We start from the raw sequence: 114,809 nt of genomic DNA on the forward strand, positions 1-114,809 counted from the left end.
CGGGTCGATCACCCGGTGCCCCGACGCTCCCAGGAGAAGAGGACGGTTCCGGTCCTCTTCTCGGAATACGCTCGGGACGTGCCCACGACGACCGAGCGGCTCCTCCTGCTCCTCTCCCTCCTGCAGACCCGCCGCGACTGGCCGGGCGGAGTGCTCGCCGAGCGTCTGGGGATCGCGCCGCGGACGGTGAGGCGCGACGTCGACCGGCTCCGCACGATGGGCTACCGGATCGACGCGGCGAAGGGCCCCGACGGCGGGTACCGGCTCGAGGCCGGCGCCGAGCTCCCGCCGCTGCTCTTCGACGACGAGCAGGTGCTCGCCCTCACCGCCGCCCTGCGCGCGCCGGTCGCGGGGCTCGAGGAGGCGTCCGCCCGTGCGCTGGCGACGGTGCGGCAGGTCCTGCCCGCCCGGCTCCGGCCCCGAGCGGATGTGCTGCGCTTCACGGTCGCGGCCGCGCCGGCTCCCGCGGTCCCTCCGGAGCGGCTGGTCGCGGTCGCGGCGGCTGTCCGGGCCTGCGAGGTGCTGCGCTTCGAGTACGCGGAGGCGGTGCGCCGCATCGAGCCGCACCACCTGGTCGCGCGCCAGGGCCGCTGGTACCTCATCGGCTTCGACCTCGACCGCGACGACTGGCGGGTGTTCCGGGTGGACCGGCTCGAGCCGCGCTCGCCGCGCGGAGCCCGCTTCCGCCGCCGGGCGCTGCCGGGCGGGAGCCCCGCCGGGTTCCTGGAGGCGCGGTTCCGCGGCGGAGCGCCCGGGGAGGGCTGGCCGTGCCGCGGCTCGGTGGTGCTGGACGCGCCCGCCGCAGAGGTCCTGCCCTACGCCGGCGACGGCGAGGTGGAGGACCTCGGCGATGCGGGCTGCCGACTCGCCCTCGGCGCCTGGTCGTGGGCGGCGCTCGCCGCGTCGTTCGGCCGGTTCGACGCTCCGATGGCCGAGGCCGAGCCGCCCGAGCTGGCCGCCGCGTTCCGCGTGCTGGCGGAGCGGTGCACCGCGGCGGGAGCCTGACCGGAGTGCGCCGGTCGTCCGGCGCCGCTCCTTCACGGCGGCGGGGGCGCCCTGTAGCGGACATGTCCTCTAGAGGGCGAGCCCGGCCCCGCGAGGGCGGAGCCTGGCCCCTCGGGGCGCGTGGCGGAAGGGCTTGCCCGGATCCGTGGCGGGGGATTGGCTGGAGGGCAGGAGAGAGAGGTGTCACCATGACGCAGACCTTCCCCGCCTGGTTGCGGGATCAGCAGAAGAGGGACGACGAGGTCGGCCTGTTCGCGCAGGCCTTCGGCGGTCGCGACGACCTGCCCGAGCACGGCGGCCGCGCGATCTACGACGGCTACTTCGCCAGGGAGCCCGAGTCGGCGCAAGCCGATCTGGACCGCGCCTGGATGGAGTTCGAGGCGCACGTCCAGCCGTCCGCCACGTCCGACGAGCCGGAGGGACTCCGATGAGCGACCAGACCCCGAGCCCCGTCGAGGACCCGGACGACCAGGCCGACAAGCCCTCGCAGGCCGAGGGCGAGGACGAGCGCGACACCCCGCACGAGGTCCTGCCCGCCGAGGGCAGGCCCTCCAAGGCCGAGGGCTGAGCCGACGCACTCACCGGAGGGGCGCATCCTGCAGAGGGTGCGCCCCTCCGTCGCGTCAGCGCCCGGTGACCGCCAGCAGCTCGCGCGCCGCGGCGCTGTCCGGGTAGCGGGAGAGCACGCGCTCGAGATCGCGCCGCGCCGAAGCCGTGCGCCCGTCCGAGAGGAGCGTGCTCGCGCGCTCGAGCAGCGCCTCCGCCCGCAGCTCGACGGGCCGCGCGCTGGTGACGGTCGGGCGCACCACGCGGTCGAACGCCTCGAGGGCGCCCTCGATCAGGCCGAGCTCGCGGAGAGCGACGCCGCGGCGGATGAGCACCGCGGCGGAGGCGGCGTCCACGTTCTCGACGGGCGCCGAGAACTCGGCCACGTCGCTCCAGCGTCGGCGGGCGGAGTAGAGGGAGGCGAGCGTCGACGCCGCGAGGGTCGACGGCTCCAGGGTCTCGACCGCCACGACCGCCGCGGCCGGATCCGTGGGTGCCGCCAGCTCGGCGTAGAGCAGGCGCAGTGCCGGGGCGTCGAGCGGCACCTCCACGTCGAGGCCGCCGCTCAGCGGCAGGCGGACGGTCAGCGCGATCCCGTAGCGGCGGAGGAAGGAGTCGGCCGACGGGTCGTAGCGGATGCGCACCAGCCAGCCGGTGAGCCGCAGAGCACGGTCGTCGTCGGAGGAGTGCAGGGCGTCGCGGACGAGCTCGACGACGGCCGCGAGACGCGAGCCCCCGGGGGAGCCGTTGGTCGCCTCGTGCAGGTCCTCCGCCGGCGCTCCGGTGCGCACGAGCCGGAGCAGGGGCGCCTCCCAGGCCGGAGCGAGGGCGGAGGGCCGCACGAGTCCCGGCCCGCCGGGCATGCTGAGCCAGCCCGACAGCCGGGAGCGGTGGTCCTCCGGGGAGAGCGGGTCGCCGGCGGCCCGGAGCCGGGGTCGCGTGAGGGCGCGGAGCTCACCGCTCCGTCGGAAGCCGACTGCCACGGCCGATCCCCCTCCGCGTGCGACGACGGCTGAGGACCGTCGATCCGCCGAGTCTACGGCGTCGCGCGCCGCGGTCACCCCCGAACGGGGAGCGACGCGCTGGCGGCGATCCCCGCCTCCCGTCGGCGCTCCCCGGCGGCCTCAGGCGCCGATCGAGCCGGCCGTGCGCAGCGGCATCACGTCGGGCTTCTCGGCGGTGCTCTCGATCGTCACGACCGCCTTCTCCTCGTTCGAGCGGAGCACGGCGTCCATGATCTCGAGCACGTGCAGGGCCACGCGTCCGGAGGCGCGGTGCGGGCGGTCCTCCGCGATCGCCTCGGCGAGGTCGGCCAGGCCCACTCCGCGACCGGTGTCGATCACCCCGGCGGAGTCGGGGACGACCCGCCAGTCCTCGTCGCGGACGGCGACCTCGACCGGGTCCGAGAACATGTTCGGGTCCGGGACCGAGATGGTGCCCTCGGTGCCGTAGACCTCGAACTTCGGAGCCCGGCTGCGCCAGACCTCGAAGCTCACGGTGACCGTGGTGGCGACTCCACTGGCGTGCTCGAGCAGCGCGGTGATGTGCGTGTCGATCGTCACCTCGATCGGCGTGCCCGCCTTCGGCCCGGTCTCGATCGTGCGCGGGCGGTCGGAGCGGGTGGCCAGGCCCGTGACGCGGACGACCGGCCCGAAGAAGTGCACGAGCGCCGTCAGGTAGTACGGACCCATGTCCAGCAGCGGGCCGCCGCCGGGCTGGTAGTAGAACTCGGGCGCCGGGTGCCAGCGCTCGTGTCCGGGCGCGGCCCAGTGCACCTGTGCGGCGATCGGCGTGCCGATCGCTCCGGAGTCGAGGGTGCGGCGCGCGGTCTGCACGCCGGTCCCGAGCACCGTGTCCGGGGCGCTCGCGAAGCGCAGGCCCAGCTCGTCCGCGAGGTCGAGCATCGGCGCGGCCTCGGCCGGGTTCAGCCCGAGCGGCTTCTCGGCGAAGACGTGCTTGCCCGCCTTCAGAGCGCGGGTGCCGATCTCGACGTGCGCCGCCGGGATCGTGAGGTTCAGCACCGCGTCGATCTCCGGGTCGTCGATCAGCGCGTCGACGGTGAGGGCGCGGACGCCCTGCTCGTCGGCGACCTGCTGCGCCCGCTCCTGGTTCAGGTCGGCGACCGCGACGAGGCGGAGGCCGGGGAAGGTCGGGAGGTTCGCGAGGTACTGCTCGCTGATCTTCCCGACGCCGATGATGCCGACTCTCAGCGGGACGCCCACAGCATTCCCCTCTCGATGATCGTGCGGACGTTGTCGTCCTGGAGGATCTCGACGCGGTGGCCCGGCGTCGAGACGAAGATGCGGCCCTCGCCCCAGAGGCGGGTCCAGATCGCGGGGGAGGTGATCGGGCGCTTCCACGGGTCCCACGGGCGGACGGCCTGCGTGGTCGTGGCGAGCACGTCGTTGTAGTCGTCGTGCAGCACCCAGTACTGCTCGGTGACCAGCTCGAAGTCCGAGACGCCCTGCGTGATCGGGTGGTCGGCCGCGAGGGCCGTCATCTCGATCGTGTGCGGCATGTAGTTGTCCGACTGCTCGCCGGTGCGCTCGTCCGGGTGCTTGCCGGGGTGCGAGGCGAACTGGCCGCCGATCAGCTGCAGGTAGTCGGAGTTGTCGCGGTAGGAGTCGGCGATCCCGCCGTGCCAGCCGGCGAGGCCCGTGCCGCGCTCGACCGCCGCGCGCAGGCCCAGGAACTCCTCCCACTGGATGGAGGTCATCGTGTTCGACTGCACGATCAGGTCGACCGTCCGCATGTACGCCTCGTCGGCGTACACGGCGGTCGACTCCTCGACGCGCACGTCGTAGCCGTTGTCGCGGAGGAACGGCAGGAACAGCTCGGTCGCCTCGACCGGTTGGTGGCCGTCCCAGCCCCCTCGGACGACGAGGGCCGTCTTGCCGGGAGTGGTCGGGGAGTGGTCGGTCATCGTCGTCCTCACGTGCTGGCGGATCGCTCCGCGGTTCGTCATCGAACAGGACTTGCGCAACTTCTGCGCGGGTGTCCCGGCGTGCGACCATCATGCACCGCGGTTCCCGGCGGGAGCAAGCTGTCCGCGCGCCGGTCTAGTTGCGAAAGTCGGCATCGGCTACGGTGAGCACATGCCCGACCACGACGACGTCTCCGGAGCGACCACCCGCCCGACCATGGCGCTGATCGCCGAGCGCGCCGGGACGAGCGTCCCCACCGTCTCGAAGGTGCTCAACGGCGGCACCGACGTCTCGGAGGCGACCCGCCTGCGCGTGATGGAGGCGGCGCACGCACTCGGCTACCGGCGGCGTCCGCGACTGCGCCCGCCGGTCGAGGACCCGCACTCCGCCCAGATCGTGGACGTCGTCGTCGGCCACATCGGCGGCACCTGGATCGGCCCGGTCCTCGAGGGGATCGAGGCCGAGGCCTCCGCCGCCGGGGTCGACCTGGTGCTCACCCGCGCCCGCGACGACGGCGCCTGGATCAGCCGCCTCCTCCGCCGCCCCTCGCTCGGCGCCATCGTGGTACTGGTCAACGTCTCGGCCGCGCAGCTGCACCTGCTGACCACCGCCGAGCTGCCCGTCGTCGTCGTCGACCCCAGCACACGGCCGCCTGCCGACGTCGCGAGCGTCGGCGCGACCAACTGGGACGGGGGCCGCATGGCCGCCGAGCACCTGCTCGACGTCGGCCACACCCGCTTCGGCGTGCTCGGCGGCACGCGCACCCAGCTCTACAGCAGCGCCCGGATCGACGGCTTCACCACCGCGCTCCGCGCCGCCGGGGCCGAGGAGCCGCGCGTCGCCTACTGCGACTGGGACCGCGAGCTGGCCCGCGAGGCCGCCGGACTGATGCTCGCCGAGCCGGACCCGCCGACCGCCTTCTTCGCCTGCTCCGACGTGATGGCGCTCGGCGTCTACGAGGCCGCCGACGACGCCGGCCTCCGCATCCCCCGCGACCTCAGCGTCATCGGCTTCGACGACGTCGAGGAGTCGGCCTGGGCGACTCCGCCGATGACCACGATCCAGCAGCCCATCGGCGAGATGGGCGCCATCGCCTTCCGGATGCTGCACCAGGCGCACCGGTCGGCGACCCCGCTCGCCTCGGGCGCCTCGGCGACCCGCATGGAGCTCGAGACGCGGCTGATCCGCCGCGCCTCCGTCGCGCCCGTGCGCGTCTAGGGCCGCCCGCGAGCCGCCCGCTCCCCGCCGTCTCCCGATCGATGCGTCACGAACGGTCCTCACCCGGCGCCCGTGACGGCCGTTCGTGACGCATCGTTCCCGGCGGGCGCCGCGGTCCCGCGCTCTGTCCTCAGTGCCCCGCGCCGAGGTTCCCGGCGAGGCGGCCGTGCATCCGCGTGGACGCGTCGTTCATGCCCTCGATCACGGCGCGGGTGCCGTGGCGCTCGTACTTGGTGGTGACGGCGTCCAGCGCGGCGACGGTCGAGGCGTCCCAGATGTGGGATCCGGAGAGGTCGATCACGACGTGCGCAGGGTCCTCCGCGTAGGAGAACTGCGTGGTCAGGTCGTTGCTGGAGGCGAAGAACAGCTCGCCGGTCACCGTGTAGCGGGCCGTCGATCCGTCGGCCGAGAGGGTGCGCTCGACGGTGGCGAAGCGGGCGACCCGGCGGGCGAAGACGACCATCGCGGCGAGGACGCCGACGACGACTCCGATCGCCAGGTTGTGGGTGAGGACGACCACGACGACCGTGGCGATCATCACCACCGTCTCGCCGATGGGCATCCGCTTCAGGGTCGACGGGCGGATGCTGTGCCAGTCGAACGTCGCCACCGAGACCATCACCATCACCGCGACCAGCGCGGCCATCGGGATGATCGCGACGAGGTCGCCGAGCGCGACGACGAGGATCAGGAGGAACACGCCGGCGAGGAAGGTCGAGATGCGGGTGCGGGCGCCGGACGCCTTCACATTGATCATCGTCTGGCCGATCATCGCGCAGCCGCCCATGCCGCCGAACAGGCCGGAGAGCACGTTCGCGGCGCCCTGCCCGAGCGACTCGCGGGTCTTGCGGGAGGGGGTGTCGGTGATGTCGTCGACGAGCTTCGCGGTCATCAGCGACTCGAGGAGCCCGACGAGCGCCATCGCGACCGCGTACGGCGCGATGGTCGTGAAGGTGTCCCAGGTGAGCGGCACGTCCGGGACGAACAGCTCGGGGAGGCTGCGGGGCAGCTCGCCCTGATCGCCCACGGTGGGGACGGCGACGGCCGTGACGACGACCGCCGCGGTGATCAGGACGATGGCGACGAGCGGCGCCGGGACCGCCCTCGTCAGGCGGGGCATCGCGACCATGATCACGATGCCGACGGCGACCAGCGGGTAGACCAGCCAGGGCACGCCGATCAGGTTGGGGATCTGCGCCGAGAAGATCAGGATCGCCAGCGCGTTCACGAAGCCGACCATCACGCTGCGGGGGATGAAGCGCATCAGCTTCGCCACTCCGAGCAGCCCGAGCACGATCTGGAACACGCCCGCGAGGATCACCGTCGCGATGAAGTAGTCCATCCCGTAGTCGCGGGCGACGGGGGCGATCACCAGGGCGACGGCGCCGGTGGCGGCGGTGATCATCGCGGGGCGTCCGCCGAGGAAGGCGATCGACACGGCCATCACGAACGACGAGAAGAGGCCGACCCGCGGATCCACGCCCGCGATGATCGAGAACGAGATGGCCTCGGGGATGAGCGCGAGCGCGACCACGAGGCCGGCGAGGACCTCGCGGGTCAGGATGCGGGGGGTGCGCAGCGCCGTCATCACGGTGGGCTCGGCGTGCGGGCGGGCAGGGGTCTTCGAGGCGAGGGCCATCGCGGCGGCTCCAGGGAGTGGGAGGGGTGCTCGACGAGGAGCGCGGAGGTCTGCGGCGGCGGGTCGGCAGAAGCGGGCGGGGATGCCAAGCTTGCAGAGGCGTGTCAGCAGCACGTGCAACCCTACCCTTACGTAAGGGTAGATCTGAAGGGGTGAGCAGGATCGGCACCATGCACATCGGCGAGCTCGCCGAGCGGACCGGCCTCTCGCTCCGGACCCTGCGGCACTACGACGAGATCGGCCTCGTGAGGGCGTCCGGCCGCACCGAGGGCGGCTTCCGCCTCTACACGTCCACCGACTACGACCGCCTGATCCTCATCCGCCGCATGAAGCCGCTCGGCTTCTCGCTGGAGGAGATGGCCGCGCTGCTCCGCGTGATCGACACGCTCGAGGCCGAGGGCGGCGACGCCTCGCCCGAGGTCCGCGCGCAGCTCGACGGCTTCGTCTCACAGGCCCGCGAGCGCCGCGAGGCGCTGAGCGCCCAGCTCGCGATGGCCGACGAGTTCGTCGAGCTGCTCACCAGCCGCTGAGCCCCGCCGCCGGGCCCCGCCGCCCGCGCGATCGATGCGTCGCGAACGGCTCCGACGCTGCCCCGATGACGACCGTTCGCGACCCGTCGGATCCCCGGAAGGACCCGGACGTCCGCTCAGGTCGCGCTCGCGTCCGGCAGCTGCTCCGGGCAGTCGCCGCCCGGCTCGGTGGCGAGCTCGAAGTGCCAGATCTCGTTCGCGTAGATCTGGCAGAGCCCGTAGTCGGTGCCGTGCTGCGAGAGCCAGCTGTCCGCGTCCGTGTAGCCGATGTCGACAGCTCCGCCGGTGAGGTGGGCGGAGGAGGTGACGGACGCGACACGGCGGCCCGCCTCCTCCGCGCCGTACTCGCGGACGGCGTCGTCGATCAGCGCCTGCTGGTAGCGCTCGCTGCGCCAGCCGCTGGTCACCACGAAGGGCACGTCGTCGGCGGCCGCATCCGTGGCGGCGGCCTGCACGGCGGCGCGCAGGGCGGGGTCGAGGCGCGCGATCGCCGGGAGCTCGTCGGCGAAGGGGGAGACCGACTCGCCCTCCTCGATGTAGCCGTCCTTGTCGCCGAGGGAGCCGGAGAAGAGCTCGGCGGCCGCTGTCGGGCTGCTGCGCCGCTCGCTCAGGAGGGCCCACGACGCCGCTCCGAGGAGGGCGGCGAGCAGGACGACGGCCAGGGAGGCCGCGACCACGGCGGAGCCGACGCGACGCGGACGGTGGGGGGAGACGAAGGTGGATCGCATGCATCGAGCACACCAGGGCGGCAGTGACGGGAGCGTCAGGGCCGAGCAGACGCCGACCATACGCCGGGAGGGGGGAACCGCACCGTCACCGTGAGTCCGCCCTCGTCGCGGGCGTCGAGGCGCAGCTCGCCGTCGTGCACCTGGACGATCCTGGCGGCGAGCGCGAGTCCGAGCCCGGCGCCGCGCGCGCCCGCCCCGCCCGCGGTGCGTCCGGCGCCGCGCACGAAGGGCTCGGTCATCGTGGCGAGCAGCGCGTCGGGGACCACCGGTCCGGTGTTGACGACCGCGACCTCGACCGCTCCGTCGGGAGCGGTCCGCGTCGCGACGACCATCCGTCCGCCCTCCGGCAGGTTGTGGCGGACGCCGTTCAGCACGAGGTTGCCGAGCAGCTGCCGCACCAGCACCGGATGCCCGTCGAACGAGCCCTCGCCCAGCTCGTCGACCACGACGATCCCGGAGGCCTCGGCCAGCGGGCGCAGCTCGTCGACGACGTCGGAGGCGGTCTCGGCGATGTCGACGGGCTCCCGGAGGAGCGGCTCGGACGAGTCCAGGGCCGCCAGGGCGAGCAGTGCCTCCACGATCTCGGTGCCCCGCCGGTTGGTCTCGTCGAGGCGCCGGAGCGTCTCGGCCGGGTCGCCGCTCCCGGGGTCGGCGAGGGCCGCGTCGAGGATGCTGCGCGCGATCGCCTGCGGGGTCCGCAGCTCGTGCGAGGCGTTCGCCGCGAACCTCCGCTGCTCCGCGAAGGAGTGCTCCAGCCGCTCGAGCATCGAGTCGAAGGCGTCGGCGAGCAGGCCGAACTCGTCGGGTCGGCCCCCGAGCCCGACCCGCCGGTCGAGCGAGCCGGCGGCCACCTCCCGGGCGACCGCGCTGATCCTCGCCAGCGGGCGCAGGATCCGCCCGGCGAGGAACCAGCCTCCGATCAGCCCCACCACCGCCAGGGCGAGGAGCACCTGCCACACCCGCGGGAGGAGCGCCTCGATCAGGTCCGTGCGGCTCGGCACGAAGGGTCCGCCCGCGTCGATCTGCTGGTCGGGCACGAAGCGGAGGACGTAGAACAGGAGGGCGATGAGCGCTCCGCCCGCGACGAGGAGGAACCCCGCGTAGCTGAGGGTGAGGCGGAGGCGGACGTTCACGGTGCCGCGGCGCCGGGGTCGACCATCCCGTAGCCGACGCCCGGCTCGGTGCGGACGACCCAGGGGTCGCCGAGCCGCTTGCGCAGCGAGGAGATCGTGATCCGGACGGCGTTGGTGAACGGATCGGCGTTCGCGTCCCAGGCCCGCTCGAGCAGCGTCTCGGCGCTCACGATCCCGCCGCGCGCGGCCATCAGGACCTCCAGCACGGCGAACTCCTTGCGCGTCAGCGCCACGTAGCGGTCGCCGCGGTAGACCTCGCGGCGGAACGGATCGAGCCGGAGCCCGGCGAACTCCAGCACCGGAGGCGCGCCCTCGGCCGGCCGGCGCGCGACGGCCCGCAGGCGCATCACCACCTCGCGGAGGGCGAAGGGCTTGGTGATGTAGTCGTCCGCCCCGAGTTCGAAGCCGCTCACCTTCTCGTCGAGCCGGTCCGCCGCGGTCACCATCAGCACCCGCACCGGCAGCGCGTCCGCGACGATCCGCCGCAGCACCTCGTCGCCCGGGATGCCGGGCAGGTCGCGGTCGAGCAGCACCGCGTCGTAGTCGGTCACCGCCAGCTGCTCGAGGGCCGTCTCGCCGTCGGGGGCGATGTCGGCCGCGATCGCCTCGAGGCGCAGCCCGTCGCGCACCGCCTCGGCGAGGTAGGGCTCGTCCTCGACGATCAGCACGCGCATGCCGTCATGCTACGGACCGCCGCGTATGGCGGGCGTCTGGTCGCCCCGTCTCTGCTGCGCGGTCGTCAGCCGCGCGGCCCGCGGGCCAGCAGGGCGTGCAGGAGGGGAAGCGCCGACGCGATCATCAGCACCGTCCCGAAGCCGCTGTCGTCCGGGCGCACGACGGCGCCCGCGATCAGCAGGCCCGCGAACAGCACGGCCGAGATCACGCGGCGGACGGTGCCCTCGAGCCGGTTCAGCCGACGCTCGATGGTGGGGACGGTGACCGCGAGCTCGCCGTCGTCGAGGGTCGTGAGGAGCTCGTCGAGTCGGCGCGGCAGGCGCCAGATCAGGCCGAGCGTGTCGACGGCCTGCTTGCCGACGTCCTGCACGACGGAGCCGCGCTCCTCGCGGATCAGCTGCTGCGCGTAGGGCTCGACCGAGTCCCACAGGTTGAACGCCGGGTCGAGCGCGCTGCAGACGCCCGAGGTCAGCGACATCGCGCGGATCACGAGCAGGAAGTTCTCGGGAAGCTGGAACGGCAGGGCGCGCACCACGTCGCCGAACTGCACGGCGAAGTCGCGGAACTCGCGCGGATCCACCTCCCGCAACTCGGCGAAGCCCATCCCGCCGAACCGGGCGAAGAGCTGCGTGAGCGCCCGCTCCAGCTCGCGGGAGTCGGCCGAGGGGAGGAGGACGCCGACCGCGCGGGCCGCGTCGACGAGGCCCTTGCCGTCGCGGGAGGCGGCGGCGATCAGCATCCGGCGCAGGCCCGCGCGCGTGCTCGGCGGCACCTCGCCCATCATCCCGAAGTCGATGAAGGTGAGGCGCCAGGGCAGCTCGCCCCCGGGAGTCGGCGTGACGAAGACGTTGCCGGGGTGCGGGTCCGCGTGGAAGTAGCCGAGGGTGAAGAGCTGGTCGAACATCACGGCCGCGAAGACCGGAGCGACCTCCCGCGGATCGATCCCGGCGGCCAGCAGTGCGGCGTGGTCGGTGATCTTGATCGCGGTGACGTCCTCGAGCGTGAGGACCTTGCGGGTCGAGCGCTCCCAGACCACGTCCGGGACGGCCACCCGGGCGTCGCCCGCGAAGTCGGCGGCGAAGCGGACGGAGTTGGCCGCCTCCTGCAGGTAGTCGATCTCCTCGAGGCTGGTGACCGCGAACTCCTCGACGAGCGCCGGGGCGTCGACGCGGTCCGAGACCAGGCGCACGTGACTGAGCCAGCCGCCGACGCGGCGCAGAGCCGCGAGGTCGACCTCGACGATCTGGTCGATCCCCGGCCGCTGCACCTTCATGATGGCGGCGGAGTAGCCGGTGTCCTCGGCGTCGACGGGGGAGAGGCGGGCGCGGTGGGCCTGGCCGAGCGAGGCGGCGGCGACCGGCGACTCGTCGACTCCGGCGTACGCGCGTTCGAGCGGCAGCCCGAGCTCGGACTCGGCCAGCGCCCGGATGCGCGGGAACGGGACGGGCGGGACCTCGTCCTGCAGCCCCTCCAGCTCGCGCGTGATCTCGGGAGGCAGCACGTCCAGGCGCGACGACATGAACTGGCCGACCTTGATCATCAGGCCGCCGAGATCGACCGCAAGAACGTGGAAGCTGCGGGCGAAGCGGCGCATCCGGCCGGGCCGGGTGCGGAGCGCGACGCGCGTGAGCCCCACCCGCGGCAGGAGCAGGTCGAAGAACCAGGTGACCGCGAGATGCCACGCGGCGAAGCGGAGGATCCGGCGGTAGCGCCGCCGGTCCTCCCGCTCTCGGTGGCCCGGGGCGGCAGGACCCGGGCTGACCGAGGCCACCCGGGTCAGTCCTGCGCGAGGATCGCGTACAGGCGGCGGCGCACGTCCTCGAGTTCGGCGACGGCCTTGCGGATCTGCTCGGGGGTGCCCGAGCGTCCGACCTGGGCCGCGGCCTGGGCGAGCTCGAGGCCCGCCTTGGGCAGGGCGCCGAAGTCGACGTGGTCGGAGTCGTTCCACGGCGTCGAGGTGCCGTGCTCGGCGACCGTCGCGCGGCCGGCGTCGGTCAGCGTGTAGGTCTTGCGGCCGTTCTGCTCGTCGGCCGTGATGAGGCCCTCGTCCGCGAGGAGCTGGAGGGTCGGGTAGACCGAGCCGGGGCTCGGCTTCCAGTCGCCTCCGCTGCGCTCCTCGATCTCGCGGATGATCTGGTAGCCGTGCATGGGCTGCTCGGCGAGGAGCGCGAGCACCGCGGTGCGCACGTCTCCGCGGCCGACCCGGGAGCCGACGCGCTTCTCCATGCGGGAGCGGGCCTGCTCCATCGCGCGCCAGATGCTCTCGATGGGCGTGCCGGTGCCGAACGCGCCGGTCGATGACGATCCGTTCATGATGACCTCCTGTTTCTCCGAACGATACTCAGCGATATGGGTGGCGACTGTGAACGACTGCCGCGTCGGCTCAGAGCTTCGCGAGCTTCGCCCGGGCGACGAGGAACAGCCCGTACATCACCAGCCCCGCGCTGACGAGCGTCAGGGCGATCGTGCCGTACGGAGGGACGTCGAGGAAGCGGATCGCCCCGTCGAGGCCGGTCGCCTGGCGGGCGTCGCCGGTCAGCGCCGCGACCACGAAGATCCCGCCGGCCAGGCCGAGCGCGAGCCCCTTCGTGATGTAGCCGGTCGCGCCGAGGATCAGCACGGCGGTCCCCGTCGGGCCGTCGGGGATGCGGACGAGCTTGCGGAAGCCGCGCCGGATCCCGATCGCGACGAAGCCGATCCCGCTGCCCAGCACGATCCCGCCGACGATCACGAGGATCACGACGCCGACCGTGCTCGTCAGCAGCTCGGTGTTGATGCGGCGGATCGTGGCCGAGGAGCTCGTCGAGCCGCCGAGGGCGAAGACGAGCACGGTGCCCGCGAGGGTGAGCGAGGCGAAGCCCTTGCCGGACTCGACGATCCGGCGGCCCAGACGGGCGAGCAGGCCCGGCGCGGAGGAGCGCCCGCCGAGGGAGAGCTGCCAGAGGCCGAGCGCGACCAGCCCGATCAGCGCGGCCCAGACCACCACGAGGCCGACGGGGGAGTCGGCCATGCGCCCGATCGCTCCGGACGCGTCCGCCTCCCGCGAGGTCTCGTCGCTGACCGCGACGCGCAGGGCGAGGCCGCCGATCAGGAGGTGGATCAGTCCATTCACCGCGAAGCCCGTGCGCGCGAGGCGCCGGAAGCGCCGGGTCCGGACTCCGGCGCGCGGCGACGGCACGCTCGCAGTGGACACCGCGCAACCCTCTCATCCCCGGCGGCCCCGGCGCCTCCTGACCCGCCGACGCGGGTGCGCCTCGCTCCGCAGGTCGCGGATTCCATCGGCCCGAGGATCGCGCCGGTGCGGACGCCGACCTTCAGCAGCAGCTGCAGGCGTCGCTGTCCTCGCTCGCGAGCGCGGCGATCGGCGTCGTGCAGGATTCGCCGCGCCAGGCCTCCAGGCCCTCGCGGACGGCGACCGCGGCGATCACGAGGCCGGCGACGGGGTCGGCCCACGTCCATCCGAGCGTGCTGTTCAGCAGCAGGCCGACCAGGACCGCGGCGGAGAGGTACGAGCACAGGAGTGTCTGCTTCGAGTCCGCGACGGCCGAGGCGGAGCCGAGCTCGCGGCCGGTCCGGCGCTCGAGCAGGGAGAAGGCCGGCATCACCAGCAGGCTGACGGCGGCCAGCGCGATGCCGACGGGGGAGTGCTGGGCCTCCGAGAATCCGAGCAGCGCCCGGACCGAGTCGACGGCGACGAACGCGGCCAGGCCGAAGAACGAGAGGGCGATCACCCGCAGGGCCACGCGCTCGCGTGCCTCCGGATCTCGCCCCGAGAACTGCCAGGCGACGGCCGCGGCCGAGAGCACCTCCACCACGGAGTCGAGGCCGAAGGCGACGAGGGCGGTGGACGACGCGACCGTCCCGGCGGCGAGGGCCACGATCGCTTCCACTGCGTTGTAGCCGATGGTCGCGCCGACGATCCAGCGGATGCGCCTCTGCAGCACGCGGCGGCGGGCGGGGAGGAGCGGAGCGCGCAGGGCGGTCATGCGCAGCGGCAGTCGTCGCCGGAGCAGCAGTCCGGGTCGACCACCAGGGCCAGGCGGAGCAGGTGGTCGAGCGCCCCGGCGATCCGGGTCTCGGCCAGCCGGTACCAGGTGTACCGGCCCTCCTTCACGGCCTCCACCAGACCGCAGCCGCGGAGGCACGCGAGCTGGTTCGACATCACCTGCCGCGAGACCCCGAGCGCATCCGCAAGATCGGAGGGGACGGCCGGGGCCTCACGCAGGGCGAGCAGGATCCGCGACCGGGTCTCGTCCGCCAGGGCGGATCCCAGGCGCGCGAGGGCGGCGGAGTGGGTGAGGGTCGCGGTGGCGGGCACGGGCGCGACGATACACGGACGGCTGTATCGAAGGCCAGGGGTGCCCCGGGGACGGTGCTCGGAGGAGCAGTGCCCCCTCCTCGCATCGGCTGCGGTGCCGGTGGTGGTCCCTCAGTCCGTGAGCACGCGCTTCGCGACGGCCATCGCCGCCATGCCCTTGGGCCAGCCGGCGTAGAAGGCGACGTGGGTGATCGTCTCGATCAGCTCCTCCCGGGTGAGCCCGTTCTCGACGCCCCGCCCGAGGTGGAACTCGAGCTGGTCGAGGTCGCCGCCGGCGGCGAGGACGGCGACGGTGACGAGGCTGCGGTCGCGGGGCGGGAGCTCCGGGCGGTTCCAGACGTCCTCGAAGAGGACGTCGTCCGTGAGCGCGGCGAGCTTCGGGGCGAAGTCGCCCAGGCTGCGGCGGCCGCCGCCGATCTGCTTCGAGGGGGAGTGGGTCATCGTCGTCTTCTTCCGATCGGGGGACGGGTCGTGCTCGCGGCGGGGGTCCCGCCGGTCGGTCCCAGTCCACCGCGTCCGGCCCGTGCGAGGGAGGAACCGCTTGTCCACGTACTCGCAGGGCATCTCTGGATCGGGAGGGGCGATCTAGCGTGGACGTCATGGACAACAGCACCGAGGTCCGCGAGTTCCTGACCACCCGGCGGGCACGTCTGCGCCCGGAGGACGTGGGCCTGCGGGACTTCGGTGGTCGCCGGCGCGTCGAGGGACTGCGCCGCGAGGAGGTGGCCCTGCTCGCCGGTGTCTCGACCGAGTACTACGCGCGCCTCGAGCGCGGGCGCATCTCCGGCGTGTCCGAGCAGGTCCTCGACGCTCTCTCGGACGTGCTGAAGCTCGACGACGCGGAACGCGAGTACCTCGGCGATCTGGCCCGCGGAGCCCAGGCCACCTCTCGGACCAGGACGCGGAGACCCTCGTCGCAGGGGGTCCGTCCGGGGATCCTCGCCGCGCTCTCGGCGATCACCGCGGCGCCGGCCTTCGTCCGCAACGGCGCCATGGACATCCTCGCCGCCAACGACCTGGGCCGCGCCTTCTACTCGCCGATCTACAGCAGGAGGCCGGCGAGGCCGAATCTGGCCACGTTCACCGTCTTCGACCCGGCCGCGCAGGCCTTCTACCCCGACTGGATCGCCGCCGTCGATGCGACCGTCGCGGTCCTCCGCCGGGAGGCGGGTCGGGACCCCTTCAACAGGCGCGTCACCGAGGTCGTCGGGGAGCTCTCGACCCGGAGCGAAGTCTTCCGCGACCGCTGGGCGAACGCCGGCGTGCGCCGCCACGACGCCGTCTCGAAGGTCGCGAACCACCCCGTGGTCGGCTCCATCACCCTCGAGCTGGTCGGAACCGAACTGCTCGCCGACCCCGGACTGTCGCTGATGATCTACGCCGCCGCACCCGGCTCTCCCGCGGAGGACCAGCTGCACCTGCTCGGCGCCTGGGCGGCCGCCGACCTGCGGGACGTCGCCGGAGCGACCCGCGACGACGCCTGACCGGGTGTCGCCGACACCGGTCGAACCCCCGTACCGAAGGAGAACCGTGAACATCGAACCCCCCACCCCGACCGTCACGAACCCGCCCGAGCAGTTCGCCGGCGACGTCTGGCTCGATCCGATCGTCGCTCCCCACGACGCGGACCAGCGCACCGTCGTCGGCCGGGTCCGCTTCGCGCCCGGCGCCCGCACCGCCTGGCACTCGCACGCCCGCGGCCAGTACCTCCACGTCACCGCCGGGATCGGACGCTTCGGCACTCGCGACGGGAGCGTCGTCGAGGTGCACGCCGGCCAGACGCTCTACACCCCGCCCGGGGAGGAGCACTGGCACGCCTCCGCGCCCGGGGTGTTCATGGAGCACCTCGCGATCCTCGAGAACGCCGACGACCCCGCCTCCACCACCGCCTGGGCCGAGCACATCACCGACGACGAGTACGAGGGCCGCTGACCGGCGCTCGACCTGCCCGCGGGCACGTCGCATCGTGCCGCCCGCCCACCGGGAACGAACGAAGGAGAACCGACATGCACATCCGCACACTGGGACAGGGACTGGACGTCTCGGCGATCGGCCTGGGCTGCATGGGCATGTCCCAGAGCTACGGCCCGAACCCCGGCACCCGCGACGACATGATCGCCGTGCTGCGCTCGGCCGTCGACCGCGGCGTCACCCTCTTCGACACGGCCGAGGTCTACGGCCCGTACGTCAACGAGGAGCTCGTCGGCGAGGCGCTCCAGCCCGTGCGCGAGGACGTCGTCGTCGCCACCAAGTTCGGCTGGGACATCCGGGACGGGGCGAGCGTGGGGCTCGACAGTCGTCCGGAGCGGATCCGCGCCGTCGCCGAGGAGTCGCTGCGCCGCCTGCGGACCGACGTGATCGACCTGTTCTACCAGCACCGCGTCGATCCGGACGTGCCGATCGAGGACGTCGCCGGGACGGTCGGCGAGCTCGTCGCCGAGGGGAAGGTCCGCCACTTCGGCCTGTCCGAGGCCGCCGCGGGGACGATCCGCCGGGCGCACAGCGTGTTCCCCGTCACCGCCGTCCAGAGCGAGTACTCGCTGTGGACCCGCGATCCGGAGGCGGAGGTCCTGCCCGCCCTCGCGGAGCTCGGGATCGGCTTCGTTCCCTTCAGCCCGCTCGGGAAGGGGTTCCTGACCGGCACGGTCGACACCTCGACGACGTTCGCGGACGGCGACGTCCGCGCAGGCATCCCGCGCTTCACGGAGGACAACCGGACCGCCAACCGGGCCCTCGTCGAGCACGTGAGCGCTCTGGCGGCGCAGAAGAACGCGACCCCGGGTCAGATCGCGCTGGCCTGGCTCCTGGCGCAGCAGCCCTGGATCGTCCCCATCCCGGGGACGCGGCGCACGTCCCGCATCGAGGAGAACGCCGGCGCCACGGCCGTGGCCCTCTCCGCGGACGAGGCCGCCGACCTCACCTCCCTCGCGCAGCGGCTCGGCGTGCACGGCGCCCGCTACAACGACCAGCACCTGGGCTACCTCGACCGGTGACGGGGGCCGGCGTGCCGCCGGTCGACGGGAGAGTGGGCGTCCCGGGCCGGTCGGGACCGTCTCGGCCGTCCCGGGAGGACCCGCTCCGTCGAGGTCGCAGGCGCGCCGTCCCCGGCCGACCTTCGCCGAGCACTGACGCCAGGAGGAAGAGCACTGCGCGGGCCGGCTCGATCGGCGACGCCGCTTCCGCGACGAGGTGCTACGGTGTCACCTGCGGCGTCTGAAGCGCTTCAATCACAGCTCTAGGTTCAAGGAGGAACCCATGCCCAGCACCAGCATGAAGTCCCGACGCACGGTCACTGCACTCAGCGCGGCCGCTGTCACTCTTCTCGCCCTCACCGCCTGCAGTGGCGGAGGCGGTGGCGGCTCCGCCGCGGCCACCGAGTTCACCTTCCTCGCGATCAACGAGAACACGACCATCCCCACGGTCCTCACCTCGCTCAGCGAGAACGAGTGCTCGGCGGAGAACGAGGCACTGCCGCTGAAGATCAACAAGCAGGCGCAGGGCTCGCTCGACCAGCAGCTGCAGCTGCTCGGCGGACAGAACGCTCTGCCGTCCGCCTTCGTGTCGGCCAACTCGCCCGACCTGATGAAGGATCTCTTCGCCGCCGACAAGGTCGCCGACTTCACCGGGTCGGACATCGCGAAGGGCTTCGTGCCGGTCGCGGCGTCGAGCATCGCCTCCATCTACGGAGACACGACCATGGTCCTGCCGACCGAGCTCAACATCGAGGGCATCTGGTACAACAAGCAGATCCTGAAGGACAACGGGATCACGACCCCCGACTCGTGGGACTCCCTGGTCTCGGCCTTCGACACGCTGAAGGCCGCGGGCGTGCAGCCCGTCTCCGCCGCGGGCAAGGGCGGCGACGGATGGGGTGTCACCCGCTGGGTCGGCGCCTACCTCTACCGCGAGCTCGGCCCGGACGCCATGAGCAGGATCGAGAGCGGGGACGCGAAGCTGACCGATCCCGAGTACGTGAAGGCCGCCGAGCAGGTCGCAGCGCTCGGCTCCGCCGGCGACTTCGGTCCGTCGCCCTCGTCCATCGACTACGCCACGGCTCTCAACAGCTTCCTCACCGGCAACGCCGCCTTCATCTACATGGGCTCCTGGGCCGTCTCGAACTTCACCGACGAGACCGCCAACAAGATCGGCGTCGACAACGTCGGCTTCATGCCGTTCCCGACCGTCGACGGCGGAGTGGGCACCACCGATCAGACTCCCGCCAACGTCGGAACGAGCATCGCGTTCTCGAAGACGGCCTACGAGGACGAGAAGGTCCAGAACTGGGCCTCCTGCATCTCCGAGAACTACGCGGCGGCCGCGCTGCGCGAAGCCGGGCAGATCACCGGATTCACGGTGAACGGCGACGTCGAGATCCCCGCCCTCACCCAGCAGGTGCAGGACCAGATCGCCGCGACCGACCAGAGCGTGGCCTGGTTCGAGGCGCTCTTCGGCGCCAATGCCACCACGACGAGCCAGAGCAACGGCGGCCCCCTCGGCGCCGGCCAGCTCTCGGGTCAGGACTTCATGAACACCGTGCAGTCCTCGCTCGGCCAGTAGCAGCCTCTCGACGAGGGCGGGGCTCCGGCCCCGCCCTCGTCCCCCTCCTCTCCTTCCCTCTTCCCCTGAGGACACCATGAACTCTGTGCTCGCGGACAAGCGCGCCATCGCCCTCCTCCTCGGCCCCGCGCTCGTGGTCTACACCGCCGTGATGCTGCTGCCGATGCTCTGGTCGCTCGGATACACCTTCTTCACCGGTGGTGTCCTGGGCGGCTTCAGCTTCGCCGGGCTGAGCAACTTCGAACGGCTCTTCAGCGATCCGTCCGTCGGGCCGGCCGTCCTATTCACCGTCAAGTACGCCCTGCTGGTCACCGTCGGCCAGGTGGTCGCCGGCTACCTGCTCGCGCTGCTCTACCAGTTCTTCCTCAAGCGGGCGTCGAGCCTGATCCGGACCCTGATCTTCTTCCCCGTCGTGCTCCCGACCGTGGCGGTCTCGCTCCTGTTCCAGAAGCTGTTCGAGTTCGCCCCGCAGACGGGCCTCGTGAACTCGGTCCTCAACTCGGTCGGCATCCCCTCCGTCGACTGGCTCGGCAGCGCCGACACCGCCTTCATCGTCATCGCGCTGATGGACATCTGGCGGGCGATGGGCTTCTACGGAGTCCTGCTCTACACCGGCCTCCTCGACATCCCGGACGACGTCATCGAGGCGGCGAGCCTGGACGGCGCCTCGAAGGGGAAGCTGATCCGCCACGTGATCCTCCCGCTGTCGCTGCCGATCGTGGTGTCCTCGGCGATCTTCAGCATCAACGGCACGCTGAAGGTCTTCGACTCGATCTACGCCCTGACCGGTGGCGGACCGGGGACCTCGACCACTCCGCTCACGCTGTACATGTACCGGACCTCCTTCGCAGGTGGGGACTACGGGTACGGCGCGACGATCGCCCTGCTGCTGACCGTGATGTGCCTGCTCGTGACAGCGGTCATCTTCCGCGGCTCGATGACCACCGACAAGGATCGCGCATGACCACCACCGCTGCCGCAGCTGCGGCCACCGCCGTCCGATCGCAGCGACCCGGCAGTCCGCGCCGAGCGGGCCGGGGCGTCGGCACCGCCTTCGTAAAGCGCCTGCCGCTCTACCTCGTCGTCGCCGTGCTCCTCGTGGTGTTCGTCTACCCGCTGGTGTGGCTCCTGCTGGGATCGCTCAAGACGCAGGACGAGTTCCTCAACAACCCGACGTGGGCCCTCCCCGAGAACTGGCTGAACTTCTCGAACTACACCACGGCCTGGGGCTCGGTCGCGGGCTACCTGCTCAACTCGGTGCTCGCCGTCTTCCCCGCGCTGCTGATCACCCTCGTGATCGGCACCGCTGCGGGCTTCGCGCTCGAGATCATGGTGTTCAAGGGCCGGCGCACGATGCTTCTGCTCTTCCTGGTCGGGATCATGATCCCGGGCCAGATGATCCTGCTGCCGCTCTTCTCCGTCTACTTCAACCTCGGTCTGAGCAGATCGCTGTGGCCGCTGATCATCACCTACACGGCCACGGCGCTGCCGCTGACGGTGTTCATGATGGCGACCTACTTCCGAGCGATCCCGCGCGAGATCTTCGAGGCGTCCACTCTCGACGGCGCCAGCATCATCCGCTCGTTCGTCTCCGTGGCGTTCCCGATGATGCGCAACGCCGTCTTCACCATCGCGCTCGTCCAGTTCTTCTTCATGTGGAACGACCTGCTCATCGCCCTGACGTTCACGACGGACGACAGTCTGCGCACGGTCCAGGTCGGCCTGCTGAACTTCACCGGGCAGTTCGGCGTCGTCGACTACGGCCCGACCTTCGCCGCCATCTGCATCAACGTGCTGATCATCCTCGTGCTCTACGTGTTCCTGAACCAGCAGGTCATGCGGGGGCTCGCCGCGGGCGCGGTCAAGGGATGAGCGCCGCCGTCTCCGTGGCCTCCGTCCGATTCGAGCACCACGAGGTCGGCCGCCTGGGCATCGGTGAGAGCAGGCCGCGGCTCTCGTGGCGCTACGACGACGCCCCGCCCGGCTACGTCCAGGCCGGGGTCGACATCGAGGTGTCGATCGAGCGACCGGGGTCCGGTCCGGAGGTGGGCGTCCACCGGCACACGGGGCCTGAGCAGGTGCTCGTCGGGTGGCCGGCGCGTCCGCTCCGCTCGCGGGAGCGCGTCTCCGTCCGCGTCCGCCCTCTTCTCGAAGGAGCGGGCTGGAGCGCTCCGTCGACGGTCGAGGTCGGCCTCCTCGGTCCGGACGAGTGGAAGGCGTCGTTCGTCGGGCCGGACGACGAGGACGCATCGGGTCTCCGGCGTCCGTCACGCGTCCGAGCCGAGTTCGACTCTCCTGCCGACGTGGTCCGGGCACGCCTCTATCTCAGCGCGCACGGCCTCGCCCAGGCCGAGGTCAACGGGCTGCGCGTCGGCGACGAGGAGCTCACGCCGGGCTGGACGACCTACCGCCACCGGCTCCGCTACGCGACGTACGACATCACCTCCCACCTCCGCCCCGGTCCGAACGCGGTCGGGATCTGGCTCGCGGACGGATGGTGGCGCGGCCTCGTCGGGTTCGACGGCGGCCTCACCGACGTCTACGGATCCGATCAGAGCGCGCTGGTGCAGATCGAGCTGACGCGGGCCGACGGCACTCTCGTCACGATCGCCAGCGGCGCGGACTGGACCGTCGGCGCCGGGCCGATCCTCAGCACGGGGCTCTACGAAGGCGAGCACACGGACCTCCGTCTCGACGATCCGGCGTGGTCGACCCCCGGGTGGTCCGGGGAGCAGTCCCCGGCACGCGTGACCCCCGCCGATCCCTCGATCCTGGTCGCTCCGACCGGCTCGCCCGTCCGCTGCACCGGCGAGCTCGCCCCTGTCGCCGTCCACGACCGGGGCGACGGCCGCTGGCTGCTCGACTTCGGTCAGAACCACTCCGGGCGACTCCGCCTCTCCGGTAGCGGCGGAGCGGGGGACACCGTCGTGCTGCGGCACGCCGAGGTCCTCCAGGACGACGAGCTCTACACTCGGACGCTCCGTGGCGCCGACGCGACCGACCGCCTCGTGCTCGCCGGCGGCGACTTCACGTGGGAGCCGAGGTTCACCATCCACGGATACCGCTACGCCGAGATCTCGGGATGGCGCGGTCCCCTCGAAGCGTCCTCCGTGGTGTCGCGGGTGCTGCACTCCGACATGGAGCGGACCGGATGGTTCCGCAGCAGCAACCAGGCCGTGGACCGGCTGCACGAGAACGTCGTCTGGAGCGCGCGGTCCAACTTCGTGGATCTGCCCGTCGACTGCCCTCAGCGCGATGAGCGCCTGGGGTGGACCGGCGACATCCAGGTCTTCGCGCCGACCGCGGCCTTCCTCTTCGACGTCACGGGGATGCTCGCCTCCTGGCTGCAGGACCTCGCGCACGACCAGGACGACCGGGGCACCGTGCCGTTCTACGTCCCCTACCTGCCGCTCGGATCCTGGGCGGACGCGCCGGTCGACCCGGTCGCCGTCTGGGGCGACGCCGCCGTCCTCACGCCGGAGGTCCTCTACGACCGCACCGGCGACGCCGGGCTCCTCCGGCGCCAGTACGCCAGTGCCAGGGCCTGGGTCCTGCAGGTGCAGGAGCGGGCCGGCGACGATCTGATCTGCGAGGGCACGATGCAGCTCGGAGACTGGCTCGACCCGGCCGCGCCACCGGACGACCCGGCACTCGCGACGACCGATCCCGCGCTCGTGGCCACGGCCTACTTCGCGCGGTCGGCGCGGGCCCTGGCCCGCATCGCGGGGATCGTGGGTGAGCGGGAGGACGAGGCCTACTTCGGTGATCTCGGGAAGCGGGTGGTGAGAGCCTTCGCGGCCCGGTACATCGATCCGGACGGGCGGCTCCGCGAGGAGACCCAGACCGCGCTCTCCCTGGTCACGGTCTTCGGGCTGTGGCCGGACGCCGACTCGTCCGCGACCGGCTCCCGGAGGCTGGCGGAGCTCGTCGACGCCGCCGGCGGACGCGTCGCCACCGGCTTCGCCGGGACCCCGGTCGTCTCCGACGCGCTGACGCTCGGCGGGCACCTCGACGAGGCCTACCGGATGCTCCTCACCGAGGAGTGCCCGTCGTGGCTCTACACCGTCGCGATGGGCGGCACGACGACGTGGGAGCGCTGGGACTCCATGCTTCCCGACGGGACCGTCAATCCCGGGGACATGACGTCGTTCAACCACTACGCGCTGGGCGCTGTCGCCGACTGGCTCCACCGGGTCGTCGCGGGCCTGGCTCCCGCCGCGCCCGGCTACCGCCGGATCCGGTTCGAGCCGCGACCCGGAGGGGGGCTGACGTCGGCCGGAGCGACGCACCGCACGCCGTACGGCGACGCGAGCATCGACTGGGAGGTCTCGGACACGGTGCTGTCCGTCTCCGTCGTCGTCCCCATCGGCACGACGGCCGAGGTCGTCCTGCCCGGTCGGAGCGCGGTGGAGGTGGGCCCGGGCGAGCACTCGTTCGCCGAGCCGCTGCCGACGGGCACGAGGACGCTGGCGGAGTCGCGGGTCTGCTGAGCGGATGAGGTGACTGCAGGCGCAGAAGGGGATCGGCCGCGGCCGGTCCCCTTCTGCGAGGCGTGGCCGCCGCGGCTGCGCCGAGGGCGTCAGCGCGGGACGGTGCTGCCGCGGATCACGAGGCGCGGTCGCAGGACTTCGTGGCGGTGCACGTGCTCCGGGTCGGAGATCTCGTCGAGGAGCAGCCTCATCGCGGCCTCGCCCATCGCCTCGCCGGGCTGGGCGAGGGTCGTGATCGGCACGACGCTGTCCCAGGCCGAGCGGTTGTCGTCGTACCCGGTCACCGCGATGTCCTCCGGGACGCGGAGGTCGGAGCGCGCGAGGAGGGACTGGAGGACGCCGAGGGCGAGGAGGTCGGCGGCGGCGACGACGCCGTCGGGCCGGTCGGCGGCCGCCCGGTCGGCGAGGAGATGGCCGAAGCGGCGCCCGTCCTCGACCTGCACCTCGGGCGTGAGGTCCAGTTCCAGGGAGACGGCGCCGTTGCTCTCGGCGACCGCGCGCTCGACTCCGCGGAGCCGATCGCGGACGGGGACCGCGATGGCGGGGTCGCCTGCGAACGCGAGTCGACGACGCCCGAGATCGATCAGGTGCCGGGCCGCGAGGTACCCGCCGTGCTCGTCGTCCGCGCTGACCGTGCAGGCGCCGTCGACCGCCGAGTCGTTGAGGAAGACCAGTCGGCGCCCCGAGGGGAGCCTCCCGATCGCGTCCGCCGCCGTCTCGGGGAGCGGGGCGAGGAGGATGCCGGCGACCTGCTCCTCGACGAAGAGGTCGAGGTAGGTGCGCTGCTTGATGGCCCGCACGTCGGCGTTGCCGAGGACCACCGTCATCCCCGCGGCCTCCGCGGCCTGCTCCGCTCCCCGGGCCATGTCGAGGAAGAACGAATTGCTGAGGTCGATGACGACGAAGCCGATGGTGCTGCTCGTCCCTGCGGCGAGAGCGCGGGCGGCGCGATTGGGCGCGAAGCCGAGCTCGTCGATCACCTGCTGGACCCTCGACCGGGTCGCTGCTGAGACGAGCGAGGGGCGGTTCAGCACGTTCGAGACGGTGCCCAGCGCCACGCCGGCGCGTCTGGCGACGTCCTCCATCCGCGGAGGAGAGACCCGCTCCGGAGTGCCCGGGGCCGATCCGGTCCTCGCCCCATCGGTCGCGCGGACGCCCCGTCGCGCATCGTTCGTCGCCGCCGGAGAGTCCATCGCTCCATCTTCGCGCACCTGAGGAGGCGACGGCGCCGTCCGCGCTCGTCCGGTGGTCCGCTCCGGTGAGCCGGCCGGAGGCGAAGCGATTCGAGACGACCTCTTCGCGAGTCCCCAGCTCCGTCACAGGTCGGCCGGATAGTGAGCGCGTGCCGGAATGCATTGACTTGATGCGCTTCAACTGTCACGTTGAGCGTGCACAACGGCGTCCTCACTCCCCCTGACCGCTGTGCGCTCTCACCGCCTGGAGGTCAGCGATGCCGCTGTCGAAGTCCGATACCTCACGAGGGGATCCCTCGTCCCGACCGTCCCTCCGGCCCTGGCTGCGGGGCCTCGTCTCCGCAGCGCTCGCCGGAGCCCTCATCGCCACCGCCTCGGCCGTGCCCGCCGCGGCGGCGGAGGGGGACCCGTGGATGGACACGACCCTCTCCTCGGACGAGCGCGCCGATCTGCTCGCCGAGGCCATGACCTTCGACCAGAAGCTCACCCTCTTCGCCGGCAGCGGCAGCGGCGCCGTCGCGATCCCCGAGCTGGGCATCCCCGCGCGGCGGGAGATCGACGGCGCGAGCGGTGTGATCGCCGCAGGCACTCCGACGACCGCGTTCCCCGCCGGCCAGGCCATCGCCTCGTCGTGGAACCTCGAGCTCGCCCGCGAGTTCGGGCGCATCGCGGGGGAGGAGGCCCACCTCACGGGCTTCTCCGGCTGGGCCGGTCCCGCCGCCGACCTCCGTCGCACTCCGTTCCACGGCCGCCAGTTCGCGACCTACGGCGAGGACCCCCTGCTCGGAGGCCTGATGCCCGCCGGCGTGATCGAGGGCGTCAACGACACGAACGACACGATGGGCGTCTACTCGCTGCCCAAGCACTTCGTCGCGAACAACCAGGAGACCTCGCGCACCACGATGAACACGGTCGTGGACGAGCGCACCCTCCGCGAGCTCTACGTCCGGCAGTGGGAGCCCATCGTCGAGGCGGACCCCGGCGCCATCATGTGCGCCTACCCCAAGGTCAACGGCAGCAAGGCGTGCGAGAACCCGCCGCTGATGACCGACACGCTGAAGGGCGACCTCGGCTTCCCGGGCTGGATCTCCTCCGACTTCAACGCCTGCGTCACCCTGCGCGCCTACAACTCGGGCACCGACGTGTGCGGGCCGAACTTCCCCGACGCGGCCACCTTCCGTGCCGCGGTCGAGGACGGCACGATCGCCCCCGACCGGTTCGACGACATGGTGCACCGCGTGCTCCGGACCTACTTCGAGCACGGTCTGATCGACAACCCGCCGCCCGGGAGCCTGCAGAACCCGGCGCCCGCCGCGGCACCGCTGCCCGCCTCCGTCGTGCAGGAGGGCCGCGACGCCGCCTACCGCATGGCGGTCGACGGCTCCGTCCTGCTCCGCAACAGCGACGACGCTCTGCCCCTCGACGCCGATGAGCTCGACTCCATCGCCGTCATCGGCGAGGGCGCTGACCGCTACATGACCGGCTTCGGCAGCGACATCGTCGTGAACCCCACCAGCACGTCGACGATCCTCGACGGCATCACCGAGCGCGCAGGCGCCGGGACGACCGTCGAGCACGTCGAGGGCTGGGACCCGGTCCGCCCCGGTGATCTGCTTCCCGGCGCCCAGCCGATCCCCTCGGGCGTGCTCCGCGCCGCGGACGGCACCACGCCCGGCATCACCGGCGAGTGGTTCGGCTCGCCCGACTTCAGCGGACCCGCCGTCACGACCCGTGTCGACGACCAGGTCAACTGGGGTCAGGGCCTCGTCGCTCTCCTCGCCACCTTCGGCTACGACCCGTCGCCGGCGCCGAAGCTCCCTCCCGTGACGACGTTCGCGGGAGCGCCCACCGCCACCCGGTGGACCGGCTCGCTGAACCCGACCGTGTCGGGGACCTACGGTCTCGGCTTCACAGCCCTCGGCTCGGCCACCCTGTACGTCGACGGAGAGCAGGTCCTCGACGTCGACACCGACACGATGGACACCTACTCGGTCGACCGCGTCCTCGAGGCCGGCCGCAGCTACGACATCCGGATCGACTACGTTCCGGACGCGCCCGGTCAGTGCTGCTCGACCAGCGGCAACATCGGGACGGCCATCCGCCTCGACTGGACGCCGCCCACCGCCGCCGCCTCCCCGCAGATCGTCGAGGCCGTCGCGGCCGCCGCGAAGTCCGACGTCGCGGTCGTCGTGGCGAACGACTACATGGGCGAGTCGCTCGACCGCGGAACCCTCGCGCTGTCGCAGAACCAGGACCGTCTGATCTCGGCCGTGGCCGCGGTCAACCCGAACACGGTCGTCGTCCTCGCGACGGGCACCGGGGTCGAGATGCCGTGGGTCGACGACGTCGCCGCGGTCTTCGAGTCCTGGTATCCGGGACAGGAGGCGGGGACCGCGGTCGCCGCTCTGCTGTTCGGAGACGAGAACTTCTCCGGCAAGCTGCCGATCACCTGGCCCAAGTCGACCGAGCAGGTCACGGAGGAACTCGGCATCGAGAACCCCGTCTACGACGTGAACACCGGGAACCTGACGGTGGAGTACACCGAGGGCGTGAACATCGGCTACCGCGGCTTCGACGCGAAGGACATCGACCCGCTGTTCGAGTTCGGCTACGGCCTCTCGTACACGGACTTCGACTACCGCAGCATCGAGGTCCAGGACCCGGTCACCGGCGCGGACGGCACGTCCGAACCCGGTCTCGTCCGCGTGGAGGTCGAGAACACCGGTGACGTCGCCGGCACCGAGACCGTGAACCTCTACCACGGCGTGCTGCCGACCGACGAGGTCGTCACGCCGGAGCGCCAGCTGCTCGGCTGGGGACAGATCACCCTCGAGCCCGGAGCCACCGGGACCGTCGAGATCCCCGTCCCGCTGTACGACTCGACGAACCGCCTCGCCTACTGGGACGCCGAGTCCGACGCCTGGGTCACGCCCGAGGGTGAGACGGCACTCTACGCCGGCGCCTCCTCGCGCGACATCCGCCTGACCGACTCGATCACCGTCGGAGCCTCCGTCGTCGACGAGACCGCTCCGGTCGTGACCCTGGGCATCGACCCGGCCGAGCCGACCGGCGAGGCCGGCTGGTACCGCACCCCGGTGACCGTCACCGCCACGGCGACGGACGACGTCGACGCGGCACCGGCCGTCGAGGCGAGCATCGACGGAGGCGACTTCGCCCCCGTCACGGGACCCGTCGTCTTCGACACGGACGGCGAGCACTCGCTCGTCGCACGAGCGACCGACGCCTCGGGCAACGTCTCCGAGACGGTGCAGTGGTCGGGCAGGATCGACCGGACCGCTCCGGCCGTCGCGGCGGCGCAGAAGTCGCGCTACCGCGTGGCCCTCACCGCGACCGACGAGACGTCGGGCGTGCAGAAGGTCGAGTACCGGTACCAGATCTCCGTCAAGGGGATCACGCGCATGACCCCATGGCTGACCTACCGCAGCCCGGTCCTGTTCGGACTGCCGAGCTACATCAAGGTGGAGTACCGCGCGACCGACGTCGCCGGCAACACGGGCCCGGTCCGCTCGTACCGCTAGGCGCCCGCCGGACGCACTGAACGGCCGTCGGCCCTCCTCGGAGGCCGGCGGCCGTTCGCTGTGCGCGGCGCCGGGTGGGAGCGCGCCGGGTGGGAGCGCGCCGGGTGGGAGCGCGCCCGGTGAGGGGAGCAGTGGAGCGCGGCTGGCGGCACGACGAAGGGCGCCGCCCCTCCGACAGGAGGAGCGACGCCCTTCGTGCGCGGGGCCGCTCAGGCGGCCGGCACCAGCCGGAACTGCTGCTCGGCCGTGTTCCACGAGGCGGGCGAGCCGGCGAGCTCGCGGGCGGCGCTCGAGCCGCTGTAGACGTCGCCCGTCACCTGGAGTGCGGTGCCCCGGGCCTTGTTGATCAGGCGGTAGTACCCGTCGCCCGTCGGCTCGATCCGCCAGAGCTGCTCGTCCCAGTTCAGAGCACCCGACACGCTCGCGATGCTCCAGACGGAGCTGGAGCCCCGGTAGCGCTCGCCGGTGGTGTGCAGGACCGTCGACGGTGCACTGCGACTCGTCACGCGGTAGTAGCCGCCGCCGGCCGAGGTGATCGTCCAGCGCTGCTCGAGCAGGTTCCACGCGATCGGAGTCGCGACGGCGCGGGTCGCATCCGGATTCCCGAGGTAGGTCTCCTTCGTGGTGTGCACGGCCAGGTCGGGGTGGGCTCGGTTGACCAGCTCGAACGAGCCCAGCCGGGCGTCGGACTGCGCAGTCGTCCCCGCCCAGCGGTAGGTGGCCACGGCGGCGGCGGGGAGAGTGTCGGTCACCACGCCGTCCGGGGACGAGATCGTCACGGAGCGGGCGCTCGCGGCGCTGTTCGCCACCACGACGACGATCGTCCCGGTCGGCGTCCGGAATGCGACGTTCGTCACGTCGCGCGACGTCTGGTCCGACCCGATCCTGACCGAGCCCGGCACGACGTAGCGCGAGAACTGCCCGTAGAGGTAGTAGTCGCGGTTGAGCGTGTAGGCGTCGAGAGCCCCCGGAGCAGCGGTGACGGGGAGGGAGCAGCACTCGGCGCGGAGCGGGCCGGTGTTGGGCTCTCCGTTCGTGTCGAAGAAGCTGAGCCAGTACGTCCAGCTCGTCAGGCCGTTGCGGAAGAAGTCCATGACCCGGGTCACTCCGGCCTGCCGGCTGCCGTCGACCGTGTTCCGCTCGCCGGTGACGCCGTAGTAGGTCCGCTCGGTCAGATGGAGCGGGACGCCGGGGTACTTCACCTGGAACTCGGAGAGCACCGTCGGGTCGTCACCGCTGTAGTCGTGGATCGCGACACCGTCGACGTACCGGGCTGCGTTCGGGTCGTCGAGGATCGCCGGGACGAAGTCCTTCAGCCGGGGCGGGTTGTCGTCGCCGACCCAGATCTCGGTCGACAGGCCGGACCGCTCCAGCTCGGGACCGAGGTGGTCGCGGACGTAGTCCCGCATCTGCTCGCCCGTCCACTCGCCAGTGGGATAGTTCGTGACGACCCTCGGCTCGTTCTGCGGCGTCAGTGCGGTGATCGGGATCCCCTGCGCCTGATAGGCCTGGATCGCCAGGCGCTGGTAGCGGGCGAGCTCGTCGTAGTACTCGGGCTTGACCGAGCCGCCGTTGCTCAGGCTCTGGTTGGTCTTCATCCAGGCGGGCGCCGACCACATCGACAGGTAGAAGGTCATGGCGGGATTGATCTGCTTCGCCCGCTGAGCGAGGGCGATGATGCCCGCGTCGATGTCCTTCTGGATGGAGAAGCCGGAGAGGCTCTCATCGGTCTGACCGGCGGGGACGTCGTCGTACGTGTAGAACTCCTGCGAGCAGAAGTCGGGGCATCCCATCGCGAGGCGGATGATGCTGTACCCGTTGCCGGTGGAAGGGTTGAAGAGCTGGTTCATCAGCTGCTCGCGCTTGTCCGGCGACAGTGCGGCGATGTTCGCCACGCTGCTGCTCTCGAGCGACTGGCCCTGCCCCAGGATGCGCTGGTACGCGGCTCCCGGGTCGACGGTGATCCTCGCGTCCGTCGTGGTGGTCCCGCTCGTCGTCAGCGTCCGGGCAGGACGGTCCGTGAGGCGGTAGGCGCCGTCGTCCGAGCTCCAGGTGACGGAGACGCTGCCCCCGACCGCGACCGCGGGGGCGGCCGACCCTGCCGCCGTCAGGCCGAATGCCGCGATCCCGAGAGCGGCGATCCCGGCGAGGGCTGCTCGTCTGCGGCGCCGATGGCCCGGCGCCGCGCCGTCCGCTGATCCGTGGCGTTCTGTCATCGAATGCATGTCCTGCTCCTCGTCATTGAGTCCTCGGAAGAATGAAGCGCTTCAAGACTAGCGACAGGAGCAAGGGGCGGGAGAAGCGCGGACGTCTTCGGAGGAAGGACGCAGGCGTCCGCGCTGCTCGTCTCAGCTCCGGGGCCGCGGCTGCAGGCGCTCGAGCTGCGTGACGTGCTGGGGGGTGAGCTCCTCGAGGGAGTGCGCGCCGAGGAGCTTCATGGTGCGGACGATCTGGTCGGAGAGGATCGCGATGGTGCGGTCGACTCCCTGGCGCCCGCCGGCCATGAGTCCGTAGAGGTAGGCGCGGCCGATGAGGGTGAACCTCGCGCCCAGGGCGATCGAGGAGACGATGTCGGCGCCGTTCATGATGCCGGTGTCGACCATCACCTCGGTGTCGTCTCCGACCTCGCGGACGACCTCGGGCAGCAGGTGGAAGGGGATCGGGGCGCGGTCGAGCTGGCGGCCGCCGTGGTTGGAGAGGACGATGCCGTCGACGCCGAAGTCGGCGAACTTGTGGGCGTCCTCGACGCTCTGCACGCCCTTGATGACGAGCTTCCCGGGCCACATCTCGCGGATGACCTTGAGGTCCTCGAAGCTGATCGTGGGGTCCATGGCGAGGTCGAGCAGGTCGCCGACGGTGCCGCCGGTGGCGCTCAGGGAGGCGAACTCGAGCTTCTGCGTGGTGAGGAAGTCGTACCACCACCACGGGCGCGGGAGTGCGTCGAGCACGGTGCCGAGGGTGAGCTGCGGCGGGATGGAGAAGCCGTTGCGCTTGTCGCGGAGGCGGGCACCGGCGACGGGGGTGTCGACGGTGAAGAAGAGGGTCTCGTAGCCCGCGGCGGCGGCGCGCTCGACGAGGCCGTAGGAGATCTCGCGGTCGCGCATCACGTACAGCTGGAACCAGTTGCGGCCGTTCGGGTTGGCCTTCTTCACGTTCTCGATCGAGGTGGTGCCGAGGGTGGAGAGCGTGAACGGGATGCCCGCGGCGGCCGCGGCGCCGGCGCCCGCGGTCTCGCCCTCGGTCTGCATCAGACGGGTGAACCCGGTCGGCGCGATCCCGAAGGGCAGGGCGGAGGGCGCGCCGAGGACGGTGGCGGTGGTGTCGACGGAGGCGACGTCGCGCAGCACCTGGGGGTGGAACTCGACGTCCTCGAACGCCTGGCGAGCGCGGGCGATGGAGATCTCGCCCTCCGCGGAGCCGTCGGTGTAGTCGAACGCGGCCTTGGGGGTGCGGCGCTTCGCGATGGTGCGGAGGTCCTCGACGGTGAGGGCGGCGTCGAGGCGGCGCTTGCGGCCGTCGAGCTCGGGCTTCTTGAAGCTGAGGTACTCGAGCAGCTCGACGGGCTTGGGGAACTGGCGCTGGACCATGCGGTCAGCCTTTCTCGGAGGAGGAGGGGCGGGGGTCGTAGCGGACCGGCGGGAAGGCCCGGAGCACGAGGGATCGGAGCGATTCGAGTGATCCGCTGGCGAGGCCCTGAGCGCGGGCCTGGACGAGGATGTTGCCGATCGCGGTGGCCTCGACCGGACCGGCGAGCACGGTGCGGCCGGTGCGGTCGGCGGTCAGCCGGCAGAGCAGCTCGTTCTGCGATCCTCCGCCCACGATGTGCACAGTGTCGATCGGCGTGCCCGAGAGCGCCGACGCCTGCTCGAGGGTCGTGGCGTAGGCCTCGGCGAGGGACTCGAGGATCGAGCGCACGAACTCCGCGCGGGAGCGGGGCTGCTCGAGCCCGCGCTCGACACACCACTCCACGATCCGCCCGGGGATGTTCCCCGGTGCGACGAAGCGCTCGTCGGCCGCGTCGAAGACGGTGATGCGGCCGCGGATCGCGGCGGCCTCGGCGAGCAGGAGCGGCAGCTCGATCCGCTCGCCGGTCTGCTTCTCCCAGGTCCGGATCGACTCCGAGAGGAGCCAGAGTCCCGACACGTTCTTCAGGAAGCGGACACGCCCGTCGACGCCGCCCTCGTTGGTGAAGCCGGCGGCCCGACCCTCCGGCGAGACCACCGGCCTCTCGAGCTCGACGCCGACGAGCGACCAGGTACCGCTCGAGATGTACGCCACGTGATCACCCGTCGTGGGCACGGCGACGACGGCGGAGGCCGTGTCGTGGGAGCCGACGGCGACGACGCCCAGGCTCTCCGGTGCGCCGAGGTCGGCGGCGACGGAGGGCAGGAGCGTGCCGAGCCGTGTGCCCGGCTCGATCAGGGGCGCCAGGATCCCGCGCGGAAGGTCGAGGCGCGTGAGGAGGTCCTCGTCCCACGCGCGGGTGTGCGGGCTGAGGAGCCCGGTGGTGGAGGCGTTCGTGATCTCGGTCGCTGCGATCCCGGTCAGCCAGTAGCCGATCAGGTCGGGGACGAGCAGCGCCTGATCGGCGAGCGCGAGCACGTCGCGCTCGGAGGCGAGCTGGAACAGCGTGTTGAAGGGCAGGTGCTGGAGGCCGTTGCGCCGGTAGAGCTCGTCCGCGTCGATCCGGGCGTGGACGTCGGCGACCCCCCGCACGGTCCGCTCGTCGCGGTAGTGGTACGGGGCGCCGAGCATCCGGCCCTCGCGCAGCAGCGCGTAGTCCACGGCCCACGAGTCGACGCCGATCGAGACGGTCTCCGGCTCCTCGCGGAGAGCGCTCGCCAGCCCCGCCGTCAGCGAGCGGTACAGCTCCAGGATGTTCCAGTGCAGCGCGGAGGAGGCGCCCTCGTGGGTGCGCACCGGCTGGTTCGGGAACCGCGCGACGTGCCGCAGCCGCAGCTCGTCGTGGCTGACGGAGCCGAGGATCACGCGTCCGCTGGTCGCCCCGAGGTCGACGGCGGCGACGGCCTTCATCGCAGGAGCCCTTCGGTGGATGCCTTCGGCGTGATGCGACCCAGTGAGGGTCGCCGTCGCGCTGCAGGGTCTCCCGGGCCGAGGGCTGCCGCCTTGCGGGCGATGCTGCGGCGTTCCCGCGATGACGATGTCATCGCAGGAAGGCCGCAGCCACGCCCGCATCAACGGGCACATGAAGCCCGGTGGTGTGCGAGAAGTCCGAGGTGCAGAGGGCGAAGACGGCGTTGGCGACGTTCTCGGGGACGACCTCGCGCTTGAGGATGGTGCGCTTCGCGTAGAACGCGCCCAGGTCCTCCTCGTCGATGCCGTAGGTCTTGGCGCGGTTCGCTCCCCAGCCGGAGGCGAAGATCCCGGATCCGCGGACGACACCGTCGGGGTTGATGCCGTTGACCTTGATGCCGTGCTCGCCGAGCTCGGCCGCGAGCAGGCGCACCTGGTGGGCCTGGTCGGCCTTGGTCGCGGAGTAGGCGATGTTGTTCGGGCCCGCGAAGACAGAGTTCTTCGAGGAGATGTAGACGATGTCGCCGCCCAGCTTCTGGTCGACGAGCACCCGGGCCGCGGCCTGCGAGACGAGGAACGAGCCCTTCGCCATCACGTCGTGCTGGAGGTCCCAGTCGGCCTCGGTGGTGTCGAAGAGCGACTTCGAGAGCGAGAGCCCGGCGTTGTTGACGACGAGGTCGAGGCCGCCGAACGCGAGTACGGTCGCGTCGATCGCGGCCTTCACCGCAGCGGCGTCGGAGACGTTCGCCGCGACTCCCACCGCGACGTCGGTCGAGCCGAGCTCGGCGGCCGCGGCCTGCGCCTTGGCGAGGTCGAGGTCGGCGACGACGACGCAGGCGCCCTCGGCCGCGAGACGGGTGGCGATGGCCTTGCCGATGCCCGAGGCGGCGCCGGTGACCAGGGCGATGCGGGAGGCGAGGGGCTTGGGCTTCGGCATCCGCTGCAGCTTCGCCTCCTCGAGGGCCCAGTACTCGATGCGGAACTTCTCGGCCTCGTCGATGGGCGCGTAGGTCGAGATCGCCTCGGCGCCGCGCATGACGTTGATCGCGTTGACGTAGAACTCGCCGGCGACACGGGCGGTCTGCTTGTTCGCGCCGTAGGAGAACATGCCCACGCCCGGGACCAGCACGATCAACGGGTCGGCGCCGCGGATCGCAGGGCTCTCCGGCGTCGCGTGTGCGTCGTAGTAGGCCTGGTAGTCGGCGCGGTACGCCTCGTGCAGGGCGGGGAGGCGCTCGAGGATCTCCTCGACGGAGGCGGTGGCCGGCAGGTCGACGAGCAGCGGCTTGACCTTGGTGCGGAGGAAGTGGTCGGGGCAGGAGGTGCCGAGCGCGGCCAGGCGCGGGTGCTCGGTGCTCGCGAGGAAGTCGAGGACCTCGGCGGAGTCGGTGACGTGGCCGACCTGGGGACGGTCGTGCGAGGCGATCGCGCGCAGGTGCGGGGCGAGAGCGGCGGCCTTCGCGCGGCGCTCCTCCTCCGGGAGGGCGGCGAAGCCCTCGAGGGCCGGGCCGAAGGGCTCGGGGCGGCCGTGCTCGGCGATGTAGGCGCTCGCGGTCCGGATGATGCGGAGCGAGTTGGCCTCCGCCTCCTCGCTGGTGTCGCCCCAGGCGGTGATGCCGTGGCCGCCGAGGATCGCGCCGATGACCTCGGGGTGCGCCTCCTTGACGGCGGCGATGTCGAGGCCGAGCTGGAAGCCGGGGCGGCGCCACGGGACCCACGCGACGGTGCCGCCGAAGGCCTCGGCGGTGAGGCGCTCGCCGTCGGCGGCGGTCGCGAAGGCGATGCCGGAGTCCGGGTGCAGGTGATCGACGTGCGCGGCGTCGACGAGGCCGTGCATCGCGGTGTCGATCGAGGGGGCCGCGCCGCCCTTGCCGTGGAGCGTGTAGTCGAACGCGGCGACCATCTCGTCCTCGCGCTCGATGCCCGGGTAGACGTTCACCAGCGCACGGAGGCGGTCGAGCCGGAGCACGGCGAGGCCGGACTCGGTGAGCGTGCCGAGGTCTCCTCCGGAGCCCTTCACCCAGAGCAGCTCGACGGGCTCGCCGGTCACGGGGTCGGTCGTGGTGCCCTTCGCGGAGGTGTTGCCGCCCGCGTAGTTCGTGGTGCGCGGGTCGGCGCCGAGGCGGTTCGAGCGGGCGATGAGCTCCGCGGCGGTGTCGTTCGTCATGGGATGCGAGGGTTCCTGTTCGGAGAAGAGGGGTGAGGAGGAGGGAGGGGTCGGGACGGGACCGCCCTTCGGGTGCAGCGACCCCGTCCCGAGTCGGTCAGGCTCCCCAGGAGCTCTGGGTGCCGCCGGCGCGCTCCTCAGCGAGCTGCTGAGCCCGGCCGGAGTCGGCGTAGGCGCGCATCGGGTCGGCGGGCAGTCCGCGGGTCTCGCGCCACGCGGCCAGCGCCGGCCGGACGTCCGAGTAGAACGCGTCCATCAGGATTCCGTTCGCACCGAGCACGTCGCCCGCGAGCTGCGCCTGCTCGAGCTGGTCGCGGTCGACGAGCAGCGCGCGCGCCGTCATCTCCTGCACGTTGAGCACCGAGCGGATCTGGCCGGGGATCTTGTCCTCGACGTTGTGGCACTGGTCGAGCATGAACGCGACGGGGGAGTCGGGACCGAAGCCGCCGCCGCGCACCACTTCGTAGAGGATGCGGAAGAGCTGGAACGGGTCGGCGGCGCCGACGATCAGGTCGTCGTCCGCGTAGAAGCGCGAGTTGAAGTCGAACGAGCCGAGCTTCCCGAGACGCAGCAGCTGGGCGACGATGAACTCGATGTTGGTGCCCGGCGCGTGGTGGCCGGTGTCGAGGCAGACGAGCGCCCGGTCGCCGAGGGCGGCCACGTGCGCGTAGGAGGTCCCCCAGTCGGGGACGTCCATGTGGTAGAACGCGGGCTCGAAGAACTTGTACTCGAGCACCATCCGCTGCTCGGAGCCGAGGCGCTCGTAGATCGCGGCGAGGGAGTCGGCGAGGCGGTCCTGGCGGCCGCGGATGTCCTGCTGGCCGGGGTAGTTGGAGCCGTCCGCGAGCCAGATCTTCAGGTCGCGGGAGCCGGTCGCGTCCATGACGTCGATGCAGGCGAGGTGGTGGTCGATCGCCTTCTGTCGGATGACCGGGTCCGAGTGCGTCAGCGAGCCGAACTTGTAGTCGTCGTCCTGGAACGTGTTCGAGTTGATCGTGCCCAGCGCGACGCCCTTCGACGCGGCGAAGTCGACGAGCGCGGAGTAGTCGTCGACCCGGTCCCACGGGATGTGCAGCGCGACGGTCGGCGCGAGGCCGGTCAGCTCGTGGACGGTCGCCGCGTCCGAGATCTTCTCCTCGATGGTGCGCGGGGTCCCCGGAGTGGTGAAGACCTTGAAGCGGGTGCCGGCGTTGCCGAAGGCCCACGAGGGCAGCTCGATGGCCTGCTGCTCGAGCCGGCTGAGGAGATCGGGGGAGAGGTCGGTCACGGGCGGATCCTTCGGGACTGCAGTGGCGGAGAAGGGCGAATGAATCGTTTCATCGCATAATGGCGACCCTAGTCGCCGCGTCCGCCCGGTGTCAAAGCACTCGTCTGCCCGCGGTCCCGGCGAGGAGGGGATGGCCTACCCTCGGGCCCGGGGCTCCGAGCGTCGGACCCGACCCGACCGGAGGAGGGACCTGCCGTGGCCGTGAGCATCCGGGACGTCGCCGCCCGTGCGGGTGTCGCCGTCGGCACCGTGTCGAACGTCCTCAACGGGCGCTCCAGCGTGAACGCCGACACCGTCCGCCGGGTGCAGGACGCGATCACCGAGCTCGGCTTCGTCCGCAACGACGCCGCCCGTCAGCTCCGCGCCGGCCGCAGTCGCAGCATCGGCCTGGTCGTCCTCGACGGAGGGAACCCCTTCTTCGCCGAGGTCGCTCGCGGCGCCCAGGCCCGCGCCGCGGAAGCCGGGCTCGCCGTCCTGCTGGCGAGCACCGACGGCGATGCGGAGCGCGAGGGCGCCTACCTCGACCTCTTCGAGGAGCAGCGCGTGACCGGCGTCCTCCTGTCGCCCCAGGGCGAGGACCCGACGCGCCTCGCCCGTCTCCGATCGCACGGCATCCCGTGCGTCCTGGTCGACAGCGAATCGGACGACCCCGCCGTCTCCTCGGTCTCGGTCGACGACGTCGCAGGAGGGCGCCTCGCCGCGGAGCACCTCCTCGGTCTCGGCCGCCGCCGCCTCGCCGTGATCGGAGGTCCGGAGTCGATCCGCCAGGTCGCCGACCGCCTGGCCGGCGCGCGCGCGGCCGTCGCCGCCGTCGAGGGCGCGGTCCTCGAGGAGATCCACACCGACGCGCTCTCGGTCCTGGCGGGGAGGGAGGCCGGCCGAGCCCTCGCCGAGCGGGACGCCGAGGATCGCCCGGACGCGGTCTTCTGCGCCAACGACCTGCTCGCCGTGGGTGTCCTGCAGGCGCTCGTGCTCCTCGGCGGGATCCGCGTCCCGGAGGACATCGCCCTCATCGGCTACGACGACATCGCCTTCGCGACCGCCACGGTCGTGCCGCTCTCGAGCGTCCGGCAGCCGAGCTCGCTCCTCGGCGCGACGGCCGTCGAGCTCCTCCTCGAGCAGGAGCCGCGCCAGGTGCGCTTCCAGCCGGAGCTCGTGGTGCGCCGGTCGTCGGGAGGTCCCGACTCCCTGGGCGAGCGGTAGGGGCGGCGGAGCCGGCTCAGCCCCGCCCCGCCTGCAGGCGCAGCCCGGCCAGCAGCAGGTCGAGGCCGGAGCGGAACACGTCGAGGTCGTCGTGGGTCGCCATCACGTCGGCGGCGTGGTGACCGAAGGGGAACTCCTCCGGATCGAGGGCGCGCCAGCGGTCGGCCAGGTGCTCGAGGAACTCACCCCTCTCCATCCCGCTCTCGAGGAACTCGCGCGGCGGCGGCTGCGCCAGGTCGGCCGCGACTCCGACGACGTAGCTGACGATGGACGACACGGCGTGGAACCGCTGCCGGGGCGTGAGGTCGAGCGCCAGGAGCTGCTGCCCGAGGCGCTCGTACATCGCCATCGAGTTGGGCTGCACCCCGGTCGCGCGGAGCATGTAGAGGCCGAACCAGGGCCGGCGGACGCACTCGTCGAAGAGGGCCAGCGCGACGGCGCGGACGTTGTCGATCGGATCCGGCCCGTGAGTGAGCGGCTCGCTGTCGGCGAGGACCCGGCCCATGACCTCGTCGGTCGCCCGCTCGAGCAGCTCGTCGCGGCTGCCGACGTACCAGTAGATGCTCGCCACGCCGCCCCCGAGCCGGGCCGCGAGCGCACGGAACGTGAGGGCCGACTCCCCGGACTCGTCGAGGATCGCGATCGCCTCGGCCAGCACCGTGTCGAGCGAGTGCGACGCCCGACGCCGGCCCCGGGCGGGGGAGGGCGCGCCGGCGCCGGCGGTCTCCGTCGAGCGATCTGCAGGCATGGCTTGCATCTTACCGAACGCCGTTCCATACTATCGAACGCCGTACGAGAGTCGAACGGCGTTCGATAGGAAGGCGCCTCGATGACCACGCCGACGACCACCTCCGCCGAGCCCCGCGCTCACACCTCCCTCCGCTCCGCGGCACTCCCGCTCGCCGCCCTCTGCCTCGCCTTCTTCGTCGAGATGGTCGACAACACGCTGCTCTCCATCGCCCTCCCCACGATCGGACGGTCGCTCGACGGCTCGACCGCCGGACTGCAGTGGGTGACCGGCGCCTACTCCCTGACCTTCGGCGGTCTGCTGCTGACCGCCGGGTCCGCCGCCGACCGGTTCGGCCGCCGCCGCGTGCTGCTCACCGGCCTCGCCGCGTTCGGGCTGATCAGCCTCGCCGTCGTGCTCGTCACCGACATCGGCCAGCTGATCGCCCTCCGTGCGGCCCTCGGCTGCGCCGCGGCCGCCATGGCGCCCGTCACGATGTCGCTGGTGTTCCGGCTCTTCGACGACGAGAAGCTCCGCATGCGGTCGATCACGATCGTGATGATCGTCGGGATGTCCGGCATGGTCCTCGGCCCCCTCCTCGGCGGCTCGATCCTCAGCACCGTCAGCTGGCAGTGGCTGCTCGTCGTCAACGCCCCGATCGCGCTGCTGGTCTGGATCGGCGTGCGCCTCGGAGTCCCCGCGGACCGGCGCGCCGATCTGACCTCCGAGCGGCTCGACCTCCCGGGGACCGCCCTCACCGTCGCCGCGGTCGGGCTCGGCTGCTACACCCTCACCAGCGGAGTCGAGCACGGCTGGCTGTCGCTCGTCACGATCGCCTGCGCCGCGGGGACCGTCGCGGCCGTCGCGGGATTCGTCGTCCGCGAGCGCCGCGCCGCCTCGCCCATGATCGACCTCGCGATCTTCCGCGCCGGCCCCGCGCGGGGAGCGGCGCTCACGCAGCTCGGCGCCTCGGTCGCCTTCGCGAGCGTCCTGTTCGGCCTGATCCTGCACTTCCAGTACGCCTACGGCTGGAGCCCGGTGCGCGCCGGCCTGGCGAACCTGCCCGTCATCGTCACGATGCTCGCCGCCGCTCCGATCACCGAGCGCCTCGCCGCGAAGCTGGGGCACCGCGCGGCCTGCCTGATCGGCACCGGCCTCCTGGTCGGCGCGCTGCTCGGGATGTCCTGGGCGGTCGACCAGGGCTACCTCGCGATCGCCGTGATGATGGTCGTGATGACGGTGGGCCTGCGGACGATCATGACCATCTGCGCCGTCGCCCTCGTCGAGGCGATGCCCGCGAACCGCACCTCGATCGGCGCGGCGCTCAACGACACGGCCCAGGAGATCGGCACCAGCATCGGCACGGCCGTCGTCGGCACGCTGATCGCCGCCCTGGTGGCGACCACCCTCCCGGCGGGCGCGTGGAGCGCGGACCTCGTCCGGAGCTTCTTCGCGGGAGAGCGGGTCGCCTACCTGGCCGTGGCGGTCCTCGTCGGCGTGATCGCGACGATCGGCTCGCTGTCGCTCAGCGACTCCCGCTCCACGGAGGAGCCGGCGGCGGCCGATGTGGAGCGCGCCGCGGTCTGAGCCTCCTCCCCGGCAGCGGCTCAGTCCGACGGGTCGCGCCGGGAGTCCTCGAGGTCGGCGATGTCCGCGTACTCGAGGAAGTCCAGCGGGGGGATGTCCGTCATCTCCTCGCTCCACGAGGGGCGGGCCGGCTGCATCCGGCGCGTCTCAAGCTCGATGTCCGCGATGACCTCCGCGTCGTCCGGCTCCTCCACCTCGCTGCTGTCGATCGGCACCGACCAGAGCTGGCTCGCGGGACCGATCAGCAGGTGCGCGTACGCCCGGCCGCCGCCCTCGGTCAGGACCGGCACGGAGACGACGTCCGATTTGCCGACATCGGCGAGAGCCCGCGCGTAGCGCAGGACCGCCTTGCAGGTCAGGTCGCCGACGAGAAGGTGTCCACTGGAGTAGTGCAGTTTCCTCATGCCTCCAGGCTCGGGAGGCGCGTGCGGCCCCTCAAGAGGGTTGCCGTCGGGCGTCGGCACCTCTAGAGGGCGAGGCGGAGTGCCACGGCCGCGCGATCCGCGCCATCCGCACCCCGTGAGGGGTACACGAGCGCCCGAGGTCCCACACCCGTCAGGCGGGACGATACGGTCGGAGGTGCGCGTGCGCTCCGGGGGGTCTCGGCGCGGCGCGCGGGGGAAGGGGCACAGATGATCGAGGCCGAGCAGGATCCGCGGCTGGTGGCGCTCGAGGCGCTCGAGATGATGGGGTCGGCTCCGGAGGAGCGCTTCGACCGGATCACGCGGATGGCCGAGGAGCTGTTCCGCGTTCCCGTGGCCGAGATCCACTTCCTCGACGACACCACACTGTTCACGAAGTCCCCGCAGCGTCCGGACGCCGTGCTCGCCTACCCGCGCGCCGGCACCTTCTGCGACGCGACGCTCGAGAAGCGCACCACCTTCGTCGTGCCGGACCTCGGTGCCGACGCGGCGTGGGCCGGGCACGAGCACGTCGCGGGGTACCCGCACGTCCGCTTCTACGCCGGGCGGCCCCTGACGGTCGAGGGCGGCCTGCAGCTGGGCACGCTCTGCCTCCTCGACTTCGTGCCGCGCAGCCTGAGCCAGGAGGAGCAGCAGCTGCTCGAGGAGTTCGGCGAGTGGGTCGAGCGGGAGCTGCGCGACACGGCGGAGCGCGACCGCGCCGCCGACATGCAGACGCAGATGGCGCCCTCCTCCCTCCACCACCCCGCCGGCTACGAGCTCTCGGGGCTCTCGCTGCCGCGGTGGACGATCACCGGCGACTTCTACAGCTGGCGCGGCGACGACGAGACTGTCGACCTGACCCTCGTGGACGTGATGGGCAAGGGGACGGCGGCGGCGATCGTGGCCGCCTCGATCCGCTCCGCGTTCCGGGCGCGCCTCGGCGGCGACCCCGACGCGGTCGTCAGCGCGGTGAGCGCACAGCTGCACGACGACTTCACGGCCACCGAGACCTTCGCGACCCTCTTCCACGGGCGCCTCGACACCGCGTCCGGCCGGATCGACTTCGTCGACGCGGGCCACGGCCTCACCGTCCTCCTCCGCGCCGACGGCTCGTTCCAGCGGCTCGCGGCACTGGGCCTCCCGCTGGGCATCGCGGAGGACGGCGGCTGGATCACCCAGACCGTGGAGCTCGCGGCGGGCGACTCGCTCCTGGCCTTCACCGACGGCGTCCTCGACCTCTACGACGGGACGCTGCAGTCCCTGGCGCGCGCGGTCGACCTCGCCCGCGACTCCGCCGACACCGCCGCGTTCCTCGAGGCGCTGAAGGCGCTCGCCGCCTCCGGTTCCGCGTCCGACGACATCACCGCTCTCGTGCTGACCCGCACGGGCGCCGACCGCTCCGCCGAGAAGGACTCCGCATGACGTTCACGACCGAGACGATCGCCCCCGACATCGCCGTGCTGCGGGGGGAGGGGCGGCTCAACGCGGCCTCGGCTCCGGAGCTGCGCTCGGCCGTCCGCCGGGCGGTCGACGAGGGCAGCCCCCGCATCGTCGTCGAGCTCAGCGCGGTGACGTTCATGGACTCCTCCGGCCTCGGCGCCCTGGTCGGCGCCCTCAAGACCGCGCGGCAGGCGGGCGGCGACCTGCGGATCGCGGCGCCCAGCGAGCAGGTCGTGATGGTGCTGCAGCTGTCCAACCTCGACCGGGTGCTCACCCTCTTCGACACCGCCGGCGACGCGTACCGTGACTGAGCGCAGCGTCGGGTTCCGCACGCCCCCGGACGACACCGAGGTCGTCCACGAGATGCTCGCCGGACTCTGGAGCGAGCGCCCGGACCTGTCGGCCCGCGACCGCATGGCCGTGGAGACCGCGCTGGTCGAACTGGTCGACAACGTCATCCAGCACGCGACGTCGACGACGACGATCGTCTGCCGCCTCGTCGTGCGCGTCGAGGGCGACGTGATCCGCGCCGAGCTGGTCGATACGGCCGATCCGCCGGACATCGACACGGGGCCGCGGGAGATGCCGGACGTCTTCGCGGAGTCGGGGCGCGGGCTCGCCCTCATCCAGGCGCTGACGACCACGTTCGAGCACGAGCGCTCCGAGGGGCGCAACGTCTGGACCCTGACCCGGGCGGTGAACTCCTAGCGATCGGCGCGGATCAGCGGATCGTGTGCGCGGTGATGACCGCGGCGGCACGCGCCAGGTCGTCCGCCCTGCCGTTCAGTCCGGGGGAGGCCTGGAGCACCTCCGCACTGACCTCGTCGTAGCGCTCGTCCACCTGCGCGAGCAGCTGCTCCCCGGAGGCGGTGAGGCGGAGCAGCACGCTGCGGCGGTCCTGCGGGTTGGCGAGTCGGTCGACGTGGCCGGCGGTGGCCAGCCGGTCGAGGAGCGCGGTCACGGCGCCCGTCGAGAGGGAGAGCTCCAGGCCCAGCCACTTCGGCGTGAGGTCGGGCGACTCGCCGAGGACCTCGAGCGCCGTGAGCTCCGAGATGCCGACGCCCACACCCGCGGCGATGCTCGCGCGGAGGTGCCGCTGCGCGTTCTCGAGCAGGCGGAGCGACTGCCGCAGCTGCACGGCGGGCGCGTCCTGATCTTCGTCGCGCGGGGTCGGTTTCTCGGTGGTCATTCGTCCTTCTCGGGGTAGGGCTGGGGTCATCGTACGGGTCGCCCTCGGGGGTCATGGCCTGTCACCCGGACAGGGGGTGAAAGAACGATTGCAATGTATCTTGGCCATCAAGTAACTTAGCGGTCAATCGAGTTCGACGGAGTTCCAGTCGGACCCTCCCCCTTCAGCACCAGCCCGGCCCACCCCCTCAGGAGTCCTGTCATGTCGACCCACACCGCCAAGTCCAAGCGCGTCCGCTTCGCCCCCCTGGCCATCGCGACGAGCATCGCCGCCGCCGCCCTCCTCTCCGTCTCGATGTCCGGCACCCTGTCCGGCTTTGTCGCGAGCATCTCCAACACCGGCAACACCGCCGCCTCCGGCTCGCTCGTCATGGAGGAGAAGTCGACCGGCGCCAGCCCCATCACCTGCCTCAGCACGGACGGCGGCTCGATCAGCACCAACACCGCGACCTGCGCGACCATCAACAAGTTCGGCGGATCGACCACGATGGTCCCCGGCCAGACCGTCACCACCGCGATCACGCTGAAGAACACCGGCACCGTCGCCGCCAACACCTTCACGCTGACCCCCGGCGCCACCTGCTCGCAGACCAACAACGCCGCGGCCGGCGCCTCCGGCTCCGCGACCGACTTCTGCGGCAAGCTCAACGTCGTGATCACCTCCGGTGGGACCACCGTCTTCACCGGCACCGCCGCGACCCTCGCCGGCTCGGCCGTCAAGACCCTCAACACCGCCCCGGTCACCCCCGGCACCTCCACCCCCTTCTCCATCGCCGTGACCCTCGACTCGTCGGCCACCAACGCCTACCAGGGCCTGTCCGCCTCTCTCCCGCTCACCTGGACCTTCGCGAGCTGATCCCCTCTCCACCCGGCCCGGAGCGCCCCCGCGCGACGGGCCGGGGGAGGAGCGTCCCGCAGCGCTCCTCCTGCACCGCCCCCGAGAACCCCCTCTCCCCCGAGAACCGCGCCGCACGGCGCACGCCTCCGAGACCCCCCCGAGAATCCCCACCCCCACCACCCACACCCTGAACCGCGAGCGGGGCCGGCCCCCACGGCCCCGCTCGCACCGCGCCGGAGGAGGCGGACACGATGACCCTCGTCGACACCGCCGACCTCCGCCTCCCCGCGACGCCCGACTCGCCCGCCCCGACGACCCGCCCCCGCACCGACCGCCCCCGCCGGTCCCTCCTCCGCACCGCCCTGATCCTGACGACGACCGCTCTGCTGGCCGTCCTGGTCGCGGCGGCGCTCCTGTTCCACGCGTCCGGCGGACGCTGGTTCATCGTGCAGACGCCCTCCATGGGCACGGCCGCCCCGGTCGGCACCCTCGTCCTCACCCAGCCGACGGCCCTCGAGGACGTCCGGGTCGGCGACGCGGTCAGCTTCCACCCCACCACCACGCCCGACGAGACCTACACCCACCGGGTCGTCGAGATCGCCGACGACGGCACGCTCCGCACCCAGGGCGACATCAACGGCGCCGTCGATCCGTGGGCCACCGGCCAGGACCAGCTCATCGGAGTCGTCACCACGGCGCTGCCGGTGCTCGGCTGGCTCGTGCGCGGCCTGCCGCTGCTGATCATCGGCGCCGTCCTCGTGCAGCTGCTCACCCGCGTCATCGCCTCGCCCACGCAGCGGGCGTCGATGCGGATCCTCGGCCTGTCGCTCGTCGCGTCCGTCACCGTCTTCGTGCTGCGCCCGCTCGTCGGCATCGTCGTCCTCGAGGCCACGGTCGACAGCGGCACGACGAACGCCACGCTCGTCTCGACGGGCGTCCTCCCCATCCGCGTGAGCGCCGAGGGCGCCGACCCCGTGGACCTGGTCTCCGGACAGGTCGGCCGCCTGCAGATCCCGGCGCACGACGGAGACGCCTACGCCCTCTCCTCCGCGCTGCACCTGCCGTTCTGGGGCTGGGTCCTCTTCGTCCTGCTCTGCGCGATCCCGGTGCTCTACACGGTCTTCGTCGGCCTGCCCGGGGAGCCGGAGCGGACCGCCGAGCACGGCCGCCGCGCCGCGCGCGAGGAGGAGACGGCATGAGCCGGCACCGCCTCTCCGCCGCGTCGCCGACCACGCGACTGCGCGCGCTCCTCGCGCGGCCGCGTGCGGTCGCCGCGGCCCTCGCCGCCCTGACCGCCGTGCTGCTCACCGCCCCCGCCACCTCGGGCGCGTACACCGCGTCGATCCTGAACTCGACGAACACCGTCGGCAGCGCCGCGGCCTTCTTCACCTGCGACGGCGCCCTCGCCGCCGACCGCGGGGCCGCGCTCTTCGCCTACACGCTCGCGCAGCCGAGCGGATCGACGACCGCGCCTGACACGGACTCCGGCCAGTACCCGGGCACCTACCGCTCCACCAGCCTCTTCCCGACCGCGATGGTCAGCTCCGCCGCGACGCCGAAGGCCTGCCCACGCGACGCGGGCGGCTCCTGGACTCCGAACGGCACCAACCAGTACCTGAGCACGCCCCTGCAGCTGGTGAACCCCGGAACCTTCAGCACCGAGATCTGGTTCAAGACCACGGTCGCCGGCGGCAAGCTCTTCAGCTTCAGTGCGGGAGCGACCGCTCCGGGCGGCCAGTACGACCGGCACACCTACATCGGCGCCGACGGCAAGCTCGTCTTCGGCGTCTACAACGGAGCGGCGCAGACGATCACGAGCCCCCGCGCGGTCAACGACGGCACGTGGCACCACGTCGTCTCGACCCTCTCTCCGACGGCGGGCGCAGCACTCTGGCTCGACGGCGTGAAGGTCGCCTCCAACAGCGCCTACCGCACGGCCGAGAACACGACGGGCACCTGGAAGATCGGCTACGACAGCCTCGGCGGCCAGTGGCCGAACGTCGGCTCGTCGTACTTCGGCGGGAGCCTGCGCTACGCCGCGGTGTACTCGACGGTCCTCACGCCGGAGCAGATCCAGACGCACTACGCGGTAGGACGCTGAGCGAACGGCCCGGTCGGCGGCGCCTCCGCAGCCCTAGGGTGAGCGGATGACCGCCCCCGCCCTCTCGCGCCGCGCGCGCTTCCACCAGCGGTTCCTCGTGGAGGAGCGCGTGATGGCCCCGGAGGCGCGCCGCGGCCTCGACCGCGCCGGCTTCGGCCTCATCGGCGTCGGAGTGGTCCTCTTCGCGGCCTTCACCGCGCAGGTCGCGAGCGGCACCGGCCTCACGGTCCTCGACCCGGTCGTCGCCGAGTGGTTCCGCGAGAAGCGCTCCGCCGAGGGCACCGTCGTGATGGACGCGCTCGCCACCGTCTTCGGGCCGGTCTACCTGCCCGTCATCATCCTGGCGGTCCTCGTGCTCTGGTTCGTCCTCGCCCGGCACCTCTGGCGGCCGATCCTCCTGGCCGGCGGCATGCTCGTCGGGATGCTCAGCGTGCAGCTGGTCGCGCACCTCGTGATGCGGATGCGCCCGCCGGTCGAGTACATGCTGCTCGGGCCCGACGGGACGTTCTCGTTCCCCTCCGGCCACGTCACGGGAGTGAGCGACTTCTTCCTGATCACCACCTTCCTCCTCGCCTCCCGCCGCTCCTCCCGGAGCTGGCTGGTCGGCGGCTTCGCGCTCTCGCTGGGGATGATCGCCGGCCAGATCGTCGCCCGGCTCTACCTCGGCTACCACTGGCTGACGGACACCCTCGCCTCGGTGTCGCTCGCCCTGATCGTCCTCGGCTCGGTGATCGTGATCGACACCCGCCGCACCGTCGTCGTGCGGAGCGACGCGGGCTGATCCGTGCGGCGCCTCCCTGGCGATGAGGCGCTGGAGCCGCGCTCGTCGTGGCCGCACGACGGAGGCGGGCCGACCCGGATGGGGTCGACCCGCCGAGAGGAGGAGCCGTGCAGTGCGAGAAGGAGCTAGCCGCGGGAGCTGGCGGAGTTGTCGATCGCGAAGAACCGGTCGCTGAGGTCGCGATCGTTGCCGGCGTTCGAGTCGACGGCACCCGACGTCCCCACCGTGATGCGCGATCGGGACCGCATCGAGAGCGAGTCGTACTTCGGGAAGCCCACTCCCGACGGGTTCGACGGACGGTCCCGGAGCTGGGCCTTGTAGGTGAGGTTGAAGACCTCGCCCGGGGCGAGCGGCTTCTCCACGCGCTGGGACCACCACTTGACGTGGACCTGAACGCTGGGATCCTCCTCCAGGGGGACGGTCGCGCTGGTGTCGATGCCGAGATCGGTGAGCGGGATCGAGGCGGGGTTCTCCTGCACCGCGAGCGAGTCCCAGTAGCCGGCGAAGGCCAGGCCGAACCCGATGACCGCGCCGGCGGGCACCGTGTCGGGTCCGTCGTTGCGGTAGGTCGTGACGAACGTCAGGTCCCGGTATCCCTTGTACATCGGCTCGCCGGCGTGCTGGCCGCTGCCCGCGACGGCCCCGTTCGGGGACTCGGTCGGGCGTCGGACCACCGTGGCCAGGTCGACCTGCGGGTCGGTCGGGACCGTCGACGCCGCGGCGAGCGGGGCGGCGATCGCGGCCGCCACGATCGGCACGGACCAGGCGGCACCGTGGACGATCGTGCGGCGGGAGGTCGAGTCGCGCGCCGTACGGGACGGGGCTTCCGTCGACGTCGCGTCGAGTTGAGGGGTGTGGGACATGGGTCTCTCCTTGGGGACGGGGGTCCGTCCGGTTCGCGGTGTCGGGTCGACGCCGGCGGTGGGGCACCGCAGGCGATCGCTCCGTCCGGTCGCCTCGAAGGGCGGCCGGCCCGAGTGCGCGCGTCGGATTCCGATCAGCGGCCTCGGGTGGATCTGACCGATCCTCACCGAGCCGCGTGCGCGGATCGAGGCCGGGGCCGCGATCGGACGGATTCTCGTCGGAGAGTGGCGGATTACCGTCCGCCGAGCACCGCCCAGACGCGTGTGGTGGAGTTCGGAGGATGATCGACCATGGAGAGGGGAAGCGCATGCTGAGGAGCGACCCGTCGAGGATCGAGCGGAGAGTGGGCCTGGGGGGCGCGGACGCGACCGCGTGGCTCGGTGCACGCGGGTTCGCCACCGTGCCGTCCGCACGAGCGTTCCGGCTGGCGGCCGACGCCTGCCGCGCGCCGGATCTCGCCCTCGCGCGCATCCTCCGGGGGCCGGGGGAGACCAGGCAGGGGGGTGCGCGTGCTCCCGGCGTCTCCGTCTCGCTGGTCACCGAGGGAGCACTCGAGCTCCTCCTGCCCGCGGGCGGCGTCCGGGTGGAGCGCGGGCAGGCCGTGTTCAGCCGGACCACGCGCGCCCTCGAGACGAGGAACACCGACTCGGTCGGCACGATCGAGATCGTCTTCGGTTCGAGCTCCTCCTCGCGGTTCGATCTGCAGCTCGGAGGGGAGCCGGTGATCGTCCAGGACGACGTCCGCAGCGTCCGTGCGCTCTCCGCCCTCGCCAACGAGGTCCTCGGGGGCGCCGACGACTCGGCGGCCCTCCTCCCGACCGGATACCGCATCGCGCTGGAGGCGCTCGCCTCCGACGTCCTCGATCGGATCGGGCCCGACCTGCCGAGGACGCTCGATTCTGCGGACCGCCGCCTCGTCCTCGCTGCTCGCCGCGTCGTCCGCGAGCGGCTCGGCGACCCGGGCTTCTCCGTCCGCGCCCTCGCCTCCGATCTCGCGGTCAGCGAGAGGCGGTTGCAGCGTGCTTTCGCTCCGACCGGCACGACGGCGAAAGGATTCCTCCGACGCGCGCGAGCGGAGGCCGCGGAGAGGCTGCTCCGCACGCACCCGGCGGTCACGCCGGTCGAGCTGGAGCTCGTCGCGCGCCAGGTCGGGCTGCCCGGCGCCCGCGCTCTGAAGGACCACCTCGCGGTCCACGGCCTCTCCGTCCCCGGCTCCGCGCGGCCCGTCAGCCCCGGTCCGCAGGATCCTCCTCGCTGACGACCGGTACCGGCTCCGTCACGCCGATCGTGCTGACGATCGGGACGACTCCGGTGCGGACGAACGGCTCCTCGGCCGGGGGCGCCGGCTCGTCGGGCGGCGATGCGGGCTCACCCGGGGTCGGCGCCGCCCGGTCGGACGCCGCGACGCCCGCCTGCCCGAGGTCGGCCTGCGCGATCTCGGGCGCGTCCTGGTAGAGCACATCGGCGGCGAGGGCCTGCTCGATGCCGCGGTCCCGACGGGTGCGGGCCCGGACCGGCGCGACCGCGCGCACGATCGGAGTGCGCAGGCGGCGGTAGGCGATCCGGCCGAGCGTGACTCCGCCGGCGAGGCCCAGCGCGATCATGCCCGCCTGCAGCAGGAGCTCGATCCCGGCACTCGGACCGACGTCGGAGGTGAGGCCGAGGACGCCGCGGTAGAGGGTGAGACCGGGCAGGAGGGGGACGATGGCGCACGCGGTCGTCACCACGGCGGGCACCCGCATCCGCTCGGCCAGCATCTCGCCGAGCAGTCCGATCGCCAGGGCGGGGAGCGCATTGGCCATCAGCGGAGCGAAGCCCGAAGTGGTCAGGGAGTCGGAGACCAGGAACGCGCCGGCCCCGGTGAGGGCGGCGATGAGCGCGGGCCGCGGCGGGGTGTGCGACGAGAGGGCCCACGCGCCCGCCGCGACCCCGGCGCCGAGCACCTGCACGGCGGCCGGCCAGGGGCGGGCGTAGGAGTCGACCAGCACCAGCTCGACCCCAAGCGAGCGCGCGCCGTCCAGCACCACGGCGATGCCGACGACGATGCCCAGCGTCAGCAGCCCGACCTCGAGCAGCCGGCCGCCCGCCGTGATCGGGAACCCGTTGATCGCGTCGTCCGCCGCTCCCACGAACGAGAGCCCGGCGAGGAGCACGACCACCCCCGACGCGACGACGAGCGCGGGCGGCAGCACCGCCAGCTCCACGGGCAGCCGCGGCACGACGGCGAGGAGCACCACCGCCACTCCGGTCGCCAGCGCAGCGCCTGCGATCTGCTGGAAGAAGGCGGGCAGGCCCCAGCGGGCGAGCAGCTGGTTGACCAGGTCGATCGCGGCGGCCGTCGCGGCGGCGAGGAGGACGACGAGGGGTCCGCCCCCGAGCAGGAGCGCGACGCCCGCCGCCATCAGGGCGAGCGTGAGGGTGACGACCCCGCGGCGGTAGCGGTGCGGCTGGACGAGGATCGCGTCGAGCCGGTCGTGCGCGGCCTCGAACTGGTGCCGCGCCTCCTCGCGGGCCTCGGCGGAGTCGACGGCGTCCGCGACGCGCACCTCCGGCGAGCCCTCGGTGATGGCGGTGACGAGCGCCGTCACGCGGGCGAGCCGCTCGTAGTCGGCGCTGCGGGAGGGGACGACGCGCAGCACGCTCACGCTCGGGGAGTCGTCGCCGCCGTCGTGCACGACCAGGATCGACGTGAAGGTGAGGTCGACCTGGCACTCGATGCCGTACGCGCGGCACACCCGCTGGATCGTCTCGGTCACCTCGGCGGCCGCGGACCCCAGCGAGAGCAGCGTCTCGCCCAGCCGCACGGCGAGCTCGAGCACTCCGCGGACCGTCTGCTCGGCGAGGAGCGCCCGCTGCGCTCGACGGCTCACCGGGGCCGCGGGCCGCTGCCCGCCGAGCTTGCCGACGACCTGCTGCAGAAGACGAGGAGAGCGCACCGTCCAGGGTAGGCATGCGGCGCCCGGTCCGGGGACGGGTTGCGGCGCCGGCTCTCCGGCGTGGCGCCGCATCGGAGGGGGCCTGCCTACACTGGCGAGCGACTGCGTCCGCGAACGGGCGGGCGGGGCGAGGGGTGGGAGCGCATGAGGGTTCACGAGCGCGCGGTGCGGCACGGGCGGCTCCGGAGGCGGTCCGGGGTGCGGACAGTGGTGGTCGGGATCGCGGCGGTGGTCGGCGTCCTCGCCGTCAGCGCCACCTCGCTCGTGGCGATCGCGACGGTCAGCATCAGCCGGAACGTCGCCGACAACGCGGTCGACCTGGGCGTCGCTCCTCCCACCGCCGGGAACGTGCAGATGGGCGCGGTCGAGGGCGGCTTCGACGTCCTGGTGGTCGGCACCGACAACGACGCGACGCAGGGCGACTCCTTCGGTGTCCGCGACGACACGCTCAACGACGTCAACATCCTGCTCCACGTCTCGGCCGACCACCGCAGCGCGACGGTGATCAGCTTCCCGCGCGACCTGATCCTGGACCGCCCCGCCTGCACCGACCCGGAGACGGGCGCCGTCACCGAGGCGACCACCGGCGTCCCGCTCAACTCGGCGTTCCAGTACGGCGGTCTCGCCTGCGTCAACGACACCCTGCAGCAGTTCACCGGCCTGACGGTGCCCTACGCCGGCTGGGTGTCCTTCAACGGCGTCATCGAGATGAGCAACGCCGTGGGCGGCGTCCCGATCTGTCTCACCGGGCCGATCCTCGACACCGACTCGGGCCTCGACCTGCCCGCGGGCACCTCCACCGTCTCCGGATCGATGGCACTCTCGTTCCTCCGCAGCCGCCACGGCGTCGGCGACCAGAGCGACCTCAGCCGTATCTCGTCGCAGCAGCAGTACCTGGCCTCGCTGATGCGCACCGTCCGCTCGGCCGACACCCTCTCGAACATCCCCGCCCTCTACGGCCTCGCGCAGGCGACCTCGTCGAACGTGCACCTGTCGACCTCGCTCACGAGCCCGGCGACGATGATCTCGCTCGCCCTCGCGCTGAAGGACGTCGACCTCTCGAAGATGGTGTTCGTGCAGTACCCGGCGCTCGACGACCCGGACTACCCGGGCAAGGTCGTGCCGAACGCCGAGGTCGGCGCCGAGCTGATGAACCGCGTCCTCAACGACCAGCCGGTGACCCTCGCGTCGGACGCGCCGGCGGAGGAGGCGCCCGCGGCGGAGGATCCCGCAGCGGAGGCGCCCACGGAGGAGGGCGGCGCGGCTCCGACGGATCCCGCTCCCGTCGCCGTCGACGCTCCGGGCCAGACCGCGGCGGAGGAGACCTGCGCGGTCCCGTCCGACTGACCCGACAGGTCGCGCACGAGGAGGGCGCCCGGGCGGTGTGCCCGGGCGCCCTCCTCGTGCGCGGTGCGCAGCCGCCTACGCGCGGCGGCGGCGGAGCACCGTCAGGGCGAGACCCCCGAGGACGCCGAAGGCGGCCAGGGCGAGCGGCGCGGTCGTCGAGACGCCGGTCGAGGCGAGGGCGGGACGGTGGCCGCCCGTCTGTGCCGCGGGTCGGGAGCCGGCCGGGTGCACTGCGGGTCCGGCGCCGGCGGGGTGCGCCGTGACCGCGGCGACGGCGGCGGAGCAGTCGGCCTCTCCGGCGACCGGGTCCTCCTCCGTCAGCGTGTAGTCGTAGGAGGTGCTCGCCACGAGACCGCTCGACGTGCCGCGGGCGATGACGCAGTAGATCTCGCTCGCCGGGTCCTGCAGCGGGTACTCGCCGAGGGAGATCAGGCTCCAGCCGAGCCCGTCGACGCCGACCTCGAGGCTCGAGGCGCCGCCGGTGAGCGTCTGGCGTGCACCCGAGGTCGAGAAGACGCCGATCGAGACGGTCTCGTCCGCGCCGAAGCCGAGGAGGGCGCCACCGCTGGTGGGCTGTCCGTCCGCCGGCGCGGGCTCGGGTGAGGCTCCCTGGGGCCAGATGCGGATCGCGGTGCGCGACGGGACCTGCTCGAGCGACGACGTCACGGAGCGTCCGCTGGTCTCTCCCGTGGCGGTGACGGTGAAGGTCCCGAGCTGGTCCGCCATGGTGTCGGCGTCCAGCCGGACGAAGGTCTCGCCGGAGAGCGGGCTCGGTGCGGGAGACACGAGGACGGAGGTGCTGCCGTCGGGCGCGGTGAGCGTGACGGACACGTCCTCGCCGCGGTCGAATCCGCGGAACGAGGCGACGACGCCGTAGATCCGGAACTCGCCGACCTGGATGTCAGCGCCGGCCGGGAGCACCCCGCCGTCCTCCCGGTTCTGGAAGACGACGCTCGTGTCGGGCTGCGTCACGGTCAGCTCGACGGCGTTGGACGCGACGCGGTCACCCGAGGCGTCGAGCCCCTCCGCGACGACGGAGATCGTCTCGCCGGGGAGCGGGAGGTGGGGGTCCACCGCGACGCCGTCCGCGTCGGTGGGGAGCCAGTCCCGGAGGCGGAGCTCGCCGGAGGCGGTGATCACGCTGGTGGTGACGGCCTCCTCCGAGTCGCCGTCGCGGAGCACGACGACGGCGACGGTGCCGGGCTGGAAACCGGTCCCGGACACGTCCAGGCCGCCGGCCCAGCCCTCCGCCGAGGGGATCGCGGAGAACGCCGAGCCCGCTTCGTAGGTGGTGCGGTCGAGGGCGATCGCCAGGGGCGACTGCGCGCTCTCGACGGGCGCGGTGGTCGGAGCCGGAGTGGGCGCCGGGGTCGGAGTCGGCTCCGGAGTCGCGGTCGGCTCCGGAGTGGCGGTGGGCTCCCCGGTGGGAGCCGGCTCGGCCGGTGCGGGGCTCGAGGCGGCGTCAGGGACGACCTCGGTGGCCAGGGCGACGGACGGGAACGCGAGCGCCCCCAGCAGTGCCGCAGTGGTGATGATGGTGACGCCGTGGCGTCGTCGCGCAGAACGCACGATTCCTGCTTTCTCCGAGCCGCTGATCGCGGTCGGCTTCCCCATGAGCGGGGGACGATCGCCCCCTGTGGCCGAGTGTGTCCTATGCGGAACCTCAGCCTGTGCCGGATCCTGCAACGATCCGATCACGCCGCGCGGCGCGAGGTGACGGTTCGGTCACGGCCGGGCGCGGCGATTCCGACGGGCCGGTGGTCGTCGCTCTCCGGAGGCTCCTCAGACCGGCGGCACGACCAGCAGGACCACGCCGATCGCGGCGCTCACCGCGGCCACCACGCACCAGCGCTCCGCTCGTGTCCCTGCGGCTCCGCGCGTCCGCGCCACGGCGCCGAGCCCGATCGCGAGCACGGCGATGCCGATCTGCAGGGCCACCGTCGTCCGGATCAGCGCCCACGCCTCGAAGGCGCTCGCTCCGGTCGATCCGGTGGCGAGGAGCGGCACTCCGCCGACGCCCGCCGGCACCAGCAGCAGGCCGGATCCGATCGCGAGCGCCGCGACCAGGTGGGCGAGCACGTCGTCCAGCGCGGTCCGTGGGGGCGCGCCGACCGGCCCGAGAGCGGCGGCGCCGGGCCTCATCGCGACAGTGCGGAGGTGCATGGGGCGAGCGTAGGACCGGACCGCACCGGAGCGGACCCCCTGCGGAGGCCCCTGTCCGGTGGGCATTCCGGAGGAGGATCGGCGCTCACGGAGCAGTCCCTGCGCCGGAGGTCGAGCCGCTCGCGCGCGGGAGACCGGCTCGCTCGGAGCCCGTCAGTCGCTGCTTCCGGTCCAGGTCCCTTCGATCACCTGGATCAGGTCGTGCCGCTCATCAGGTCCCAGGTGCGGTTCGAACTCGATGACGAGCCGGTCCGACCGGTAGACGTCCCTCGTGCTGTAGACCGTCGCCTGCCGCGCGAGATCGAGGGAGCGGTAGCGGTGGATCGACGCCCCGGGCCCGTCGACGCCCTCCACGCACCCCCGCCGATCTCCGCAGGCGTCCCTGCTCGGAGCGGCGGCCCGCTCGAGGCCGTCCAGGTCCGCGCGGGTGACGTCCCGGATCGTGATCCTCGATCTCGAGTCGTCGAGGAGGAGTCCCGCTCCGAAGACGGCGGCTCCTCCCACGACGGCACCGACGACGAGACCCGCCGCCCCGAAGACGAGGGCGGTCCGGCCGACCGTTCCCGTGGCTCCGCTCGTCGCTGTCATGGAGGACCTCTCTTCGGTCGGCTGCTCGGGCGGACGGCGGAGTGCGACCGCATCCGGAGAACCTCCCAGCGCTCGTCGACGGAGTCAAGAGCGGGCACCTCGATGGCAGGAGAAGTGGCGCGATCATCGACGCAGAGCGTGCAGCAGGCTCTCCACCCGCCCGGCGCCTCCGCCTCGGGCGCCGTCTCGGGCAGGATCAGGGGATGCTCCTCCAGACGATCACCACCGGATCCGGACCGCGACACGTCGGGCTGGTGCACGGTCTCGGCGCGTCGGCGGCGACCTGGGGGCCGTTCGTCGAGCGGCTCGTCGCGACCGGCCGCTGCACCGTGACGGCCGTCGACCTGCGCGGGCACGGCGCGAGCCCGCGGGCGGAGTCGTACCGGATCGACGACATGGCCGCCGATCTGGTCGAGTCGCTGCCGACGGGGCTCCACAGCGTGGTCGGCCATTCGCTCGGCGGCGCAGTGCTGCATCGGGCCGTCGCCGGACTCGCGCCCGGCCGAGCCGTCTACCTCGATCCCGGATTCGCCCTGTCGCTGCCGACGAGCGGCCTGGCCGGACGGCTGTTCTGGGCGGCGCCGCTCCTGTCGCTCGGCATCGCCCAGCTCGGGCAGGCGCGGGCGAGCGCCGCGGTCCGCGCCGCCTACAGCCCGGAGACCCGCGCGCTCCTCGACGACGCGAAGGAGCGGTTCGACGCGCGGATGGCCGTCGGCGTCTTCCGGGACGTCGCCTTCCACCCGATCCCGGTCGAGGCGCCGGCGGTCCCGTCGACGATCGTCCTCTCCGACCAGTCGCCGGCGGTGCTGCCCGACGCCCTGGCCGCGCGGCTCGAGCAGCGGGGCTGGCAGGTGCGCCGGCTCCCGGGCGTGCACCACGACATGCAGCTCGAGGACCCCGACCGGACCTTCGCCGCGATCGAGGACGTGCTGTAGCCGCGACGACGCGACCGACGGTGGGCGACTCCCGCGGCGACGAATCGGGAGCTCGACCGCAGCGACTGATCGGCGCTGGAGAGCAGCTGCGATCACGATCCTGCGGTGACGAGCGGCACAGGAGGAGGGCGGGTGGGCCCGTCGGTCCGCTCGCCCGCGCACGTCGGTGCCGGCCGGACTAGAGGACGACGTCGCCCTCGACGACGGCGTGAGCGATGTCGGAGACGCGGGCTCCGCGGGATCGGGCGCTGTGACGGAGCAGATTCCAGGCCGTCACCATGTCGACGTTCCGGCTGTGGGCGATGACCCCCTTGGCCTGCTCGACGACGATCCGGATGTCGAGGGCGTGCTGCAGGTGCTCGCGAGCGAGTGCGGATCCGTGGATCGCCCGCTCCTGGACGATGCCGATCGTGGCGACATCGGCGATGGTCTGAGCAGCGAGGACGTCGCCCGCGCCGAACTCGCCGGGCCGGTCGCTGAAGAAGTTCAGCGAGCCGATGGTGCTCTGCCGCAGCCGCAGCGGAACGGCGTGCACGGACTGGTAGCCGGAGTCCCGAGCCGCCTGCGCGAAGGCGGGCCAGCGGGCGGCGATGCTCGTCAGCGTTCCGGCGGTGACGACGTTGCCGTCCTGGAAGGCCTCGACGCAGGGTCCGTCCCCGGCGGAGAGCTGGAGGACCTCGATGAGGTGGAGGCGCTCGCTGGTCGAGGCCATGACGACGAGCTCGCCGTGCTCGTCGCCGAGGACGAGACCCACGTCCACGGCGTCGAAGATCGCGGCGCACCGATCGACGAGGTCGTGCAGGAACTCGACGATGTCGAAGTCGTCGACGAGAGTGTCGGCGACCACGGTGAGAGTCTCGAGGAGCAGTTGCGTGTGGTCGGAGGCGGGCATCGAGAACCTGCTTTCAGTGGTCGTGGTCGACGGAGAGATCGAGGCGGCGGGCGACGACGTCGGCCGCGACGTCGCGGAGGGTCCGTGAGTGGCTGTACGCGTAGGCCCGCAGGATGAGCAGAGCGTCGTCCGGAGTGGTCCCCCTCTGGCTGAGGACCATGCCCGTCGCCTGATGCACCTCGCGGCGCGCGAAGGACGCGTCGAAGCCCGCCTCCCCGTCCTGGGCCCGAGCGAGAGCGCGAGCGACGACCGCGCGACCCAGCAGGGTGGCGATGCTCTGGGCGACCTGCACCGCCTTCTCGTCCGCGTGCGCAGCTCCGGAGCTGAAGAGCGTGACGGCTCCGATGCGGAGCGGTCCGAACGACAGCGGCAGCGCGAGCACCGAGCACACGCCGGCGGCCGTCAGCGAGGAGGCGAGCACCGGCCACGCGGCTTCAGCGTCGCGGCCGGCGACGGAGAGCTGGACCGGCCGACGACTGCGGAAGGCGTCCCAGGCCGGACCTTCGCCGAAGTCGAGCTGCGTCTCGTCCAGGGACGCGGCGCGGGTGCTGGTGGATGCGAGCGTCTCCACGTCGAAGGGGGCGTCGAGAGAGCACGCGGCGGCGTCCTCGAACGGCAGGAGCGCGACCAGCGACGCCACGAGCACGGTGAGATCCTCGGGGCCGCTCACGGCATCCACGCGGGCGGCGCAGAGCGGTGCTGCGCACCCGTCATAGGAACGACGGGGTCACAGGGGCCGCGCGGAGCCGGGCGGATCCGCGCTCGCCGGAGAGCTCCGTGCCGATGCCCCCGCTGCTGCGGAGACGGTCCTCGACCTCGGACGACCGGTGGTCGTCGTGCAGAACACCCATGCCGTGGACCTCTCATCGCAGTGGGAACGCCAGAGACCCGGGCGGAAGTCCCTCAGTGTGGCAGACGGACGCGTCCAGCGCGTCGTCCGCTCCGGGATCGCTTCCGCGAGCGGTCCAGCTGCCGATCCCCTCTAGCGCCGACCGGTCAGCACCCCTACGGTGGCCTCAGCGCCCCTGACTCCGCCGCTGATCGTCCGATCGAGGATCGAAGGCGGGGTCACGTGCAGACACGGGACAGGGTGACAGAACCGGTTCTGTCCGACGGCCGCGACGAGGCCGCGGAGACCGTCGTCGTTCTCGAGGCGCTTCTCGACGCGCTCGACGAACCGGGATCCGTGCACCCGGGTCTGGCGGCACTCGTCCAGGATTCGGCTCGCGCCCTGCTCACCGCCGGCACCGCGCCCGTGGCACGGTCTCGGCTCGCAGCCGACCACCCGCGGTCCCTCACAGCACATGTCGCACGCCCGGTCTCAGCACTGGATCTCGAGGTCGACTGCGCCGATCGCGATCGCGCGCAGCTCCTGCTGATGCGGACCGCCGGCGTCCTCGACTAGGAGGAGCAGGCATCCGACCCGGTCAGGCGCAGTCCGGGCCGCAGACCTCGTAGTCGGCTGCGGCCGACGCCCGTCAGAGGAGGATGACGCCGTCCACGACGGCCCGGGCGATGTCGCCGACCCGGGCCTGGCGGGAGCGTGCGCGCTGGCGCAGCATCCGCCAGGCGGTCTCCATGTCGACCCCGTTCCGATGGGCGATGACGCCCTTCGCCTGCTCGATCACGACCCGCGAATCGAGCGCGTGCTGGAGCTGGTCGCGCGCCGTCGCTGCTTCTCGGATGGCGCGCTCCTGCACCAGCCCGATGGTCGCGACGTCCGCGATCGTCTGCGCCGCGATCGCATCGTCGATCTCGAGACGGCCTTCTCTGTCGCGGAAGAAGTTCAACGATCCGACCGTGGTCCTCCGCAGCCGCAACGGAACCGCGTGCACGGACTGGTAGCCGGTGTCCCGCACGCCCTCCGCGAGGGCGGGCCAGCGGCGGGCGATCTCCTCGCGCGAGCTCGCGGTCACCACCTCTCCCGTCACGAACGCGTCCAGGCACGGACCGTGGCCGGCGGAGAGCTGCAGCGCCTCGATCGCGTGCAGCCGCTCCGACGTGGAGGCCATCACGACGAGCTCGGGACGATCGTTCACGAGGACGATGCCGACGTCGACCGCCTCGCAGATCGCCGCGCATCGCTCCGCGAGCTCGTGCAGGAACTCCACGACGTCGAAATCGTCGATGAGAGTGTCCGCCACGACGGTCAGCGTCTCGAGGAGCATCTGCTCACGCGTGGAGGCGGCCATGTGGCGATCCTAGGTGCGCGCGACCTCCCGGGGGAGAGGGGAGCCGACGGCCGACGCCGGGGTCGTCCTGCGCCCGCCGGTGTCCCGATCCGCCGCGGGCTGCTCCGGCCGCTGCGCGCGAGTCAGCTGTGCGTCGTGTTCGCCCGGATCTCCTCGACGGACAGCTCCGGTGCGCCGCCCGCCGCGGCCGCCGGGTCCATCCAGACGAAGTCCCAGTGGTGGCCGTCGAGGTCGTCGAAGCTCTTGGAGTACATGAATCCGTGGTCCTGCTCGCCGGCCGGGGTCGCCCCCGCGGCGAGAGCCTTCCCGACGATCGCATCGACCTCCTCTCTGCTCTCGGCGCTGAGGGCGAGCTGCACCTCGGTCGAGGTGGTGGCGTCGATGATCGGCTTGCTGGTGAACTCGGCGAAGAACTCCCGCGTGAGCAGCATCGCGGTGATCGTGTCGCTGATCACCACGCTGACGGCGTTCTCGTCGCTGAAGCCCTCGTTGATCGAGTAGCCGAGCGATTCGAAGAAGGCCCGGGACCGCGCGAGATCGCGGACGGCCAGATTGACGAAGATCGTGGTGGACATCGGTGCGCGCCTCTTCCCCGGGTGCCGGCGGCCTGCTGCCGCCGGTCGTCACAGCAGGATGACGAGAGCGAGCGACGGCGTCAAGCGGCGGAGGGCGGCACCGTCGCGGTCGAGCGCGCGTGCTCGACGATCGCGTCGGCGACGTCGGCCGCTGCGGTGTGGACGACGACGTGCCGATGCCCGGGGACGATGCGGAGCGTCCCTCCACCGGCCGCCTCGAGGAGGCGGGTGCACCACTCGTCGGTCGCGATCGGGTCGTGCGATCCGCGGAGGATCAGGAGCGGTGCGGTGAGCTCGTCACGAGCAACGCGATCACGGCCGCCCTGCTCGAGTACACGACCACCGTCGCCGACGCCGAGAACAGCACGACCGTCGACATCACGGTGCTGGAGGAGAACGGCGACACGTCCGTGCACACCCTCCTGCTGAGCCCCGCGAGTCAGTTCGACATCGCCGACGTGGGCGGGATCGGCGCCGAGGCCGAGGCCGACCGCGTCCCGCTCCCCTCGATGCCGCACGTCGGCACCACCGGAGTCGTCGAGTCCAACGGCGATGCGGCGAGGACGGCCGACGACCTCAACTCCGTCATGGACGACATCGACCCGGATCGGGCCAGTGGTCATGGGCAAGTTCATCGTCGTCCCCCGGCTCCTCCGCGCCGCGACGTCCGGTCAGAGGACGATCAGGCCGTCGACGACACCCCGCGCGATGTCGGCGACACGGGCCTGGCGGGAGCGGGCGCGGTGGCGGAGGATCGTCCACGCCTCCTCCATCTCGACTCCCCGGCTGTGCGCGATGACGCCCTTGGCCTGCTCGATGACGACCCGCGCGTCGAGCGCGTGCTGCAGCTGGTCCCGCGCCGACGACACCTCCTTGACGGCCCGCTCCTGGACCAGGCCGATGGTCGCCACGTCGGCGATGGTCTGGGCGATGAGCACCTCCTTGACGTCGAATTCGCCCGTGCTGTCGCTGAAGAAGTTCAGCGAGCCGATCGTGCTCCTGCGCAGCCGGAGCGGCACGGCGTGCACGGACTGGTAGCCGGAGTCCCGGGCGGCGGAGGCGAAGGCGGGCCACCGCATGACGATGTTCTCGAGGCTGCCGGAGGTGACGACGTCGCCCGACTCGTACGCGTCCACGCAGGGGCCGTCTCCCGCGGAGAGCTGGAGGACCTCGATGAGGTGCAGGCGCTCGCTGGTGGAGGCCATGACGACGAGTTCGCCGTGGGAGTCGGCGAGGACGAGCCCCACGTCGACGGCGTCGAAGATGGCGGCGCAGCGGTCGACGAGGTCGTGGAGGAACTCCACGATGTCGAAGTCGTCGACCAGAGTGTCGGCGACGACGGTGAGCGTCTCGAGGAGCAGCTGTGTGCGCGTCGTGTCGGTCATGGGGAGACCTGCTTTCAGTGGTCGAGATCGCGGAGGGGGGAGAGGTCGAGGCGTCGGGCGATGATGTCGGAGGCGACCTGCCTCACCGTCGTGGACGTGCTGAACGCGTAGGCGCGCAGCAGGAGCAGCGCGTCGGCGGGGCCGGTGCCGGCCTGACTGATCACCATGCCGGTCGCCTGGTGCACCTCCCGGCGCGAGAGGGCCGCGTCCCGCAGCACCACTCCGGACTGCGCCTCCGAGAGTGCGCGGGTGACGACTGCTCGAGCGAGGAGGGTCACCACGCCCTCCGCGAGCTGCAGGTGCTCGGTGTCCGCGGGCGTCGTCCCGGTGCTGAACAGCGTGACGGCTCCGATGCGGAGGGGCCCGAAGGACAGCGGGAGGGCCAGGACGGAGCGCACCCCGCTGACGGCCGGGGCGGACCGGTAGACCGGCCAGGCGCTCGCCCCGCTCTCCGCGTCGACGTCGGTCCGGATCGACCGGCCGGCGTGGAACGCCTCCCAGCCCGGTCCCTCACCCAGGTCGAGCTGCGCCTCGTCGAGCGCTGCCGCCCGCTCGCTGCTGGCGGCGAGCGTCTCGACGTCGAACGGCGCCTCGAGGGAGGACGCCGCCGCGTCCTCGTAGGGCAGCAGGGTGCAGAGCGAGGAGGTGAGCGTGGTGAGGTCGTCGGAGCCGGTCATCGTGCCTGCTCCCGTCGCGGGCGGGCGGGTCGCGGGATCACCGCGGTGCCGTCGGGAGGGTCGACCGGCCGCTCCCCGGCCCCGGGCGGAGGAGTCCCGCGGTCGGGAGCCCGGATGCGCGGCCGTTCGCGGCGGGACGATGCTCGACCTCATCAGACGGCAAGGGGCTCACGGCTGCGGTCGTCCGACAGGTTCAGGCCGATGCCGCCGCCGCTCTCCCTGATGAGCAGCTCGATCCAGTCGCGGTTCAGCGCCGGGACCCGGCTGCCGTTGAACTCGAAATGCAGAGGCGTCCCGGTCGAGATCCACAGCGACTGCCGGCCTGCTCCGGTCTCGCGCCCGGGAAGCCAGGAGAGGGAGAAGCACTCCGAGCGGCGCAGCTTCACCCCCACCACGATCTGGAGGTGGGTGAGGAGTCTGTCCTCGAACTCGAAACTTCTCTGGTCGTCATGCAGAACGCCCATGCGGAGAACCCTGTCATCGAGATGAACTCGCCGGGATCAGGGGCGGTGGGACGCTTTCAGTGTGACAGAGGAACGGGGTTGACACGCTGTCCGGTGCAGATCGGACGAGGAAGTCCGCGCCGACCGGGACTTCTTCCGGCCTTCCGCAACCCCGGTCCGGATATCCGGACCGGATCCATTCTCGGGCCCTCGCCCGCGTACCGTGGCCGATGCCGGTCGCTCCGCGGAGGCGCACCACCACTCACGGCCGTCGCCGCACCGTCGAGTCCCTCCCCTCCGATCGAGTCGAGCCGTCATGTCCCCTCAGGACGAGAACCAGCAGGACACCGCCCGCGCCCTCCGGGGCCTGATCGAGGCGTTCTCCGGGCCGCACCTGGTGCACCCCTCCTACGTCGACCGCGTTCTCGCGCAGTCGGCGGAGCAGCTGGCGGTCCTGCAGGGGCGGGACGCCCGATCGGACCGCCCCCGCATGCCGACGCTGATGTGGCCGCGCTCCGCCTTCGTCGAGGTCCCCGACGCACCGCCGGTGCCGCCGGCTGCGCTCTGAGCCGTGCCCGATCCCGGCCCGGAGCGTCGTCAGGTCGTCGCAGCGGTCGACCGTGCCGGGCTCGAAGCCGCTTCCTCCTCCGCCGCGACCGGCTTCTGCACGGCGAACTGGGTCCGGTGCAACTCCTCGTACCGCCCGGCCGCAGCCAGCAGCTCCTCGTGCGTCCCGCGCTCCACGATCGAGCCGTCCTCGACCACGAGGATCAGGTCGGCGCTCCGGATGGTGGAGAGCCGGTGCGCGATCACCATCGCCGTCCGCCCCTCGAGCGCCTCGCTGAGGGCCGCCTGCACCGCGGCCTCCGAGGTCGAGTCCAGCGCCGCCGTCGCCTCGTCGAGGATCACGACCCGCGGCTGGGCGAGCAGGAGCCGCGCGATGGTCATCCGCTGACGCTCGCCCCCGGACAGCCGGTAGCCGCGCTCCCCGACCATCGTGTCCAGCTGGTCCGGCAGGGAGCGGATGAGCGGCTCGAGGCGCGCACGGCGGACGGCGTCCCACACCTCGTCCTCGGACGCCTCCGGCCGCGCGAGGCGCAGGTTGGACAGGATGGTCTCGTGGAACAGGTGGCCGTCCTGCGTCACCATGCCGAGGGTGTGACGCATCGCCGCGAACGTGAGGTCGCGGACGTCCGTGCCCGCGAGGCGCACGGCGCCGCTGTCGACGTCGTACAGGCGCGAGAGGAGCTGCGCGATCGTGGACTTGCCGGCACCGGACGTGCCGACCAGGGCGACGGTCTGCCCCGGCTCGATCCTGAAGGACACGCCGTGCAGCACCTCCTCGCCGCCGCGGGTGTCCAGCGTGGAGACCTCCTCGAGGGAGGCGAGGGACACCTTGTCCGCCGACGGGTAGGCGAAGCGGACGTCGTCGAACTCGACGGACACCGGACCCTCGGGGACGACGGCGGCGCCGGGCTTCTCCTGGATGAGCGGCTCGAGGTCGAGCACCTCGAAGACGCGCTCGAAGCTGACCACTGCGCTCATGATCTCCACCCGCGCGTTCGCGAGGCTGGTCAGCGGGGCGTAGAGGCGGGTGAGGAGGAGCGCCAGAGTGACGACCTCTCCGGTGTCCAGCCGGTCGGAGAGCGCGAGGACGCCGCCGAGCCCGTACACGAGCGCGAGGGCGAGAGCGGAGACGAGCATCAGCGCGGTGAAGAAGACGAACTGCAGCATCGCGGTCCGGACCCCGATGTCGCGGACGCGGGCGGCGCGGACGCGGAACTCCTCGGCCTCCTCGTCGGGTCGGCCGAAGAGCTTGACGAGGGTCGCGCCGGGCGCCGAGAAGCGCTCGGTCATCTGGGTGCTCATGGCGGAGTTGTGGTCGGCGGCCTCGCGGCGCAGCGCGGCGAGGCGCCCGCCCATGCGGCGTGCGGGGACGAGGAAGACGGGGAGCATGACGACGGCGAGGACCGTCACGAGCCAGGACGTGCTGAGCATGACGACCAGGGTGAGGATCAGCGCCACGAGGTTCGTGACCACGCCGGACAGCGTGCCGCTGAAGGCCTGCTGCGCCCCGATCACGTCGTTGTTGAGGCGGCTCACGAGGGCGCCCGTCCGCGTGCGGGTGAAGAACGCGATCGGCATCTTCTGGACGTGATCGAAGACCGCGGTGCGGAGGTCCAGGATGACGCCCTCGCCGATGCGCGCCGAGTACCAGCGCGTGACGAGCGAGACGGCCGCGTCGGCCACGGCCACCAGGGCGATGACGATGGCGAGGCGGACGATCGTGGCGACCTCGCCCCGCGCGACGATGACGTCGACCACCTGACCGGCGAGCACCGGCGTCGCGACCGCGAGGAACGCTCCGACGACGGAGAGACTGATGAAGACCAGCAGCTTCGAGCGGTAGGGGACGGCGAACGTCATGATCCGCCGGACGGACTCGCGGGAGACGCCGTGGTCGCCGTTCCGGACGGTCGAGATCTTGTAGAGCGAGCTCCAGGCCGCGCCTTCCATGCTCATGGCGGTTCCTTCCGTGGGCTCCGGCCCGGCTGAGGGGCGGGCGGCCCGGGACCGCACGCGGGACGACGGTCGGTGGCGGACCGGCGGTGAGGGGCGACTGCGCGTCGGCGGAGGAGGGCGAGTCTACGCCGCGCTCAGGCGCCCGGGCCCGTCGAGGAAGCCCCCCGACGCCGGACAGGTCAGACGGGGAGGAGGAGGGGCGCGAGCCGGGTCAGAGGCGCAGTCGCCTCTCGACGACGTTCTGGGCGACGTCGACCACACGGGCCCGCGTCGCGCGCGCGTGCTGGCGCAGGAGCGCCCAGGCCTCCTCCATGTCGACGCCCCGGTCGTGGGAGATGACGCCCTTGGCCTGCTCGACGAGGATCCGCGCAGTGAGGGCGTGCTGCAGCTGGTCGCGGGCGGCGGTCACCTCCCGGATCGCGCGCTCCTGGATGAGGCCGATGGTGGCGACGTCCGCGATGGTCTGCGCGGCTCGGATGTCCTTCGCGTCGAGGGCGCCGGAGCGGTCGCGGAAGAAGTTCAGCGACCCGATCACCGTCCCCCGGAGACGAAGGGGCACGGCGTGCACGGAGTGGAATCCGGAGGCCTCGACCTCGGCTGCGAACAGCGGCCACCGCCGCTGGATCTCCTCCAGCGTTCCCGCTGTGATCACGTCGCCGGTGACGAAGGAGTCGATGCACGGGCCGCTGTTCAAGGACAGCTGCACCGCCTCCACCACCCGCATCCGCTCGCTGGTGCTGGCCATGACGAGGAGCTCGCCCTGTGCCGACGCGAGGACGAGCCCGACGTCGTCGCAGTCGCAGATGCTCGTGCACCGCTCGACGAGCTCGTGCAGGAAATCGACGACGTCGAAGTCGTCGACGAGGGTGTCCGCGACGAACGTCAGCGTGCGCAGCAGCAGCTGCTCACGAGAATCGACCATGGTGTGCTCCTTGAAGCAGGAGATGCCGGCCGGCACGCGGGACAGCCGGCATCGATACCCGGCACGCAGACCTCCCCGGGCCCGCGCGCGGCCGCGTCGGGAGCGGTCGACGACTTGCAGCGCTCCTTCTCGTCGAGGGAGCGGCTGCGCGTCGCCTTCCGAGCACGCGGCGCAACAGCGACGACAGGGTCAGGGTCGCCACGGCTCACGTTAGCGCAGGAGCACCCCGCTCGCCGCGCCGTCCGCCCGCGAGCGGGCGGAGGCCGAATGTCGGTGCCACCGACCTACACTCGGACCCGTTCGAACACCTGTTCGATGGGACGAGGAGGGAGCCTGCCATGAGCGTGACCGTCGTGGACCGCATCGCGACTCCGGCCTCGGACGCCGTCGCCGTCACCTTCCTCGTCACCAGCGAGGCGGTGGCGGCCGGATTCCCCTCGCCCGCGCAGGACTACTTCGACGGGTCCCTCGACCTCAACGACCACCTGATCCGCGACAGGACGTCGACGTTCATCGTCCGCGTCTCGGGCGAGAGCATGGTCGGCGCCGGTATCAGCGACGGGGACGAGCTCGTGGTCGATCGGTCGATCACGCCGACGCACGGCAGTGTCGTCATCGCGATCCTCGACGGCGAGCTGACCGTCAAGCGCCTCGAGCTCAGCCCGGGGGGAGTGGTGCTGCGGGCCGAGAACCCGGAGTACCCGCCGATCCTCGTCCCCGAGCTGAGCGACCTCCAGGTGTGGGGCGTGGTCACCGTCTGCCTCCACCGGCTGCACCGTGCGCTCTGAGCGGCGCATCGCCCTGGTCGACGTGAACTCGTTCTACGTCTCCTGCGAGCGCCTGTTCGACCCGAGGCTCGCCGGCCGGCCCGTCGTCGTCCTCTCCAACAACGACGGCTGCGTGGTGGCGCGCTCCGACGAGGTGAAGAGGCTCGGCATCGAGAACGGGACGCCCTGGTTCACGATCGAACCCCTGATCCGCTCCGGGCGCCTCCCGGAGGTGATCGCCCGCTCGAGCAACTACGAGCTGTACGGCGAGCTGTCCGCCCGCGTGATGGAGCTGCTGGGCCGCTACTCCGCCTGGCAGGAGGTCTACTCGATCGATGAGAGCTTCCTCGGGGTCGACGGCGACGTGGGGGAGCGGGCGAAGATCGGCCGGGCGATGCGGGCGGCGGTCGCGAAGAACGTCGGCCTGCCCGTGTGCGTCGGGTTCGGGCCGAGCAAGACGCTCGCGAAGTTCGTCACCAAGGGCGGAGCGAAGAAGCACCCGCGCCTGGGCGGCGTCTGCGACACCGACTGGTACACCCCCGAGCAGCTCGACGCGCTGATGGCCTCGCAGCACGTCACCGAGCTGTGGGGGGTCGCCGGCCGCATCGGCAAGCGCCTCGCGGAGCTGTCCATCCACACGATCCGGGACCTCCGCGACGCGGACCCCGCGCTCATCCGCAAGAAGTTCTCCGTCGTCCTGCAGCGCTCCGTCTACGAGCTGCGCGGCGTCGACTGCATCCCCCTCGAGGCCGCCCGCTCCGTCCGCGACCAGCTGATCTTCTCCCGCTCGTTCGCCACTCCGGTGACGACGATCGCCGACATGGAGCAGGTGCTCTCCGTCTACGCGCAGCGCGCCGCCCACCGCCTGCGCGCGCAGGAGTCGGTCACCAAGACGATGAGCGTGTTCGCGTCGACGTCGCCGTTCGCGGACGCGCCCTACGAGTCCGCCGGGGGCCTCGCCGGCTTCCCCGTGCCCACGGACGACCCGGTGGCGATGGTGAGGGCCGCTATCGGCACGCTCCGCCCGCGCCTGCGCGAGGGCGCTCGCTACGTGCGGGCCGGCGTCATCCTCACGAACCTGTCGCCGCGGAACTCCCACGCGCTGCTCGAGATCTTCGACACCGCCTTCGACACGAAGGGCCTCGGCGCCACGATCGACGCGGTGACGAAGCGCCACGGCCGCTCCGCGGTCGGCCTCGGGCTCGCGGGGATCCGCAAGGGTCCGGTGTGGACGATGAAGCGCGACGCACTCTCGCTCCGGGCGACGACGCACTGGGGCGAGCTGGCGACAGCGCACGCGCGGTGACCGCCGGCGCCGGGGAGATCGGGTCATCCGACGCGTAGGCGCTCGGAGCGCTCTCGGGCAGGCTCGTCGCCATCGACGAGTGTCGGTGCGGGTACGGCGGGAGGACCCATGGCCGAGAGCTGGCAGGACGCGTCGGTGCGGGGCGTCGCGATGATCGAGAACGAGCTGGTCGTGCGCGACTTCCTCGAGGTGTGGAGCGCTCGCGACAGCCGCCAGCTCATCCCGTTCCTGCATCCGGAGGTCGTCTACAGCGCGTCGAGCTCGCAGGAGATCGCGGGGCGGGCGCGGGTCCTCGAGATGTGCGACGAGGTCCACCGGGCGTTCACCGAGATCCGGATCGCCCTCGTCACGATCGCCGTCGCCGGCAGCATCGTCCTCACCGAGCACGCCCTGCACCTCCGCTCGGACACGGGGGAGGGCCACTGGCTCCGCTGCTTCGGGAGCTACGAGCTCCGCGGCGATCAGATCGTCACCTGGCGGCAGCTCCATGGCTGAGGATCCCGCGTGACGGCGGTGACCGGACCTGCGCGCCTGCGGCTCGCCCTGGTGCTGCTGGCGATCGCCTCGGGCGCGACCGATGCGTTCGCGTTCCTCCTGCTCGGCGGCATCTTCACCGCCAACATGACGGGCAACCTGGTCCTGCTGGGGCTGTACCCCCGCTCCGCCTGGCTGACGACCGCGGCCGGAGCGGTCACGGCGATCGTCTTCTTCGCCGGAGCCGCCTACGCCGGGTTCCGCGCGACGCGGGCGCACACGCCGTCGACCGGCGACGGGAGGCATCCGCTCCGCTCGATCGCGATCGCGGGGGTCGTCCTCCAGCTCGCCGTCGCGGTCGCCTGGCCGACGGTGCAGGGCGGCCGGCCGCTGCTCGTGGACTGCGCCTTCATCGCGACCAGCGCGGCGGCGCTCGGGCTGCAGACCGTGCTCGCGAAGCGGATCTCCGGCGCTGCCGGCCTGACGACGACCTTCGTCACGGGCACGCTCACCAGCCTGATGCAGGAGCTCGCCGAGCGCTCGTCCGGGTCGAGGACCCTCCAGGCGCTCATCGTCGCGAGCCTCGCGGGCGGGGCCGTCGTCGGAGCGGCGACCGTGACGCTCGCTCCGGCCTGGTCTCCGACGCCGGCCCTCGTGCTCTCGGCGCTCGCCGTCGTGCTGCTCTTCGCGCACCGGGCGCCGGCCGTGCACGCGGGAGCGGAGCCCGGGGCCTCGCGTCCCGCGTGACCGGGATCAGGCGTCGAGCGCCCACTTCGGCCGGACCCAGTGGCAGGTGTAGCCGCCGGGGTGCTTGCGCAGGTAGTCCTGGTGCTCCTCCTCGGCGTCCCAGAACTCGCCGGCCGGCTCCACCTCGGTGACGACCGGTCCGGGCCAGCGGCCCGACGCGTCGATCTCGGTGATCGTCTCGCGCGCGACCCTCTCCTGCTCGGGGGAGAGGAAGAGGATCACGGAGCGGTACGCCGTGCCGATGTCGTTGCCCTGACGGTTCTTCGTCGTCGGGTCGTGCACCTGGAAGAAGAACTCGAGCAGGTCGCGGTAGGAGAGCTGCTCGGGATCGAACTCGATCTCGACCGCCTCCGCGTGGTCGCCGTGGTGGCGGTAGGTCGCGTTCGGCGTGCTGCCGCCGGCGTAGCCGGCGCGGGTGCTGAAGACGCCCGGCATGTCGCGGATGAGCTCCTGGAGCCCCCAGAAGCATCCGCCCGCCAGGATCGCGCGCTCCTCGGCCATCAGACGCCTGCCTTCGTGTCGTGCGCGGACTCGCGCGGAGAGATCATCATGCGGGCAAGTCCACCACGGCCGAGGACGTCGCGGTGAGCGTCGGACGACTCTCGGAGCAGACCGACGGCGAAGGAGGGCGGGGTCCTCGCGGTCGTGTCCCGCCCGGGCGCGGCGTCACTGCGGTCGGGACGCCGCCGGAGATCGGCCCGCGGGAACGAGTCATCTGACCGGGTCGCTCCGCATGCCTCCGTTCCTACGCTCGTCGGTACAACGGAGCAGAGAGCGGAGCGGACCATGGAGCAGCCGAACGTCGAGACGCGCAGTGCACGCCGGGTGATCGAGACCCTGACCGCGAACGGGGTGAAGTACGTCTTCGGGATCCCGGGAGCGAAGATCGACGCGGTCTTCGACGTCCTCGCCGACGAGGGGCCGGAGCTGATCGTCTGCCGCCACGAGCAGAACGCCGCCTTCATGGCCGCCGCGGTGGGGCGGCTGACGGGCAGCCCGGGCGTCGTCCTCGTGACCTCCGGCCCCGGCACGACCAACCTCGCCACCGGCCTGCTCACGGCCAACACGGAGCAGGACCCGGTCGTCGCGCTCGCCGGAGCCGTGCAGCTCTCCGACCGCCTCAAGCGCACGCACCAGTCGATGGACGCCGCCGCCTTCCTCTCCACCGTCACGAAGCACACGGTCGAGTCGACCGATCCGGACGACGTCTCGGAGGCGGTCAGCAACGCCTTCCGCGCCGCGGTCACCGAGCCCAGAGGCGCGGCGGCGGTCGTCCTGTCGGCCAGCGTGATGGCCGCGCCGACCTCGCAGGTCATCACCCGGGCGGCCACGGGTCCGACCAGCGGTCCGGCGCGCGCCGAGGACCTCACCCACGCGGCCGACCTGATCAACACCGCGGAGCGGCCCGTCCTCCTCGTGGGGCTCCGCGCATCGGAGCCGGAGACCGTGGCGGCCCTGCGGGCGCTCATCAGCGAGACGGAGCTGCCGGTGATCGAGACGTTCCAGGCCGCCGGCCTCGTCTCCCGCGAGCTCGAGGACCACTACCTCGGCCGCGTCGGGCTGTTCAAGAACCAGCCCGCCGACCTCGCCCTCGCCGAGTCCGACCTCGTCGTCGCTGTCGGCTACGACGCCGTCGAGTACGACCCGGTGATCTGGAACAGCGACGTCGACCGCAGGATCGTCCACATCGACTCCGTCGACGCCCCGCTGGACAACCACTACCTGCCGGCGCTCGAGCTGAAGGGCGACCTCGCGCAGACCGTCGCGGCCCTCACGCCCCTCGTCTCCGGGCTGCAGCTCGACGAGGACGCCGCCGAGCGGGTCGCCCGGCACCGGAGCGAGCTGGAGCGGATCGACGACGGGGCGCGGACGGCCGAGGCGGCCCCCGGAACGGTCGATCCCGCCCGCCTCGTGCTCCTGATGCGGGACCTGCTCTCGGACGACGCCACCGTGGCCTGCGACATCGGCTCGAACTACATCTTCATGGCCCGGCACTTCCGCGTGTACGAGCCCAAGCACCTGCTCTTCTCGAACGGGCAGCAGACCCTCGGCGTCTCCTTCCCCTGGGGCATGGCCGCGAGCCTCCTGCGTCCCGGGACCCCCGTGGTCTCCGTCTCGGGCGACGGAGGGTTCCTGTTCTCCGCGACGGAGATCGAGACGGCGACGCGGCTCGGCCTCTCGTTCACGCACGTGATCATGCGCGACGACACCTATGACATGGTCGGCTTCCAGCAGCTGCTGAAATACGGCCGCAAGTCCGGAGTCCAGCTCGGCGACTACGACATCGAGAAGTTCGCGGCGGCGTTCGGCGCCACGGGCAGGAGGGTGAGCGGCCTCGCCGAGTTCGAGGAGGCCTTCCGGGCGTCGCTCGCCGAGCCGGGCGTCTCGATCATCGACGTCGCGGTGGACTACAGCCGCAACGTCGACATCGCCGCCCACCTGGTCGAGGACGCCTTCGAATGAGCACCCACACGGTCGACTCGACCGACGACTACGCGATCTACCAGAGCTCGACCATGGCCGCGCTGCTGGCCGGGGTCTACGACGGGGACCTGACGATCCGCGAGCTGCTCACCCACGGCGACCTCGGGCTGGGCACCTTCAACCACCTGGACGGCGAGATGGTGATCGTCGACGGCGTCTGCTACCACCTGCGCAGCGACGGCTCCGTCCAGGTGGCCGGCGGAGCCGACAGGACGCCCTTCGCGGCCGTGCTGCCCTTCCACCCGACCACGACGTTCACAGTCGAGAAGCCGACCGGTCTCGCCGGACTCACGCGGCTGATCGACGACGCGGTCGACGGCGGGAACATCCCCGTCGCCCTGCGGATCGACGGCCGGTTCACCGAGGTCCGCACCCGGACCGTCGGCGAGCAGACCCCGCCGTATCCGCCCCTGATCGAGGCGACCGCTCATCAGAGCGTGACGGGCATCGCCGACACCAGCGGCACGATCGCCGGCTTCCGCACTCCGCAGTTCGAGCAGGCCGTGTCGGTCCCCGGGTACCACCTGCACTACGTCGACGACGCCCGCGAGAAGGGCGGGCACGTCCTCGACGTGACTGTGGCCGACGTGACGGTCTCGCTCACGACCGTCGCCGGACTCCACCTCGCGCTCCCGGAGACGGTCCAGTTCCGCCGGGCGGACCTGGCGATGAAGGACATCGCGGCGCAGGAGGCACGAGCGGAGGGATGAGGCGGACGGGGACGTCCGGGGAGACGGGCCGGCGGCGACCCGACTCCCCGGAGGCCGGTCAGGGCGCGAGCTCCTCGCGGACGATCGCCGCTCCCGCGCTCAGCGCGCTGAGCTTCCCCCACGCGAGGTCCCGGGACAGCGGCGCCATGCCGCAGTTCGTGCTCGGCAGGAGCAGGTCCGCGTCGACGAACCGGAGGGCGCGGCGCAGGGTGTCCGCGACCTCCTCGGGCGTCTCCACGGTCCCGCTCGCCACGTCGATCGCTCCGAGCATGACCTTCTTGCCGCGCACGAGCTCGATCAGCTCCATCGGCACGTGGGAGTGGTGGCACTCCAGCGAGACGATGTCGAGCGAGGACCGCTGGAGCAGGGGGAACGACCGCTCGTACTGGCGCCACTCCGATCCGAGGGTGGCCTTCCAGTCGGTGTTGGCCTTGATCCCGTAGCCGTAGCAGATGTGCACGGCGGTCTCGACGCGGAGTCCCTCCGCCGCCCTCTCCAGAGCGGCCACTCCCCAGTCCTGCACCTCGTCGAAGAACACGGTGAAGGCGGGCTCGTCGAACTGGACGATGTCGACCCCGGCGTCCTGGAGGGCTCGCGCCTCCTCGTTGAGGATCGTCGCGAACTCCCACGCCAGCTTCTCGCGGCTGCCGTAGTGACGGTCGGAGAGGGTGTCGATCATCGTCATCGGGCCGGGCAGCGCCCACTTGATCGGCTGATCGGTCTGCTCGCGCAGGAACCGGGCGTCGTCGGCGAACACCGGTCTCTCGAGGCCCACGGCGCCGACGACGGTCGGCACGCTCGCGTCGTACCGGTCGCGGATGCGCACCGTCTCGCGCCGCTCGAAGTCGACGCCCGTGAGGTGCTCGATGAACGTCGTGACGAAGTGCTGGCGGGTCTGCTCCCCGTCGCTGACGATGTCCAGGCCCCGGTGGTGCTGCTCGTGGACGGCGGCGCGCAGGGCGTCCTGCTTCCCCTCGGCCAGGGCGTCGCCGTCCAGCCGCCACGGGGACCACAGGGTCTCCGGCTGCGCGAGCCACGACGGCTTCGGCAGGCTGCCGGCGATCGAGGTGGGCAGGAGCGGGAGGGCCCTGGACGATCCGCGCGCGCTCATCGGACCGCTCCCGCGTACCCGGCGGCCCACTGCCGCAGCCGCTCCCCGTGCGGCTTCATCAGGTGCTCCTCCGCGAACTCCCCCTGCTCGACCGCGAGCCGGCCGCGCTCCTCGCGGTCGTAGGAGACCGCGGGCCGCGCGTAGTCCTGCTGCTCCAGGTCCGGCCGGTAGACGTCGGCGGCGGCCGAGCGCGCGCCGTAGATCTCGGGCCGGTAGATCTTCTGGAACGTCTCCATCGTGCTGATGGTGGCGATGAGCTGGAGGTCCGAGTAGTCCTCGAGCAGGTCGCCCCCGCAGTAGAACGCGAGCGGTGCCGTGCTGCCGGGCGGCATGAAGAAGCGGACCCGCAGGCCCATCTCCGCGAAGTACCGGTCGGTCAGCGAGAGCTCGTCCTGCCGGTACTCGACGCCGAGGACCGGATGACGGCTCCCGGTGCGCCGGTACGTCCTGCTCGTCGAGACGCTGATGCAGATGACGGGCGGCGTCGAGGAGAGCTCCGCGTACTGCGCGGAGTCCCGGAAGTGCTGGAAGAGCGCGCCGTGGAGGACGCCGAAGTCGTCGGGGACGGTGAAGCCGGTCTGCGAGGCGTTGACCGCCGGCAGCCGCACGCTGAAGTCGTGGTCGCGGAGATAGGACGAGAAGTTGTTCCCGAGTGTCCCCGGCTGACATCGGCCGGTGCGGCGGTCGACGATCCTGGTGCGCAGGACCTCCAGCAGCGGGAACTCCCGGCCCTCGCCGTCCGCGGTGAGCTGCAGCCCGACGGAGACGATGTCGAGCCCGACCGTGTAGCGGCCGCGGCTCGGATCGTCGACGGGCGCGAGGTCGTTGAACCGGTCGTCGATCATCCGCAGCGCGGTCCGGAGGTTCTCCCGGCGGCGCTCGCCGCGGGCCAGATTGGCGAAGTTGGTGGTGATCCGGGAGCTCTGGGCCGGCGAGTAGTCCTCGTCGAAGGGGGTGAGGGTGATGCTGAAGGCGGGTTCGTTCGTCATGATCGGCCGTTCGGTAGGAGGGACAGGGGCGGGGGCGTGTCCCCTACGTCCCGAAGAGGTTGGCGCGCGTCCCGCCGGGAGCGAGCTCGTCGCGGAGGATCCCGCGGCGGCGCAGGACGGGGACGAGGTCGTCGAGCATCCGGTGCAGGGTGACCGGGTGCAGGTCCCCGGAGAGGAGGAGCCCGTCGCTGCCGCCGTCGTCGCCGAGCTCCTCGACGAAGTCGGCGAACTCCTCCGCGGTGCCGACGAAGCCGGCGCGGTCGGCGACGCGGCCCTTGCGCGCCTTCCTGGTCAGCAGCTCCCGCAGCGGAGCGTCCTCGGTGCCGCCGTACAGGCCGGCGATGGTGCCGTGCGAGACGTGCTCCCCGAACACCGACCGCGGGACGGGGAGATCCAGGTCCAGCCCCGTGAGGTCGGTCTCCAGGTCGCTCGACCAGCCGAGTGCGATCCGCCGCAGCGCGGCCTCGTCGGGGTGCCGCGACGCCTCCACGACGCGCGCGGCCTCCTCCGGGCTCGACACGATCTCCGGCTTCACGACGAAGAGCACGCGCAGGTCGTCCGCCGTCCGCCCGTGCTGCTCGGCCGCGGCGAGCACGCGCGCCCGGTAGTCGCGCACCGCCCGGGCCTCCAGCGGGGCGAGGGCGAGCTGGACGTCCGACTGCGTGCCGGCGAAGGCCAGCCCTCGGGGGGAGCCGCCGGGGGAGACCACGATCGGGTCACCGTTCGCGAAGGGGACGGCGTTCAGGGGTCCGTCCACGCGGAAGTGCTCCCCGCGGTGCTGGAAGGCGTCGATCCGGGTGCCGTCGGCGTAGCGGCCCGACTCGGGATCGGCGATCAGCGCGCCCCGGCCCCAGCTGTGCCAGAGCCGGCGGACGACCGCCATCCACTCGTCGGCCCGGTCGTAGGCCGCGTCGTGCGACAGCGGCTCCAGCCCCACGTGGCGGGCGCTGCCGACGTCGGTGACGAGGTTGATCCCGAAGCGGTCGGAGCTGAGGTGCTGCAGCGTCGCGGCCTGCCGGGCGGCGAGGTACGGGGGCGTGATGCCGGCGTTGATCGTCGGTGCCAGCCCGATGCGCTCGGTCGCCGCGAACAGGTACGGCGCCAGGAGGAGCGGATCGTGCTTGGGCCCGCCGTACGCCCCCCTGACGCGGAGGTCGAGCGTCTCCGGGGAGCCGAGCGAGACGGCGTCCTCCATCACGATCAGCTCGAAGCCGGCCTGCTCCAGCTCGCGGGCCGACTGCTGGTAGAGGCCGGGCCTGGTCCAGTCGTGGTTCCACTCCCGGTAGGGGTGCCCCCACCCCTGCGGTCCGAAGCCGCGGGAGAAGAACCAGCCGAAGTGCTGACGGCGAGCCACGGTCACACCTCCGCGAGGGCGGGGAGGGCGCGGGCGCGCACCGCGGCGAGCCCGCGCTCGAGGTCGCGGAGGAGGTCGTCGACGTCCTCGATCCCGATCGACAGCCGGAGGAGCCCGGGGTGGATCCCGGCGGCGGCCCGCTCGGCGGGGGTGCGTCCGGCGTGGGTGGTCGACGCGGGGTGCAGCACCAGCGAGCGCACGTCGCCGAGGTGGGTCATGTGGCTGAACAGCTCGACGGCGTCGATGAAGGCCGCCGCGCCCGCCTCTCCTCCGGCCACGGTGAAGGAGAAGACGGAGCCCTGCCCGCGGGGGAGCAGGCGCTGCGCGAGGGCGAACGACGGGCTCGACTCCAGGCCGGAGTAGTCCACCGACACCACCTCGGGCCGCCCCTCGAGGAAGCGGGCGACGGCGAGGGCGTTCGCCGAGTGCCGCTCGACCCGCAGCGACAGCGTCTCGACGCCCTGCCGCAGCAGGAAGGAGTTGAGCGGCGACGGCGTCGGTCCCAGGCGGGAGACCACGATGTCCCGCGTGTACGAGACGAAGGCGCGCCGGCCGTGCTGCTCGGTCCAGCTGCGCCCGCCGAACGACCGCTCCTCCTGGTTGAGGTGCGGGAAGAGCGCGGGGCGCGCCGCCCAGTCGAACGTGCCGGCGTCGACGATCACGCCGCCGAGGGCGGACCCGTGCCCGGCGAGGAACTTGCTGGTCGAGTGCACGACCACGTCGGCCCCGTGCTCGATCGGGCGGAGGAGGTAGGGAGTCGCGAGCGTGTTGTCGACCACGAACGGCAGCCCGTGCCGGTGCGCGATCGCGGCCAGCGCCGGGAGGTCCAGCAGATCGTTCTTCGGGTTCGGGATCGGCTCGCCGAAGAGCACCCGGGTGTCGGGTCCGATCCGCCGCTCCCACTCGCCGAGGTCCGACGCGTCGTCGACGAAGTCCACGCCGATCCCGAGCCGCCCGAAGTTCTGCACCAGCAGCCCGCGGTTGCCCTCGTAGAGGCGGCGCGAGGAGAGCACTCGGTCGCCGGCCTGCAGGATCCCCAGGAGAGCGGAGGCGGTCGCCGCCTGGCCGCTCGCCACCAGGATCGCCTCGGCACCGCCCTCGAGATCGGCGAGACGGCGCTCGACCTCCTCGGTGGTCGGGTTCCCGTTGCGGGTGTAGAGGTAGCCCTCGTCCTCGCCGGCGAACCGCTCACGGGCGTGCTCGAAGCTGTCGAACACGAAGCCGGCGCTGAGGTGCACAGGAGTGACGCGCGCCCCGTGGGCGCCGTCCGGCGCGGCACCGGCGTGCACCTGGCGCGTGGTGAAGCCCGCCGCCGCGGAGGCACGGGGTGCGGGCGCCGAGGTCGAGGTGGTCGCCGGTGCAGTGGTCGCGGTGGTCGCCGACGCCGAGGTCGCGGTGTTCGCCGGTGCAGTGATCGTCACGGTGTGCTCCTGTCCAGACGCCCGGAAGGCGGATGCCGGGAGCCTGTCAGGCCGAGGGGAGTGCGCGCCGGATCGTGACGGAGTGTGACTGCGCGGGGGGCGCCGGCGGGGGCGCCGGAGCGGTCTCCCGCCGGCGCAGCGGGACCGCCGACGCCCTCCTGCGGGTCGAGAAGGTGCAGCTCGTCGTCGCCCCCCGAGTAGGGCGGATCTGTCTCGATTCCCGGTGCGCAGCCGTTCCCTCTTCTACCGTGAGCCGACCGCGAGTACGAGCTCTCGCCACCGGCCGCCGAGGAGCAGCAGCGCATGCGACAGTCCTTCTTCCACTCTCTCGTCGCCGCAGCCGTGCTGGTCGCGGGCGCCGGGCTGACGGTGGTGGCTGCGCCGGCCGCATCGGCGGCTCCGGCGCTCTCCTCCCCGTGCCTGACGTCGGACCGAGTCGTCCCGCTCTCGGACGTCGTCGTGCCCGACGGCGTCGGCGCCGTCCGAGCCGTCCTCAGCGGAGCGGACGGCCAGGGGAGCGGGGATCAGTACTACGCACCCGGAGGCGGCGCGGGCGGTCGAGCGGTCGGCGGCTCCGGTTCCACCCTCGTCGTCGATGTGGCCGTGACGCCCGGGCAGGTGCTGACGCTCGGCCGCATCACCGGTGCGCCGTCCGGAGGGGCGCCCGAGGCCGGCAGTCCCGACCTGAACGCCGGCGGCAGGGGCGGTGACGCCCAGTACCTCTCGACGGTCGGTTCCGACGGCTGTCAGCACGCCCTGGCGGTCGCAGGCGGTGGTGGCGGCGGCGGCGGGACGAACGCGCGCGGCGGCGACGCCGATGCAGGCAGCGGCGCACAGGGAGGTGCGAACGGCGGCGGGAACGCCGCGGTCGACGGAGCCGGCGGCGGCGGAGCGACGTCGTCCCGCGGCGGATCGGGAGGAGCGGCCGGCTACGACAGGTTCAGCCCCTGCGCCGACGGCAACGCGGGTCGCGCGGGTGCCTTCCTCAGCGGCGGCGACGGTGCGGCCGTCGGGGAGCCGCGCCCGAAGACGAACTACGAGTGCGCCGCGTTCAACTTCTCCGGCGGTGGCGGCGGAGCCGGGTACTACTTCGGCGGTGGCGGCGGCTCGTCCTTCACGGGAGGCGGCTCGAATCGTCGAGCGGAGCACCACCCGGGAGCCGGTGGCGGCGGCTCGAGCTTCGTCGATCCCAGCGTGACCCGGATCCGGCAGAGCTCCGGCTCGACGTCGTACGCCCCCGTGGTCGGCCCCGTCTATGACACCGCGGTCTCGATCACGAAGACCCCGGACTTCTCCACGCAGGGTCAGGAGGTGACGATCACCGCGACCGTCACCGTCCCGGCGCTGAACCGTCCGGCGCCCGCGGGCGGCACGGTCGAGTTCACCACCGGCCTCGGAGTCACGAGGGCGACCCTCGACACGAACGGCAAGGCCGTCCTCACGTCGAGGGACCTGCCCCAGGGCTGGAACGACGTGCGCGCCCACTACCTGGAGTCGATCACCGCCTCCGAGGCGGACCGCGAGAGCTGGACCGCGCTCCCGGCGCTGCGGCACGAGGTGCGGGTCTGCGCTCCTGCACCTGCCGTCACCCGGCAGCCCGCGAGCATCGACGGCACCACCAACTTCCCCTACACGGTGACCCTCGGCACGACGATCCCGCCGGTCTTCGGCGGCAGGCCGACCGCCACCTGGCAGGCCTCCCGCGACGGGGGCCGCACGTGGGCGGACGACCCGGGCAGGGCGGGCGTCCGCGACGACGGCACGGCCTTCCTCGAGACCGGCTCCGACACTCCCGGTCCGGTGCAGTACCGCGCCACGCTCACCACCTGCGGCGGATCCGTCGTCAGCCAGCCGGCGACAGTCTCCGTGATGGGCGTCCGGTTCGATCTGTCGACGCTGCCCCAGAAGTCGTTCGGAGCGACGTTCGACGTGAGCGGCTATGCGCAGGCCGTCTCGACCCCGCAGCGGGGGATCGTCTTCAGCAGCCGGACGACGGGCGTCTGCACGGTCGCCGGCTCGACCGTGAGCGTCGCGAAGCCCGGCACCTGCACCCTCACCGCCGAGCTCGACGGGCCGACGTCCGCCGGCTACGCACGAGTGGTGACGCAGAGCTTCTCCTCGACTCCCCAGCCGCTGGTGGTCACGGCCCGGTCCTTCACGCAGGAGCGCGGAGGACCGGTACCGGAAGATCTCTGCAGCGCGCCGTTCGTCGGCTCCGACACGTGGATCACGCCGCCCACCGCCACGGTGACACGGCCGATCACGATGTCGGACGGCACGACCCTCTACCGGCCGTTCCCGAGCTGGAACACCTCCACGAGCTTCAACTCCTATGTCCTCAGGTGCAGCGGCGGAACGGTCAGCAGCGACTACACGATCACGGGGTACACGAGCGGGACCATCACCATGACGGCGGCCGTGCCGCGGGTGACCGCGGACTCGCCGACCGTCGTCTACGGAGCCGCGCCTCCGGCGATCTCCGGCTCCGCGCCCTCCGGTCTCCCGGGCTCGCTCACCTGCGGCGCCTACGCGACCGGTGACACCGGCTTCGCTTCGCCCCTTCTCCTCTCGGACCGCACTCCCGCGGGGAGCTACCGGACGCACTGCAGTGGCCTGACGAACCCCTCCGGCCAGCTGCGGTACGTCGACGGGACGCTGACGGTCTCGAAGGCACCGGTGACGGTCACCGCGAGCAGCCCCGAGGTCAAGGCGTTCGGCTCGCCCGGCTCGCCGACCGTGACCTGCACCCCGAGCGGCTTCGTCGGCTCCGACGGATTCGTCACCGCCCCCACCGGACGGGTCCTGACCGGCTCGCTGACGATCGATGTCGGAGCCACGACTCCGATCGGCGCCTACACGACCCGCTGCGACGGCGGTGACGCGGGCGGGAACTACACGGTCAGCACGGTCCCCGGCACCTTCTCGATCGCCGACCGCACGGGCCCGACCGTCTCGGTCCCGAAGTCGATCGCGGCCGATGCGACGACCCCCTCCGGAGCGGTCGTGACCTTCGCCCCCTCCGCGAAGGACGCCGTCGACGGAGCGGTGGAGGCGACGTGCGCGCCCGCCTCGGGCAGCACCTTCGCCATCGGCGACACGACCGTCACCTGCACCGCGTCGGACTCGGCGGGGAACACCGGCGAGTCCCGCTTCGTCGTCACGGTGAGCAGGCTCGCGCAGTCGATCGTCTTCACCTCGACCGCACCGACCACCCCGACGGCGCTCGGCTCCTTCACGCCGACCGTGCGCGGCGGCGGCTCGGATCGGCCGGTGACCCTCGGGGCAACCGGATCCTGCCGCCTCGACGGCGGCGTCGTGACCTTCACCCGGTCGGGCGACTGCACGGTGACCGCCGACCAGGAGGGCGACGACAGCTATGCCGCCGCGCCGCGGCAGACGCTCGTGGTCGCCGTCGCGAAGGCGCCGCAGACGATCGCCTACGACTGGCCGACCTCCTTCGCCGCGGACACCACCCCGACGCTCACCGCGATCTCGAGCTCCGGACGTCCGGTCGTGTACGAGGCCTCCGGGAGCTGCTCGGTCGCGCCGGGTCCGAACGGCACGCAGGTCCTGATCTTCAGCACGTCGGACGACTGCGGGCTGAACATCGACCAGCCCGGCGACGACGTCTTCGCCCCGGCGGAGCGGATCTACCGGTTCGTCCGCGTCACGGCGATCAGGCAGGCGATCACCTTCACCTCGACTCCGCCCGCCCGCGGCTTCACGGACGACACCTACAGGGTGACGACGACCGGCGGCGGCTCGGGGAACCCGGTGACGCTCAGCATCATCGAGAACGGCAACTGCACCCTCGCCGACGACGTCGTGACCTTCTTCGGCGACGGCACCTGCACCGTGAAGGCGGATCAGGCCGGAGACAGGCTCCACTCGGCCGCTCCGCAGGCCCGCCAGGTGATCACCGTCGGGACTCCGGAGGGGAACCTCTCCTTCGGCGGGGGAGTGCCCCAGGGTGCGCGGGCGCTCGACACCTACCACCCGATCATCGTCCCCGGGCCGTCGAAGGGCGTGCCGGTGCTGACGGCCTCGCGCGACTGCTCCCTGGCAGCGGACGGCTCCGTCCACAACGACCGGGCGGGTCTCTGCGAGCTCAAGCTGGTTCAGCCCGGAGACGGCTACTGGCCCGCTCGGGAGGCATACCTCAGCTACTCGATCTACCTGATCCCGCAGACGATCACCTTCACCTCGACCGCGCCCCGATCGGCGCAGATCGGCGACACGTACACCCCGACCGCCGTCGGAGGCCCCGGCCCCGCTCTGTACTTCCGAGCGTGGGACGCGTGCGAGCTGAAGGACGGAGTGGTCGTCATGATCTCGCAGGGGATCTGCTCCCTCGCGGCGTTCCAGAACGGTGACGGGGCGTACGAGCAGGCTCAGTGGCGGCCGCAGCAGATCGAGGTCGGGTTCCAGCCCGGCTTCGTGGCCATCGCGTCCGCCGCACCGACCGACGCGAAGGTCGGCGGATCCTTCACCCCCGTCGCGACCGGCGGCCCCTCCAGCAGTGCTGCTGCCGTCCTGGCGTCGGGCGCGTGCTCGCGCGACTGGAGCAGCGGTCTCGTCACGTTCGACTCCGCCGGGATCTGCACGCTCACCGGCTACCAGTACCGCGACGCGACGTACGGCACGGCCTACTCCGCTCCGCAGCAGTTCCTCGTCACGAAGTACGAGCAGACCGTGACCTTCACCACCAGCGCTCCGGCCTCCGCGCGCGGCGGCGAGACCTACCGGCCCACGGCGACCGGGCGCGACGGCGGCAGCGCCGTCGTCATCGGAGCGACGGGAGCGTGCACGCTCTCGGACGGCGAGGTGTCGTTCGCCGGAGCGGGTACCTGCTCGATCACGGCCGACCAGGCCGGAGACGACCGCTACGCCGATGCGCAGGCCGTGCAGACGGTCGCCGTCAGCGTCGATCCCGGCTCGGTCGCGTTCGCGTCCTCCGCGCCGTCGATCGCCCGGGTCGGCGACTCGACCCGGGTCGAGATCACCGCCGGCCCGTCGAGCGCCGCCCCGGTGCTCGCCGCCTCCGGAGCCTGCTCGGTCGCCTCCTCCGGCACCGTGACGTTCACGGCGGAGGGCACCTGCACCCTGACCCTGGATCAGGCGGGTGACGCGCGCCACGGAGCCGCGCCGCAGGCCGTGCAGGCGTTCGAGGTCACGAAGACGCCGCAGAAGCTCGTCTTCACGACCGACGCGCCCGGGTCGGCGACGGCGGGCGGGACCTACACGCCGAGGGCGGCGGGCGGACTCTCCTCCGCGCCGATCGTGCTCTCGGTCGACGGTGCGTGCTCGCTGGCGGACGGGACGGTGACGTTCACCGGAGCGGGCACCTGCACCGTCTCGGCGGACAGGGCGGGCGACGACCGCTCTGCAGCGGCTCCGCGCGTCTCGCAGTCGATCGCGGTCGGCGTCGCTGCGGCCACGGTGTCGTTCGGCGGAGGGCTGCCCGAGGATCCCCGCGTCGGCGGCTCCACCACCCCGACGATCGTCCGCGGGCCCTCGAGCGCGGATCCCGTGCTCGCCGCCTCCGGCGCCTGCTCGGTCGACGGAGGAGTCGTCTCCTTCGACTCCGCCGGCGCCTGCACGCTGACGCTGGATCAGGCCGGTGACAGCCGCTACGGCGCGGCCCCGCAGGCGGTGCGGACCTTCGAGATCGGCCGTGGAGCGCAGACGCTCGCGTTCACGTCCACCGCACCGACGGCAACAGCGAAGGGTGCGACGTACACGCCGACCGTCCGCGCGGGCGGTTCGAGCGCGGCGGTCGTGATCGCGACGACGACCCCGACGATCTGCTCTGCGGCGGGCGGAACGGTCTCCTTCCTCGCAGCGGGCTCCTGCGTAGTGACGGCGGACCAGGCGGGCGACGTGTCGCACGATGCCGCCCCGCAGATCACGCAGCAGATGACGGTCGCGGCGGCCGCCGCGACAGGGAAGAAGGCGCAGACCCTCGCGTTCACGTCGACGATGCCGACGGCTCCGGAGCGCGGGATCGCCTACCCGGTGACGGCGAAGGCCACGTCGAGACTGCCCGTGAAGTTCTTCGCCAGCGGTGCGTGCACCCTGACGGCGACCGGAGCCGGCACGGCGACGGTGCGCCTGACCGGGACGACGCTGTGCACGGTACGCGCCACTCAGCCCGGCGACTCGGAGTGGCGGGCAGCGACCTCCACCACGCAGACGCTGCAGGTGAAGGCCGGCACGCGAGCGGACCTGACGCTCGTCCTCGCGACCGCGCCGGGCCTGTCGGCGACGGCGCCGCTGGCGGGGACCGTCACGGTGACGAACACGGGCACCCGCGACGCGGCGACCACGACCACCCGGGTGATCGTCTCCGGCAAGGTCGCGAGCGCTCCGGGCGCGGTGCAGACGCCGGGGACGACGGCCGGCACCACGGTCCTCACCTGGACTGAGCCGAGGGTCGCGCCGGGCCGGAGCATCGTCTACACGGTGACCCTCGTCGACCGCCCGAAGTCGACTGCGATCGACGCGAAAGTGTCGACCACGGCGGCCGACCCGACCCCGTCGAACAACGCGGTCAAGCGCACGATCAGGTAGCGGGTCGCCCCGGAGAGGTCCCGTCGTCCGTTCTCGGGGCGGCGGGATCCCTCGTGCCGACGCCTCCCGACCCACGTCGGAAGGACGCCGCACGCAGTACAGCGCCGGTGCCCGCTCCACGGACATCACCTGGAGCACCGGCACGCTCGACACCGAGGACAGCCCCGGCGGCCGAACCGCCGACAGCAAGTGGCAACTGCCCTGGCGGGCCCGACGAGGCTCACCGGTCGACGGCGACGCGGAGGTGATGAAGAGCGGAAGGACGATCCGGTCCGGCCCGGGCGCCGCTCAGCGGCCGTCGCGGGCTTCGCGGGCGCGGTTCCCCAGTTCTCCTGCCTGCTGCGCCGCCTTGTTGACAAGGTCCCAATCGCTGCGGCTCGCCGTCGACGGCGAGTTCTTGACCCGCGCGATGGCGGCTCGGTAGTCGGATTCGTTGGCCATGATCTCCTGCTCTCGTCAGTCGGTCGGGCCGAGAGTACGCGGGTCCCGAGCAGGGAGGCGTCACCGCTTAAGGGGACGAGCCCGGTGAAGTCACCCCGGCCTATGCTCGTGCCGCCGAGCAGGGAGGTGCTGTGGCAGCTGCGACTCAGGCTCCGATCGACTCCGGCGGGGAGGCGGCGGCGGCATCGGCGGTCCTGCGGAGGATCGCGATCCATGTCGGTCTCGCCTACACGCTGGTGGTGCTCCTCGAGGCGTTGTCGCGGGGTGCTGCGGCCACCGTCGGAGCAGCGGCGATCGCCGCGGTGGTCATCGTGCTTGCGCTCCGACTCTGGTCACCCGTCTGGCTCGGCGTGGTCACGGCCGCGGGGCTCATCACGTGGTGGTCGACGGCGGTCGACCCGTGGGAGCCGCTAGGCGCGGACGCAGCCGAGGTGATCGAACCCGCTCGGCCCCTCGCGATCGGGATCGCCCTGACGCTCCTCGGGCTCGGTCTTCAGCGCCTCAGCCACGCTCTCGTCGTCTCGATGACCGTTGCGGTGATCGCTCTCGTCGGGGCCGCGATCCTCGGCGCACCCGGCCCGAGGATCCTCGCGGGCTGCCTGTGGTCGGTCAACCTGATCATCGTCTGCGCTCTGGGCGGCTGGGGCATGCGCCGGGGGGCGGCGCTCGCCGGATCGGCGATCGCTGCTCTGGCCGCCGCCCGGCGTGACCGTGTGTACGGCGAGGAGATGGCCCGGAGGCGTCGCGAGCACGACATCGCCGTCCACGACAACGTGCTCGCGACGCTGACGATGCTCGCGCACGGCGGCGTGGGGATGGACCCGGCCGAGCTCCGGCAGCGCTGCCGGGAGGACCTTGCCGACTTCACCGCCGGTCGCGACTCCCCCCTCGACGTCCCGACCGTCGGCGACCTGGTCGACGGCTGGCAGCGGGTCGCCGAGTCGCTGCACCTGCGCTGGGCGGTCGACGTCTCGACCGACAGGTCGCAGGTGCTCGAGCAGGAGTCGCGCCTCGCTCTGGACGGAGCGGTCCGCGAAGCGCTCCGGAACGTGCGCCTGCATGCCCGAACGGACGCTGTCGCGGTGCGGGTAGGAGGCGACCCCTCCCTCCTCGCCGTCGAGGTGGCGGACGACGGCGACGGCTTCGATCCGACGCACTCGCCGATGCCGACCCGGTGGGGGGTCGCGCGGTCGATCGTCCGTCGCATCGAGTCGGTGGGTGGTCGAGCCTCCGTCACCTCGATCGCCGGCGAGGGGACCCGGGTGCGGATCGAGATCCCCGACGTCGTCCGCGCCCTCCCGGAGAGCGCCGTTCCGCCGCCCGTTCCGGCGGCCGAGCGCCTGAGGAGGAGTTCGCGGACGGCCCCGATGGTGATCGGCTGGGTGGGGGTGGCCGACGCGACTCTCCTCGTCATCGTCTTCTGGCAGGACTACCTCGTGCCGGGGCTGGCGGGACTGTGCCTCGCGGTTCTCCTAGCGACGGGTGCGTTGACCGGACGCCCGACCGCGTCGCGACGGCGCTTCGGGCGCATCGCGGCCCTCGCCGCCTTCGTCTTCCTGATCGTCGGCGCGACCGTGACCGCGACCCTCATCACGCCGGCGGGGGTCCGGTTCACCGGGGCGAACATCGGAGTGACCGGGGTGTCGCTCGCCCTCGTCTGGCTCTACCGGTCCCAGCCGAGCGCCGTGGTGCTGACGCTCGCGGGGGCGCACACCACGACCCTCCTGTGCCTCGCCCTGGCGTCGGGGGCCGTCGACGTCGACGGCCCCTGGGTGCTGCCGGCGCTTGTCGCCCGGATCTGCGCAGAGGCGCTGGTCGTCCCTGTCGGCGTCGCGGTCTATCTGCGTTCGGCGGGTCGAGCGGTGGTCGAGCTGCAGGAGCTCGACCACGAGGCGGCGAGGCTGGAGTCGCAGCGGGCGGCGGTCGCGGCGGCGGAGTCGCTGCTCGCCGATCGCCGGTCGAGGCTCAGGGAGCTCGCCGCTCCTCTGCTCGACGACGTCGCGTCGGGGCGATCGCCGCTCCCCCTCGATCCGATCGCGGTCGACTCGGCGGTGGTCGTCGCGCGAGGGGTGCGCGGCCTCCTCTCATCGGGGGCGGAGTCGGGGTGGCTCACGCTCGCGCTCGCGTCGCGCGATCTGCAGCGCCTGCGCTCGCCCGCGCAGCTCGATGTGCTCGACGGTGAGGGAGCGGCAGAGGACATCCCCGACCGCGTCCGGACGGTGCTGCTCGAGGTGATCGGACGACTGCAGACCCTCGCTGCGCGCCGGTCGGCTTCGGTCGCCGTCGTCGTCACGCGGTACGGGGACTCCGTCGGCGTCGTGCTCACCGCCGGGCCGGGCGTGATGCTCGAGCGGGACGTCGCGCTCGGCGGCCTCGTCGAGGCGGTCGGTCGTCTCGGCGGGACCTCGAACGAGTCGGACGGGTTCGTCGTCGTTGAGGTGGAGTGGTCCCGATGATGATTTACAGCGATGCATTTCGTTCGGAGCTCCGCGAAGAGACGTGATGTCGCGAACTGGTGACCGAGTGGCGCGAAGTGTCCTAGATTCAGCCCGAGCGATCCGGACAGCGCTCGAAGGACGGACCCTGATGGCACTCACCGGCCTCATCAACGTCGCGATCGTCGATGATCAGCGGATGTTCCTCGATGGACTCGAGTCATGGCTGACGGCGGCCGATCCCCGGATCCGCGTGGTCGTCAAATCGCAGAGCTATGTCGGGTTCCTCGAGGAGCTGACCGGCCCCATCGACGTGGTGATCGTGGATGTCGACCTCAAGGACGACAGCACGATCGAGGCGCGCGTCGCCGAGATCACCGCGCGGGGGATGAAGGTCATCGTCGTCAGCACTTTCGCCGACGCGACAGTCGTGCACCGGGCGCTCGCAGCGGGAGCGCTCGGGTACGCGTCCAAGAGCGAGAGCGCCTCCGAGATCGGCTTCGCCATCGAGGCGGCCCTGTCGGGGCGCGACTACCTCACTCCGCACGTCACGGCTCTGCTCCTCCAGGAGACGCAGATCCGCCGACCCGCGCTGAGTATGCAGGAGAAGCGCGTGATGAGCCTCTACGCGACGGGGCTCCCGGTGAAGAACGTCGCCTTCCAGATGGGTCTGTCTCAGGACACGGTACGCACCTACTTGAAGAGGATCAAAGCCAAGTACGTCGAGTGCGGTATCCGCCTCGACACGAAGATCGACTTCTTCAAGCACTCCCTGTAGTTCCGGTCCGTGACTGTCCGCAAAGAAGAGGAGCCCTGTCACCACTTCATGTGACACGGGTCATGTGTCACCGATCAGTGTGACGTGACGATGCCGAGTGCTCTTGTCATCCTGACTCCGGACGCCGCAGGGCGCGGAGGATGGGGGCGACGGATGAGTGATCCGACCGGCGGGTGGGACTTCAGCCGCTTCACCGGCGGGGGCGGCACCACCCCCGGCGACGACTCGTCCAGAGCGGATCCCGCGCCCCGCGCCGACGCGTTCGGAGCGTCGTTCGGCGGGGCCTCGTCGACGGCGACCGCTCCCCTCACCGCGTCGGCCGGCTTCGGCGGCGCCGTCGCCACCGAGCCGGCTCCGTCCTCCGTCCGCTCGCCCATAGGCTGGCTGATCGGCGGAGTCGCGGTCGCCGCTCTCGCGGGGGCCGCCGCACTGGTGCTCGGAGCGGACCCGCTCGCAGCGATCCTCTCGTGGGCGTTCGCGGGCCCGATCGCGATCGGCCTCTTCGCCGTCTACCTGCTACTCGACACCAGGAGGCGCACCCAGCTGATGTACTCGCCGCCCACCTGGGCGCCGTGGCTCTACCGAGGGGGCCTGATCATCGTGCTGCTCGCCGTGATCGCCAGCGCCGCCCGCATCGCCTTCTGGGCGGGACGGGTGTGGCAGCTGTGAAGGGCCGCGGAGCTGGACTCCTCTCCGTCGTCGCGCTCGCGGTCCCGCTGATCGTCGGCGGACTAGTGCAGGCGCCGGCAGCAGCCGCCGCCGAGGCGGATCCGGCGCTGGGCGCCTTCGGGGCGTGCATCGCCGGTGGTGGTGCGGCCGACGTGCTGCTGCTCGTCGACGAGTCGAGCAGCCTCACGTCGAGCGACGCCGCGCTCGGCCGGGTCACCTCGGCCACCTACTTCGTCGATCAGCTCGCGGACTTCGCGACGGAGGCCGGCACTCCGGTCGACGTGCAGCTCAGCGTCTTCGGCGACTCCTACTCGACGCTGCTCCCGTGGACGCCGCTCGGCGCCGAGTCGGTCGACGGCGTCCGGGCGAGCATCGCCGGACTCGCCGAGCGCGTCGACGGCTTCGACACCGACTACTGGACGGCGCTCGACGGGGCGCGTGCAGATCTCGCGGACCGAGCGGCCGGACGCACGGGAGGCGCGGGCTGCCAGGCCGTGGTCTGGTTCACCGACGGCAAGCTCGACTACTTCCCTCGCGAGACCGGTGCCGAGCGCGCCGAGTACGGGACGCAGAAGCGCTTCGCCCCCGGCGTCGACCTGACCGATTCGGGCGCCGCCGCGCAGGTGCGCGACGCCGCCGCCGCCGACCTCTGCCGCGGCGGCGGTCTCGCCGACCAGCTGCGCTCGTCGGGGATCACGGTCTTCGGCGTCGGCCTCACCGGCCCCGGATCGACGGACGCCGACTTCGACTTCATCAGGTCGGTCACCACCGGCACCGACCTCGCCGGGACGCGCTGCGGCGACATCACGGAGCCGGTCCCCGGCTCCTTCCAGGTGGCAGGCGACATCGACAGCCTCCTCTTCGCCTTCGACGCGATCGCGACTCCCGGGGGAGCGCCGCTCACCCAGGAGGCGGGAATCTGCCAGGTCGTCGCCTGCGCCGACCAGGCGCACAACTTCGTCCTCGACGCCTCGACGCCCCGCGTCAAGATCCTCGGCTCCGCCGACGCCACCGGTCTCGCGGCGAGCATGAGCCTGCCGGACGGCACGCGGGTCGATCTCGCCCGCGACGCGGACGGCGGCGGGAGCGCCTCGGTCGTGATCGACGCGAGCGGTGCGTCGATCGACTACGAGTGGATCACCGAGAAGACGGTGTCGATCACGGTCGATCGCGGGTCGTCCGCAGACGCGGCGTGGGTCGGCCAGTGGGCCTTCACGTTCACGGATCCGCAGGGGGCCTCCGCCGATCGGCGGTCGAAGACGAACCTGCACATCAGCGGAGATCTGGCGCCGAGCTGGACGAACGGCACGGGCGTCGTGCTGCACGCGGGCGAGACGATCGACGGCGCGGTCTTCGCGCTCGTCGGCCGGGGCGGGGCGCCCGTCGACCCGTCGTCGATCCTCGGGACGATGCGGTACGCCGTGTCGCTCCAGGACGCGGAGGGAGCCGTCGTCACGGTGCTCGACACCGAGGACAAGGCGGCGATCGGGCGACCGGTCGCGCTGCCCCTCACCGATGCGGCTGTCGGGCTGGGGCTCCTCACCCTGCGCCTGGAGGTGACCACCGGGTCCGCCACCTCCGCTTCCGGCGCCGTCGTGCCCGGGACCGCTCTCGATCCGAGCGTGGTGGCGCAGCGGATCTCGATCGAGCCGCCCGCCGCCTACCCGACCGTCGCCGAGCGCGTCGACTTCGGCGGCGCCGAGGGACCGGTCGACCAGCAGGCCGTGCTTTCGCTCAAGGGCGACGGCTGCGCCTGGCTGGCCTCGGACTCGGCCGATGTCGTCGCGTCGCCGCAGGGTCTCGGCGCGGTGACGATCGAGTCGACAGCCTCCTCCGCCGACTCGTGCGTCGACTCGGGCGGCGCCGGCCTGCCTCTGCGGCTCAGCACCGAGCAGGGCGGCAACGGCGCGATCAACGGCACGATCACCGTGATGCTCGCCTCCTCTGACGGCAGCGGCCCGCCACTCGAGGTCGAGGTGCCGTTCACAGCGAGCCTCGCGCTGCCGCTGGACGTCCCGGTGGTCTGGCTCGCCTTCGCGATCACGGTCATCATCGGCATCGCGGTCCCGGTCGGCGTCCTCTACTTCGCGAAGAGGCTCGTCTCGGTCGTCCCGGCGAGGCCCCTCGTGGCGACGACGGTCCCGGTGGAGGTGTCCGGCGGCAGCGTGCTCCGCGGAGGCAGCCGCTTCGCCATCGGGCCGGAGGATCTCCGCGACGTGGTCCCGATCAGCGCGAGGGGCTCGCGCCGTGTGGTGACCGGCGGGGCGGAGCTGGTCGCCCGGGCGGGCGCCGCGCCGACCGAGGCGGGCTTCGTCCGCGTGGACCGCCCGGGCTGGTCGAGCGCCTCCGGCGCCTCGCCGTCGACCACCGCGAAGGGCACCACGGCGAGGCTCCCTCTCGCCGTGCACAACAACTGGGTCGTCTTCCACCAGCCGGGGCGCCCGGCCGGATCGGCCGAGGTCCTGCTGCTCATCGGGGGAACGGCCACGCCCGCGCAGCGCGCCAGTCTCGCGGACGATCTGAACTCGCGTCTCCCCGACATCCTCTCCCGCCTCGTCGCGGAGGAGCCGGAGTCCGACGCTCCTGCGGCCGAGGCGGCGAGCTCGCCGATCGGAGGGGGAGGGGCCGCCGAGACGAGCGGCTTCGGCGGCTTCGGCTCCGGCCTCGGATCCTCTGCTGCGCCGACGGCCGTGGCCTCCCCGCCAGCGGCGCCGGCGCGGCCGGAGGCGGACACGGGAGAGGCGCCGCCCCGCCCGGCTCCCGATGCGAACCCCTGGGGGACCCTCTAATGCCCTCGTCCGGTCCACTCGATCCCACGTCGAAAGAGGTCTGATCCATGCAGAAGTTCCTGGTCGTCGGTTGCGGCGGCTCCGGGGGTTCGACCCTCGCCTACATGATGGATCAGCTGCACTCCGAGCTCGCGCCGCTGGGCATCGACCGGATCCCCGCCGGCTGGCAGTTCGTCCACATCGACGTGCCCAACGCGCCGGACACCCGGATCAACGGCATCGGCAACGTCCGCGACCAGGGCGGCACCTACATCGGCACCGCGCCCTCGACGGGCAGCTACACCGTCCTCGACAACGCCCTGAGCACGCGCCTGCGACAGGGCGGCGCGCTGGGCGAGTTCGGGACCTGGGCCCCCCGCGACCCGGCGTCGATCACGGTGCCGATCGGCAACGGAGCCGGGCAGATGCGCGCCGTGGGGCGGGCCATCACTCTGCAGCGCGCCTCCGACGTGTTCGAGGGCCTCTCGCGCGCCTTCCAGAGCATCAACACCGTCGAGGCGAACACCGAGATGACGCGGGTCTCGCGGATCCTGCCAGGAGCGGGCTCGTTCGACCCGGCGTCGCGGACGGTCGTCCTCGTGGTGTCGTCGATGGCCGGCGGCGCCGGCGCGAGCATGGCGCTCGACGTCTGCCGCCTCCTCACGCTCGTGCAGGGGGTCGACCCCGGGCTCGTCGGAGTGTTCATGGTCACCCCCGACGTGTTCGACGGCCTGCCCGCCTCCGCCCGCGGCGGTGTCCGGGCCAACGCGCTCGCCATGCTCGGCGAGATCGTCGCCACCCAGACCGCGGCGGCCGAGGACCACGACGTGGCCATCCTCAGCGCCCTCGGTCAGAGGGTCACGCGGACGAGCGCGGCGCCGTTCGCCCGGGTGTTCCCAGTCGGGCGGTTCGTCGGCGCCGAGAAGACGCAGTTCGGCGACGGATCGCAGTCGGCGGTGTACCGGGGGCTGGGGCGCGGTCTCGCGGCGCTCATCTCCAGCGGCAAGGCGTCGGGCGACTTCGTCGAGTTCGACATCGTGAACGTCGCCGACCCGACTCCTGCCGACCTCGACTTCCTGGGCTGGGGCGAGAGCGCGAACTCGATCCCCTGGGGCGCCTTCGGCTACGCGAGCCTCTCGATGGGCCGCGACCGCTACCGGCACTACTCGGCGCAGCGCCTCGCCCGGACCGCGGCGGACCGCCTGCGGGAGGGGCATCTCCAGCCGGGGAGCATCGCCTCTAGCGTCGATCAGCTCCGCGCGCTCGCCGACTCGCAGTGGACGCGTGTCGCCGACGCCATGGGCCTGCCCTTCTCGGACGCGCCCGGCCCCCTGTCGACTGAGCAGGTGCTCGGCTGGTTCACCGGCACGGCCTTCGCCCGCACCGACGCCGACGGCGCGGCGCGGCGGATCCTCGACGAGCAGTTCGTCCCCTACGTCCCGCCGCCCGCGACCACGGTCGCGCTCTGGTCGCCGACGCTGCGCCAGTTCCTCGCGGAGAGGAAGGCGGTGCTGGGCAGCGCCGCCTCCGAGGCGGCGTACCGCTGGGGGTTCCAGTGGAGCGACCACCTGCACGAGCGGATCCTCGCGCAGGTCGCCGAGGCCGTCGAGCTCTTCGGCCTGCCGTACGCCCGCGAGGTCCTCGACCGCGTGGAGCGGCTGATCCAGGATCAGCTGCTGACCCACCTGCAGACCATGGCGGGATACCAGGGCGGCGACCTCGGCCAGGTGCCCCCAGCGTTCGAGACGCAGCTCGCCGGGATGCGCGGCACGATCGCGAACGGTGCGAGCGTCGTCGACCGGCTGGTGGACCTCTTCCGGCAGCAGACCACGAACACGGTCTACGCCCGGAGCGCGGACGTCGCGCGCACGATCCTGCAGGCGCTCGTCACGGACGTCCTCGCCCCCCTGCGCCTCGCTCTGAGCGAGGGGATCCAGGTCCTCGAGAACGCGGTGCACGCGGCGCCGACAGCGGTCGGGCTCGCGAACGTCGCGACCAGCGACTACACGGCCTGGCCCTCGGAGGAGGACCGCTTCGTCCCCGCGCGCTTCGACGTCGCGGACAACGAGATCCTGCTCACCCCCTCCGCCGGCTTCGATCAGCAGTACGAGGGAGACCTGCGCGCCGCGGTCGCGGAGGGGACCACGGCGGTCATGTTCTCGGACGCGCGCGTCCTCGGCGCCCGAGCCGTCATCAGCGGCACGTGGCCGGTTGCGAGCGGTGCGGAGGCGCCGGGCGGCCTCGTGGAGAGGCTCGCCCAGTGGCGACCCGGGCTCTTCAACCGCGATCCGATGAACGGAGCACCGCTCACTCCGTCGCAGGGGCGCTACCAGTTCGCCGTCGCGCCGGCCGACCTCGTCGAGCGCGCCCTGGCGTTCATCCGCCGGCCGGGCGAGTCCTTCGAGATCTTCTGCGCTCTCTCCCTCCGGGACTTCGCCGAGGGCAAGGACCTCCCGCCGTCGGGTCTTCCCGGCCGGCACGCGGATCTCGTGGCGAAGTTCGGCGAGGCGCTCTCTCGCGCCCTCCCTCTGATCAGCATCGACTCGGACGCGGTGAACGCCATCCACGGCACGCCGACCCAGTACCGCTACAAGTTCTCGGGCGTGCCGTTCAAGGACTCGCCGGTCGTGGCGGCGCTCGAGCAGGTCATCGCCTCGCGCCAGAACATGGCCGACGAGGTGGCGCAGATCTTCGGACGGGCCGTCAACGCCGAGAGCACGCTGACCCGGATCGACATCTTCGGCTCCTACCGCAACTACGCGCCTCTCGTCTTCGACTCGCTCCTGCTCCCGGTGGCGAAGCAGTGGGCCGAGACGTCGCAGCAGGGACGCCTCACCTTCTGGTCGAACCGGCGCAGCCGACCGCTGCCGGCGTCGCTCCCCATGGGCGACCGCGAGCGTCGCGCCATGATCGCCGGCTGGTACGTCGGCCAGATGACGGGCCAGATCCGCATCCCGGACGCGCCGTACGACACACCGGTCGAGATCTGGGACCCGGAGGACGAGCGCTGGATGGCCTTCCCGCACCCGCTGCTGACGCCTCCCTCCGAGTTCCTCGGCCGCCTGATCGACTGGCTGCCCGCCGTTCTCGAGTCGTACCTGCTGGCGATCTCGCGGGCGCTCGACGCACCGGTGATGACGTCGATGAAGCCGTACCGCCAGTTGCGCAGGCTCTCGGACGCCAACCCGGGAGGCCCCGCGCGCGGGCTCATCGAGCGGTCCTCCGAGCGCGAGCTCGCTGGTTGGCTCGCGACAGGGGACACCCCCAGCGGCACGCCGTCGCGCATCGTCGGGGAGACGCTCGACGCCAGGTACGCGAATGCCCTCGCCTGGCTCGAGTCGATCCACACCTTCACCACGACGAGCTTCACACCGGGAGCTCCCGGCGCCGCGCCGGGGACCTACTCGACGATCGCCACGCGGCGGACCGCCTCGACCACGCCGATCTTCCGCGACCTGGCGCCGGACATCATCCTGGCCACCGAGGAGCTGCGGCAGACCCTCGACGCCGCGAGGACCCTGGCGGCCCGACCGGTGCCCGCCGCCGGACTGCCACGATCCGCCGACGGAACCTTCGCCCCGGCCGGCGCCCTCGCCGCCGTCCCCGAGCCCGACTTCGGAGCCTTCTGATGTCGACGATCACGGTCCTCCTCGCGCCGGCCGGCCCGCTCGCGGGCATCAGGGACGCACTGACCGACTGGTCGGCCGCCGGAATGGTCGACGAGTTCCACTGGGTCGAGCCGCAGATGATCGGGCGCACGAGCATCTCGGCCCTTGTCGTCCGCGGCGGAACGATCGAGGGCACCACGCTGAACGCGCTCGCCGGAGCGGGGCGCACGGAGCGCATCCGCCTGGTCTCGCTGGTCCCGGCGCTCACCGGAGTGGTGCCTGCGGGCACCGCGGTCGAGCAGGAGCTCGCGCAGTTCCTCGAGAGCTCGTTCGGACAGGCGAAGGTGGTCCGCGTCCGGGCGGTCGTCGCACGGGCGGGCGACCCCGCCACCGTGGCGGACCTCGCTGTGGACGGCTGGCACAACATCCTGCTCTCGCCCGAAGACTCGAGCGGACCCGGGATGGGTCAGACCCGCCTCCCCCCGACCACCGATCCTCTCGAGCTCGGCGTCCCCGCGGCCGCCGGTGTCGCCGGACTGGTCGGGCTGTGGACGGGCGTCGACGGCTCACCGCTCGACGACGAGAACCTCACCTACGGGCAGCTGGCCCGGATGTCGCGGTCGTACTACCGCCGACTCGGGACCGCGGAGCTGGAGGGCGCGCTGCGTCGGGAGGTGCTCTCGATGGAGCGGGGACTCCCGCTCCCGACGCAGTTCGGAACGGCGGCGACCTACGTCGAGGACGCTCCGCTCGCGTCCCAGAACATGTCCGAGCAGCTCTGGGCGCGCCACCCCGGTGTCCTCCGCGGACCCCGTGACGCGGAGCCGCCGCGGAAGACCAAGCAGATCGGCGCCTGGGACGCGCTGAAGATGCTCTTCGGATTCGTGCTGGCCGCCCTCCGCAACGCTCCGAGGGCCTGGCTCGCCGCCGTGGTCAACCGGGTGCGCGCGGACGCGGCGGCGGCGGTGCACGGCCTCGTCTTCGGAGGCGCACCGTCGGCCTACGCGGTGGTCGTGAAGGGGGTGACTGCCGACGGCATGCCGGCGAGCTGGCTCGACTACGGCGGTGCCGCCGCGTCGATCGACAGGATCCTCGACGAGCAGGGCGGCGCCCGGCGCGACCACGAGGCGCACGCCGACCTCTCGGCGCTGTGGCAGGACTACGTCGCCGCCTCCCTGACGCTCGCCGACGGCGGTGAGCGCGTCACCGGTCTCACTCCGGTGCAGATCGGAGCTCAGCGGGGTGTGCTCCGGCGCCCGGGCGGCATCGTGCCCGGAGCCGATCAGGCCTTCGACGGAGTGCCTCCGCACCTCGCGGCGACGGTGGGGCTGCCGGCAGCGGAGCCCTTCGACGTGCTCGGCGTTTACGCGCTCGAGCAGCGCCTCCGCTTCGTTGCCGAGCAGCCGGCGGTCGGCGTCGCCGCCGCGACCGCTCTGCAGGCCCTCGGGACGTGGAAGGCCGAGCACGGCGACAGCTTCGCCGCCCGGGTGGGTACGCGGATCGGCGAGAGCTTCTTCGCCGTGACTCTCGAGATCCGCACGCTCCTCGAGGACATCCGCCGGGCCGCCAGCGCGGACGACATCCTCACCTCCGTGCAGGCTCAGCAGAAGCGTCTCGCGTCGACGACTCGCATCCTCGTGATCGTGTTCACCGCCCTCCTGGTGGTGACGGGCGTCCTCCTCGCGACCGGTGTGATCGGAGTAACGATCGGACTGATCCTGCTCGGCTCGATCCTCCTGGTCGGATTCGCGACCACTCTGATCGTGTTCCTCCGGGGGCAGCGCGAGCTGTTCCGGCTGATCAACGCCAGGACCGAACTCCTGGCGCGGGAGGAGCTGGCCCGGCGGAATCTGCGTCACGCCGTCCGCGATGCGCGACGCCTCACCGACGCCTACGGGCAGTTCCTCGCGTGGTCGCGCGTGGTCGGGACGATCCTCGCGGCGCCCTTCGGCCGTGCGGAGGAGTCGGCACTCGCGCCGGACGTCGACGTCGCCGACCTCCCCCAGTCGGTGCGCCTGGGCGCGGGCGTGGTGGATCCCGCCGCGGTCGGCAGTGCCGCCATCGAGCTGCGCCGGGACATCTTCGCGATCGGCTGGCTCGATCAGTGCTGGACCGCCGCGCTCGCCGGCGCTCCCCGCCAGATCGGTCCCCGCGGCGTCGAGATCGAGGCGGACGCCCGCGCTCTCTACCGTCAGTCGGGCGGAGGCGAGGACAGCCTGCTCCCGCTCTGGACCGCAGCGCTCAGCGCTCACGGCGTCGACGGCTCCGTCGGCGATGCGACCTGGGCGAGGGTCCTGCAGGATCTCGACGGGCCGCGGTCCGCGATCGCCGACCGTCTGCTCGCGTCGGTGTCCGACGCACGTCTGGCCGGAGGCGCACCTGTGCCGTACGCGAGGTTCCTCGCCGACACGGACTCGCCCTCGCGCCTGCTCGGAGACCGGCTCGACGACGGCCTGCTCACCGACTCGGCGCGCGCCTCTGGTGCGAGCGCCGTGGAGCGTCCCGACTCGAGGATCGGCCGACGCGGACTCAGCCGCATCGTCGCCCTGACCGAGCTCACCGCGTCGATCCCGGCATACGAGTTCCTCGTCCACCGGGCTGCCGGCCCGCGCGCGGTGTCGGACGTCGGTCTGGACGGCGCTCGGGAGTGGGCGTCAGCACCGGTCGTCGCCGCTCCCGCGGCGATCCCCGAGCCGACGGCCGCGGACGTCCCCGACCTGTTCGACGGGATGCCGTTCTGATGCCCGCGATCCTGGTCGACCCGGTGGAGGTGCACGATGCCTGACGCGCACGAGGCGAGACGACTGCGCTTCCTCACCTTCTGGGCCGAGGAGGCGGCGGGTCGCGGTCACCGGACGCCGCCGTTCGACGAGCTCCGGCGCATCGCGCTCGCGGGCTCGATGCCTCCCGACTCGAGCTCGTCGGCGCGCCAGTGGCAGCCGACCATCGAGTACCTCCTGAAGCAGGAGCGCATGGGGGCGAACGACCCCCAGGACTCGCTGCCGAGCCGGCTGCTCGAGCCGACCGGCGAGGGGGCGCCCGACGAGCAGCCCCCGCCGCCGCCCCCGACCGTCCCGCCTGTCCCGCCCGCTCCGCCGGTCCTGCCCGTCCCGCCCGCCGCCTCCGAGACCCCCGAGGAGGCGGTGCTGACGGCGCTCAAGCGCTGGCGCGAGGACGCCATCGCCCGCGAGGCACCCGGGATCGGCCAGCTGACCGAGACCCACCTTCGGCTCGTCGCCCGATCGCGCAAGAGCGAGGCGGACGAGCTCAGGGCGACCTTCGCGCCCGTCGTGCGCCAGTTCGCCGACGACATCGCAGCCGTGGTGGCCCGCACGCTCGCGAGCCGCACCGAGGAGGCGCCCTCCGCTGGACCGGTCGACTCCCCGGCACCGGCGTCGCCCCCGGCGACGGAGCCGTCGGCGCCCGTCCCGCTCGCGACCACCGCCCCCGCCCCGTCGCCCGCCATCGACCCCGCCTCGTTCGCGCCCTACGCCTACGGCGGCTCCGAGGGCGTGCCGACTCCGCTGCGCGTCACTCCCGGGCCGGAAGGGTCCCTCCGCGCCGTCTGGTCGGACGCCGATGCGGGAGCGACCGCGGTGTTCCGCGTCGTCTCGGCCGACGAGCACGCCCCCTACTCACCGGACGACGGTCACCTCGTCGCGGCGACGGTCGAGACCGACGCCCTGGACGAGCGGCCGTTCACCACCGCGGTGCGGCACTACCAGGTGTGGCGGAACGTCGGTCGCGATGTGCGCGACGCCGTCCTCGCGCAGCCTTCGCTGCACGCCTTCGGCGCCGTGGTCGCACCGGTCGTCGATGTCGACGTGCAGGAGGACGAGGGTCGCGTGATCGGCCGCTGGAGGGCTCACGGCGGCACTACGCGCGTGCAGGTGTTCCGGGTGCCCCGATCCCGCGGCGCTCTGACCGTGGGCGATCCGAGCTTCAGGATTCTCGTCGACGAGGCGAACCTCGGCGGCTTCGTCGACAGAAACGCCGTGCGCGGGGAGAAGTACCTCTACCAGGTCTTCGCGGAGGCGGTGATCGACGGGGTCCCGCGCCTCTCCGCCCCCACGGCGGTGCCGATCGACATCCCCAACGTCCACGAGCCCGTCCTCGATCTCGCCTTCGAGCTGCACGACGACGCCGACGCTCCGTTCTTCGACCTGTCGTGGACGGTCCCGCCGGGGGGCGACGTCGTCATCTACCGCACGACGGCGCCGCCGAGCGCCGGGATCGAGCGCGAGATCGTGCCGGAGACGGTCCTCCCGCAGGCCAACCTCTCGACCGAGAGCCGGCTGGCGCATCCGATCACGACGGACGGCACCCGGGCCTCGATGCGCGACGTGCCGTGGCCGCGCGGCTGGACGCGGGCGTACTTCACGATCGTCGTGCTCATGGACGGCCAGGCGTTCGTCGGTCGGACCGTGCGAGGGGTCCGTGTGCCGCCGGTGGCGCAGCTCCGGATCGTCGAGCGCGTCCAGAACCAGAGGATCACCTTCGAGTGGCCCGACGGCGCGGACGTCGTGATGGCCTACCGCTCGCCCGTCGGCCTTGACTCCGCACTCGCCGTCCAGGGAGAGCCGAGGGAGATCTCGAAGTCGGAGTACTTCGATCGTGGATCGCTGGAGTACCGCACCGGCGGGCTCGATCCGCTCGGCTGCGAGCTCCACCTCGTGGCCGTGGCCTTCGACGGGGGCAAGCGCGTGCTCAGCACGGCGCGGAGCGTCGTCTATCCGGGCCTGCTCCGTCTGTCGTACCGCTGCGTGGTGAAGCGGACTCTCATGGGCCGCTACTCCGCGACGGTCACCCTCACCTCCGAGCGGGCTCTCGAGAGCTCGCCGCCGTTCGTGCTGGTGCACAATCCCGAGCGGTTCCCCCTGACCGTCGGCGACGGGACGCCACTGGCCGTCGTGCCCGACGTCGACGACGTCGTCGCACCGACCCGTCGTTTCGTGCCCGCGGCGATGGCCCCCGGCTCCGAGCAGCCCGGCTGGCGCACCGATCCCGCGGCGTGGCAGCAGGACGTGCCGCACCCGACCGGCTACCTCCGCCTGTTCGTCGACCTCCCGAGCGCGGTCCTGCGACGCGTGGCTCTGCTCGACCCTCCCATCGAGACCCTGCGGGTGCAGAGCCTCAAGGAGAAGGTCGGCGGCTTCCAGAACAGGGCGCGCGGTGGCTGAGCAGGGCGGGGCCGGCGGTCCGCGGTGGAGCCAGGCGACGTACACGCTCGACCAGGGCTGGCGGGTCCAGCTGCAGGCGGGCGAGCCGACGCAGGCCGAGATCGGCTTCGTCACAGCCTCCGCCGTCACGAGCTTCGGATCGCACGTCAGGCTCTCGGACTTCCCTGCGGCGGCGGAGCTCGAGGCCCGGCCGCTGCGCCTGATGCACCTCGCGTCGGTCGACGGCTCTGCGGTCTACCTCCAGTCCTCGGAGGCGGGAGCCGACAGCACGGGGCGCCCCGACAACGTCTACAACCACGTCGTGTTCGACAGGCGGCCGCACGAGCCGGAGCCTCCGCTGCGGCCCGTCGAGCTCTGGCGGTCGCCGGACCTCCTGACGCCCTTCTCGCACCTCGAGGTCGCTGCCGCGCGACTGCGGGCGGCGGGGATTCCGCAGCGCGGCGCGGTCGTCACCCTCGACTCCGTCGTCTCGTTCGTGTGCGACCCGAGCACCTGGCGCGCCGGCGTCCTCTCGGTCCTGATGGACGCCTCCGTCGCCGCGCTGCGCGGAGGGCCCCCGGTGGTGCTCATCGCGGACTCGCAGGACACCGGAGCGCTGTGGCTGGGGTCGGTTCAGCGCCTCATGGCGCCCTCGACGGCCCGCACCCTCTCCTGGTCCCTCTACGAGCGCGCAAGCAGTCTCGGAGCGGCGTGGGCGAGGGGCGTGCACATCGCCGTCGTACCGCGGATCGACGCCTGCGAGCGCTCGGCGTTCGCGGGCGCCGTCGTGATCGACGAGGCCGAGATACCGGCGGTCGGCCAGGCGGGCGGTGAACCCCATGTCACGGCGGCGGGCAGCGAGGTCGCTGCCTCGAACTGGTCGGGAGCAGCGCAGATGGTCCTCGTCGACGACGAGGTCGCGCGCCGAGTGCTCGTCGTCCTCGACGAAGCGGTGCTGCGGGTGGGCGACCGGGGTCTCGCGCCGGAGTGGCCGCTGGCCATGGCGGTCGTGCTCCTCGGCGACGAGACGATGGATGCGCGCGACGAGGCCTCGCGGGTGCTGCTGGACGCCTCGCCCGACGGCATCCGCCAAGACCTCGACCTCTACGAGAGGACCGTCGCGGTCGTCTCCTCGTCGATCGGCTCGACCACATGGGGCGTCTGGCGGGAGCTGGACGCTCGCGACACGAGGTCGTCTCTCCTGATCCGGGAGCTCATGGGGTCGGCCTACCTCGAGCGCTGCGTGTCGGACGCGGAGTGGCTGCTGAGGGACGAGGGCGTCCCGCTGCCCGACCAGGCGCTCCTCGACGCCGATCGGGAGCGGCTGACGGCGCTCGCCGAGGCCGCGATCGCCGACCTCGCCCGGCCGGTGGATCCGCGTGAGCCGGTGACGTCGGCCGTGCACGCCCTGCGACTGCTCGACGTCGTCGTCCGAGCGGGCCTGCTCGGCGCTGACGTCGGCCGGACGGGACCGGCGACGGCGACCCTCCTGCGCACGGTCGCCGAGCTCCTCGTGGGCGAGCGCGGGATCGCCGTCGCCGCCCGGGCGGGCGTGATGAGCCTCCCCCTGCGCGAACGGCTGATCGTCGAGCTCGAGGCCGTGCCGGTCCAGCGGGAGCCCGTTCCCGGGGGCGCGGCTCCTGAGGAGGTCCTGCGGTGGCTGGCCGGCGACGGACAGCTTCTGCCGTCGATCAGGGAGCGGATGAGCGGTCCCCTCACGGCTCTTCCGCCGGTGCAGCTGTCCCTCGCGATGCTGCTCCTGCGCGAGGGCGTGCCGGTCACTGGGCTGACGGCGACCGTCGCTTACTCGCTCCTGTCCGAGCACGCGGTCTGGGAGCAGATCCCGGCCGTCGACCGCCGCGCACTCGTCCGGGCGGCCGCGCTCCCGGGCGCGGTGCTGCCCACCGAGTTCGCTGCGCTCGAGGAGGAGTTCGGCGGGCAGTTCCCCGAGGAGTTCGTCGCCGCCGCCCTCGCCTCGGCGCCGATGGGTGATGCGCTCAGCGGGCTGGCCAGGCGGGTGCAGGTTTCGCGACCGGGGCTGCCCTCGGCGCGGTTCGCGCTCGTCCGCCTCGCGATGTCGCAGTCGGCGACGGGGGAGCTCGTGCCCGCCCAGCACGTCCTCGAGCTGAGGGACGCGGTCGTCGCCATGCGCGCCGCCGCCGCGCCGGCCCCGGTGGCGGCCGACGTCGGTCCGCGCTACCTGGCCGCCGTCGTGTCCGTGCTCGGCGAGGTGCCCTTCAGCCGGGAGTGGCGGCCGTCTCTCGAGCGGGTGCTCCGCACCGAGGCGGCGTCAGGCGACGCACGGCGAGCCGCGGCCGCCGCCACGACGCTCTCCTTCCTCGCCGCTGAGGATCCGGCGGATCATTTGGACGCCGAAATCGCCCTCATCCGCACGTTCAGCGACGCCTCGGAGGGTGCGGAGGAGCGCCTGCGGACGCGACTCGAGAGCGGGGCGCAGGCGCCCAGGCACGCTCTCGGACTCGCGAGGCTCGCCTTCGTGACGTCGGACGACTTCCCCGACCCGTCGTTCGTCGACCCCCGAGCGCATGCCCTCGCGGCGCTGACCGTGTCCGACGGGGCCGGCCGCACGATCCGACTGCTCGATCGGCCGCTCCGCGAGCTGGCCGCCCAGGGCGACCTCGATCCGGAGGCGGTGACCGCCGTCCTCGTCGACCAGCTCAGGGCGGTCGTCACCGTCCGCGGCGCGGTGGGCGGCGACAAGCTCCTGACCGCGATCGAGCGCTCCGCCAAGGTCTGGCAGCGCGAGCTGAAGGGTCCGCGTCCCCGCGGATCGTTCCGCGACGGACTCGCCTCCTTCCTGACCGACCGAAAGGAACGCTGATGCCCAGCTACATGATCACGGGCGGAGCCGTCGTCACTCTGAGCGACAGGCCCCTCACCGTGCGCCTCCAGATGCAGGCGGGGTCGGCGCGTCTGGACGCGGTCGTCGCGGGCGGGCCGCTCACGACCGCCGTCCGTCCGAGGCCGGACCTGCTCATCGTGCCGAGGGTGACAGAGCGCACGATGATCCGCCTCGTGCCGATCGGCAGCGAGCTCTTCCCCGCCGGTGCGGTCGCCAATGTGAGCGTCGGGATCGACGACGCGCGGTCCTCCGACCCGGAGAGGGCGGTCGTGCCTCCCCTCGACCTCGCCGGCCTCGCCGAGCGCGAGGTGGTCATCCTCGAGCCGGGCGGCGACGGGGTGCAGGTGCGCGGCGCCGGGATCTCCGAGCGCCGGTACCGGCTGAGCGGAGTCGCGGCGGAGGCGCAGGTCGCGACCGTCGGGATCCTGGGGGCGCAGGAGGTGTCGCCCACGAGCGCCCTGCACGTGGTGGTCGCGCTCGACGGCTCGGCGTCCTTCCGCCGTTTCGCCGAGGACGCGACCGCCGCCGATCCGTCCACGGCGGAGGCGGTCGTCGCCGTCCTCGACGGTGTCGCCTCCGTGCTCTCGACCGAGAGGAGGCGCGGAGCGGCGGTGGTCGGCGCGTCCGTCGCCTTCCGTGACGTCCCGCCCGACGAGCCGGCCGAGCGCGCGGTGATCTCGGCACTCCGGGAGGCGCCGCGCTCGAGCGGAGTGCGGTCGGGTGCCCCAGCGCTGAGCGGCTTCGCGGAAGGGAACACGGTCACCTACGTCGTCACCGACGCGGTCCCCGCCGACATCGGCGCCTTCGAGGCCGCCGACGAGATCGACGGCGAGGCCCGACACCTCGTGGTCATCGGATCGCGGTCGGCCTGGCAGCTGCAGACACCGCCGTCGACGCCGCACACCTTCATCGAGACCGATCCCGCGGGCCGGAGCCTGGCCGAGGCGTTCCGGAGCGATGCGGAACTGCTCCGCCGCCTGGTGCGCTCCCTGCTCGCCGGCTGCTTCGCTCCCGGCACGGAGCCCTACGCGAGGGTCGGCCGATGACGAAGTGCCCCAGCTGCTTCTCGCTGATCGGCGACGCCTCCTTCGCCTGGATCTGCACGACGGGCCGCTGCGCCCAGACGCTCGATCCCGACGCCATCCGCTACGCGCACGAGGACGTCATGACGGGGACGCGCTATGCGCTCGTCCGCCCGGCGGACGCCCGCAACTGGAGCCCGCCCACCGGGCTCGAGTGCCCCGAGTGCCGCGAGCCCCTCTCTGACGCCTGCCCGAGCTGCCACTGCCCCCTGCCGAGTGGGTACCGCAGCGGGCACGCGACCTGCATCGCGATGAACGGAGCGCGCGCCACCGGCAAGAGCCTCTACATCGCCGTGGTCGTCAAGCAGCTCGCAGAGATGGCGCAGCGGCTCGGAACTGTGCTCCAGGCCGCGAACGACGAGACGCGCCGCACCTACTCGCGGGTGTACGAGGCCCCCCTCTTCGAGGAGCGGGGCCTGATGGCTCCGACCCCTCGGTCGCAGAGCGCCGACTCGTACCAGAGGACGCCCCTCATCTACAGCCTTGGAACGATCCGCGGGGTGCGGCGCTTCATCGTCCTGCGGGACGTCGCGGGCGAGGAGATGGAGGAGCCGCCCGCGCGCGCGGGCCATCTGGCGTTCCTGGCCAACGCGGACGGCATCTTCTTCATGTTCGACCCGCTGGCGGTCCCGTCGGTGCGCGACAAACTCGTCGACGTGATCCCCGCTCAGCGCGGGTCCGGCGTGAATCCGCTCACCGTTTTGAACAACCTGATCACCCTGACGGGCGGCCGGCTAAGCCGTCTCGCCGTGGTCCTCTCGAAGTTCGACGCCGTCCAGCGCCTGAGCGAGGTCGAGGACGTGGCCTGGTCGTCGGTGATGTCCAACGCGGGATCCGCGATGCTGCGCGAGCCCGACCACGCCGCCCCGTCCTACGACACGGTCGACGGCGGCCTGCTCCACGAAGAGGTGAAGAGCCTGCTCTACGCGATGAACGCGGGGCCGATCGTGCTGACGCTCGAGAACCCGCACGAGGGCAGCCCGATCGATCACCGCTTCTTCGCCGTCTCCGCTCTCGGCGAGTCGCCGGACGGGCAGCAACTGAACGCGAGGGGCATCGCGCCTTTCCGCTGCCTCGACCCGCTCAAGTGGACCCTCGCCCGCACCGGCGTGCTCGCCTGAGCCGCCGACCTCCGCCGCACCCGACCACCTCGACAAGGAGAACACCATGACCATCAGCCTCAGCAAGGGACAGCGCGTCTCCCTCCTCAAACGGGAGGGCGGAACGCTGACTCGGGCCCACATGGGTCTCGGCTGGGACGCCAAGACCGTCCGCGGCTTCTTCGGCCGCGAGAAGGAGCAGGAGATCGACCTCGACGCCTCCTGCCTGATCTACGACGCCTCCGGGCGGTTGATCGACCAGGTCTGGTTCCAGCAGCTCGTCAGCGCGGACGGCGCGATCCGCCACACGGGCGACAACCGCACGGGGGCCGGGGACGGCGACGACGAGAGCATCGTCGTCGACCTCCTCGCTGTGAATCCAGCGGCCCAGACGCTCGTCTTCGTCGTCAACAGCTACTCGGGCGAGAACTTCAGCCAGATCGACAACGCCTTCTGCCGGATCGTCGACGCCTCGAACGGAGTCGAGATCGCCCGCTACGCACTCTCCGGCTCCGGCAGCCACACCGCCCAGATCATGGCGAAGCTCGTCCGCGACGGCGCTGGCTGGACGATGCAGGCGATCGGCGAGCGTGCCCAGGGTCGCACGATCCGCGATCTGCTGCCGGCCGTCGCCCGGATCCTCTGACCTAACCTCCACCACCGCTCCACCACTGCACGACTCAACGAAGGAGAACCACACTCATGGCCATCAGCCTCAGCAAGGGCGGGACCATCTCGCTCACCAAGGAAGCAGGACCTCGCGGACTCACCGCGATCACCGTCGGCCTCGGGTGGGACCCGGCGCCGCAGGGCTTCGGCGGCACCACCGACCTCGACGCATCGGCGCTCCTCCTGAACGCCTCCGGTCGCGTCGTGCAGGACTCGGACTTCGTCTTCTACGGGAACCTGGTGCACTCGAGCGGAGCAGTGAGCCACCTGGGCGACAACCTCACCGGCGAGGGCGAGGGCGACGACGAGCAGATCGTCATCGACCTCCTCGGCGTCCCCGCCGGAGTCGAGTCGGTGACCTTCCTCGTGAGCATCTACGACGCCGAGAAGAAGGGTCAGACCTTCTCGTCGATCGCCAGCTCCTTCATCCGGGTCGTGAACAACGACGGCGGCACCGAGCTCGCGCGCTTCGACCTGGGCGAGGGCGCCGGGTCGACCAGCACCCTCGTCTTCGGCGAGGTCTACCGGGACGGTGCCGAGTGGAAGTTCCGTGCGCTCGGGGACACCTACGACGGCGGCTTCGAGGGCACGCTGCGCCGGTTCGGCGTCAACGTCTGACGTCTCCCGTCCGCGGTCGCCGGCTCTCCGGCGGCCGCGGGCACTCGGCGGCCGTCCACTTGCGATCCGCCTCAGCACGACGAGATGGGAAGAACATGCTCAAGACCTTCGGATGGTCCTACGCCGTCACGCTCGCGGGTATCGCACTCGGGTTCCTCTACGGCGGAATGGAGGGTCTGATCCTCGTCCTCATCCTCTGCGTCCTCGAGGTGTCGCTGTCGTTCGACAACGCTGTCGTGAACGCCGGGATCCTCGACCGGATGACTGCCTTCTGGCAGCGGATCTTCCTCACCATCGGAGTGCTCATCGCCGTCTTCGGCATGCGCCTGGTCTTCCCCTTCGTGGTCGTCGCGGCGACGGCGGGGCTCGGCCCCGTGCAGGCGGTCTCTCTGGCGATGGAGCAGGGCGACCCGGAGGAGCCGGGCAGCTACGGCTACATCCTGCACGAGGCCCACCCGGCGATCGCCGCGTTCGGCGGCATGTTCCTGCTCATGCTTTTCCTAAACTTTGTCTTCGACCCGCGCGAGCGCCTCTGGATCCGATGGGTCGAAGGACCCCTCCAGAAGCTCGGCAGGGTCCAGAACATCCACGTCGTCGTGGCGCTCGCCGTCCTGGTGTCGGTCGCCGAGTTCCTCGCGCCCGATCCCGCCGTGGTCCTCGTGTCCGGGGCGATCGGAACGGGCACCTTCCTGCTCGTGAACGCACTGGGCAATGTCTTCGAGGAGCAGGTCGACGACATGCCGGAGCCGGGGACGACCAGCGCGACGGCCAAGGTGGCAGGCCGGGCGGCCTTCTTCCTGTTTCTCTATCTCGAGGTCCTCGACGCGAGTTTCTCGTTCGACGGCGTGATCGGGGCCTTCGCGATCACCTCCGACCCGATCCTGATCGCGATCGGGCTCGGCGTCGGCGCGATGTACATCCGCTCGCTCACGATCCACTTCGTGCACCGGGGGACACTGCGCGAATTCGTCTTCCTCGAGCACGGTGCACTCTGGGCGGTGGGAGCGCTCGCCGTCATCATGCTGCTGACGGTCTCGATCGAGATCCCCGAACTCGTCACGGGCCTCATCGGCGTCGTCTTCATCAGTGCAGGATGGCTGAGCAGCATCGTGGTCAACCGTCGTGTCGCGGCCACGGAGGCCGACTCCGCAGGGGTGCGAGAGGTGGTCTGAACCCATGTACCTGCAGCACTTCGATTCTCTCTCCTCCGACCAGCTCGACCAGCTGTTCGAAGTCCGGCCCGGCCCGATCCCGCTCGACTCCGTCACGGGAGAGCTCGGCCAGGCCCTCGGTGCGACGCTCTACCTGCCCGGTGACCGCCCCTGCCTGGTCGACGACGTCCTGTCACGGCGCCGCAACGGTGCGCAGTGTCTGGTCATGGACCTCGAGGACGCCGTCCGACCCGAGTGCCGACCGGAGGCGGAGACGGCGGTCATCGCCGCGCTCGCCCGCCTCTCGGCCGAGGCGGCCGACGAGCCGGGGTCCGAGCGTGCCCTTCCCGCGGTGTTCGTGCGTGTCGCCGACGCCGACGGGATGCTCCGTATCGCACAGGCGCTCGGCAGCGCCGGATGCGCCGCGTTGACGGGTTTCGTGCTGCCGAAGTTCGAGGCGGGTGAGAGCGGCGAGGCTGCGTTCGCCGCCGTCGCCGGAGCCGAGGAGGCCGCCGAGAAGCGCCTCTTCGTGATGCCGGTGATCGAGGCCGTGTCGGTCGCTCACCGCGAGACGCGATCCGCTCAGCTGCTGGCGATCCGGCGACTGCTCGACGAGCACCGGGAGTCGATCCTCTGCGTGCGCATCGGAGCGACCGACCTCGCCTCTGCATTCGGGTTGCGCCGCGACGGCGAGTCGACAATCTACGACGTGCGGGTCGTGGCCGACGCGATCGGCGACATCGTGAACGTGTTCGCCAGGGAGCGGCCCTGGGCGTACCCGGTATCGGGCGCGGTGTGGGAGCACTTCAGCAAGCGGAACCGCCTGCAGAAGCCGCGGCTGCGGGAGTCGCCGTTCCTCGAGCGTGACGCTCCGCAGTACCGGCGCGCGCTCCTCGACAAGTGCCTCGACGGTCTCATCAGCGAGATCGAGCTCGACAAGATCAACGGCCTCTCGGGCAAGACGGTGATCCATCCATCGCACATCTCCGTGGTTCATGCGCTGAGCGCAGTGACACACGAGGAGTTCTGCGACGCGGTCGCCGTCTCGGCTGCGAAAGAGCACGGAGGCGTGCTGCGCAGCGCGGCGGACAACAAGATGAACGAGGTGAGGCCGCACACCGCCTGGGCCGACCGGGTGCTGCTGCGGGCCGCAGCGTTCGGCGTTCTGAGGCCGGATCTGGGCTTCCTCGACCTGATGATGCAGCTCGATCGGATCAGCCGGTGACCGCCGTCGGCACGGCCCCGGCGCTGCTCGCCATCGCGTTGCGCGACAACCCACTCCGCAAGCAGCTCCTCGTGAGCTCGCTGCTGGGCAAGCACGTGCCTGTCCCGCCGTCGGTGGTCCGCGGCGCGGCGGAGCGGCTCGCCGAACTCGTCGGGGACGCGGTCCGAGCGGTCGGCCTCGAACCGTCGGAGGCGGTCGTGCTCGGCTTCGCCGAGACGGCGACCGGCCTCTCCGCAGCGGTCGCCGACGTTCTCGACGCCCGCAGGGACGCCCACTCGACGAGGTACCTCCTGTCCGGAGACGTCGCCGACGGGGCGTTCGAGGAGGTTCACTCGCACGCGCCCGGTCACCACCTCCTGGCGGGTGCGCTGCCGCCGGGACCGATCGGTGCGCTGGTCCTCGTCGACGACGAGGTCACCTCAGGCCGCACCGTCCTCGCGCTTGCGCGCCTGCTCCTCGACGAGCACGCCGCGTCGCTCGTGGTCGTGGCCGCGCTTCATGACTCCCGCTCGGCCGAGGCCCGGGCCGCCTGGGACGAGGAGGCGGGCCTGCTCCCCGCCACTGTGCGTCTGGTCGCGACCCACGCCGTGCCTGAGGACTTCGTCCCCTCGGCGCTCGAGGCGCTCGTCGGGCGCGGCGCGGCCGCCCCCGCGGTCCTCCCCTCGCCCGAGGCGGTGATCAGGAGGATCCGCGCGGCGGTGCTGCCCACCCGATCCGCTCGAGGTTCCGGGCCGGAGGACCGCCGGTGTCTGCGCACTGCGGTCGCCGAGCTGGGCGACCGCCTCCTTCAGAGCGAGGGGCTCGCTGAGCTCGGTTCCGAGGACGAGATCCTCGTCCTCGGAACCGAGGAGTTCCTCCGCGCACCGCAGCTCCTCGCAGAGCACCTCGAGGCCCGGACCTCCGCCCGCGTTCTCACGAGCTCGACGACCCGCTCGCCGGGTCTCGTTTTGGACCACCCCTCGTACGGTCTGAGATCCGGTATCGCTGCGCGGATGGACGTCGCCGGCGAGCAGGGCGCGCTCCGGTTCGCCTACAACCTCGCCCGCGACACACGAGGACTTCGCATCGTCATCGTGTGCCACGACGAGTCCGTCTCACCCGATCGTGACGCCCCGGACTCCCTCCTCGCGAGCCTTGCCCGATCGTCTCAGGTGATCGACGTGCTGATGGCCCCCTCTGTCGAGGCGGCCCCCGGACCGCCGCCCCTCGTCGGTCCGGGCTTCTCGTCCTACCGGGCGGACGACGTCGTCTGGCTCCTGACCGACCTCTCCGATCGAGTTCTCGAACAGCCGCGGGAGGAACGCGAGGACCTGATTCAGTCGGGTCGACGGCACTACTCCGAGTCCTTGCCGATCGAGTACGAGCCCACCGCCCGGTACCTCGAGGCCTACGAGCACGCGCTCGCCCGAGGCGCGCGCGCCGTGGCCGAGGGGGTCGCCGCGCTCGGCGTCGAGATCGAGCGGCGGCACGGCCCGCACCCCGTCCTTGTGTCGCTCGCGCGGGCCGGGGTACCGATCGGCGTGCTGCTGCGCCGCTGGTTCCTGGCGAGGGGCAATGAGGTGCCGCACTTCGCGATCTCGGTCATCCGCGACCGGGGGATCGATGCGGTCGCGCTCGATCACGTGATCGCTACGGCTGCTCCCGAGTCGATCGTCTTCATCGACGGCTGGACAGGGAAGGGCGTGATCGCCTCGACGCTGCGGGCCGCCCTGGCGTCGCACCGGTTCCCGCCCGGCGGCCGGGTCGCACCCTCGCTCGCGGTGCTGAGCGACCCGCTCGGCGTCGCGGACATCCGGGCGACCCGCGACGACATGCTCGTGCCCTCGGCCTGCTTGAACTCCACGGTGTCGGGACTTGTCTCGCGCACGGTCCTGAACGACGAGCTCATCCGTCCGGGCATGTTCCACGGCGCGAAGTTCTACCGGCACCTCGCCGCGGTCGACCGCTCCGAGCAGTTCCTGGAGGTGGTGCAGGCGCGTTTCCCCGCTGTCCCGCCCTCGCCCGCGACGTCGGAGCCGACGGCGCTGGGAAGCGCCGACGCCGAGATCGAGCGGCTGCTCCGGCGCCACGGCGTCCGGGACCGCAACCTGCTGAAGCCGGGCATCGGCGAGACGACGCGCGTGCTCCTGCGCAGGGTCCCCCGACAGGTGGTCGTGCGGTCCGACGCCGCCGACTCCGTCGAGCACCTCCTGGTCCTCGCCGCCGACCGCGGTGTCGAGGTCGTCGTCGACGAGGCCATGCCGTTCGCCGCCGTCGGCATCATCGCGCGGGCGGAGTCGCCGTGATCGCCGCATTCCTCGACCTCGACCGCACCCTCATCCACTCGGCGACCGCCGCGGAAGGCGTCATCGACGCGCTCGCGGTCGTCGAGCGGATCGACGGTCGGGCCTCCGCTTACGCACCGCCGACCCTCGCCCGCGATCTGATCGATCTCGCCTCCCTGGCGGCAGTGGTGCCGACGACGACGCGCTCGGTGGCGCAGCTTGCGAGGGTGACACTGTTCGACTCGGTGCCGACCCGCTTCCGGATCGCCGCTAACGGAGGGGTCCTCCTCGAGGACGGCTCGCCGGTCGAGGCCTGGTCGCGCCGGGTCCTGGACGCCGTCGCGGCCGGCGGGACGAGCGTCTCCCTGGTCAGGGAGCGCACGGCCGCACTCGTGCCCACCGCGACCGTCCGCATCGTCGACGGCGTCTTCGTCTATGCGGTCCTCGCCGCGGCGGACCAGGCGGAGGCCGCCCGCGGGCGGCTCCTCGCTTTCGCCGAGGACATCGAGTGGCGGTGCAGCAGGCAAGGGAGAAAGGTCTATCTGGTACCCCACACGGTCGAGAAGTCGACGGCGATGTCCGAGGTCGCCCGCCGGCTCGGAGCGGACCTGATCCTCGCTGCCGGGGATGCGGAGCTCGATCGACTCATGCTGGGTGCCGCTGACCACGCGGTCGTCCCGGCCCACGCCGATGTCCTGCGCCCGCCGGGCGTCGTCGCGACGCTCTCCTCCGGCCCGCACGCATCCACGGAGATCGTCCGTCGGCTGCGGGACTTCGCCGAGCAGCACGGGCGGCGTGCTTCGGCCTTCGACCACGACAAGGAGACACGATGGATATCGGCGTCTGGCTGAACTTCCTCGCGCAGAGCACCGCGCTGCTGATCGGGTGCTATGCGATCGTGGCGGTCGTCACGGGCCTCGCACTCGCCTTCCCCGCGGGCGTTCCGCGATGGGCAGCGGTCACGATCAGCGTGCTGGTCCCGCTGGTCGGACCTCTCGTGCTCATGGTCGTTGTCGCGGTCCGACGGACCCGGCGACCCCTACTGACGGGCACGCAGGCGACGCCCCCCGCGCCGGTCGCGGCCGAACCGGCAATCTCCGCCCCGTTAGGCGTGAACGACACGTTCGATCCGTTCGGCGCCTCCGGCAACGATGTCTCCGGAGTCGGTGCCACTGGTCGCGGTGCATCACCGTTCGGCACCGCGCCGCCGCCGAGCACGCCGTTTCCCTGGGCGGGTGCTTCGGGTGCGTCGGCGTCGCCGTTCGGGGTTCCGAGCCACGACGCCGTGTCCGGTGCTGGCCCTGCGCAGATCGCGTCTGCGTCGATCGCCACGGCGCGCGCGCGACTGGCGTCGCGGACCGCGGCCGTGCGCGCGACGCACCGCCCCCTCACTGTCCTCAGGCTCGTGCTGCTGGCAGTACTGGTCCTCGCGGTGTCCGGCACCGGATCTCTGCTGCTCGTGGGGTGGTTCACCTTCGACTCCCGGATCGTGCCGCCCCTCAGCGTGTCCGCCTGGGGGACCGGGCTCGACGTCGCCGTGATCGCTACTGCGGCAGTGCTCGTGGTCGTCCTCGTCCTGGCGTGGTGGCGGCCGTCGCGGGCGGCGGCGGTCGCGGCCGCTCTGGTGGGCGGGTGCTGGACCTTCGCGGCGGGCTCCGTCCTCGCCCTCGCGGCGCCGGTCACCGAGCTCCTCGGCGACATCGGGGCGATCTCGTACGACCTCGGCGACCTGCTCGGTTCGTTCGGCCTGACGGGGAGCGCCGGCGTGGTGGAGCTCCCGGAAGGGGTGGACCTGAGTGCGGTCGGCATCGTGGGGCGCACGGTCGACCTCCGGGCGGTCGACCTCGCCGCTCCGATCCCAGCGGCGACGCTCGAACTCGGACCCGGCTGGTTCATCGCCCTGGCGGTCGGGCTCGTCGTGATGCTGTGGTCGATCGTCGAGGTCGTCGTCGCCGACAGGGGCGTTCGCAACGTGTGAGCGCGGCGGTCATCCCGCTGGAGGGAGCGCCGGAGAGGCTTCGGCGACCCGAGCCGGCGTCCGCCGCCCCTCACGAGCGGAAGCGGCCGCCTCGCCGGGCGCGGTCGAGGGGTGGAGGCGGGGAGGAGGGGCTCGAAGGTCGGCCCTGTCGACCGGTCGAATCAGGGTGGGAGAGCGCCCGCCCGAAGCGCGGGTCGCGGACGAGGGCTCCGGTCGGCGGTCTCCGAGCCCGGCCAGCCTGGCGATGGTCTTCCTGCGGTCCCGGTGCAGCTTCCGCCAGCTGTCCGAGTGGCGGGGGATGATCCGACCGAGCGCTGTCAGATCGGGAAGACCCTTCCTTCTCGAGTCGGGCGCTCACCAGTTCCTTGTCCTCGCCGACGGTCGACTCGATGACGGCGTTCGCTCGGACGACCCGTTCGGATGAGAGAGGATTCTCGGCGAGAGCAACGCCGGTGGAGTCCAATCCGGCCTGGAGTTCTGGCGAAGTTCCTCGGTGCACCGTGCCCGAGAACGGTGTCGGTGGCTTCCGAAGTGCGGCGGCACAGCGGGGTGCCCGCGACGGGAACGCGCTCACTACGTCTCACCCGTCCTCCTGCAGCCCTCGCTCGACGAGGGCGCCCCTCTGCGGGTCGTCCTCGACGACGAGGACCCGGGGCATCAGATCGCGCCGGACGTGCCGAGCAGCGACCCGATCAGGAACGTGGCTGCGAGGGCCAGAGCACCGCCGACGACGATGCGGATCACGGGACGCAGAGCCGGGCTGCCGCCGACCCGGGCGCTGATGAACCCTGTCGCCGCGAGGGCGATCAGCACCACTGCGAAGGTCACCGGGACCCTCAGCTCCGGCGGCGGGAGCAGGATCGCCAGCAGCGGCAGCACGGCGCCGAGGAGGAACGACAGTGCCGAGGCGCCGGCGGCGGCGAGCGGGCTGGCGACCGCCTCCTCGTTCAAGCCCAGTTCCGCTTCCAGATGCGCTGTCAGAGCGTCGTTCTCGGTCAGCTCGCGGGCGACCTGATGCGCAGTCTCCGGGGTCAGGCCCCGCGCCTGATAGAGAGAGGCGAGCTCCTCGAGCTCCCCGGCGGGATCCTCCGCCAGCTCGACGCGCTCCTTCGCGATCAGTGCGCGCTGACTGTCGCTCTGGCTGCTCACCGACACGTACTCGCCCAGCGCCATCGAGATCGCACCACCGACGACACCGGCGACGCCTGCCGTCAGGATCGGTGCGGTGGCGGTCGTCGCGCCGGCGACGCCCACGACGAGAGCGGCGACCGAGACGATGCCGTCGTTCGCGCCGAGCACGCCCGCCCGCAACCAGTTCAGCCGCCCCGAGATCGCACTGTCGTGCGGTTCCGCGCGGGGCGAGGAGGGCGGAGGCAATCTAGTGTCTAGGCCTCGCGGGCACGCCCTGCGTCGGGTTGCCCCGTCCATCCCGTCGCGGAGTGACGTGATGACGGGCTCGGACTCGGGAGGAGCCCAGCACTTCCGATCCGCTCCGCGCGCCGCCGACCAGGGGTCGCCCGTCGGAGACGAAACAACCGTCCAGCGACAGGATCAGGAGGATTTCGTCCAGATCCGCGGGCTGTGCACCTGAAGGACGAGACGAATCCTGCCTGAGGGCAGGACAACCCGACCCCTCCGGCATACTCCATGACGTGAACGACGCCACCACCGCCCCCAGTCTCGACGGCCGCGAGTTCGTGATGACCTCCTCGACCAACAGCGTGGTCGATCCGGAGTCGCCGTCGCGGTTCCACTACTCCGAGCGCGACGGAGTGGTCTGGGGCGACTACGTCGGCGACACCGTGACCTTCGGCCGCTTCGTCGGCACGCGCACCGGCGACGCCCTGCAGGTCTCGTTCGTGCACCGGCTGATCGACGGCGGGACCGTGGTCAGCGGCACCGGCGGCAGCCGCGTCGAGCTCGACGGGACGGGCCTGCTGCGGCTCGTGGAGGAGTTCGAGATCGACGGCGACGACCACGTCAGCATCTGCGTCGAGGTCTGACGCTCAGCGCGCCGCGTCGCGGCCGTTCCCCGCGGTGGTGAACCGGGTCATGCCGAGCCGGTTCGTCGATCCGGAGCGGTCGGGGATGTCGGAGGGCAGCAGGTAGGCCTTCCGCACGACCTCGTCGAGCACGACGACCGAGACCACCGACTTCACCTCGGGCCGGGCCGCGACCACGCCCGTGACGAAGTCGTGCACGCCTCCGATGTCGAGCGAGCGGACCAGGAGCATCGCGTCGTGCTCGCCGGTCGTGATGCAGCAGTACTCGACGTCGGGCATCTGGAGGATGCCCTCGCGGAACCGGTGCCACGACTGCGGGTGCACCGTCACGAACACCAGGGCGCAGACGTCGAGCCCCACCCTGCCCGGATCGACCTGAGCCGAGAACCCG

At 72.1% G+C, this 114,809-nt stretch carries 98 protein-coding genes (1 of these 98 running past the window's edge); 52 read left to right on the forward strand and 46 right to left on the reverse strand.

The features are described 5' to 3' along the window. Positions 1–78: 78 nt before the first annotated feature. The 3 genes from GSU45_RS01780 to GSU45_RS01790 all read left to right on the forward strand — a co-directional run bounded on the left by GSU45_RS01780 (position 79) and on the right by GSU45_RS01790 (position 1,573). Positions 79–1,005, forward strand: a complete 927-nt coding sequence (locus GSU45_RS01780; RefSeq protein WP_244248178.1) for a WYL domain-containing protein — start codon at positions 79–81, stop codon at positions 1,003–1,005. 188 nt (positions 1,006–1,193) lie between these two features. Then, entirely contained in the window at positions 1,194–1,436 is a 243-nt protein-coding gene (locus tag GSU45_RS01785) for a hypothetical protein (RefSeq protein ID WP_159912200.1), read from the forward strand. Continuing rightward, on the forward strand, positions 1,433–1,573 hold the full coding sequence (locus tag GSU45_RS01790) for a hypothetical protein (protein ID WP_159912202.1): 141 nt from the start codon (positions 1,433–1,435) through the stop codon (positions 1,571–1,573). Before GSU45_RS01785 ends, GSU45_RS01790 begins: the two co-directional genes overlap by 4 nt. 55 nt (positions 1,574–1,628) lie before the next feature. Here the strand turns inward: GSU45_RS01790 and GSU45_RS01795 are convergent, their stop codons facing one another. The 3 genes from GSU45_RS01795 to GSU45_RS01805 form a co-directional block, all read right to left on the reverse strand. Then, positions 1,629–2,534: a tetratricopeptide repeat protein gene (locus tag GSU45_RS01795; RefSeq protein WP_159912204.1), complete on the reverse strand. Its 906-nt coding sequence runs from the start codon at positions 2,532–2,534 to the stop codon at positions 1,629–1,631. 141 nt (positions 2,535–2,675) lie between these two features. Beyond that, entirely contained in the window at positions 2,676–3,773 is a 1,098-nt protein-coding gene (locus GSU45_RS01800; protein WP_159912206.1) for a Gfo/Idh/MocA family oxidoreductase, read from the reverse strand. Next, positions 3,758–4,474 (reverse strand): ThuA domain-containing protein, encoded by a 717-nt coding sequence (locus GSU45_RS01805; protein ID WP_159912208.1) that lies wholly within the window; start codon positions 4,472–4,474, stop codon positions 3,758–3,760. The genes GSU45_RS01800 and GSU45_RS01805 overlap by 16 nt, the downstream gene beginning before the upstream one ends. 172 nt (positions 4,475–4,646) lie before the next feature. Between GSU45_RS01805 and GSU45_RS01810 the strand changes: the two genes are divergently transcribed. Then, positions 4,647–5,693 (forward strand): LacI family DNA-binding transcriptional regulator, encoded by a 1,047-nt coding sequence (locus GSU45_RS01810; RefSeq protein WP_159912210.1) that lies wholly within the window; start codon positions 4,647–4,649, stop codon positions 5,691–5,693. Positions 5,694–5,823: 130 nt separating this feature from the next. On the opposite strand, the gene GSU45_RS01815 is transcribed toward GSU45_RS01810, so the two are convergent. Next, positions 5,824–7,332, reverse strand: a complete 1,509-nt coding sequence (locus tag GSU45_RS01815; protein ID WP_159912212.1) for a SulP family inorganic anion transporter — start codon at positions 7,330–7,332, stop codon at positions 5,824–5,826. A gap of 170 nt (positions 7,333–7,502) precedes the next feature. Between GSU45_RS01815 and GSU45_RS01820 the strand changes: the two genes are divergently transcribed. Next, positions 7,503–7,862, forward strand: coding sequence for a MerR family transcriptional regulator (locus GSU45_RS01820; RefSeq protein ID WP_159916787.1), 360 nt, complete (start codon positions 7,503–7,505; stop codon positions 7,860–7,862). 116 nt (positions 7,863–7,978) lie between these two features. Here GSU45_RS01820 and GSU45_RS01825 read toward each other — a convergent pair whose 3' ends face one another. The 9 genes from GSU45_RS01825 to GSU45_RS01865 form a co-directional block, all read right to left on the reverse strand. Further along, positions 7,979–8,590 carry a D-alanyl-D-alanine carboxypeptidase family protein gene (locus GSU45_RS01825; protein ID WP_159912214.1) on the reverse strand — a complete coding sequence of 204 codons (612 nt, stop codon included), beginning with the start codon at positions 8,588–8,590 and terminating at the stop codon, positions 7,979–7,981. A gap of 35 nt (positions 8,591–8,625) precedes the next feature. Further along, positions 8,626–9,723, reverse strand: coding sequence for a HAMP domain-containing sensor histidine kinase (locus GSU45_RS01830; RefSeq protein WP_159912216.1), 1,098 nt, complete (start codon positions 9,721–9,723; stop codon positions 8,626–8,628). Beyond that, the gene (locus GSU45_RS01835; RefSeq protein ID WP_159912218.1) at positions 9,720–10,397 is read right to left on the reverse strand and encodes a response regulator transcription factor; all 678 of its coding nucleotides are present in this window, start codon (positions 10,395–10,397) and stop codon (positions 9,720–9,722) included. The genes GSU45_RS01830 and GSU45_RS01835 overlap by 4 nt, the downstream gene beginning before the upstream one ends. Before the next feature lie 65 nt (positions 10,398–10,462). Further along, on the reverse strand, positions 10,463–12,169 hold the full coding sequence (locus tag GSU45_RS01840) for an AarF/UbiB family protein (RefSeq protein ID WP_159912220.1): 1,707 nt from the start codon (positions 12,167–12,169) through the stop codon (positions 10,463–10,465). Positions 12,170–12,174: 5 nt separating this feature from the next. Next, entirely contained in the window at positions 12,175–12,711 is a 537-nt protein-coding gene (locus GSU45_RS01845) for a PadR family transcriptional regulator (RefSeq protein WP_104224292.1), read from the reverse strand. Between the two features lie 70 nt (positions 12,712–12,781). Further along, entirely contained in the window at positions 12,782–13,591 is an 810-nt protein-coding gene (locus tag GSU45_RS01850) for a DUF1206 domain-containing protein (RefSeq protein WP_159912222.1), read from the reverse strand. Positions 13,592–13,712: 121 nt separating this feature from the next. Next, positions 13,713–14,384 (reverse strand): cation transporter, encoded by a 672-nt coding sequence (locus GSU45_RS01855; RefSeq protein WP_159912224.1) that lies wholly within the window; start codon positions 14,382–14,384, stop codon positions 13,713–13,715. Beyond that, positions 14,381–14,716 (reverse strand): metalloregulator ArsR/SmtB family transcription factor, encoded by a 336-nt coding sequence (locus GSU45_RS01860; protein WP_159912226.1) that lies wholly within the window; start codon positions 14,714–14,716, stop codon positions 14,381–14,383. Before GSU45_RS01860 ends, GSU45_RS01855 begins: the two co-directional genes overlap by 4 nt. Positions 14,717–14,827: 111 nt before the next feature. Then, a complete protein-coding gene (locus GSU45_RS01865; RefSeq protein ID WP_159912228.1) occupies positions 14,828–15,157 on the reverse strand; it encodes a carboxymuconolactone decarboxylase family protein in 330 nt (109 codons plus the stop codon). 158 nt (positions 15,158–15,315) lie between these two features. Between GSU45_RS01865 and GSU45_RS01870 the strand changes: the two genes are divergently transcribed. The 7 genes from GSU45_RS01870 (at position 15,316) to GSU45_RS01900 (ending at position 23,763) form a co-directional block, all read left to right on the forward strand. Further along, positions 15,316–16,200 (forward strand): helix-turn-helix transcriptional regulator, encoded by an 885-nt coding sequence (locus tag GSU45_RS01870; protein WP_159912230.1) that lies wholly within the window; start codon positions 15,316–15,318, stop codon positions 16,198–16,200. Positions 16,201–16,246: 46 nt separating this feature from the next. After that, positions 16,247–16,648 (forward strand): cupin domain-containing protein, encoded by a 402-nt coding sequence (locus GSU45_RS01875; RefSeq protein WP_159912232.1) that lies wholly within the window; start codon positions 16,247–16,249, stop codon positions 16,646–16,648. A gap of 74 nt (positions 16,649–16,722) precedes the next feature. Further along, the gene (locus tag GSU45_RS01880; protein WP_159912234.1) at positions 16,723–17,709 is read left to right on the forward strand and encodes an aldo/keto reductase; all 987 of its coding nucleotides are present in this window, start codon (positions 16,723–16,725) and stop codon (positions 17,707–17,709) included. Between the two features lie 262 nt (positions 17,710–17,971). Beyond that, positions 17,972–19,273, forward strand: a complete 1,302-nt coding sequence (locus tag GSU45_RS01885; protein ID WP_167302038.1) for an extracellular solute-binding protein — start codon at positions 17,972–17,974, stop codon at positions 19,271–19,273. Positions 19,274–19,349: 76 nt separating this feature from the next. Continuing rightward, on the forward strand, positions 19,350–20,237 hold the full coding sequence (locus GSU45_RS01890) for a sugar ABC transporter permease (RefSeq protein WP_159912236.1): 888 nt from the start codon (positions 19,350–19,352) through the stop codon (positions 20,235–20,237). Then, positions 20,234–21,145 carry a carbohydrate ABC transporter permease gene (locus GSU45_RS01895; RefSeq protein ID WP_159912238.1) on the forward strand — a complete coding sequence of 304 codons (912 nt, stop codon included), beginning with the start codon at positions 20,234–20,236 and terminating at the stop codon, positions 21,143–21,145. The genes GSU45_RS01890 and GSU45_RS01895 overlap by 4 nt, the downstream gene beginning before the upstream one ends. Beyond that, entirely contained in the window at positions 21,142–23,763 is a 2,622-nt protein-coding gene (locus GSU45_RS01900; RefSeq protein ID WP_159912240.1) for a family 78 glycoside hydrolase catalytic domain, read from the forward strand. Before GSU45_RS01895 ends, GSU45_RS01900 begins: the two co-directional genes overlap by 4 nt. Before the next feature lie 89 nt (positions 23,764–23,852). On the opposite strand, the gene GSU45_RS01905 is transcribed toward GSU45_RS01900, so the two are convergent. Continuing rightward, a complete protein-coding gene (locus GSU45_RS01905; protein ID WP_159912242.1) occupies positions 23,853–24,848 on the reverse strand; it encodes a LacI family DNA-binding transcriptional regulator in 996 nt (331 codons plus the stop codon). 521 nt (positions 24,849–25,369) lie between these two features. On the opposite strand from GSU45_RS01905, the gene GSU45_RS01910 reads away from it, so the two are divergent. Continuing rightward, complete coding sequence (locus GSU45_RS01910; protein WP_159912244.1) at positions 25,370–28,495, forward strand: glycoside hydrolase family 3 C-terminal domain-containing protein; 3,126 nt, start codon at positions 25,370–25,372, stop codon at positions 28,493–28,495. A 209-nt stretch (positions 28,496–28,704) separates the two neighbouring features. Here GSU45_RS01910 and GSU45_RS01915 read toward each other — a convergent pair whose 3' ends face one another. From GSU45_RS01915 to rhaI, 5 genes are all read right to left on the reverse strand, one after another. Next, on the reverse strand, positions 28,705–30,711 hold the full coding sequence (locus GSU45_RS01915) for a glycoside hydrolase family 30 beta sandwich domain-containing protein (protein WP_159912246.1): 2,007 nt from the start codon (positions 30,709–30,711) through the stop codon (positions 28,705–28,707). A 132-nt stretch (positions 30,712–30,843) separates the two neighbouring features. Beyond that, positions 30,844–32,082, reverse strand: coding sequence for an alpha-hydroxy acid oxidase (locus tag GSU45_RS01920; RefSeq protein ID WP_159912248.1), 1,239 nt, complete (start codon positions 32,080–32,082; stop codon positions 30,844–30,846). Positions 32,083–32,086: 4 nt separating this feature from the next. Further along, positions 32,087–33,529: a rhamnulokinase family protein gene (locus GSU45_RS01925; RefSeq protein ID WP_159912250.1), complete on the reverse strand. Its 1,443-nt coding sequence runs from the start codon at positions 33,527–33,529 to the stop codon at positions 32,087–32,089. Positions 33,530–33,659: 130 nt separating this feature from the next. Continuing rightward, positions 33,660–35,696: a bifunctional aldolase/short-chain dehydrogenase gene (locus tag GSU45_RS01930; RefSeq protein WP_159912252.1), complete on the reverse strand. Its 2,037-nt coding sequence runs from the start codon at positions 35,694–35,696 to the stop codon at positions 33,660–33,662. 97 nt (positions 35,697–35,793) lie between these two features. Further along, positions 35,794–36,963 carry an L-rhamnose isomerase gene (gene rhaI, locus GSU45_RS01935; RefSeq protein WP_159912254.1) on the reverse strand — a complete coding sequence of 390 codons (1,170 nt, stop codon included), beginning with the start codon at positions 36,961–36,963 and terminating at the stop codon, positions 35,794–35,796. Positions 36,964–37,158: 195 nt separating this feature from the next. Between rhaI and GSU45_RS01940 the strand changes: the two genes are divergently transcribed. Beyond that, positions 37,159–38,166 carry a LacI family DNA-binding transcriptional regulator gene (locus GSU45_RS01940; protein WP_159912256.1) on the forward strand — a complete coding sequence of 336 codons (1,008 nt, stop codon included), beginning with the start codon at positions 37,159–37,161 and terminating at the stop codon, positions 38,164–38,166. Positions 38,167–38,182: 16 nt separating this feature from the next. On the opposite strand, the gene GSU45_RS01945 is transcribed toward GSU45_RS01940, so the two are convergent. After that, on the reverse strand, positions 38,183–38,914 hold the full coding sequence (locus GSU45_RS01945) for a TetR/AcrR family transcriptional regulator (RefSeq protein WP_159912258.1): 732 nt from the start codon (positions 38,912–38,914) through the stop codon (positions 38,183–38,185). Between the two features lie 81 nt (positions 38,915–38,995). On the opposite strand from GSU45_RS01945, the gene GSU45_RS01950 reads away from it, so the two are divergent. Next, positions 38,996–40,480 carry an MFS transporter gene (locus GSU45_RS01950; RefSeq protein ID WP_159912260.1) on the forward strand — a complete coding sequence of 495 codons (1,485 nt, stop codon included), beginning with the start codon at positions 38,996–38,998 and terminating at the stop codon, positions 40,478–40,480. Between the two features lie 20 nt (positions 40,481–40,500). On the opposite strand, the gene GSU45_RS01955 is transcribed toward GSU45_RS01950, so the two are convergent. Continuing rightward, positions 40,501–40,884, reverse strand: a complete 384-nt coding sequence (locus tag GSU45_RS01955) for a hypothetical protein (RefSeq protein WP_159912262.1) — start codon at positions 40,882–40,884, stop codon at positions 40,501–40,503. Between the two features lie 228 nt (positions 40,885–41,112). On the opposite strand from GSU45_RS01955, the gene GSU45_RS01960 reads away from it, so the two are divergent. From GSU45_RS01960 to GSU45_RS01970, 3 genes are read left to right on the forward strand one after another with little or no spacing between them, the layout of a single operon-like run. Beyond that, on the forward strand, positions 41,113–42,306 hold the full coding sequence (locus tag GSU45_RS01960; protein ID WP_159912264.1) for a GAF domain-containing SpoIIE family protein phosphatase: 1,194 nt from the start codon (positions 41,113–41,115) through the stop codon (positions 42,304–42,306). After that, positions 42,303–42,635 (forward strand): STAS domain-containing protein, encoded by a 333-nt coding sequence (locus GSU45_RS01965; RefSeq protein WP_159912266.1) that lies wholly within the window; start codon positions 42,303–42,305, stop codon positions 42,633–42,635. The genes GSU45_RS01960 and GSU45_RS01965 overlap by 4 nt, the downstream gene beginning before the upstream one ends. Then, complete coding sequence (locus tag GSU45_RS01970) at positions 42,628–43,032, forward strand: ATP-binding protein (RefSeq protein ID WP_244248179.1); 405 nt, start codon at positions 42,628–42,630, stop codon at positions 43,030–43,032. The genes GSU45_RS01965 and GSU45_RS01970 overlap by 8 nt, the downstream gene beginning before the upstream one ends. Positions 43,033–43,045: 13 nt before the next feature. On the opposite strand, the gene GSU45_RS01975 is transcribed toward GSU45_RS01970, so the two are convergent. Continuing rightward, entirely contained in the window at positions 43,046–43,513 is a 468-nt protein-coding gene (locus tag GSU45_RS01975; RefSeq protein ID WP_159912268.1) for a MarR family transcriptional regulator, read from the reverse strand. A 201-nt stretch (positions 43,514–43,714) separates the two neighbouring features. On the opposite strand from GSU45_RS01975, the gene GSU45_RS01980 reads away from it, so the two are divergent. The 4 genes from GSU45_RS01980 (at position 43,715) to GSU45_RS01995 (ending at position 47,232) form a co-directional block, all read left to right on the forward strand. Further along, complete coding sequence (locus tag GSU45_RS01980) at positions 43,715–44,368, forward strand: hypothetical protein (protein ID WP_159912270.1); 654 nt, start codon at positions 43,715–43,717, stop codon at positions 44,366–44,368. Positions 44,369–44,601: 233 nt separating this feature from the next. Further along, complete coding sequence (locus GSU45_RS01985; protein WP_159912272.1) at positions 44,602–45,549, forward strand: S26 family signal peptidase; 948 nt, start codon at positions 44,602–44,604, stop codon at positions 45,547–45,549. Continuing rightward, positions 45,546–46,451 carry a LamG domain-containing protein gene (locus GSU45_RS01990; protein WP_159912274.1) on the forward strand — a complete coding sequence of 302 codons (906 nt, stop codon included), beginning with the start codon at positions 45,546–45,548 and terminating at the stop codon, positions 46,449–46,451. The genes GSU45_RS01985 and GSU45_RS01990 overlap by 4 nt, the downstream gene beginning before the upstream one ends. Before the next feature lie 46 nt (positions 46,452–46,497). Next, positions 46,498–47,232, forward strand: a complete 735-nt coding sequence (locus tag GSU45_RS01995) for a phosphatase PAP2 family protein (protein ID WP_159912276.1) — start codon at positions 46,498–46,500, stop codon at positions 47,230–47,232. A gap of 125 nt (positions 47,233–47,357) precedes the next feature. On the opposite strand, the gene GSU45_RS02000 is transcribed toward GSU45_RS01995, so the two are convergent. Further along, a complete protein-coding gene (locus GSU45_RS02000) occupies positions 47,358–48,095 on the reverse strand; it encodes a hypothetical protein (RefSeq protein WP_159912278.1) in 738 nt (245 codons plus the stop codon). 281 nt (positions 48,096–48,376) lie between these two features. Here GSU45_RS02000 and GSU45_RS02005 point away from each other — a divergent pair, with 281 nt between their 5' ends. Further along, entirely contained in the window at positions 48,377–49,354 is a 978-nt protein-coding gene (locus GSU45_RS02005; protein ID WP_159912280.1) for a helix-turn-helix domain-containing protein, read from the forward strand. On the opposite strand, the gene GSU45_RS02010 is transcribed toward GSU45_RS02005, so the two are convergent. Further along, positions 49,323–51,032, reverse strand: coding sequence for a threonine/serine exporter family protein (locus GSU45_RS02010; RefSeq protein ID WP_159912282.1), 1,710 nt, complete (start codon positions 51,030–51,032; stop codon positions 49,323–49,325). The genes GSU45_RS02005 and GSU45_RS02010 overlap by 32 nt on opposite strands. Before the next feature lie 198 nt (positions 51,033–51,230). Here GSU45_RS02010 and GSU45_RS02015 point away from each other — a divergent pair, with 198 nt between their 5' ends. Next, positions 51,231–52,379 carry an LCP family protein gene (locus GSU45_RS02015; protein WP_159912284.1) on the forward strand — a complete coding sequence of 383 codons (1,149 nt, stop codon included), beginning with the start codon at positions 51,231–51,233 and terminating at the stop codon, positions 52,377–52,379. 75 nt (positions 52,380–52,454) lie between these two features. Here the strand turns inward: GSU45_RS02015 and GSU45_RS17100 are convergent, their stop codons facing one another. From GSU45_RS17100 to GSU45_RS02030, 3 genes are all read right to left on the reverse strand, one after another. Beyond that, positions 52,455–53,993, reverse strand: a complete 1,539-nt coding sequence (locus GSU45_RS17100) for a hypothetical protein (protein ID WP_208543477.1) — start codon at positions 53,991–53,993, stop codon at positions 52,455–52,457. A 168-nt stretch (positions 53,994–54,161) separates the two neighbouring features. Further along, positions 54,162–54,542 carry a hypothetical protein gene (locus GSU45_RS02025; RefSeq protein ID WP_146078433.1) on the reverse strand — a complete coding sequence of 127 codons (381 nt, stop codon included), beginning with the start codon at positions 54,540–54,542 and terminating at the stop codon, positions 54,162–54,164. A gap of 153 nt (positions 54,543–54,695) precedes the next feature. Further along, positions 54,696–55,130: a hypothetical protein gene (locus tag GSU45_RS02030; RefSeq protein ID WP_159912286.1), complete on the reverse strand. Its 435-nt coding sequence runs from the start codon at positions 55,128–55,130 to the stop codon at positions 54,696–54,698. Between the two features lie 203 nt (positions 55,131–55,333). On the opposite strand from GSU45_RS02030, the gene GSU45_RS02035 reads away from it, so the two are divergent. Continuing rightward, positions 55,334–56,065, forward strand: coding sequence for an alpha/beta hydrolase (locus tag GSU45_RS02035; protein WP_159912287.1), 732 nt, complete (start codon positions 55,334–55,336; stop codon positions 56,063–56,065). 178 nt (positions 56,066–56,243) lie between these two features. On the opposite strand, the gene GSU45_RS02040 is transcribed toward GSU45_RS02035, so the two are convergent. The 3 genes from GSU45_RS02040 to GSU45_RS02050 are packed head-to-tail and all read right to left on the reverse strand — an operon-like array spanning position 56,244 to position 57,808. Next, positions 56,244–56,957: a GAF and ANTAR domain-containing protein gene (locus GSU45_RS02040; RefSeq protein ID WP_159912288.1), complete on the reverse strand. Its 714-nt coding sequence runs from the start codon at positions 56,955–56,957 to the stop codon at positions 56,244–56,246. A gap of 13 nt (positions 56,958–56,970) precedes the next feature. After that, entirely contained in the window at positions 56,971–57,627 is a 657-nt protein-coding gene (locus tag GSU45_RS02045; RefSeq protein WP_159912289.1) for a GAF and ANTAR domain-containing protein, read from the reverse strand. 40 nt (positions 57,628–57,667) lie between these two features. Next, entirely contained in the window at positions 57,668–57,808 is a 141-nt protein-coding gene (locus GSU45_RS02050) for a hypothetical protein (protein WP_159912290.1), read from the reverse strand. A gap of 239 nt (positions 57,809–58,047) precedes the next feature. Between GSU45_RS02050 and GSU45_RS02055 the strand changes: the two genes are divergently transcribed. Further along, positions 58,048–58,362, forward strand: coding sequence for a hypothetical protein (locus tag GSU45_RS02055; protein WP_159912291.1), 315 nt, complete (start codon positions 58,048–58,050; stop codon positions 58,360–58,362). A gap of 73 nt (positions 58,363–58,435) precedes the next feature. Here GSU45_RS02055 and GSU45_RS02060 read toward each other — a convergent pair whose 3' ends face one another. The 6 genes from GSU45_RS02060 to GSU45_RS02085 form a co-directional block, all read right to left on the reverse strand. Continuing rightward, on the reverse strand, positions 58,436–59,149 hold the full coding sequence (locus GSU45_RS02060) for a GAF and ANTAR domain-containing protein (protein ID WP_159912292.1): 714 nt from the start codon (positions 59,147–59,149) through the stop codon (positions 58,436–58,438). A gap of 122 nt (positions 59,150–59,271) precedes the next feature. Then, a complete protein-coding gene (locus GSU45_RS02065; protein WP_159912293.1) occupies positions 59,272–59,724 on the reverse strand; it encodes a VOC family protein in 453 nt (150 codons plus the stop codon). Positions 59,725–59,804: 80 nt separating this feature from the next. After that, a complete protein-coding gene (locus tag GSU45_RS02070; RefSeq protein ID WP_159912294.1) occupies positions 59,805–60,347 on the reverse strand; it encodes a hypothetical protein in 543 nt (180 codons plus the stop codon). 48 nt (positions 60,348–60,395) lie between these two features. After that, positions 60,396–61,109 (reverse strand): GAF and ANTAR domain-containing protein, encoded by a 714-nt coding sequence (locus GSU45_RS02075; RefSeq protein WP_159912295.1) that lies wholly within the window; start codon positions 61,107–61,109, stop codon positions 60,396–60,398. Positions 61,110–61,123: 14 nt separating this feature from the next. Next, positions 61,124–61,786, reverse strand: coding sequence for a GAF and ANTAR domain-containing protein (locus tag GSU45_RS02080; RefSeq protein WP_159912296.1), 663 nt, complete (start codon positions 61,784–61,786; stop codon positions 61,124–61,126). A 152-nt stretch (positions 61,787–61,938) separates the two neighbouring features. Continuing rightward, positions 61,939–62,250 (reverse strand): hypothetical protein, encoded by a 312-nt coding sequence (locus GSU45_RS02085; protein ID WP_159912297.1) that lies wholly within the window; start codon positions 62,248–62,250, stop codon positions 61,939–61,941. 295 nt (positions 62,251–62,545) lie between these two features. On the opposite strand from GSU45_RS02085, the gene GSU45_RS02090 reads away from it, so the two are divergent. Further along, positions 62,546–62,797 carry a hypothetical protein gene (locus tag GSU45_RS02090; protein ID WP_159912298.1) on the forward strand — a complete coding sequence of 84 codons (252 nt, stop codon included), beginning with the start codon at positions 62,546–62,548 and terminating at the stop codon, positions 62,795–62,797. A gap of 29 nt (positions 62,798–62,826) precedes the next feature. Here the strand turns inward: GSU45_RS02090 and GSU45_RS02095 are convergent, their stop codons facing one another. Both GSU45_RS02095 and GSU45_RS02100 read right to left on the reverse strand, forming a co-directional pair. After that, positions 62,827–64,752 carry an ABC transporter ATP-binding protein gene (locus GSU45_RS02095; RefSeq protein WP_159912299.1) on the reverse strand — a complete coding sequence of 642 codons (1,926 nt, stop codon included), beginning with the start codon at positions 64,750–64,752 and terminating at the stop codon, positions 62,827–62,829. A 211-nt stretch (positions 64,753–64,963) separates the two neighbouring features. Further along, positions 64,964–65,674, reverse strand: coding sequence for a GAF and ANTAR domain-containing protein (locus GSU45_RS02100; RefSeq protein ID WP_159912300.1), 711 nt, complete (start codon positions 65,672–65,674; stop codon positions 64,964–64,966). A gap of 338 nt (positions 65,675–66,012) precedes the next feature. Between GSU45_RS02100 and umuD the strand changes: the two genes are divergently transcribed. The 4 genes from umuD (at position 66,013) to GSU45_RS02120 (ending at position 68,968) form a co-directional block, all read left to right on the forward strand. Then, a complete protein-coding gene (gene umuD / locus GSU45_RS02105) occupies positions 66,013–66,462 on the forward strand; it encodes a translesion error-prone DNA polymerase V autoproteolytic subunit (RefSeq protein WP_159912301.1) in 450 nt (149 codons plus the stop codon). Next, on the forward strand, positions 66,452–67,747 hold the full coding sequence (locus GSU45_RS02110; RefSeq protein WP_159912302.1) for a Y-family DNA polymerase: 1,296 nt from the start codon (positions 66,452–66,454) through the stop codon (positions 67,745–67,747). The genes umuD and GSU45_RS02110 overlap by 11 nt, the downstream gene beginning before the upstream one ends. Before the next feature lie 108 nt (positions 67,748–67,855). Continuing rightward, a complete protein-coding gene (locus tag GSU45_RS02115; protein ID WP_159912304.1) occupies positions 67,856–68,242 on the forward strand; it encodes a nuclear transport factor 2 family protein in 387 nt (128 codons plus the stop codon). Between the two features lie 9 nt (positions 68,243–68,251). Beyond that, on the forward strand, positions 68,252–68,968 hold the full coding sequence (locus tag GSU45_RS02120) for a YoaK family protein (RefSeq protein WP_159912306.1): 717 nt from the start codon (positions 68,252–68,254) through the stop codon (positions 68,966–68,968). Positions 68,969–68,974: 6 nt separating this feature from the next. Here the strand turns inward: GSU45_RS02120 and msrA are convergent, their stop codons facing one another. After that, positions 68,975–69,469 carry a peptide-methionine (S)-S-oxide reductase MsrA gene (msrA, locus tag GSU45_RS02125; protein WP_159912307.1) on the reverse strand — a complete coding sequence of 165 codons (495 nt, stop codon included), beginning with the start codon at positions 69,467–69,469 and terminating at the stop codon, positions 68,975–68,977. 285 nt (positions 69,470–69,754) lie between these two features. Between msrA and alsS the strand changes: the two genes are divergently transcribed. Continuing rightward, entirely contained in the window at positions 69,755–71,431 is a 1,677-nt protein-coding gene (gene alsS / locus GSU45_RS02130; RefSeq protein WP_159912308.1) for an acetolactate synthase AlsS, read from the forward strand. Further along, entirely contained in the window at positions 71,428–72,162 is a 735-nt protein-coding gene (budA, locus tag GSU45_RS02135; RefSeq protein WP_159912309.1) for an acetolactate decarboxylase, read from the forward strand. The genes alsS and budA overlap by 4 nt, the downstream gene beginning before the upstream one ends. A 58-nt stretch (positions 72,163–72,220) precedes the next feature. Here budA and GSU45_RS02140 read toward each other — a convergent pair whose 3' ends face one another. From GSU45_RS02140 to GSU45_RS02155, 4 genes are read right to left on the reverse strand one after another with little or no spacing between them, the layout of a single operon-like run. Next, complete coding sequence (locus GSU45_RS02140; RefSeq protein WP_159912310.1) at positions 72,221–73,273, reverse strand: methionine synthase; 1,053 nt, start codon at positions 73,271–73,273, stop codon at positions 72,221–72,223. Then, positions 73,270–74,262 carry a putative oxygenase MesX gene (locus GSU45_RS02145; protein WP_159912311.1) on the reverse strand — a complete coding sequence of 331 codons (993 nt, stop codon included), beginning with the start codon at positions 74,260–74,262 and terminating at the stop codon, positions 73,270–73,272. The genes GSU45_RS02140 and GSU45_RS02145 overlap by 4 nt, the downstream gene beginning before the upstream one ends. 43 nt (positions 74,263–74,305) lie before the next feature. Further along, positions 74,306–75,616, reverse strand: a complete 1,311-nt coding sequence (locus GSU45_RS02150) for an LLM class flavin-dependent oxidoreductase (protein WP_159912312.1) — start codon at positions 75,614–75,616, stop codon at positions 74,306–74,308. A gap of 2 nt (positions 75,617–75,618) precedes the next feature. After that, positions 75,619–77,037: a PLP-dependent transferase gene (locus tag GSU45_RS02155; RefSeq protein WP_279631104.1), complete on the reverse strand. Its 1,419-nt coding sequence runs from the start codon at positions 77,035–77,037 to the stop codon at positions 75,619–75,621. 303 nt (positions 77,038–77,340) lie between these two features. Here GSU45_RS02155 and GSU45_RS02160 point away from each other — a divergent pair, with 303 nt between their 5' ends. Beyond that, positions 77,341–83,607 carry an HYR domain-containing protein gene (locus GSU45_RS02160; protein ID WP_159912313.1) on the forward strand — a complete coding sequence of 2,089 codons (6,267 nt, stop codon included), beginning with the start codon at positions 77,341–77,343 and terminating at the stop codon, positions 83,605–83,607. Between the two features lie 288 nt (positions 83,608–83,895). On the opposite strand, the gene GSU45_RS02165 is transcribed toward GSU45_RS02160, so the two are convergent. Then, positions 83,896–84,048 carry a hypothetical protein gene (locus GSU45_RS02165; RefSeq protein ID WP_159912315.1) on the reverse strand — a complete coding sequence of 51 codons (153 nt, stop codon included), beginning with the start codon at positions 84,046–84,048 and terminating at the stop codon, positions 83,896–83,898. 131 nt (positions 84,049–84,179) lie between these two features. On the opposite strand from GSU45_RS02165, the gene GSU45_RS02170 reads away from it, so the two are divergent. The 17 genes from GSU45_RS02170 to GSU45_RS02250 all read left to right on the forward strand — a co-directional run bounded on the left by GSU45_RS02170 (position 84,180) and on the right by GSU45_RS02250 (position 112,415). Further along, a complete protein-coding gene (locus GSU45_RS02170; RefSeq protein ID WP_159912317.1) occupies positions 84,180–86,504 on the forward strand; it encodes an ATP-binding protein in 2,325 nt (774 codons plus the stop codon). 130 nt (positions 86,505–86,634) lie between these two features. Further along, positions 86,635–87,261 (forward strand): response regulator transcription factor, encoded by a 627-nt coding sequence (locus GSU45_RS02175; RefSeq protein ID WP_159912319.1) that lies wholly within the window; start codon positions 86,635–86,637, stop codon positions 87,259–87,261. A 153-nt stretch (positions 87,262–87,414) separates the two neighbouring features. Next, a complete protein-coding gene (locus tag GSU45_RS02180; RefSeq protein ID WP_159912321.1) occupies positions 87,415–87,930 on the forward strand; it encodes a hypothetical protein in 516 nt (171 codons plus the stop codon). Then, positions 87,918–90,719 carry a vWA domain-containing protein gene (locus GSU45_RS02185; protein ID WP_159912323.1) on the forward strand — a complete coding sequence of 934 codons (2,802 nt, stop codon included), beginning with the start codon at positions 87,918–87,920 and terminating at the stop codon, positions 90,717–90,719. Before GSU45_RS02180 ends, GSU45_RS02185 begins: the two co-directional genes overlap by 13 nt. A gap of 47 nt (positions 90,720–90,766) precedes the next feature. Then, positions 90,767–94,327 (forward strand): tubulin-like doman-containing protein, encoded by a 3,561-nt coding sequence (locus GSU45_RS02190; RefSeq protein ID WP_159912325.1) that lies wholly within the window; start codon positions 90,767–90,769, stop codon positions 94,325–94,327. Beyond that, positions 94,327–97,047 carry a hypothetical protein gene (locus GSU45_RS02195; protein ID WP_159912327.1) on the forward strand — a complete coding sequence of 907 codons (2,721 nt, stop codon included), beginning with the start codon at positions 94,327–94,329 and terminating at the stop codon, positions 97,045–97,047. The genes GSU45_RS02190 and GSU45_RS02195 overlap by 1 nt, the downstream gene beginning before the upstream one ends. A gap of 36 nt (positions 97,048–97,083) precedes the next feature. Next, positions 97,084–99,486, forward strand: a complete 2,403-nt coding sequence (locus GSU45_RS02200; protein WP_159912329.1) for a hypothetical protein — start codon at positions 97,084–97,086, stop codon at positions 99,484–99,486. After that, a complete protein-coding gene (locus tag GSU45_RS02205; protein WP_159912331.1) occupies positions 99,479–102,307 on the forward strand; it encodes a hypothetical protein in 2,829 nt (942 codons plus the stop codon). Before GSU45_RS02200 ends, GSU45_RS02205 begins: the two co-directional genes overlap by 8 nt. Then, positions 102,307–103,374 carry a hypothetical protein gene (locus GSU45_RS02210; protein ID WP_104260776.1) on the forward strand — a complete coding sequence of 356 codons (1,068 nt, stop codon included), beginning with the start codon at positions 102,307–102,309 and terminating at the stop codon, positions 103,372–103,374. The genes GSU45_RS02205 and GSU45_RS02210 overlap by 1 nt, the downstream gene beginning before the upstream one ends. After that, entirely contained in the window at positions 103,371–104,531 is a 1,161-nt protein-coding gene (locus GSU45_RS02215; RefSeq protein WP_159912333.1) for a hypothetical protein, read from the forward strand. Before GSU45_RS02210 ends, GSU45_RS02215 begins: the two co-directional genes overlap by 4 nt. Before the next feature lie 46 nt (positions 104,532–104,577). Beyond that, positions 104,578–105,156, forward strand: a complete 579-nt coding sequence (locus GSU45_RS02220; protein WP_104260778.1) for a TerD family protein — start codon at positions 104,578–104,580, stop codon at positions 105,154–105,156. Positions 105,157–105,212: 56 nt separating this feature from the next. After that, positions 105,213–105,797, forward strand: a complete 585-nt coding sequence (locus tag GSU45_RS02225; protein WP_159912335.1) for a TerD family protein — start codon at positions 105,213–105,215, stop codon at positions 105,795–105,797. Between the two features lie 95 nt (positions 105,798–105,892). Beyond that, on the forward strand, positions 105,893–106,969 hold the full coding sequence (locus tag GSU45_RS02230; RefSeq protein ID WP_159912337.1) for a DUF475 domain-containing protein: 1,077 nt from the start codon (positions 105,893–105,895) through the stop codon (positions 106,967–106,969). A 4-nt stretch (positions 106,970–106,973) separates the two neighbouring features. Further along, positions 106,974–108,173 (forward strand): HpcH/HpaI aldolase/citrate lyase family protein, encoded by a 1,200-nt coding sequence (locus GSU45_RS02235; protein ID WP_159912339.1) that lies wholly within the window; start codon positions 106,974–106,976, stop codon positions 108,171–108,173. Beyond that, a complete protein-coding gene (locus tag GSU45_RS02240; protein WP_159912341.1) occupies positions 108,170–110,458 on the forward strand; it encodes a phosphoribosyltransferase domain-containing protein in 2,289 nt (762 codons plus the stop codon). Before GSU45_RS02235 ends, GSU45_RS02240 begins: the two co-directional genes overlap by 4 nt. Continuing rightward, a complete protein-coding gene (locus GSU45_RS02245) occupies positions 110,455–111,288 on the forward strand; it encodes a hypothetical protein (RefSeq protein ID WP_159912343.1) in 834 nt (277 codons plus the stop codon). Before GSU45_RS02240 ends, GSU45_RS02245 begins: the two co-directional genes overlap by 4 nt. Further along, on the forward strand, positions 111,267–112,415 hold the full coding sequence (locus tag GSU45_RS02250; RefSeq protein WP_159912345.1) for a hypothetical protein: 1,149 nt from the start codon (positions 111,267–111,269) through the stop codon (positions 112,413–112,415). The genes GSU45_RS02245 and GSU45_RS02250 overlap by 22 nt, the downstream gene beginning before the upstream one ends. 657 nt (positions 112,416–113,072) lie before the next feature. Here the strand turns inward: GSU45_RS02250 and GSU45_RS02255 are convergent. Beyond that, entirely contained in the window at positions 113,073–113,792 is a 720-nt protein-coding gene (locus tag GSU45_RS02255) for a VIT1/CCC1 transporter family protein (RefSeq protein ID WP_244248180.1), read from the reverse strand. 275 nt (positions 113,793–114,067) lie between these two features. Between GSU45_RS02255 and GSU45_RS02260 the strand changes: the two genes are divergently transcribed. Further along, positions 114,068–114,418, forward strand: a complete 351-nt coding sequence (locus GSU45_RS02260; protein WP_244248181.1) for a hypothetical protein — start codon at positions 114,068–114,070, stop codon at positions 114,416–114,418. A gap of 3 nt (positions 114,419–114,421) precedes the next feature. On the opposite strand, the gene GSU45_RS02265 is transcribed toward GSU45_RS02260, so the two are convergent. Continuing rightward, positions 114,422–114,809, reverse strand: the 3' portion of a protein-coding gene (locus GSU45_RS02265; protein ID WP_244248182.1) for an Lrp/AsnC family transcriptional regulator. The gene runs 227 nt beyond the window's last position; only the last 388 of its 615 coding nucleotides appear in the window; the start codon falls outside the window, past its right edge; it ends in the stop codon at positions 114,422–114,424.

The sequence above is a fragment of the Rathayibacter sp. VKM Ac-2801 genome, from assembly GCF_009834245.1.
Lineage (GTDB): Bacteria > Actinomycetota > Actinomycetes > Actinomycetales > Microbacteriaceae > Rathayibacter.

Excerpts from the sequence above, each read along its gene's own strand:
- GSU45_RS01785 (WP_159912200.1), top strand. The coding sequence starts at position 1,194 with ATGACGCAGACCTTCCCCGCCTGGTTGCGGGATCAGCAGAAGAGGGAC.
- GSU45_RS01790 (WP_159912202.1), top strand. The coding sequence starts at position 1,433 with ATGAGCGACCAGACCCCGAGCCCCGTCGAGGACCCGGACGACCAGGCC.
- GSU45_RS01805 (WP_159912208.1), bottom strand. The coding sequence starts at position 4,474 with ATGACCGACCACTCCCCGACCACTCCCGGCAAGACGGCCCTCGTCGTC.
- GSU45_RS01810 (WP_159912210.1), top strand. The coding sequence starts at position 4,647 with ATGCCCGACCACGACGACGTCTCCGGAGCGACCACCCGCCCGACCATG.
- GSU45_RS01815 (WP_159912212.1), bottom strand. The coding sequence starts at position 7,332 with ATGGCCCTCGCCTCGAAGACCCCTGCCCGCCCGCACGCCGAGCCCACC.
- GSU45_RS01820 (WP_159916787.1), top strand. The coding sequence starts at position 7,503 with ATGCACATCGGCGAGCTCGCCGAGCGGACCGGCCTCTCGCTCCGGACC.
- GSU45_RS01825 (WP_159912214.1), bottom strand. The coding sequence starts at position 8,590 with ATGCGATCCACCTTCGTCTCCCCCCACCGTCCGCGTCGCGTCGGCTCC.
- GSU45_RS01835 (WP_159912218.1), bottom strand. The coding sequence starts at position 10,397 with ATGCGCGTGCTGATCGTCGAGGACGAGCCCTACCTCGCCGAGGCGGTG.
- GSU45_RS01845 (WP_104224292.1), bottom strand. The coding sequence starts at position 12,711 with ATGAACGGATCGTCATCGACCGGCGCGTTCGGCACCGGCACGCCCATC.
- GSU45_RS01855 (WP_159912224.1), bottom strand. The coding sequence starts at position 14,384 with ATGACCGCCCTGCGCGCTCCGCTCCTCCCCGCCCGCCGCCGCGTGCTG.
- GSU45_RS01865 (WP_159912228.1), bottom strand. The coding sequence starts at position 15,157 with ATGACCCACTCCCCCTCGAAGCAGATCGGCGGCGGCCGCCGCAGCCTG.
- GSU45_RS01870 (WP_159912230.1), top strand. The coding sequence starts at position 15,316 with ATGGACAACAGCACCGAGGTCCGCGAGTTCCTGACCACCCGGCGGGCA.
- GSU45_RS01880 (WP_159912234.1), top strand. The coding sequence starts at position 16,723 with ATGCACATCCGCACACTGGGACAGGGACTGGACGTCTCGGCGATCGGC.
- GSU45_RS01885 (WP_167302038.1), top strand. The coding sequence starts at position 17,972 with ATGCCCAGCACCAGCATGAAGTCCCGACGCACGGTCACTGCACTCAGC.
- GSU45_RS01890 (WP_159912236.1), top strand. The coding sequence starts at position 19,350 with ATGAACTCTGTGCTCGCGGACAAGCGCGCCATCGCCCTCCTCCTCGGC.
- GSU45_RS01895 (WP_159912238.1), top strand. The coding sequence starts at position 20,234 with ATGACCACCACCGCTGCCGCAGCTGCGGCCACCGCCGTCCGATCGCAG.
- GSU45_RS01900 (WP_159912240.1), top strand. The coding sequence starts at position 21,142 with ATGAGCGCCGCCGTCTCCGTGGCCTCCGTCCGATTCGAGCACCACGAG.
- GSU45_RS01905 (WP_159912242.1), bottom strand. The coding sequence starts at position 24,848 with ATGGAGGACGTCGCCAGACGCGCCGGCGTGGCGCTGGGCACCGTCTCG.
- GSU45_RS01910 (WP_159912244.1), top strand. The coding sequence starts at position 25,370 with ATGGACACGACCCTCTCCTCGGACGAGCGCGCCGATCTGCTCGCCGAG.
- GSU45_RS01915 (WP_159912246.1), bottom strand. The coding sequence starts at position 30,711 with ATGACAGAACGCCACGGATCAGCGGACGGCGCGGCGCCGGGCCATCGG.
- GSU45_RS01920 (WP_159912248.1), bottom strand. The coding sequence starts at position 32,082 with ATGGTCCAGCGCCAGTTCCCCAAGCCCGTCGAGCTGCTCGAGTACCTC.
- GSU45_RS01925 (WP_159912250.1), bottom strand. The coding sequence starts at position 33,529 with ATGAAGGCCGTCGCCGCCGTCGACCTCGGGGCGACCAGCGGACGCGTG.
- GSU45_RS01930 (WP_159912252.1), bottom strand. The coding sequence starts at position 35,696 with ATGACGAACGACACCGCCGCGGAGCTCATCGCCCGCTCGAACCGCCTC.
- GSU45_RS01945 (WP_159912258.1), bottom strand. The coding sequence starts at position 38,914 with ATGCCTGCAGATCGCTCGACGGAGACCGCCGGCGCCGGCGCGCCCTCC.
- GSU45_RS01950 (WP_159912260.1), top strand. The coding sequence starts at position 38,996 with ATGACCACGCCGACGACCACCTCCGCCGAGCCCCGCGCTCACACCTCC.
- GSU45_RS01955 (WP_159912262.1), bottom strand. The coding sequence starts at position 40,884 with ATGAGGAAACTGCACTACTCCAGTGGACACCTTCTCGTCGGCGACCTG.
- GSU45_RS01960 (WP_159912264.1), top strand. The coding sequence starts at position 41,113 with ATGATCGAGGCCGAGCAGGATCCGCGGCTGGTGGCGCTCGAGGCGCTC.
- GSU45_RS01965 (WP_159912266.1), top strand. The coding sequence starts at position 42,303 with ATGACGTTCACGACCGAGACGATCGCCCCCGACATCGCCGTGCTGCGG.
- GSU45_RS01975 (WP_159912268.1), bottom strand. The coding sequence starts at position 43,513 with ATGACCACCGAGAAACCGACCCCGCGCGACGAAGATCAGGACGCGCCC.
- GSU45_RS01980 (WP_159912270.1), top strand. The coding sequence starts at position 43,715 with ATGTCGACCCACACCGCCAAGTCCAAGCGCGTCCGCTTCGCCCCCCTG.
- GSU45_RS01985 (WP_159912272.1), top strand. The coding sequence starts at position 44,602 with ATGACCCTCGTCGACACCGCCGACCTCCGCCTCCCCGCGACGCCCGAC.
- GSU45_RS01990 (WP_159912274.1), top strand. The coding sequence starts at position 45,546 with ATGAGCCGGCACCGCCTCTCCGCCGCGTCGCCGACCACGCGACTGCGC.
- GSU45_RS01995 (WP_159912276.1), top strand. The coding sequence starts at position 46,498 with ATGACCGCCCCCGCCCTCTCGCGCCGCGCGCGCTTCCACCAGCGGTTC.
- GSU45_RS02000 (WP_159912278.1), bottom strand. The coding sequence starts at position 48,095 with ATGTCCCACACCCCTCAACTCGACGCGACGTCGACGGAAGCCCCGTCC.
- GSU45_RS02005 (WP_159912280.1), top strand. The coding sequence starts at position 48,377 with ATGATCGACCATGGAGAGGGGAAGCGCATGCTGAGGAGCGACCCGTCG.
- GSU45_RS17100 (WP_208543477.1), bottom strand. The coding sequence starts at position 53,993 with ATGGGGAAGCCGACCGCGATCAGCGGCTCGGAGAAAGCAGGAATCGTG.
- GSU45_RS02025 (WP_146078433.1), bottom strand. The coding sequence starts at position 54,542 with ATGCACCTCCGCACTGTCGCGATGAGGCCCGGCGCCGCCGCTCTCGGG.
- GSU45_RS02030 (WP_159912286.1), bottom strand. The coding sequence starts at position 55,130 with ATGACAGCGACGAGCGGAGCCACGGGAACGGTCGGCCGGACCGCCCTC.
- GSU45_RS02035 (WP_159912287.1), top strand. The coding sequence starts at position 55,334 with ATGCTCCTCCAGACGATCACCACCGGATCCGGACCGCGACACGTCGGG.
- GSU45_RS02040 (WP_159912288.1), bottom strand. The coding sequence starts at position 56,957 with ATGCCCGCCTCCGACCACACGCAACTGCTCCTCGAGACTCTCACCGTG.
- GSU45_RS02050 (WP_159912290.1), bottom strand. The coding sequence starts at position 57,808 with ATGGGTGTTCTGCACGACGACCACCGGTCGTCCGAGGTCGAGGACCGT.
- GSU45_RS02060 (WP_159912292.1), bottom strand. The coding sequence starts at position 59,149 with ATGGCCGCCTCCACGCGTGAGCAGATGCTCCTCGAGACGCTGACCGTC.
- GSU45_RS02065 (WP_159912293.1), bottom strand. The coding sequence starts at position 59,724 with ATGTCCACCACGATCTTCGTCAATCTGGCCGTCCGCGATCTCGCGCGG.
- GSU45_RS02070 (WP_159912294.1), bottom strand. The coding sequence starts at position 60,347 with ATGACCACTGGCCCGATCCGGGTCGATGTCGTCCATGACGGAGTTGAG.
- GSU45_RS02075 (WP_159912295.1), bottom strand. The coding sequence starts at position 61,109 with ATGACCGACACGACGCGCACACAGCTGCTCCTCGAGACGCTCACCGTC.
- GSU45_RS02080 (WP_159912296.1), bottom strand. The coding sequence starts at position 61,786 with ATGACCGGCTCCGACGACCTCACCACGCTCACCTCCTCGCTCTGCACC.
- GSU45_RS02085 (WP_159912297.1), bottom strand. The coding sequence starts at position 62,250 with ATGGGCGTTCTGCATGACGACCAGAGAAGTTTCGAGTTCGAGGACAGA.
- GSU45_RS02090 (WP_159912298.1), top strand. The coding sequence starts at position 62,546 with ATGTCCCCTCAGGACGAGAACCAGCAGGACACCGCCCGCGCCCTCCGG.
- GSU45_RS02095 (WP_159912299.1), bottom strand. The coding sequence starts at position 64,752 with ATGAGCATGGAAGGCGCGGCCTGGAGCTCGCTCTACAAGATCTCGACC.
- GSU45_RS02100 (WP_159912300.1), bottom strand. The coding sequence starts at position 65,674 with ATGGTCGATTCTCGTGAGCAGCTGCTGCTGCGCACGCTGACGTTCGTC.
- umuD (WP_159912301.1), top strand. The coding sequence starts at position 66,013 with ATGAGCGTGACCGTCGTGGACCGCATCGCGACTCCGGCCTCGGACGCC.
- GSU45_RS02115 (WP_159912304.1), top strand. The coding sequence starts at position 67,856 with ATGGCCGAGAGCTGGCAGGACGCGTCGGTGCGGGGCGTCGCGATGATC.
- msrA (WP_159912307.1), bottom strand. The coding sequence starts at position 69,469 with ATGGCCGAGGAGCGCGCGATCCTGGCGGGCGGATGCTTCTGGGGGCTC.
- alsS (WP_159912308.1), top strand. The coding sequence starts at position 69,755 with ATGGAGCAGCCGAACGTCGAGACGCGCAGTGCACGCCGGGTGATCGAG.
- budA (WP_159912309.1), top strand. The coding sequence starts at position 71,428 with ATGAGCACCCACACGGTCGACTCGACCGACGACTACGCGATCTACCAG.
- GSU45_RS02140 (WP_159912310.1), bottom strand. The coding sequence starts at position 73,273 with ATGAGCGCGCGCGGATCGTCCAGGGCCCTCCCGCTCCTGCCCACCTCG.
- GSU45_RS02145 (WP_159912311.1), bottom strand. The coding sequence starts at position 74,262 with ATGACGAACGAACCCGCCTTCAGCATCACCCTCACCCCCTTCGACGAG.
- GSU45_RS02160 (WP_159912313.1), top strand. The coding sequence starts at position 77,341 with ATGCGACAGTCCTTCTTCCACTCTCTCGTCGCCGCAGCCGTGCTGGTC.
- GSU45_RS02165 (WP_159912315.1), bottom strand. The coding sequence starts at position 84,048 with ATGGCCAACGAATCCGACTACCGAGCCGCCATCGCGCGGGTCAAGAAC.
- GSU45_RS02175 (WP_159912319.1), top strand. The coding sequence starts at position 86,635 with ATGGCACTCACCGGCCTCATCAACGTCGCGATCGTCGATGATCAGCGG.
- GSU45_RS02180 (WP_159912321.1), top strand. The coding sequence starts at position 87,415 with ATGAGTGATCCGACCGGCGGGTGGGACTTCAGCCGCTTCACCGGCGGG.
- GSU45_RS02190 (WP_159912325.1), top strand. The coding sequence starts at position 90,767 with ATGCAGAAGTTCCTGGTCGTCGGTTGCGGCGGCTCCGGGGGTTCGACC.
- GSU45_RS02195 (WP_159912327.1), top strand. The coding sequence starts at position 94,327 with ATGTCGACGATCACGGTCCTCCTCGCGCCGGCCGGCCCGCTCGCGGGC.
- GSU45_RS02200 (WP_159912329.1), top strand. The coding sequence starts at position 97,084 with ATGCCTGACGCGCACGAGGCGAGACGACTGCGCTTCCTCACCTTCTGG.
- GSU45_RS02210 (WP_104260776.1), top strand. The coding sequence starts at position 102,307 with ATGCCCAGCTACATGATCACGGGCGGAGCCGTCGTCACTCTGAGCGAC.
- GSU45_RS02215 (WP_159912333.1), top strand. The coding sequence starts at position 103,371 with ATGACGAAGTGCCCCAGCTGCTTCTCGCTGATCGGCGACGCCTCCTTC.
- GSU45_RS02220 (WP_104260778.1), top strand. The coding sequence starts at position 104,578 with ATGACCATCAGCCTCAGCAAGGGACAGCGCGTCTCCCTCCTCAAACGG.
- GSU45_RS02225 (WP_159912335.1), top strand. The coding sequence starts at position 105,213 with ATGGCCATCAGCCTCAGCAAGGGCGGGACCATCTCGCTCACCAAGGAA.
- GSU45_RS02230 (WP_159912337.1), top strand. The coding sequence starts at position 105,893 with ATGCTCAAGACCTTCGGATGGTCCTACGCCGTCACGCTCGCGGGTATC.
- GSU45_RS02235 (WP_159912339.1), top strand. The coding sequence starts at position 106,974 with ATGTACCTGCAGCACTTCGATTCTCTCTCCTCCGACCAGCTCGACCAG.
- GSU45_RS02250 (WP_159912345.1), top strand. The coding sequence starts at position 111,267 with ATGGATATCGGCGTCTGGCTGAACTTCCTCGCGCAGAGCACCGCGCTG.